Annotated in this window: 79 protein-coding genes; 41 read left to right on the forward strand and 38 right to left on the reverse strand. The window is 44.3% G+C overall.

What is annotated here, in order from left to right:
• Positions 1–102: 102 nt before the first annotated feature.
• The 8 genes from porN to CLV31_RS18290 form a co-directional block, all read right to left on the reverse strand.
• A complete protein-coding gene (gene porN / locus CLV31_RS18255) occupies positions 103–915 on the reverse strand; it encodes a type IX secretion system ring subunit PorN/GldN (protein WP_111394520.1) in 813 nt (270 codons plus the stop codon).
• A 27-nt stretch (positions 916–942) separates the two neighbouring features.
• Positions 943–2,544, reverse strand: a complete 1,602-nt coding sequence (porM, locus tag CLV31_RS18260) for a type IX secretion system motor protein PorM/GldM (protein WP_111394521.1) — start codon at positions 2,542–2,544, stop codon at positions 943–945.
• A gap of 38 nt (positions 2,545–2,582) precedes the next feature.
• Positions 2,583–3,356, reverse strand: a complete 774-nt coding sequence (porL, locus tag CLV31_RS18265) for a type IX secretion system motor protein PorL/GldL (protein WP_111394522.1) — start codon at positions 3,354–3,356, stop codon at positions 2,583–2,585.
• Between the two features lie 39 nt (positions 3,357–3,395).
• On the reverse strand, positions 3,396–4,490 hold the full coding sequence (gene porK, locus CLV31_RS18270; RefSeq protein ID WP_111394523.1) for a T9SS ring complex lipoprotein PorK/GldK: 1,095 nt from the start codon (positions 4,488–4,490) through the stop codon (positions 3,396–3,398).
• Between the two features lie 169 nt (positions 4,491–4,659).
• Positions 4,660–5,640, reverse strand: a complete 981-nt coding sequence (locus tag CLV31_RS18275) for a PorP/SprF family type IX secretion system membrane protein (RefSeq protein ID WP_111394524.1) — start codon at positions 5,638–5,640, stop codon at positions 4,660–4,662.
• Positions 5,641–5,714: 74 nt separating this feature from the next.
• Positions 5,715–6,488 (reverse strand): uroporphyrinogen-III synthase, encoded by a 774-nt coding sequence (locus CLV31_RS18280; RefSeq protein ID WP_111394525.1) that lies wholly within the window; start codon positions 6,486–6,488, stop codon positions 5,715–5,717.
• A gap of 33 nt (positions 6,489–6,521) precedes the next feature.
• The gene (locus tag CLV31_RS18285) at positions 6,522–7,634 is read right to left on the reverse strand and encodes a DUF4271 domain-containing protein (protein WP_111394526.1); all 1,113 of its coding nucleotides are present in this window, start codon (positions 7,632–7,634) and stop codon (positions 6,522–6,524) included.
• 17 nt (positions 7,635–7,651) lie between these two features.
• A complete protein-coding gene (locus CLV31_RS18290) occupies positions 7,652–9,319 on the reverse strand; it encodes a POTRA domain-containing protein (RefSeq protein ID WP_146250926.1) in 1,668 nt (555 codons plus the stop codon).
• Between the two features lie 70 nt (positions 9,320–9,389).
• Between CLV31_RS18290 and hemW the strand changes: the two genes are divergently transcribed.
• The 7 genes from hemW (at position 9,390) to CLV31_RS18325 (ending at position 17,251) form a co-directional block, all read left to right on the forward strand.
• Positions 9,390–10,511, forward strand: a complete 1,122-nt coding sequence (gene hemW, locus CLV31_RS18295) for a radical SAM family heme chaperone HemW (RefSeq protein ID WP_111394528.1) — start codon at positions 9,390–9,392, stop codon at positions 10,509–10,511.
• 4 nt (positions 10,512–10,515) lie between these two features.
• On the forward strand, positions 10,516–10,827 hold the full coding sequence (locus CLV31_RS18300) for a DUF721 domain-containing protein (RefSeq protein WP_111394529.1): 312 nt from the start codon (positions 10,516–10,518) through the stop codon (positions 10,825–10,827).
• A gap of 96 nt (positions 10,828–10,923) precedes the next feature.
• On the forward strand, positions 10,924–12,996 hold the full coding sequence (locus CLV31_RS18305) for a GAF domain-containing SpoIIE family protein phosphatase (protein ID WP_111394530.1): 2,073 nt from the start codon (positions 10,924–10,926) through the stop codon (positions 12,994–12,996).
• 20 nt (positions 12,997–13,016) lie between these two features.
• Positions 13,017–13,361 (forward strand): STAS domain-containing protein, encoded by a 345-nt coding sequence (locus CLV31_RS18310; protein WP_111394531.1) that lies wholly within the window; start codon positions 13,017–13,019, stop codon positions 13,359–13,361.
• Positions 13,351–13,764, forward strand: coding sequence for an ATP-binding protein (locus tag CLV31_RS18315; RefSeq protein WP_111394532.1), 414 nt, complete (start codon positions 13,351–13,353; stop codon positions 13,762–13,764). Before CLV31_RS18310 ends, CLV31_RS18315 begins: the two co-directional genes overlap by 11 nt.
• 87 nt (positions 13,765–13,851) lie before the next feature.
• The gene (locus CLV31_RS18320) at positions 13,852–15,846 is read left to right on the forward strand and encodes a peptidylprolyl isomerase (protein WP_111394533.1); all 1,995 of its coding nucleotides are present in this window, start codon (positions 13,852–13,854) and stop codon (positions 15,844–15,846) included.
• Positions 15,847–15,886: 40 nt separating this feature from the next.
• The gene (locus CLV31_RS18325; protein ID WP_394335971.1) at positions 15,887–17,251 is read left to right on the forward strand and encodes a peptidylprolyl isomerase; all 1,365 of its coding nucleotides are present in this window, start codon (positions 15,887–15,889) and stop codon (positions 17,249–17,251) included.
• Positions 17,252–17,310: 59 nt separating this feature from the next.
• Here the strand turns inward: CLV31_RS18325 and CLV31_RS18330 are convergent, their stop codons facing one another.
• Both CLV31_RS18330 and CLV31_RS18335 read right to left on the reverse strand, forming a co-directional pair.
• Positions 17,311–17,628 (reverse strand): hypothetical protein, encoded by a 318-nt coding sequence (locus tag CLV31_RS18330; RefSeq protein WP_111394535.1) that lies wholly within the window; start codon positions 17,626–17,628, stop codon positions 17,311–17,313.
• Between the two features lie 63 nt (positions 17,629–17,691).
• Positions 17,692–19,482, reverse strand: coding sequence for an ABC transporter ATP-binding protein (locus tag CLV31_RS18335; protein WP_111394599.1), 1,791 nt, complete (start codon positions 19,480–19,482; stop codon positions 17,692–17,694).
• A gap of 146 nt (positions 19,483–19,628) precedes the next feature.
• On the opposite strand from CLV31_RS18335, the gene CLV31_RS18340 reads away from it, so the two are divergent.
• Positions 19,629–20,729: a Glu/Leu/Phe/Val dehydrogenase dimerization domain-containing protein gene (locus CLV31_RS18340; protein ID WP_111394536.1), complete on the forward strand. Its 1,101-nt coding sequence runs from the start codon at positions 19,629–19,631 to the stop codon at positions 20,727–20,729.
• Positions 20,730–20,834: 105 nt separating this feature from the next.
• Here the strand turns inward: CLV31_RS18340 and CLV31_RS18345 are convergent, their stop codons facing one another.
• Positions 20,835–21,977, reverse strand: coding sequence for a DUF4221 family protein (locus tag CLV31_RS18345; RefSeq protein ID WP_111394537.1), 1,143 nt, complete (start codon positions 21,975–21,977; stop codon positions 20,835–20,837).
• Positions 21,978–22,059: 82 nt separating this feature from the next.
• Positions 22,060–22,242, reverse strand: a complete 183-nt coding sequence (locus CLV31_RS21730) for a hypothetical protein (protein ID WP_146250927.1) — start codon at positions 22,240–22,242, stop codon at positions 22,060–22,062.
• Positions 22,243–22,526: 284 nt separating this feature from the next.
• On the opposite strand from CLV31_RS21730, the gene nusB reads away from it, so the two are divergent.
• The 7 genes from nusB (at position 22,527) to CLV31_RS18380 (ending at position 27,499) form a co-directional block, all read left to right on the forward strand.
• Complete coding sequence (gene nusB / locus CLV31_RS18350; RefSeq protein WP_111394538.1) at positions 22,527–23,711, forward strand: transcription antitermination factor NusB; 1,185 nt, start codon at positions 22,527–22,529, stop codon at positions 23,709–23,711.
• A 7-nt stretch (positions 23,712–23,718) separates the two neighbouring features.
• Positions 23,719–24,021: a YtxH domain-containing protein gene (locus CLV31_RS18355; protein ID WP_111394539.1), complete on the forward strand. Its 303-nt coding sequence runs from the start codon at positions 23,719–23,721 to the stop codon at positions 24,019–24,021.
• An 87-nt stretch (positions 24,022–24,108) separates the two neighbouring features.
• Positions 24,109–24,648, forward strand: coding sequence for a DUF1573 domain-containing protein (locus CLV31_RS18360; protein WP_111394540.1), 540 nt, complete (start codon positions 24,109–24,111; stop codon positions 24,646–24,648).
• A gap of 3 nt (positions 24,649–24,651) precedes the next feature.
• Positions 24,652–24,969, forward strand: coding sequence for a preprotein translocase subunit YajC (yajC, locus tag CLV31_RS18365; RefSeq protein WP_111394541.1), 318 nt, complete (start codon positions 24,652–24,654; stop codon positions 24,967–24,969).
• 7 nt (positions 24,970–24,976) lie between these two features.
• Entirely contained in the window at positions 24,977–25,942 is a 966-nt protein-coding gene (locus CLV31_RS18370) for a YbbR-like domain-containing protein (RefSeq protein ID WP_111394542.1), read from the forward strand.
• Positions 25,935–26,552 (forward strand): dephospho-CoA kinase, encoded by a 618-nt coding sequence (gene coaE, locus CLV31_RS18375; RefSeq protein ID WP_111394543.1) that lies wholly within the window; start codon positions 25,935–25,937, stop codon positions 26,550–26,552. Before CLV31_RS18370 ends, coaE begins: the two co-directional genes overlap by 8 nt.
• Positions 26,553–26,611: 59 nt before the next feature.
• Positions 26,612–27,499, forward strand: a complete 888-nt coding sequence (locus CLV31_RS18380; RefSeq protein ID WP_111394544.1) for a bestrophin family protein — start codon at positions 26,612–26,614, stop codon at positions 27,497–27,499.
• Positions 27,500–27,504: 5 nt separating this feature from the next.
• Here the strand turns inward: CLV31_RS18380 and CLV31_RS18385 are convergent, their stop codons facing one another.
• The 3 genes from CLV31_RS18385 to CLV31_RS18395 all read right to left on the reverse strand — a co-directional run bounded on the left by CLV31_RS18385 (position 27,505) and on the right by CLV31_RS18395 (position 30,172).
• A complete protein-coding gene (locus CLV31_RS18385) occupies positions 27,505–27,927 on the reverse strand; it encodes a nuclear transport factor 2 family protein (protein WP_111394545.1) in 423 nt (140 codons plus the stop codon).
• Between the two features lie 163 nt (positions 27,928–28,090).
• Entirely contained in the window at positions 28,091–29,362 is a 1,272-nt protein-coding gene (gene serS / locus CLV31_RS18390) for a serine--tRNA ligase (protein WP_111394546.1), read from the reverse strand.
• Between the two features lie 36 nt (positions 29,363–29,398).
• Complete coding sequence (locus tag CLV31_RS18395; RefSeq protein ID WP_111394547.1) at positions 29,399–30,172, reverse strand: hypothetical protein; 774 nt, start codon at positions 30,170–30,172, stop codon at positions 29,399–29,401.
• Between the two features lie 76 nt (positions 30,173–30,248).
• On the opposite strand from CLV31_RS18395, the gene CLV31_RS18400 reads away from it, so the two are divergent.
• From CLV31_RS18400 to trxA, 10 genes are all read left to right on the forward strand, one after another.
• On the forward strand, positions 30,249–31,226 hold the full coding sequence (locus CLV31_RS18400; RefSeq protein ID WP_111394548.1) for an isopenicillin N synthase family dioxygenase: 978 nt from the start codon (positions 30,249–30,251) through the stop codon (positions 31,224–31,226).
• 1 nt (position 31,227) lies between these two features.
• Entirely contained in the window at positions 31,228–32,427 is a 1,200-nt protein-coding gene (gene chrA / locus CLV31_RS18405) for a chromate efflux transporter (protein ID WP_111394549.1), read from the forward strand.
• 80 nt (positions 32,428–32,507) lie between these two features.
• Positions 32,508–33,173, forward strand: a complete 666-nt coding sequence (locus CLV31_RS18410; RefSeq protein ID WP_111394550.1) for a CBS domain-containing protein — start codon at positions 32,508–32,510, stop codon at positions 33,171–33,173.
• A 133-nt stretch (positions 33,174–33,306) separates the two neighbouring features.
• Positions 33,307–34,182, forward strand: a complete 876-nt coding sequence (locus CLV31_RS18415; protein ID WP_111394551.1) for an NAD kinase — start codon at positions 33,307–33,309, stop codon at positions 34,180–34,182.
• Positions 34,183–34,274: 92 nt separating this feature from the next.
• Complete coding sequence (gene porG / locus CLV31_RS18420) at positions 34,275–35,036, forward strand: type IX secretion system protein PorG (protein ID WP_111394552.1); 762 nt, start codon at positions 34,275–34,277, stop codon at positions 35,034–35,036.
• Between the two features lie 82 nt (positions 35,037–35,118).
• Positions 35,119–35,856, forward strand: a complete 738-nt coding sequence (locus CLV31_RS18425) for an isoprenyl transferase (protein WP_111394553.1) — start codon at positions 35,119–35,121, stop codon at positions 35,854–35,856.
• Between the two features lie 101 nt (positions 35,857–35,957).
• Positions 35,958–38,654 carry a BamA/OMP85 family outer membrane protein gene (locus CLV31_RS18430; RefSeq protein ID WP_111394554.1) on the forward strand — a complete coding sequence of 899 codons (2,697 nt, stop codon included), beginning with the start codon at positions 35,958–35,960 and terminating at the stop codon, positions 38,652–38,654.
• Between the two features lie 90 nt (positions 38,655–38,744).
• Entirely contained in the window at positions 38,745–39,275 is a 531-nt protein-coding gene (locus tag CLV31_RS18435; RefSeq protein ID WP_111394555.1) for an OmpH family outer membrane protein, read from the forward strand.
• 91 nt (positions 39,276–39,366) lie between these two features.
• Entirely contained in the window at positions 39,367–39,909 is a 543-nt protein-coding gene (locus tag CLV31_RS18440) for an OmpH family outer membrane protein (protein WP_111394556.1), read from the forward strand.
• Positions 39,910–40,249: 340 nt separating this feature from the next.
• Positions 40,250–40,555, forward strand: a complete 306-nt coding sequence (trxA, locus tag CLV31_RS18445) for a thioredoxin (RefSeq protein ID WP_111394557.1) — start codon at positions 40,250–40,252, stop codon at positions 40,553–40,555.
• A 33-nt stretch (positions 40,556–40,588) separates the two neighbouring features.
• Here trxA and CLV31_RS22225 read toward each other — a convergent pair whose 3' ends face one another.
• The 7 genes from CLV31_RS22225 to accD all read right to left on the reverse strand — a co-directional run bounded on the left by CLV31_RS22225 (position 40,589) and on the right by accD (position 48,077).
• Positions 40,589–42,103, reverse strand: a complete 1,515-nt coding sequence (locus tag CLV31_RS22225) for a pseudouridine synthase (protein WP_111394558.1) — start codon at positions 42,101–42,103, stop codon at positions 40,589–40,591.
• Between the two features lie 302 nt (positions 42,104–42,405).
• On the reverse strand, positions 42,406–43,227 hold the full coding sequence (gene murQ, locus CLV31_RS18455; RefSeq protein WP_111394559.1) for an N-acetylmuramic acid 6-phosphate etherase: 822 nt from the start codon (positions 43,225–43,227) through the stop codon (positions 42,406–42,408).
• The gene (locus CLV31_RS18460; RefSeq protein ID WP_111394560.1) at positions 43,224–44,066 is read right to left on the reverse strand and encodes an N-acetylglucosamine kinase; all 843 of its coding nucleotides are present in this window, start codon (positions 44,064–44,066) and stop codon (positions 43,224–43,226) included. The genes murQ and CLV31_RS18460 overlap by 4 nt, the downstream gene beginning before the upstream one ends.
• Position 44,067: 1 nt before the next feature.
• Positions 44,068–44,295 (reverse strand): cytochrome b5 domain-containing protein, encoded by a 228-nt coding sequence (locus CLV31_RS18465; protein WP_111394561.1) that lies wholly within the window; start codon positions 44,293–44,295, stop codon positions 44,068–44,070.
• 98 nt (positions 44,296–44,393) lie between these two features.
• Entirely contained in the window at positions 44,394–45,545 is a 1,152-nt protein-coding gene (locus tag CLV31_RS18470; protein ID WP_111394562.1) for a formimidoylglutamase, read from the reverse strand.
• Positions 45,546–45,794: 249 nt separating this feature from the next.
• Positions 45,795–47,099 carry an NADH:ubiquinone reductase (Na(+)-transporting) subunit F gene (gene nqrF / locus CLV31_RS18475; protein WP_111394563.1) on the reverse strand — a complete coding sequence of 435 codons (1,305 nt, stop codon included), beginning with the start codon at positions 47,097–47,099 and terminating at the stop codon, positions 45,795–45,797.
• 135 nt (positions 47,100–47,234) lie between these two features.
• A complete protein-coding gene (gene accD / locus CLV31_RS18480; protein WP_111394564.1) occupies positions 47,235–48,077 on the reverse strand; it encodes an acetyl-CoA carboxylase, carboxyltransferase subunit beta in 843 nt (280 codons plus the stop codon).
• A gap of 212 nt (positions 48,078–48,289) precedes the next feature.
• On the opposite strand from accD, the gene CLV31_RS18485 reads away from it, so the two are divergent.
• The gene (locus tag CLV31_RS18485) at positions 48,290–49,921 is read left to right on the forward strand and encodes a carbon starvation CstA family protein (RefSeq protein WP_111394565.1); all 1,632 of its coding nucleotides are present in this window, start codon (positions 48,290–48,292) and stop codon (positions 49,919–49,921) included.
• On the opposite strand, the gene CLV31_RS18490 is transcribed toward CLV31_RS18485, so the two are convergent.
• From CLV31_RS18490 to CLV31_RS18530, 9 genes are all read right to left on the reverse strand, one after another.
• Positions 49,918–51,078 (reverse strand): DUF3179 domain-containing (seleno)protein, encoded by a 1,161-nt coding sequence (locus CLV31_RS18490; RefSeq protein WP_111394566.1) that lies wholly within the window; start codon positions 51,076–51,078, stop codon positions 49,918–49,920. The genes CLV31_RS18485 and CLV31_RS18490 overlap by 4 nt on opposite strands.
• Before the next feature lie 135 nt (positions 51,079–51,213).
• Positions 51,214–52,314, reverse strand: coding sequence for a hypothetical protein (locus CLV31_RS18495; protein ID WP_111394567.1), 1,101 nt, complete (start codon positions 52,312–52,314; stop codon positions 51,214–51,216).
• 19 nt (positions 52,315–52,333) lie between these two features.
• A complete protein-coding gene (locus CLV31_RS18500) occupies positions 52,334–53,875 on the reverse strand; it encodes a phosphatase PAP2 family protein (RefSeq protein ID WP_111394568.1) in 1,542 nt (513 codons plus the stop codon).
• 13 nt (positions 53,876–53,888) lie between these two features.
• Positions 53,889–54,809, reverse strand: coding sequence for a transporter (locus CLV31_RS18505; RefSeq protein ID WP_111394569.1), 921 nt, complete (start codon positions 54,807–54,809; stop codon positions 53,889–53,891).
• 144 nt (positions 54,810–54,953) lie between these two features.
• Positions 54,954–55,496 carry a hypothetical protein gene (locus tag CLV31_RS18510; RefSeq protein WP_111394570.1) on the reverse strand — a complete coding sequence of 181 codons (543 nt, stop codon included), beginning with the start codon at positions 55,494–55,496 and terminating at the stop codon, positions 54,954–54,956.
• Positions 55,497–55,620: 124 nt separating this feature from the next.
• On the reverse strand, positions 55,621–55,815 hold the full coding sequence (locus tag CLV31_RS18515; protein WP_111394571.1) for a hypothetical protein: 195 nt from the start codon (positions 55,813–55,815) through the stop codon (positions 55,621–55,623).
• A gap of 62 nt (positions 55,816–55,877) precedes the next feature.
• On the reverse strand, positions 55,878–58,724 hold the full coding sequence (gene infB, locus CLV31_RS18520) for a translation initiation factor IF-2 (RefSeq protein ID WP_111394572.1): 2,847 nt from the start codon (positions 58,722–58,724) through the stop codon (positions 55,878–55,880).
• A gap of 61 nt (positions 58,725–58,785) precedes the next feature.
• The gene (gene nusA, locus CLV31_RS18525) at positions 58,786–60,030 is read right to left on the reverse strand and encodes a transcription termination factor NusA (protein ID WP_111394573.1); all 1,245 of its coding nucleotides are present in this window, start codon (positions 60,028–60,030) and stop codon (positions 58,786–58,788) included.
• 5 nt (positions 60,031–60,035) lie between these two features.
• Positions 60,036–60,509 (reverse strand): ribosome maturation factor RimP, encoded by a 474-nt coding sequence (locus tag CLV31_RS18530; RefSeq protein WP_111394574.1) that lies wholly within the window; start codon positions 60,507–60,509, stop codon positions 60,036–60,038.
• Between the two features lie 319 nt (positions 60,510–60,828).
• On the opposite strand from CLV31_RS18530, the gene CLV31_RS18535 reads away from it, so the two are divergent.
• The 5 genes from CLV31_RS18535 to rodA all read left to right on the forward strand — a co-directional run bounded on the left by CLV31_RS18535 (position 60,829) and on the right by rodA (position 66,396).
• Positions 60,829–61,857, forward strand: coding sequence for a rod shape-determining protein (locus tag CLV31_RS18535; protein ID WP_111394575.1), 1,029 nt, complete (start codon positions 60,829–60,831; stop codon positions 61,855–61,857).
• Between the two features lie 7 nt (positions 61,858–61,864).
• Positions 61,865–62,704, forward strand: coding sequence for a rod shape-determining protein MreC (gene mreC / locus CLV31_RS18540; protein ID WP_111394576.1), 840 nt, complete (start codon positions 61,865–61,867; stop codon positions 62,702–62,704).
• Positions 62,694–63,215 carry a rod shape-determining protein MreD gene (locus tag CLV31_RS18545; protein WP_111394577.1) on the forward strand — a complete coding sequence of 174 codons (522 nt, stop codon included), beginning with the start codon at positions 62,694–62,696 and terminating at the stop codon, positions 63,213–63,215. Before mreC ends, CLV31_RS18545 begins: the two co-directional genes overlap by 11 nt.
• Before the next feature lie 103 nt (positions 63,216–63,318).
• Positions 63,319–65,118, forward strand: coding sequence for a penicillin-binding protein 2 (mrdA, locus tag CLV31_RS18550; RefSeq protein ID WP_111394578.1), 1,800 nt, complete (start codon positions 63,319–63,321; stop codon positions 65,116–65,118).
• Positions 65,119–65,121: 3 nt separating this feature from the next.
• Positions 65,122–66,396: a rod shape-determining protein RodA gene (gene rodA / locus CLV31_RS18555; RefSeq protein ID WP_111394579.1), complete on the forward strand. Its 1,275-nt coding sequence runs from the start codon at positions 65,122–65,124 to the stop codon at positions 66,394–66,396.
• Between the two features lie 74 nt (positions 66,397–66,470).
• Here the strand turns inward: rodA and CLV31_RS18560 are convergent, their stop codons facing one another.
• Entirely contained in the window at positions 66,471–67,577 is a 1,107-nt protein-coding gene (locus CLV31_RS18560) for a hypothetical protein (RefSeq protein WP_111394580.1), read from the reverse strand.
• A gap of 33 nt (positions 67,578–67,610) precedes the next feature.
• On the opposite strand from CLV31_RS18560, the gene CLV31_RS18565 reads away from it, so the two are divergent.
• From CLV31_RS18565 to CLV31_RS18605, 6 genes are all read left to right on the forward strand, one after another.
• On the forward strand, positions 67,611–67,937 hold the full coding sequence (locus CLV31_RS18565) for a 2Fe-2S iron-sulfur cluster-binding protein (RefSeq protein WP_111394581.1): 327 nt from the start codon (positions 67,611–67,613) through the stop codon (positions 67,935–67,937).
• A gap of 1 nt (position 67,938) precedes the next feature.
• Complete coding sequence (locus CLV31_RS18570; protein ID WP_111394582.1) at positions 67,939–68,523, forward strand: thymidine kinase; 585 nt, start codon at positions 67,939–67,941, stop codon at positions 68,521–68,523.
• A gap of 11 nt (positions 68,524–68,534) precedes the next feature.
• Positions 68,535–69,224, forward strand: a complete 690-nt coding sequence (gene recO / locus CLV31_RS18575; RefSeq protein WP_111394583.1) for a DNA repair protein RecO — start codon at positions 68,535–68,537, stop codon at positions 69,222–69,224.
• A 204-nt stretch (positions 69,225–69,428) separates the two neighbouring features.
• Positions 69,429–71,285, forward strand: a complete 1,857-nt coding sequence (gene rho / locus CLV31_RS18580; protein ID WP_111394584.1) for a transcription termination factor Rho — start codon at positions 69,429–69,431, stop codon at positions 71,283–71,285.
• 501 nt (positions 71,286–71,786) lie between these two features.
• On the forward strand, positions 71,787–76,904 hold the full coding sequence (locus tag CLV31_RS22195; RefSeq protein ID WP_181452668.1) for a glycine-rich domain-containing protein: 5,118 nt from the start codon (positions 71,787–71,789) through the stop codon (positions 76,902–76,904).
• A 711-nt stretch (positions 76,905–77,615) separates the two neighbouring features.
• Positions 77,616–78,749: an App1 family protein gene (locus tag CLV31_RS18605; RefSeq protein ID WP_245943443.1), complete on the forward strand. Its 1,134-nt coding sequence runs from the start codon at positions 77,616–77,618 to the stop codon at positions 78,747–78,749.
• A 23-nt stretch (positions 78,750–78,772) separates the two neighbouring features.
• Here CLV31_RS18605 and CLV31_RS18610 read toward each other — a convergent pair whose 3' ends face one another.
• Entirely contained in the window at positions 78,773–83,131 is a 4,359-nt protein-coding gene (locus CLV31_RS18610) for an AsmA family protein (protein ID WP_111394589.1), read from the reverse strand.
• 1,020 nt (positions 83,132–84,151) lie between these two features.
• Entirely contained in the window at positions 84,152–85,186 is a 1,035-nt protein-coding gene (locus CLV31_RS18615; protein WP_111394590.1) for an RluA family pseudouridine synthase, read from the reverse strand.
• 47 nt (positions 85,187–85,233) lie between these two features.
• Between CLV31_RS18615 and CLV31_RS18620 the strand changes: the two genes are divergently transcribed.
• Complete coding sequence (locus tag CLV31_RS18620) at positions 85,234–86,151, forward strand: 1-aminocyclopropane-1-carboxylate deaminase/D-cysteine desulfhydrase (RefSeq protein WP_111394591.1); 918 nt, start codon at positions 85,234–85,236, stop codon at positions 86,149–86,151.
• Here CLV31_RS18620 and CLV31_RS18625 read toward each other — a convergent pair.
• Genes CLV31_RS18625 through CLV31_RS18635 form a run of 3 tightly spaced genes read right to left on the reverse strand, consistent with a single transcriptional unit; the run spans position 86,141 to position 90,078 of the window.
• Complete coding sequence (locus tag CLV31_RS18625; protein ID WP_111394592.1) at positions 86,141–86,776, reverse strand: AlbA family DNA-binding domain-containing protein; 636 nt, start codon at positions 86,774–86,776, stop codon at positions 86,141–86,143. The two genes, CLV31_RS18620 and CLV31_RS18625, sit on opposite strands and share 11 nt — an antisense overlap.
• A gap of 22 nt (positions 86,777–86,798) precedes the next feature.
• Positions 86,799–88,841, reverse strand: a complete 2,043-nt coding sequence (gene uvrB / locus CLV31_RS18630; RefSeq protein ID WP_111394593.1) for an excinuclease ABC subunit UvrB — start codon at positions 88,839–88,841, stop codon at positions 86,799–86,801.
• 52 nt (positions 88,842–88,893) lie between these two features.
• Positions 88,894–90,078, reverse strand: coding sequence for a lipoprotein N-acyltransferase Lnb domain-containing protein (locus CLV31_RS18635; protein ID WP_111394594.1), 1,185 nt, complete (start codon positions 90,076–90,078; stop codon positions 88,894–88,896).
• A gap of 40 nt (positions 90,079–90,118) precedes the next feature.
• Here CLV31_RS18635 and CLV31_RS18640 point away from each other — a divergent pair, with 40 nt between their 5' ends.
• The 3 genes from CLV31_RS18640 to CLV31_RS18650 all read left to right on the forward strand — a co-directional run bounded on the left by CLV31_RS18640 (position 90,119) and on the right by CLV31_RS18650 (position 94,303).
• Complete coding sequence (locus CLV31_RS18640) at positions 90,119–92,431, forward strand: T9SS type A sorting domain-containing protein (protein WP_111394595.1); 2,313 nt, start codon at positions 90,119–90,121, stop codon at positions 92,429–92,431.
• Positions 92,432–92,505: 74 nt separating this feature from the next.
• Entirely contained in the window at positions 92,506–93,819 is a 1,314-nt protein-coding gene (locus CLV31_RS18645; RefSeq protein WP_111394596.1) for a gluconate:H+ symporter, read from the forward strand.
• Positions 93,820–93,838: 19 nt separating this feature from the next.
• A complete protein-coding gene (locus CLV31_RS18650) occupies positions 93,839–94,303 on the forward strand; it encodes a RidA family protein (RefSeq protein WP_111394597.1) in 465 nt (154 codons plus the stop codon).
• Here the strand turns inward: CLV31_RS18650 and CLV31_RS18655 are convergent, their stop codons facing one another.
• Entirely contained in the window at positions 94,304–95,626 is a 1,323-nt protein-coding gene (locus CLV31_RS18655) for an MltF family protein (RefSeq protein WP_245943444.1), read from the reverse strand. It lies immediately after the preceding gene.
• Positions 95,627–95,784 lie beyond the last annotated feature (158 nt).

Consider the following 95,784-nt stretch of genomic DNA (forward strand, 5'->3'; position numbering starts at 1 on the left):
TTTTGCACACCTCAAAATATCCATTTTGAGTTAAACAAGAAAGGCTAGCCGAGAAATCAGCTAGCCTTTAAACTATCTACTTTTGAGACAGCCTCTTTTCTATTACCACTCCCAAAGGGAGTTTTCAAATTCTAATAGCTTGTACTCAAACTCCAAAGAGTTGATATACGCCTGCATCTCCGGATTAGGATGATCTGCTTTTACCAAATCGGCAATCAAAGCCTCGTCAGGATTAGTGAATCTTCGAACCACAGATCTAAACAATCTGGATTCAAAAGCCTCATCATAGGTCAGGCTTTTGGAAATGTTCTGAAAATTCAACCAACGCGCTTCCGGGTGATTCTTAAAGTAATTCACAAAATCCTTGTATCGGATATACGCAACTGTCTTTTGACCGGCATTGGCATTGGTAACCGAAGGCATGACAAGCTCAATATACTTGATATCAAAGACTAAATCTGAATGATGACGGTCAAACACAAAGTCTTCCTTGAAATCGAGATAATACAATTGCTTCATGAAGATCGAATCACCATTGGCAGAGATCCAGAAATTATCTTGGAATTCCGCAATAGAAAGTGGCTTGGTGAAATCTTCGTCAGCAAAAACTTCCAATGCGTTTTCATCCACCACCGCTTTGTAAATATGGTTTACAATTCCATTGGCCTTATTATCTCCTGAACCGTAAAGAGAAAGATTATACTTTTCCCTTAGATCAATTCTTCTCCAAACAGAGATTTGGTACATTTTATCATCCTCTCGGATACGTTTGGCAGATAATACGGTGTCCATGGCAAATTGCCGATCCCCAAATCCGGAAGGATTCACAGAAGTGGCCACCTGTCCAACAGCCAAGTCACTAATTCCAAAGGCAATTAGCATTACCGAAAAGATGTGTCGCACAAATCGTTTCATAGGAAGTTTATTTAAATCGAGTTCCTCTTATTTAATCGGAATTCGAAGGATTTCTCTTTGTTCAGAGTTGATTTTGTTGCCTCTGAAGTTGGTTCTTGTTACTTGAGTTACTCGAACTACGATTTGGTCACCCGGTCTGGCACTTTCGAGCAAAGATCTCATACCGGAGCCAATTGGAACCGTAGCTCTTGGGACCTCACTTCTCAAGAGGATCAATTCTCCTCCCGTCACCTCGAAATTAGCGTCCTTGGCCATCGTTCTGGCGAAAGTAGGCTCAGGTTTGGCAATTATCTTCATTCCACTCAATACATTCACGGGTTGAGCTTGGCTCATATCCAATTCTGCTCCATTTGATCCCACCGCACGGATAGTGGGTGCAGGTACAGGCTTGATATCAAACGAAACGTCTCCGATTTTATTACCTCCACTGCTGACGCCAATCGTCACTTTACCGGAAGCTCCGGGAATCACAGTCACCTGACCTGGACGATTGCCTTTGATCGGTTGACCATTGGAAACATTGAACTCAGGAGAATACGTATTTCCCAAAGCTGGAACTTCGATAAGAAGCTCATTGGCGCAATCTGCATACAATTGCTGCACGACCTCTGAAGAAACTTTGATCACAGGCTGTGCAACGAAGTACTCATATTCTACCGGGAGCACTTTGTCTTCACCACCCACATTGGTCACAATTTCTCCTTTAAGAACTTTACGAGCCAACCCTTTGTCATCGTATTGACCGGCGGGCGTAGCTGTAAACTCAATCTTACCAAAACCTTTCTCATCTACAGGTACCGCACGTCCGTCCAAACTCATGGTAGGTACTGCGGAGGAAGAAGAAGAAGCGATAAACATGGTACCTTCGAATTTGGTACCTGCTGCAACCACATTCGATACAGCGGAGATTTTTGCTTCAGTGATGTCAGCTTTGAAATAAAACGATCCAATGGTATTGGCGATATTGGTCAAAGATTCACTTTCGATATTCAATACCTCATTCTGGAATTGAGAAATCAATGCGATCACTGCACCCACTGGAGATTTGACAAAAGTCAAAGCCACAAAACTCTTATTTCTGGCCTCACGATCGTTTGCAAAGAGTTCGATTTCTGCTGCATCTCTCGCGATTGGACGGAATGTCAAATCGGTGATTCCAATTCCACTAAGTATTCCTTGAATAGTTTGAGGATATTCATTTAGCTTTTGCTTCATTTCTTCCCCCTTACCATTATTGGCAAACATGTTTCCAGGAACCTCAGTATTTTTCAGGTTGGCATTCACAAAGTTGCCTTCCTCATTCTTCGCATTGGACTGAAGGATCAAATCCTGCTTGAGTTGTTCCAGGTAATCATAGATTTCCTTGGTAGCTTCTCTGACCTTTTTGGCAGCAGCTACTTTGGGAACGTCCTTTTCATTGTTACCTTGTTGCTCTACCGTGTATTCAATCGAACCTACGGTAGACTCATTCTTCAAAATATAATTTCTGGAAGTTCTTTCCATCCCGTCATTGAGAAGGACAAACTTCTGGAGGATCTGATTACTTACCTGGAGGGCCAGCAAGGCCGTCAATACCAGGTACATCATCCCGATCATCCGCTGTCTAGGTGTCTCTTTAGCTCCTGCCATCTTCTGTTTTTTTCTATGCTAGATGTGAGAGAATCGGATTAACCTTTCATGGCAGAAAGCATTCCACCATAGATTTTGTTGAGAGAGCTAACATTTTGATTCAACTTAGCCAATTCATTTTTGAAGGCTTCAGTTTCCTTTCCAGCTTCTGTAATCCCTGCCATAGCAGCAGACATATTGCTGTAGAATTTATTCAATGTCTTCACATGACTGTTGGCGTCTTGAAGCTCCAATTCATAGACTGCATTGAGGGCAGAAAGATTCTTGGTCACGGTCTGAATCTGGGTGTGATATGCTTTTGCATCTTGTGATGCGGCAGACATTTCAGTAAGTGCCGCGGCAGTTTTACCATAAGAAACGTTCATATCGGCCAAAGTCTTGGCAGCAGATTTGACATTAGTAGCATATTCGTTGGTAGCCACTGCAGCATCTGAAAGATTTCCCATCTTTTCTGCAGAAGTGGCCAGGTTTTGCATTCCTTTACCAAGGCTTTCGATCAATTCAGGACCGATCTTAGCTTTGGAAAGCATGTCATCAAGCTTGGCAGAAACATCATCACCTTTAGATTTTTTCGAAGACCCCCCGTCTGCTAGCTCTGGATAGATTTTACTCCAATCCATTTCTTCTTGTCTTGGCTCGAATGCGGATAGGAAGAAGATAATTGCCTCAGTTGTCAAACCTACACCAATCATCAGGTTGGCACCTTGCCAATCTAGAATTTTAAACATCGCACCGAGAATAACGACTGCTGCACCAATACCGTAGATCTTGGGCATGACGCTGGAATAAAAGAAGTTGCCTTTGCTAGCCATTTTGTAATTTTTGAATTAAGGTTTAGGTTTTTGTTTTTTTTATCTTCTTGTTCTTTTTGATGATTTGACGTCCATAGAGCCGGATCTACCGATGAAGGTCATGGCCGTACGGAAACCGATGTGAGCTTGAGCAACATCCTGGTACTCATAAGCTCTGGTTGAGGTTTCTAGGTAATGTGCGATATCTTTCCAACTTCCTCCGCGAACAAGCTTTCTAGGCTCATTTGGGTCATCGTAGACAGGATCCAAATCCCAAGTGTCCACTCGAGCGGTAGCTTTGTAAGCATCCATCACCCATTCCGCTACATTTCCTGACATATTATATAGTCCAAAACCATTGGGAGCAAATACATCTACCGGCGCCGTGTAGGCAAAGCCGTCGTCAATGTAATTACCTCTTCCAGGCTTAAAGTTGGCCATTAGACAACCTCTTTTATTTTTAAGATATGGACCTCCCCAAGGATACTTGGCCACATCTTTTCCACCTTTTGCAGCATATTCCCATTCCGCTTCTGAAGGCAATCGGAAGGAAGGCACATCAAAGTCAGATTCATCGTTTGCTCTAAGGTGGTAAGTTCTCCACTCGCAGTATTTCTTAGCTTGATCCCAAGTGACTCCTACTACAGGATAATTATCAAAGGCAGGATGATCAAAATAAAACTCCATTAACGGATCACCATAGTGGTATGAAAAACTGGTAGACCAAACAGTAGTATCCGGTCTCAACTCATCATAATTCAAAGATGGAGGATCTTTAAGTGTGGTTGGTGTACCTGTCGCTAGCTCACCATTTTTGACCGCTTCCAAAAATTGGCGGTACTTGTTGTTGGAAACTTCATATTTGTCCATGAAAAATTCAGAGATGGTAATCTGCTTGTTCATTGCAGATTGGGTGTAGGCAATATCCTCATCCGACTGCCCCATCCAAAACGTACCCGCTTTCACCGGAACCATGTCGATCGGAAGGTTTTGCTGCCAGCTTGCCCTTTTGGGAACCCCTGTCACCTCACCCCTTCTGTTTGCTTTCTCGCTAGCCGAACCCTTCTTATTAAAAAGACCACAACCCGGTAGCAAAAGAACAATTGCTAGACCAAAAGTGAGCGGCACTAAACGGAGTTTCATTTTTTTATACATAAATGACGTTTTTTAAATCATCAAATTCTTCCCAATCTAAAATCTTCATGGAGTTCGAAATTTAGCGGAATAAACCGCACTAATGCAAATAACCTGCCAATTTTAAACCTTTTTGTAAATCAAACGTAACGCAGATTTTTGTAACACTATACTGAGGTAGACCAGTGTTTTAAAACCTGAATCTAGGAGTTCTTTGGATCACTCTTTCTATTTCCCTACTTACCTCCACCAGAGTGTACCTTAGCATTAATTCATGTGAAGTAGGAGACTTGGCCTCCAATCCACCCACTACCAAATCAAACGCATAGCCCAGTTTCAACGAATTATCCCTTAAAAGACTGTAGCCCAAAATCAGGGAAATGGATTCTTCCCCTCTGTACGCCAATCCCCCATTGATCCTATTCTGATGAGTAGCCATAACGCTCACATCATAGGAAAAATTATTAAAGCCAACAGATTTTATAAGGAAACTCGGCTCAATTCTCAACTGACCTATTGGCCGAACCCTATATCCAAAAAGAAAGTAGCTGTGATCTTTCAGCTGATTCTCATAGGAGGCATCTCCGAAATCAAAAGTTGGTTGATTTAAATGCTTGGCACTTAATCCCAAATAAAAATCTCTCCGGTCAAAAAACACCCCTGCTCCAAAGTCCAAAGCCATTTGATTTTCTTTACCTGCTTGAGGAAGATTAGGTTCGGGATTGACCACGATGAGTTCCCCATAATCCAAAGCACTTGAGAACATGCCGACATACCCTCCCACACTTAGGGTTGACCTTTTGATTTTTTTATGATAACTCCCTTGTAGGTTAATCTCCAAATTGGATGTGGCTCCAATCTTATCATTTACAAGCGTAAGACCATAACCGACATTCTTAGAATCCAGCCTTCCCTGAGCGGAAATCAATTGGGTAGTGGGAGCTCCACCGGCACCAGAACTTGTGGTGTAATTCAACCATTGAGACCGATGCAGTGCCGAAAAACGGTACCCGCTTTCTTTACCTACCACCGCGGGATTGTAAAATGTCCCATTGAACATGTACTGCGTAAACTGCGCGTCTTGCTGAGCAAAAGCAACCTTTGAAGCTAGCAGAAAGGTCACAGTAAGACTAAGTTTGAAAAAAATATCCAATGGGCTTTTTGTAGTCATTTGGCTATGGCTTGTTCAAATTTAAACTAGTGTAGGAATTTAAACTGAAAAACCACAGAAAATGATTCTAAGAATTACAAATTATTGGCCTTTTTTATATAAAGCTCCAATGCACCGGTCATACTTGGGGCATTTGGCATCGGAGCTTCAATATCCAAAATCAAACCCATATCTCTTACCGCTTGGGCTGTGGTAGGCCCAAAAGCTGCTATTCTGGTATTTCCTTGCTCAAAATCTGGGAAATTTTGCTTCAAAGATTTTATACCTGAAGGACTGAAAAACGCAAGGATATCATATTTGACATCTGCCAAATCTGAGAGATCTGCGGCGACGGTGTGATAAATGATTGCTTCGGTAAACGTGATGCCATGCTTTTCCATGTATCCCGGAATATCATCTTTTCTGATATCCGAGCAGGGGAAAAGATATTTCTCGTTTTTATGCTTTTTAAAATAATCAAACAAATCCTCAGCGGTCTTCTGACCTACAAAAAGCTTGCGTTTCCTGATGACGATGTATTTTTGAAGGTAGTGCGCTGTTTGATCAGAAATACAGAAATATTTCATTTCAGCAGGCATTTCAATTTTGAAATCCTTGCAGATCGCAAAAAAGTGATCAATCGCATTTCTGCTGGTAAAAATAACCGCCGTATGCTTCAGGATATCGATTTTCTGCTTTCTAAACTCCTTCGGCGGGACTGGCTCAACCTTGATAAATTGTCTAAAATCAATTTTGAGCTTGTATTTTTCCGCAAGAAGTAAATAGGGAGAATTTGCGTCTGTAGGCTTTGGCTGGGAAACTAGGATACTTTTTACTGGCTTAAAGCGATCTTTTGGAGCTGCACTCATGCTAGTCTTTCCTTTATTTATGAGTTTAAAACGTCATTGGCCTAGCACCATAATCCACTTGGAGAGGATTAAAAAAGGTACTATTTCCGCGATGCAAAGGTAAGTAAATAAATGGTATTTCTTAAAACTCAACCGATTCATCATAATCAAAAAGAGCCCGAAGACCCCTAAGACATAAAACCAAAAGAACAAAGACATCAGCGAACCGAAGACCGAGGAGATTACTGAAAAATTGTTGACCATAAAATAACACCCTATTAGGATCACCGCGGAAAACCCGATTACAATTAGGCGTAGCAAGTAGAAAAAATGAGCGAATTCAGATTTGCCCAGGTCAAAGAGATAGCTGATTATCCTGATGGCGATAAATTTAAGAATCGTCAAAATCAACATGCCAAAAGACCCTGCGAGCCAAATCATCATAAACGAGGCAAAATCCCACCCCAACCAACCTTTCAGCCATTCCGGCCTAAAAATCAAAATTGAGGTTACGGCACTTTGAGAAATCATCATTCCGACAATCAACAAATAAAACAGGATATCGAAAGAGAAGAACTTCTGCAAACTCCCACTTTCTGAAAAATCCTCGGCATTAATCACTGCCAGTGGCTGCAACAACACGCCCAGTAGATAGGGATACGCCAGTCGATAAATAGCCAGTAGGAAAAGAATAATCAAAAGGGAGGTGAAATAAAAATCTTTGATCGGCTGGGCGATGACCCTTCTATTCTCAGGCGTATCTCCGGCTTTGGCTGTAAAGCCCATAGTCATTTCCTGATCTAAAACTTTTGAAACACTCAATGAAACTCCCCCAAGACTGATCCTGTCATTGATGACTGTCAATTGGATGGTTTCTTTCTCAAACTCTTCTTTCAGCTTGTAGACAGGCACCTGAAAAACAGTATCCTTTTGAAACAACCTCCACAGCTTCCCCTCGATAAATAGCGTGGAATTCCCTGGAACCTCAAATCTTAAAAACGACTCTGGAAAAGTCTCTAAATTTACCGACAGCTGTTTTTGGACTTCTCGGGAGACAAGAGATTGTTTGTCTGAATTGACCCATTCTTGGTCATAATTCTCCACTAATTGGGCAAAACCAGTACGGCCCAAAAACAGAAAACCAAGAATCAATACAAGCCTTAACATCTCAACAGTCAATCACTCTAAAATCTAGCCAAATAACCAAAATGAATCCGGGAGTAGGAAAACGATAAGGGTTGCATATTCGAACTTCCCAAACCAAACACAAAACTGAACAATCCTCCTTCAGTGTCCAAATTTATTCCCAATCCAAATGAGCGGGGTTTGTCATTTTTTGGTGAAAAATATGAGTTGTTAAGTACTCCAAAGTCTCCGAACACCATCAGAAAGGAATTGTCTCCGAAGAAAACTCGCTGCTCAGCACTAAAAAAAGCATACCTGTCGGCAAAGAAAAACTTCTCGTTGAAACCTCGGATGGACCGAAGCCCTCCCAATCGGTAAAATTCGTTGAGAAACAAATTTTCATTTTTCATGATTGCCCCATTCAGACGAAAATACAAGCCAAGAAAAGGTTTTAGGAAAAGATGCTTTTCCGCATTTACCATACCCTGAAATTGAGGAGAGGACCTTGGGATTTCTTGGTATAATTCTACTGGAAGGGCCGTGTTTTCAATTACCCGTTTATTCCCCAATGAAATCTCGGTAGTCAAAATTGCTCCTCTTCGAGCAAAAAAAGGATCATCCAACCAGTCCCAAGTACTTCCAATTCCATATTGATTCCATCGGTAATCCAAAGATGTTGGAAGAGGGCTAGTCCTCTCTGAAGTTCCTATCAAGTCTCCTGATTGCCTTCGGTTGAAAAACTTCAAATACCCGGAGTCAGAAATCCGATATCCAAAATCAATCTGGAAAGTCCGGTTGACAAATGAGCTGTCTTGCTTGAGCAGCGAAAAATTCAATTGAAGGTCGAGAGGAGATCGAAACAAAAAGGACTCCTTTGCACTTACCTCCAGACTTTGCGATTGAATGTTTAGGCGTTGCCAATGCACTGAAAAATCTCTTCCTTTTCCTCCAAGGTGATACAAATCCAAATTCAACTCTCCGGTCAGTAATAAGGTATTGGGTTCATTCTGATTGGGGATCAATCCGATGACACCGTCAAACACATTGATTTTTCTGTCTTTTAGAATAAAGTACGGCTTGGCAGTTTTGATCTGGAAGTTGAGTTCGGGTACGGAGGCCAAGGAAAAATAAGGTGATCTTTTAATCCTCTGGATCGATTTTTCCAAATCCGATTGGGAAAACACCGCTCCCGGCAGTATGCCCGAAAATTGCTGCAGGTACCTTTGTTGGGTCTTGGTATCTCCGCTGACTACAAGACTATCCCAAGTAATCAACGGCCCTTCCTCAAAGACAAACACCCCAGAAAGGCTTTCCCCTTCGATTTTCACACTGTCCAGCCAGATCTTCGCGAAGGGATAACCATGGTTTTCGGCTTCTCTCACCACCTTCTCCATCCATCCATACGGCTCAGAATAATTCTTTCCAGACATACCGATTCTTGTCCAAAGCTTCTGAGGTACCTCTCCCATTCGGAGTTCTTCCCAAAAAAACAGAGGCCCGGAGTCGATGTGAATAAATAAGGTATCCAATCGCTGCTGTTGGCCGACTTCAGTCTGAAGAAATCCATTCTCAGTCCATACATTCCTGATGGAATCCGCGAATAGCCTTGCGCTTCCTATTTCTTGAAACACCCGACTTTTGTACTGGGCCTGCTCGCTTTTTTTCCACTGAACAGAGAAAACGTTTTGTCCCAAGCACCACGTGTTTCCGAGGAGTAACCAAAACATCAGGATCAAACAAGGTGCTCTCAAACCAAGAGATGGGGATTAGTTATATTTGCAAGTTAACTGAAATAGCGTGGCAGGCATCTACATCCATATTCCATTTTGCAGGCAAGCCTGTCACTATTGTGATTTCCATTTTACTACCAACCTGGGTAAAATGAATGAATTGACTGAGGCCATTCTCATCGAAATCGAGCAAAGGAAAGACTATTTGAATGGAGCGGCGGTAGAAACAGTCTATTTTGGAGGGGGCACTCCTTCTTTGTTGCCTGAAGTCCAATTGGAGAGGATCTTGGAAAAGATTTTCACTTTTTTCCCCGGAAAAAAAACAGAAATCACGCTGGAAGCAAACCCCGATGATCTGAATGAGAAAAAGATCAACCATTGGAAATCCATGGGAATTGATCGGCTCAGCCTGGGAATCCAAAGCTTTCAGCAAGAGATCCTCAAAGCATATAACCGGGCCCATTCTGCCGATGAGGCCAAAAAAGCGATAGAATTGGGCCGAAAGGGAGGATTTGAGAAATTTTCGATTGACTTGATTTACGGTTTCCCACATCCGGATCATCATCTTTGGAAAAAAGACCTCGAGGAAGCTCTGCGGCAGGATCCAGGCCATATTTCGGCCTATGCACTGACTGTCGAGCCAAAGACTGTACTCGGAAACTGGACCAAGAAAGGAAAATTCACACCTGCAGAGGAGGACTTCACTGCAGAACAATTTGAATGGCTTCAAGAGCAGACCGACAAAGCAGGGTACGTCCAATACGAGATCTCAAACTTTGGTAAACCCAATCAATTTGCTGTTCATAACACCAGCTATTGGAAGGGTATTCCTTACTTGGGATTGGGCCCGAGTGCCCATTCTTTCAACGGAGTAGAAAGGGGATTCAACCCCTCTTCCAATCCGGCTTATGTAAAAATGCTCCTATCCGGATCTAGCCCTTTCCAGGTTGACCCTATGGACCGGACCGATCAGTTCAACGAGGAGATATTAACCGGACTTCGTACCATTTGGGGCATTGATTTGGACGATTTGCTCCACCGATATCAGGTCGACCTTAGGACAATCAAATCCACTACGATCCATAAATTAGAAAAGGAAGGGTGGTTATTGGCCCAAGGCAATCACCTATCTTTGAGCCGAAGAGGTAAATTACTTGCCGATACTATCGCCTTGGAGCTTTTTATCTGATTTTATGAAATACGATCCCTATCACGGAAGGAAAAAAGAAGCTGCTCCACTGGAATCCGCATTCCAAGAACTGCTCAAAGCTTATCGACTGGAGGATAAATTTCGGGAAAATCTGCTCATCAACTCCTGGACAGACCTGGTAGGCAAAACCATTGCCGATAGGACCGGTACTATTTTTATAAAAGAAAAAAAACTGGTGGTAAAAATTACCTCGGGACCTGTAAAAAAAGAACTCCAATTGAACCGTTCCAAGGTTCTTTCTCTAATCGAAGAAAAAATCGGAAAAGGCATCGTGGAAGATTTAGTTTTCCTTTAACCAAATTTTGATGATTTTTAACATCGATCCCTGATCCTAAGTCTGATCAGAAAATCAGGATTGATCGACATTAAGTATTATTGCGAAAGCATTCCGATGGTCAAGATCCCAACAATTCATATCGGCAAACTCAGTTTTTTACTAGCCATTTTGGTATGGCTGGCCCTACTGTTTGTGGATTTGGTGAGAATTTTTGGAATCATCAATGAATTGGATTCCGGAATTTCCGAAGAATTTACCTGGATTTTGGAGATCCTGTTTTTTTTCACGCTCTATGGATTTTACACCTATTCTATCGGCAAAAACAGTCAGGGCGATTTCCTTAACCTAATTTGGCGGGGAGCTACGACCGGAATTTTTGCTTCGGCGATGGGGCTGTTGACCCAGCTTTTCTATTCGGTCATGGGCGAAAGTAAAATCGGAAATGAGCCTTTTCTGAGAAACTTCTTTTACCACCTCAATTTCGCCTTTACTACCCTGTTTCTTATTTCCACAGCCTTGCTTTGGAAGCACCTCATTCTCTACCAGAAAAACAAACAAGTCGTCAAACAATGGCAGGCTTTTGAATTTACCATGCTGGTAGCCATGTTTTTCGTGTTTTTCAACAAAAACAACTTTGACTATAGCTTTCTTTTCGGGCTGGTGATTCTCCTGATCATTTCCATCGTCCTGTCCGGAAACCTGAAGTGGATTCCCTACCTGACGTTTAAGGAGAAGTGGAAATCCATTCTTTTCCTTTCCATCATTCTGTTGAGTACCGGATACCTGTTCAACCGGCTCCTTACTTACGGGAATGATGAAAGATTTCAAATCAACCTGACAGACAACCTTTTCCTCATGGCCCTTTTTGGGTTTATTTTTGTGTATGCCCTGTTCAGTTTTTTGGTCACCCTGTTTAACCTTCCCACTTCTTCAGTTTTTGAACAAAAATTAACCGAGGCGATCAATTTCCAACGACTGAGTCAATCCATACAGCCTGAAGAAAACGAGGAACAGGTATTGGATATCCTGATGGACTCCTGCATGAGTGCTTCTTATTCAGATGCCGCATGGCTTGAAATGAATCCTTCCGAAAACCTCACTGAAATTGATCAACTCCGATTTTTGGAATTGGAAACCAAAAAGGAGATTTCGGATTGGATTCAAACCCAAAAAGCAGCCCAAGATTGGGCCACGGGAGACAAGCCGGAAAACCTTCAACCACTTTCCCTTCGTCTGGAACATCCCAAATTTGAATCCCTCTTGCTGGTCCCCTTGACCATCAATAAAGTAGCCATAGGCAGAATGGTGTTGTGCAAAGAGGTTCGGGATGGGTTCAACAAAGAGATGATCAACATCATCAGCACATTTGTAAGACAGGCCTGTATTGCAGTTGAAAACCACCGTCTGCTCAATCAGGCCATTCTCAACGAGCGATATCAGGAAGAGCTTAAAATTGCACAAAGAGTTCAAAAGGCGCTTTTACCGACTCGATTGGATCATCCGGATTCTTTTGACATTTGTGCCTATTCCAATGCAGCCGATGAAGTTGGGGGAGATTACTACGACACGTTCAAGCTCGATGAAAACAGATACGTGCTGATCATCGGAGACGTATCCGGAAAAGGAACTTCGGCCGCCTTTCACATGTCACAGATGAAAGGCGTTTTTCACAGTCTCATCCAGCTGGAACTTAGTCCTTCGGATTTTATGATCAGGGCCAACGCGGCCTTGAGTAAATGCCTGGAAAGAAACCATTTTATTACAGCTTCCATTTTCCTCATTGATCTACGGGAAAATTCCTTCACTCACGCCAGGGCAGGTCATGTGCCGACGCTGATTTATCGTGCCAATGAACAAAAATCTGAGTTTCTGATGTTTGATGGATTGGGCTTGGGAATTTTAAGAAACAAGCTCTATGAAAATCACGTTCAGGAAAGAACCTTCCACTATGCTCCCGGAGATATCCTGGTTTTGATCACGGATGGAGTAGTAGAGGCAAAAAACCAAAAAGGGAATCAATTTGGTTTTGAGCGAATAAAAAGTCTGGTTGAAATCAACTGCCACAAAACACCCAAAGAGCTTCAGCAGGTTTTGATCGACTCGCTTCATGAGTTTGTGGGGGGAGATGGCATGATAGACGATGATTATTCGCTGATGGTGGTCAAGTTTAAAGAATCAGAAAGCTAAAAAACGATAGAAGTACCTACATGCTCAACCTACACAAATCCAAAGAATCCCATTTCGACATCCTGAGCTTAAGCGGCGAAGTAGATGCAAGCAACTCTGTGATATTGGATCACGCAATCAAAGAGTTGGTGGAAGAAGGGGCCAAAGTTATTTTGGTAGATGGTCAAAACCTGGAGTACATTTCTTCGGCAGGACTGGGCGTATTCATGTCTTATCTGGAAGATTTCCAGGATCAGGGGATTCGGCTGGTCATTTTCGGGCTTTCTCCTCGAGTGTATGAAGTATTTAAGATTTTAGGATTGGATCAGTTGATTCCAATAGTTGAAGATAAAAGCACGGCAATTGCGAGTGAAAATGAAGTATGATTTGAATATCTCCTGCCAAACCTCTGCGCTATCAGAATTGAGAGCGTTTCTTCAGGGTGCCTTGGCCGGATTTTCTTTGAGTGATATGGAAAAGCACCAGGTAACTCTGGCGGTGGAAGAGGTGTGTGCCAACCTGATTATCCACTCCCATGGATGCAATCCACAAGATCATATCCAGTTAAGAATAAAAGAGACTGGTCAAAAATTGATTTTTGAAATTACCGATCAGGGCATGGCCTTCAATATTCTGGAATATGAAGTGCCGGATCTCAAAAAAGTGATGGTAGAAAAAAGAAAAGGTGGGTTAGGCATCATTTTGGTGAAGAAGATAATGGATGAGATAGAATTCGAATCCAAAAACGGCATCAATACCTGCCGACTGATCAAAAAGTTCAGGTCCTAATTTTGGTTAAAACCTCACACACCAAGGCATTCCAAGCGAATTCCTGTTAAATTTGTAACATTGCATTCTAAATCGGCTTTCTACTTCATGAATTACCGAGCTCTTTCGGCGCTTCTTGCTTTCATCCTCATTGTATCACCGGGTGCACATACCCCAAAAGCTATTGCCCAAAATCAAGATGAGGTTTTAGTCGACATCGGTGGCAAGTCTGTGGAAAAAGATGAATTGGTATACCTTTTATCCAAAGGAAAAGGTGCGAGTGGTACTGTCACTGGAGTAAGTAGAGAAGAATTTGAAGAGAATTTCCAGCTTTTTGTCAATTACAAACTGAAAGTCAGAGAAGCTGAATCGCTCGGGCTTGACAAAACTGAAGAATTCAACCGAGAATTTGCTTCCTTCAAAGAGACCCTTATCGCCCCTTACCTCATCAAAAATTCATTGGAGGAAGGAGAACTGAGAAAAGCTTATTCCCGCATGGAAGAAATCCTCCGAGCAAGTCATATTTTATTCCAATTCCCTCCAAATGCCTCCAATGAGGACAGCCTCATTGTACTGAAAATGGCACTCAAGGTAAAAGGCGAAATTGAAAATGGAGGGGATATCAATGAGTTGGCCCTTCAATATTCTGATGATCCTTCTGCCAAAACAAACAAAGGGGACTTGGGCTATTTTACCAGTCTTCAGATGGTTCAGCCGTTTGAGGATGCGGCATTTTCCCTTCCTCTTGGAAAAGTATCGGATCCGGTTCTGACCAATTTTGGGTACCATCTTATCCAGGTCAAAGACCGACAAAAAAACCCAGGCCAAGTCAGGGTTTCTCATATTTTGGTTCGCTTTGATCCTCAAAATGCAGGACAGGAAGAAAATGCCCGAAGAAAAATCTCAGATATATATGCCGAGATTCAAAAGGAAAACACCATTTGGGAAGACATTGTAAAATCCTACTCTGAAGACCCCGCGACTAAAGAAAACGGAGGGATTCTCCCTTGGTTTGGGGTGGGAACCATGATCCCGGAGTTTGAAATGGCCGCATTCTCCCTCACCGAATTGGGCGAAGTGTCCCCTCCCCTCAAAACTCAATACGGTTACCATATTCTGAGGCTCGAAGACAAAAAACCCCTCGATTCATACGAGGAAATGGAAGAAAGTATCCGATCCAGGATTTTGAGGGATTCAAGATCAACCATGATCCAATCTCAAGTGGTGGCGATTCAAAAAGCCAGATATGGCTTCAAAGAAAATGAGACCTCTGTAGACAATCTTGCTGCTGCCCTCAATGAGTCGGCAAAATCCACTTTTGGAGGAGTCTTGGAGTCCAAAGGATTAACTTCGGCAGAACTGTTCACCTTACAAGGAAAAACCTACAAGGCTTCCGATCTTTGGAAATACATGCAGGAGGAAGAGTTTGTGCCAAGATCAAAAGGAGGCACATTCGACATATGGTACGGGAGATACATCGCCAGTATCCTATCTCAAACAGAGCAAATGGATCTTGAGGCTAACAACAAAGAGTACCAAATGCTGCTAAAGGAATACAGGGATGGAATTCTGCTCTTCTCTTTGATGAACCAAGAGGTTTGGCAAAAGGGGATCACAGACTCCTTGGGTCAGGTGGAGTTTTACAGAAAAAATATTTCCAACTACCAATGGAAAAATAGAGTGGAAGCCTATTTGGTGAAGGTGCTTGATCTTTCCAAAATTGATATCGGGCGAAAAGCACTTCAGGGAAATGGATTCAATCCTTCTGTGATTCAGGCATTCGAGACCAATTTCAAGTCCACAGCATCCTTGGCATTTACCACAGAATCTGGAATATTCGAATACGAAAGTCACCCGATTCTTTCAAAAGCCGATTTGGGGCTTTCCTATCAAGAGATTTCAGTAGATGGAACGACGTATTTGATCAATCTAGGCCAAAAACTCCCCGCTGAACCCAGAAAATTCGAGGAATCCAGAGGATTGGTGATCAGAGACTACCAGGAATTTTTGGACAAAAGCCTCACTGATAAACTAAAAGAAAAGTACCCGGTCAAAGTAAATCAAAATGTGAAAGAAGAAGCATTTATCGCTTTGAACCAATAATCCTGACCCCAGGATATCCCAGAGAGAAGACCTAACCATGATGAAATTATTAAATCGACTTATCCTAAGCCTAAGTGGGCTATTAATCTTAGGGCATACTCTTGCCCAAGAAAATCCTCCCACAGGGCAAGTCTTGGATAAAATCGTCGCCAAAGTAGACAACAGTATCGTTCTGGAGTCCGAAGTTCAAAAAACCTACATCGAGGCCATCGCCCAATCCCAACAGGGAATGGAGGCTCCTAATCGATGCGAAGTCTTTGAAAGCCTCCTGATCAATAAACTCATGGTGGCTAAAGCTGCAATCGACTCTGTGATGGTAACAGAAGCGGAAGTATTGGTTCAGACCAACAACCGATTCAATATGGTCATGCAGCAATTCGGCGGGGATGAAAACATGCTTGCCGAAATCTACGGAAAGTCCGGTGATCAGCTGAAGGCCGAATTGGAAGAAGTAATCCGAGAGCAGCTCATTGTACAAAAAATGAGATCAAAGATTACCGAGGGAATTACGGTATCCCCGGCAGAAGTAAGAGCCTTTTTTAACAGCATTCCAAGGGACTCTTTACCTCTGTTTACTTCCGAAGCCACGGTAGGACAAATTGTAAGAAAGCCTGAAGCAAATCCCAACATCCGAGAGGAGCTCATTGCCCAATTACTCCAGTTCAAACAGGAAATATTGGAAGGGAAATCTTCATTTGCGGATTTGGCCAAAAAATACTCCGAAGATCCGGGTTCCGGGGCACAAGGAGGAGATTTGGGATTTTTCCGTCGGGGAGAACTAGCCCCTGAATATGAAGCAACCTCACTAAGTTTGAGACCGGGTGAAATATCCGATCCGGTCGAAACCCAATTCGGCTTTCATATGATCCAATTGCTGGAAATCAAAGGAAACACCTACAACACCCGGCATATCCTGAGAATTCCAAAGGCCTCTGAAGAGGACATTCAAAAAGCCGAGCGATATTTGGACAGTTTGAAAAAACAAATTCTGGATGGTAAAATCGATTTTGCGAAAGCCGCAAAGGAATACTCTGAGGACAGGGCTACCTCTGATGCAGGCGGATTTTTTACCGACCCGGCGACCAATTCCAATCGTCTATCGTTGAGAACACTGGAAGATCCGGTACTCTATTTCACCATAGACACCATGAAAGTGGGCGATATTACCCCTCCACTACGTTTTGAAGACCCCAGAGAAGGTACAAAGGTTCGAATTCTTTATTACAAAGCCAGGTATCCTGCCCACAAGGCAAACCTTCAGGATGACTATGAGAAACTGAAAGCCGCAACCCTTCGTCGAAAAGAAGATGAAGTCCTCAGCAAATGGTTTTTGACTGCTAAGGAGGATGTTTTCATCGACATCGATCCCTCCTACGATCGGTGCAATCCTCTCCAGGATAAATAGAAAAAGGCCTCGTCGAAATCAATTCGGCGAGGCCTTTGGATTTAACTGAAAAAAGACCATTACTTTTTTCCAAAAAGAATTTTTAGCCCTTGTCCTATTTGCCTTAAACCTGCTCTGACAAAACCCTTAGACTCTTCAAGCCGGGGTTCCAGCTCTTCTTTCTTTTCCTTGTATTCTTTTTTGAGCAATTCTTTGGCCTTTTTAAGTTCAGCTTCGAGGGTTGTTTTATTCTCCTTCAAGTCATTGATTTTTTGTTCAATTTCCTCTTTGAGTTCCCCTCCTGCCTCGGCGCCCTTTTTGACCAACTCTTCAATTTTTTGACCGATCTCTGTCAGAACATCTTCCAGTTCCTGAGTGGTTGACTTTTTAGCTGTCATAATAAAAATCAGTTTGTTTGGATCTGAAGTTACAGAAAATCAGTAAAAAAGTCCTAAAAAGGGCTAATTATCAATGGACTCCGGAGATTGGGTCTGCTTTTCAAACAATTCGGCATAGACCCCTTTTTGCTCCATCAAGGACTCATGGTCCCCCCGCTCTACAATTGCCCCATCATCAAGTACAATGATATGATCGGCCAGTTTGGCAGAAGAAACCCGATGGGAGATGATGATCGAAGTCCGGTTTTCCATGATCTTCTTCAAGGCCGTGAGAATCGCGTTTTCCGTCTTGGTATCCACCGCCGATAGGCAATCATCAAGAATCAGGATTTTAGGTTCTTTGGCTATTGCCCGAGCTATGGAGACCCGCTGCTTCTGTCCTCCCGATAGCGTAATTCCCCGCTCACCGAGCATCGTTTCAAATCCTTTCGGGAAATCGACGATATTTTGATACACGTCGGCATCTTTGGCGGCTTTTTCAATCAGTTGCATATCCGGATGATCCAATCCAAAAGCAATATTGTTGGCAATGGTATCCGAGAACAGGAAAACATCCTGAGGAACGAACCCGATTTGTTTTCTCAGGTTGGAAGTGGAAAAGCTTCTGATGTCCCTTCCGTCCACAAAAATCTGACCGCTCGAAGGGTCATACATTCTCATCAGCAAGTTGGCGATGGTAGATTTACCCGAGCCGGTGGTACCGATGATTCCAAGGGTCTGCCCAGCTTTGATTTCAAAAGAAATATTATCCAATGCCTTGATCCCGGAGTCAGGGTAGACAAATGAAACTCCCTGCACCCGGATATCCCCTTCTATTTCCATTTCGGTATTTTCGGTACTGACGATGTCGTTTTTAATATCCAAAAACTCATTGATCCGGGTCTGAGAGGCCGCAGCCCGCTGTACAATACTGGTCACCCAGCCCAAAGAAGTCACGGGCCAAGTCAGAATGTTGACGTAAAGAATGAATTCGGCAATCACTCCATACCCGATTTCACCCTGAATTACTTTCATCCCGCCTACATAGACGGTAATGATCGTGGATATGCCCACCAATGCCATAATCAGGGGAAAAAACAAGGCATTGACTTTGGTGAGTTCGATCGATTTGTGTTTGTACTCCTCGCTAGCCTCCGCAAATTCACGGGCAGAATCCTCTTCCCTTACAAAGGCTTTGAGCACACGGATTCCTGAAAAAGCCTCCTGAACAAAGGTGCTTAGATTGGAAAGGCTTCGCTGGATTTTCTCTGAGCGCTCATTGATCAGGTTATTGACAAAATAGATACTAAGGGAAAGTATAGGCAAAGGTAAAAGCGAGTACAGCGTCAGTTCTGCATTGACTGAGACCATGTAGGAAATCACCAAAGGAAACAAGATCAACAAATTGAGGCCATACATAATGGCAGGGCCAAGGTACATTCTCACTCGGCTGACATCCTCTGAGATCCGAGCCATAAGATCTCCGGTGCTGTTTTTTCGATAGAAGCTCAGCGGTAGATTCTGGTAATGTTCAAAAATTTCATTCTTCATGTCATACTCCACCCGACGGGACATGATGATGATCGTCTGTCTGATCAGAAAGAGGAAAAAACCTCTCAACAAAGCCATGGCAAGGATCAAGACCCCGAAAACAAAGACATACTCCAGGAAATTTTCTCGGGCTATTTCTCCCATCCCACCCTTGGTCAGAGGCCTGAAAAGCGAAAAACTATCCACCACATAATCTATCGCAATTCTGACCAGTTGGGCAGGAATAATTACGAAGATGTTTGAGATGACGGTAAATACTATTCCCAAGAGCAACAAACCCTTGTATTTGTACAAATACTTATTTATTCTCCAAAGCGGCTTCACCAAATAAAAGCTTTAAAATCAGGGATAAACTTACAGAAACTATTGATGCGATTACTTTGAGAGCTGATAAAAGTATTTAATTTTGTATCAGCCTTTTTCCGAAGGTAACAACCCAAATATAACACATTCTAAAAAGCTAAGTTCACATGTTAGAGATTAATGCGACCGAAACCGTGCGTGAAGGCTCCGTATTTGGACAAATCACCACCATGGACCACGAACAACTCGTGATCTGCCACGATCAACCCACCGGATTGAAGGCGCTCATCGGCATTCACAACACCGTTCTTGGCCCGGCACTTGGAGGAACCCGCATGTGGCCTTATGCTACCGAAGAAGAAGCCATCACCGATGTGTTGAGACTTTCCCGGGGAATGACTTTCAAAAATGCCCTTGCCGGACTGAATCTTGGTGGTGGAAAGGCTGTCATCATTGGAGATCCCAAGCAGAAAAATGAAGCATTCCTTAGAAGATTTGGGCGTTTTGTAGAAAGTCTGGGTGGCCGGTATGTCACCGCAGAAGATGTGAACATGAAGACCTCCGATATGGAATACATAGCCATGGAGACCCGACATGTCACCGGATTGCCTCAAATCAAAGGCGGAGCAGGCGATCCATCTCCAGTAACAGCATTTGGCGTATATATGGGCATGAAAGCCGCTGCAAAAAAAGCTTTTGGATCAGATTCTCTTCAAGGCAAAAAAATCGGAGTACAGGGAGTAGGCCAAGTGGGCAAATACCTGATCGACTATTTGGTCAAAGAAGGAGCTGAAATCCTGATCACAGACATCTTCGAAGACAAACTGAAAGAAGTAGCCAAATCCTCAGGCGCTACCGTAGTAGATCCCAACGTGATCTATGATCTACCGATGGATATCTATGCACCCTGTGCCCTTGGAGCTACCATCAACGATCAGACCATTGACCGGCTAAAGTGTGCAGTCATCGCCGGTGGAGCTAACAATCAGTTGAAAGATGAAGCCAAGCACGGGAAAATCCTGATGGATAAAGGCGTCATTTACGCCCCTGATTTCTTGATCAATGCCGGCGGAGTGATCAATGTTGGCGCTGAATATTATGGCGATTACCATGAGGAAACCGTCTTTGCTCAGGCACAGAAAATCTATGACACCTGCCTGACCATTTTGGATAAATCACAAAAAGAAAATATTCCTGCACAGCAGGCTGCGATTGAGGCCGCCAAAGCCAGAATTGAAGCAATCGGAAGGTTGAAACTGCCTTTCTGATCTAGCAAAAAGGTCTATTCTATTAAACCTTCAAGAATCAAAATTCTTGAAGGTTTTTTTAAAATAAAATACGGACTTGGATAATCAATTATACCGAAATTCATTTTACCAACTCAGCAAATAAAACTCGACTTCTTCTCTGTCAGTGCGTTTTTTACTCAAGTAAAGGCCCTTTTCTCCAACAAACATCATTGGGATTTCGTCCAATTCTCCAGGCTTAAAGGCAATTTCTCCCAATAGTTTGTCTTTATCTAAATCGTAAATAATCAAATCTCTCTTAGCCGTTAGTTTGTAATCAAAATAGTTAGAAAAACTTGAAGGATCTTGATCTGAATAAGAAATTGTTCTGTATAAAACTCCCCGTTTTTCATCTGAAATTAGACTAGAATAAAATCCTTTTGACAACATCTCAAAGTAGGCTTTTTCTCCGGAGAGCTCTTCTTTTGATTGCCCATCAAAATTTTGGGTAGTCCTTTTTTTCGATGAATTAAACAATATTTTCTTTTTTAATCTATACTCAGGATCGTACAAAAAAACAGTATCGCTTAACGAAAAACTATGTGCGACATGATTCTTTATCACAGTTTGCCTATCTGAGATAGTATTTACCCCGGGCCATTGATGGCCGTGATATTGAGCGGGATACCCGCCTCCTGTTTTGATTTGTCCATTTTTCAAATTGATCAATGCACCCGTTCGACCTTTAGTATAATAATCTTGTTCAAACGGTGATAACTCCGGGAATCCAAAATAGACAACATTGTGCTCAGCTACGCCACTAATTGGATTTTCTGTTGTAAAGGGTGTAATTATTTCAAGTGGATCCAAACCACTTCGAACACTGTAGGTAGCAACTTTTTTTCCACTATCCATTAAATGGATATTCCATCTAAAGCTGTCAACGGTAAAAATTGAGTCTTGGTCTTTGACGTAGAACCCATTTAATTTCCCTATTCCATTAGGACCTTCCAATTCAAACTGAATCGGATCTTCCCATTTTTGATCCTCCATATTGTACACTAATATCCGATCAAATCTTTTCACATCACCCCAAAAAAGTAATTCCTTACCATCTACAATTTTCGCTTGCAGCATGTTGGTAGAAAGGGGATGGTCAGGAATCACCAGAGAAAACTCAAAGGAAAGGTTATAGTCTAATTGATTAAAATTATTTCCGTTTCCCTTCCCACAGGATAAAAGCGCAAGGAAAACCACGCCCAAAACTATTTTATGAGAATATTTTTTCATCAAAGTCAGCTAAAAATCAAAAGCTTCCTCAATGACTTGCAAATTCCTTACTAAGATCAAATGAGGGAAGCTTTCTTTTAATTCAACAATCCGTCTGTTCCCAAGGATCAGCTGACAGGCAATCTCCACCCGGCTGGTAGCATCCATAAACACATTTGTCTGCACTTTCCCAAAAAACGCGCTCTGCACTGACTGAATTTAATCCCATTGCTCCAAAAAGAGTGAGGACAAGAAGTGCAACTCTTCGAAATCTGCCTTTTTTCATGATTAATTTAGTTTGTACTAATGATTCCAAAATGTATGAAAAAAAAAAATGAAACTTTTTTAATAATTCTCTCAAATTTATTCAAAACAATGTAGAGTTTCTTTAAAGAGATCCAATATCAAGTCTTACCCAAATCGTTATTTTATTATGATATTTCCTGCCTCATTTTCACTATTTCAGCAGATAGACCAGCTCAAATCATCAGGAGATTCAACAATTCAAAACGATCAATTCTTAATTCACGATTGGTAATTACCTATATTTGCGGCTCTTTTAAGACCATTATGCTAAACAGAAGAATCCTCAGAGTCAAGGCATTTCAGAACCTCTATGCCTATGAACAATGCAAAGGATCTAATCTCAACTTGGCCAAAGACTTCATACGGGAGTCTTTTCTGCCTGACCTCAACAGTATGGAAGTGCAGGACAAAGCCGCACTCAACAGGGAAGCCGAGGAGGCCATCCGGCATTTCGACCAAAATCTGGAGAGCAATCAGCTTCTGAAATCCTCAGATGCCAGTGCCAAAGTAAAAAAGGTGGTCTTGGATGCGCTCAAGCAATACCACGCCGCCAATGAAAAAGACCGTGAGTTTCTCTTAAAAAATATGATCACTTCGGCAGAGCGCATCCCGCAGCTGTACCTATTGGCAATCGAACTTCTTCAGGCATTTGCCAAGCATGTGGAAAAAGACCTGGAAAAAAAGCGAAAACTCGCGGGAGACACCCCGGTGGCCTTTGGCAATGACCTCAATTTGGCCAACAACCAGGTACTCAAAAATATCCGCGAAGCTCAAACCTACCAATCTGCTCTGGTTCGACACAACGTCCACCTGGATGATTTGGAGCTTGAAATCAAAGAATGGTTTAGAGATTACATCAAGCCGTCAGAAACCTATCAGGAGTACCTGAAACTATCCAATCCTACCCTGGATCAGGATTTTGAGGCGGCGGATGATTTGCTGAAAAAAATCATTTTCAAGAATGAAGTCATCCTTAATTATTTCTCAGAAAAGGATTTGAACTGGACCGAAAACAAATCCGTAGTCAGAAGTCTTGCCTCCAAAGTACTTAAAAATGCCACCTCCACTGAGGAAAACGGCGGCGATCCACTTCCGGAAATCGCGATGAATTGGGATGAAGACAAAGAGTTTTTTCAAAATATATTTAACTTCACCATCGAAAATGATGCTAGCAGTAAGGCTCTTATCGCTCAAAAAACCAAAAACTGGGATATTGAACGACTTGCTTTCACCGATAAAGTGATCATTTCTATGGCCCTTGCCGAGATGAAAAATTTCCCAAGCATCCCGGTAAAGGTCAGTATCAATGAGTACATTGATATTTCCAAAACGTACAGCACTCCAAAAAGCAAGCAATTTGTGAATGGCTTGTTGGATGTTTTGGCAAAAGAGTTAACAGACAGCGGCCAAATCCGTAAGAGTGGTCGGGGACTTTTAGACAATAAATAATACAACCATGAGCAAAAGTACAAACACCTTATTGGCATTCGCAGTTGGCGCCGGAATCGGTGCTGCATTGGGCATTCTCTTTGCACCGGACACCGGGGCCAATACCAGAGACAAACTGTCATTTAAGCTTTCTAAATACAAAAAGGAACTTGAAGAACTCATCAATGAGTTGGTAGAGGGAAAAGAACTTCACCTCAATGAAGCTAAGTCAGAAGGCAAAAGAGTGATCTCAGAAGCCAAAAACAAGGCAGAAGGTCTTCTGAATGATGTCAACAAATTGATCGATCAAATCAACCAAGGAAAAAATTAACCTTAAAAGTCTCTGAATCGATATCACCCATTTTTGGGCATTGTTCGGGACATCCCAAATAGACGCTTAAAATCAAACAACAATCCTATGAAAATCAAATTAGTAAGCGCCATTGCCGTGGCGATGGTTTTGATGGTCTCCTGCTCACAAAAGAATGACGATCAGGCTGCAAAAATCAAGGCTTTGGAAGATAAAATAGCCGCCTTGGAAGGCTCTAACACGGCTGTCACCCCGGTGAATGCACAAACGACCACCGAGGCCGATCCAAGCACACTCGGCGCATTCCAGTTTGCCGAAATGGAATATGATTTCGGCAACATCAATGAGGGTCAGGTGATTGAACATATCTTCAATTTCACCAACAACGGACAAGCTCCATTGGTGATCTCCAACATCACTGCTTCTTGTGGATGTACCAGCCCTGATTGGACCAAAACTCCCGTACAGCCAGGAGAGCAAGGCTTTGTGAAGGTGGTATTCAATTCGGCAGCAAAATCAGGTGCGCAGGCTCCTACAGTTACCATTCAAGCAAACACCAACCCAACCGTTACCCGCCTTAGAATGAAAGGTAGCGTTACCCCTAAATTAGCCGGTGCTTCTGCTCCTGCAGGACCTCTGAAAAGATAACCCATGATCAATTTCGTTTTAGCACAAGCCGCAGCAGGCGGTGGAGGGATTCTTGGCCAAGTTTTCCTGTTTGGTTCTATCATTCTAATCATGTATTTCTTCATGATCAGACCGCAACAGAAAAAACAAAAGGAAACCAAGAAATTCATTGAAGAAATCAAAAAAGGGGATGACGTGATCACCATTGGCGGTATTCACGGCAAAGTCTCCAGTGTGGAAGGCGACGCCGTCCTGTTGGATATCGACCGAGGAGTAAAAATCAAGGTGGAAAAATCTGCCATCTCACTGGATTTCACCAAGAAAAGCAGTCCAACCAAATAAAGTAACCTTGCCTGAAACCAAAAAATCCTCCTGGAGGATTTCTTCTAAAAAAATCTCTGATCTGAAAGTGGTAGTCCTATGCATCTTAGCGGCTACCACTTTTTGGATTTTAAATGCCCTGAATAAGGACAACTATAATACTATTGTCGATTATCCCATCCAATGGGAATTTGACAGAACGAACTACATCCCCGTCAAGCCCCTTCCGGAAAGCATCCAAATCCAAATCTCCGGAAATGGTTGGGATCTTTTACGCAAATACTTCAATCTAAACGAGCCTCCCTTTTCCATCATTCTTGCCGAGCCATCTTCCAGAAAATTCATTCTGAGCACTGAGCTCAAAAGACCTTTGGGTGAGTTTATCACTCCCACTCAATTGGAAAGCCTCTTGGAAGACTCGATTCATTTTCAAATTGATAAAATCGTCACCAAGTCTCTGACCCCCTACTTGGATTCAGCAGGATATTCTTTGGGGAAAAATATCGAGATTGATGGAGCAGTGCTTTTCACGCCCAACCAAATCACGCTGACAGGCCCCTCCTCACTCCTGGAATCATTTGAGGGGAAGTTTCCGGTCTACTTGAATGAAAACCGGATAGAAAAGAATTTCTCCCGACAAGTCCCGCTCGAATTGGAGAAAAAAATCGAAGACCTGATCCAAATTCAGGAGACGGAAGTGGAGGTTAGTTTTTCCGTGTTCAAATATCTTGAAGGGAACAAACGCCTCAAATTGAAAAAAGTCAATTTTCCCCGTACAGTCACCCTGGAAAATGAAGAACTCATCCCCATTTTATCCTATTTGGTGGACGAGCGTAAGGTGAACGAATTAAAAGAAATTGAATTTGAGGCTATACTCAATTATGGGAAAAGAAACAGAGAGGACAGCACCATTCAAGTAGACGTTGTACCCAAACCGGATTTTTTAAAGGATCTGAAAATTGACCCAATCCAGGTAAAGCTCAAATATGAATAAATCAAAACCTCTTTTGGTTGGCGTGACGGGAGGGATTGGCTCAGGAAAGTCCACGGTTTGTCGGGTTTTTTCCATCCTGGGAATTCCGATTTACCCCGCAGACGACCGCGCCAAATGGCTGATGGCGCATGACCCTGTACTGAAAACGCAAATAATTTCTGCTTTCGGAGAAGCTTCTTTTTTACCGGACGGTAAGCTCAATCGGTCTTTTTTGGCAGAAACGGTTTTTTCAGACCAGGAAAAAGTAGCCCAAATCAACAAATTAGTCCATCCGGCGGTAGGCAAGGATTTTGAAAACTGGGTTGCCCAACAACATGCCCCTTATGTAATCAAAGAAGCGGCACTTTTATTTGAAGCAGGATCTGCCGATCAATTGGATTTTGTAATCAATGTGAGTTCTCCCCTCAAAATCAGGATGGCTCGTGTCCTGTTAAGAGATCCTCATCGGTCTGAATCACAGGTCAACCATATCATCGATCAGCAATGGCCGGATGAGAAAAAAAACGAATTGGCTGATTTTACCATTAAAAACAGTGACAACAAACTGATCATCCCACAGATTTTGGAAATTCACCAAAAGCTCACTGCAAGTGATCTCGGTTCAATCTGAATGATTCGCTGTTTGATCAACTGACAATCAGCCCCCAAGCAATTTTACTCCAAGTAGGAATGAAGGTATACAACACCAAAAACTGGGTACAGTTCATCTTTTTGATTCAAAAATCAGATACCCTGGTTCGGCTGGCCCCTTTGATTTTGGTCATCCTATTGTATTCCCTGGGGATTGCTTATTTGGAATTGGAGTATTTCAAATTTGGAGAAAACAGCTGGGTAAAAAATCTTCCTGTGATGCATTCCCTGCTGAGTTTTGTGATTTCCATGTTGCTGGTATTTCGGACCAACACCGCCTATGACCGCTGGTGGGAAGGCCGAAAACTATGGGGAAACTTAGTCAATAACAGCCGGAATTTCGCACTCAAGCTGGCAGCGATTCTTGATCCCAAAGACGAAATCAATAGAAGGTTCTTTAGAAAGACCATCCCGATGTATGGATTTGTCCTCAAAGATCATCTTCAGTCAAAATCCACCGAGTACATGTTGGACGATGAAAATCAGTTTTTTGAAGACCTCCCTTCAGCCCTAAGCAAGCAAAACCACGTGCCCAATCAAGTCGCCAAACTGATGTTTGCCCGACTCAACGAGCTCTACAAAAACGGAAAAATCTCAGGAGACCAGCTGATTGTTCTGAATGGTGAAATCACTTCTTTCACGGACATCTGCGGAGCGTGCGAACGGATCAAAAACACACCCATACCCTACAGCTACAGTTCATTCATAAGAAAGTTCATTCTTTTCTACTCCATCACACTTCCCATCGGGTATTCTTTGATAATGGGCTATTATGCGGCGCCCATTGTTGCCTTTATATTCTACGTGCTGGCCAGTCTTGAGCTCATTGCCGAAGAGATCGAAGAGCCATTTGGAAATGATCAGAATGACCTTCCCATGGAAAAAATTGCGAAAAACATCGACAAGCACGTGGGAGAAATCTTATAAGCTGATCAAAGATCCAGCGGTTTTTCGGTCCAGGATTTATGGACAATCTTCCATTTTCCGTCCATTTTGATCAAGGTCAAAAAGTCATAGTAATAGATCCCCGGCCAAAAAAGCTCTGCCTCAGCCAGGGCTATATTTCCTACAATTCTGACCGCTTTTACCTCGTTTTTGTATAGAGCCGGATCACGCCGAGAACCTTTGGACGTTCCATCAGCCCATTCTGCAAAAGGGGTGACAAACAATTGGTCTCCCCTATACCCGATCAATCTTGCCTCAGCAAAAAATGCCTCTTCCAACTTGCCTCGATCCCTCTGAATCATCCCATCAAAATATAATTGTACCGTTTGGGTGACTGATTCAACCTCTTCGGTTTGAGAAAAAACAACAAAGGGCTGTACAAGAAAGATGAGGATCAGAAGTTTTTTCATGGGTTCAATGCAGTTAAGCCTGGAACAAATTTCTATAAGCAAACGAAAATCACTCCTTGTGAAAGGTATTTCCTTCGTTAGGGAATGGAACCAAGGCTTGGTACAAACCAATTTAACGGATAAATGAAAAAAGCCGCTCCAAAAAATGGAACGGCTTATGGAATCAAATTTTGTCGAAACCCAAATACGAATGGAGAACCTTCGGCATTAGGATACCCTCCGGGGTTTGATTGTTTTCCAGAATCGAGGCCACAATTCGAGGCAAAGCCAGTGCACTTCCATTGAGTGAATGGGCGAGTTGGGTCTTTTTATCTTCCCCTTTAAACCGAAGCTTCAACCGATTGGTCTGATAGGTTTCGAAATTAGAAACCGAGCTCACCTCCAGCCAACGCTCCTGAGCGGCAGAATACACCTCCATGTCATAGGTCAAGGCTGAGGTGAATCCCATGTCCCCTCCACAAAGTCTCAACACCCGGTAGGGCAATTCCAGCTTTTGCAATAAACCCTGCACATAGCTGCTCATACTTTCAAGAGCGGCATACGACTGATCCGGATGGGTGATTTGGACAATCTCCACCTTGTCAAATTGGTGAAGGCGATTAAGTCCTCGGACGTGAGCCCCCCAGGAACCCGCCTCTCTTCTGAAGCAGGGAGTATACCCTACATTTTTCACCGGAAGGTCGGTCTCATTGAGAATGATATCGCGGTAGAGATTGGTGATCGGAACTTCGGCCGTAGGGATCAGGTATAGATTATCTGCTGCTGCAAAATACATCTGACCTTCTTTGTCCGGCAATTGCCCCGTGCCATAGCCTGAATCTTCATTGACCAGAATGGGAGGCTGAACTTCCATATACCCGGCTGCCATGGCTTCGTCCAAAAAGAAATTGATCAAAGCACGCTGCAATCTTGCTCCTTTACCTTTATATACAGGAAATCCTGCTCCGGTGATTTTTACCCCTAGGTCAAAGTCAATAATGTCATACTTTTTGATCAACTCCCAATGAGGAAGTTTCCCCTCATGCAGCGTGGGAATGGTGCCATTGGTCAAGACCACTTCATTGTCCTCTGCCGACCTTCCCTGTGGCACCGAACTGTGCGGAACATTTGGAATCGTGTACAGCAGTGCTTTGAGGTCTTCCTCTGCTTTGGCATTTTGCTCGTCAAGCTCTTTGATTTGGGCTTTGATTTCGGTGGTCCTCTCCCGGATCAATTGGGCTTCGGCTGATTTCCCTTCCTTCATCAACTGCCCGATTTGCTTGGAAATCGTGTTGGCTTCTGCTTGGATTTGATCTCTTTGGGATTGGGTTGATTTCCTCAAATCATCCAAAGCAATGACCCGATCCAGTAGCAGTGCGGCATCGGAGATATTTCTTTTCTGCAAACCGGCAAAAACCTGATCATAGTTTTCCCGGATTTGATTGACTAAAAGCATGTCGAAAACGTGGTTTGAATGCCCAAAGATAAGTACTTATCGGACAAAGACTGTTTTTGTAATGGTGGAGAAAGGACCTTCCAATTCTTTATTGTCGACTCGAAGCAATTGGACCTTGACTTGATAGTCGCCTTTGGGAAGGTTGGTCACCCGGATTGGGGCCATGTGGTCAATTTCATAGGTATGCTCATTCACCGAGATTTTGACCTTCAATCTATCGAGGTTCATATCCCCTCCCAAAACCAAAAAATCCACGACCAATTCATCTCCCAATTTGAGGATCTGTGCATTTCGGGGAAAGTTTAGAGCCAAATAGGGCTCTGCTGAATAAGGAAAAGCCCGGGAGTCTCCGACCATAAAATCCCGATCCACATAATTTCCGAAATTTTTCAAGGCCAACCCATCTTCATCGACCAAATAGGCCACGGCTCGATAGGTGCCGACGGTCAATTCTCGCTGGAAAATAGGGGCAAAATACCCGATGGGATCTCCTCCATTGAGAATCATGAAAAGTTTGGCCTCTCCTCCTCCTCCTTTTTCGAGCGTATAATTCTTTACGTTGAATTCAAAAGGCACCTTCCCCGGTTTGAATATTTGATTTCCCAGTGGGGTATACAATTCCAATATCGCATCCGGAAACCGGGAAGAATCCTCATATTGAAAAAATGTAACTTGGGGGAGGGATTCTCCGCTAGGCTCCAAGGATTGACCTTCTTCTGAAATAGACTCATTGATTCTTTTTTTCTCTTCACTGCAAGAAGCGCACAAGAAACAACCAAGGATAAAGGCTAAAATCAGGATTTTATTCATACGACCACCAAGATTAAGGTTAAAGATATTTATTTTTGAAGAATTGTACGGAAGTAATAAATAAACTAGACTATTAATGGAGATCTTATTTGACGAAATCCCAAGCTTGGATTTAGCAGATTTCACTTCAGGAAATCCTGAAAAAAAGGCTGAATTCGTAAAGAAACTAGGAGAAGCCTATCAAAACATCGGCTTTGTCGCGATCAAAAACCACGGACTTTCCCAGGACCTTCAGGACCGACTTTACCATTCTATAAAATCTTTCTTTGCCTTACCCGATGAGGTAAAATCTCAGTATGAAAAACCCGAAATCGGATTTCAGAGAGGGTATACCGGAAAAGGAAAAGAACACGCGAAGGGTAGAAATACCGGTGACTTGAAGGAATTCTACCATGTGGGACAGGAATTGGATCTCATCCCTGACACCGACCCTATTAAGTCTGAATATCCTGAAAACCTCTGGCCAAAAGAACTCCCTCAGTTCAAAACAGACGCCATCGAAGCCTATCAGACTTTAGAAAAAGCAGGCAAGCAAATGCTAAGAGCCATTGCCTTAAACTTAGAATTGCCGGAAGATTATTTCGAAGACAAGGTAGCTTACGGAAATTCAATCCTGCGCCAAATTCACTATTTCCCTATCGAAAATCCGGATGCAGTTCCTGCAGATGCCGTTCGTGCAGCCGAGCATGGAGATATCAATTTGATTACACTACTGATGGGAGCAAGTGCAGATGGTCTTCAGGTGTTAAGAAAAGATGGCAAATGGATTCCGATTACCGCATTGCCTGACCAATTGGTAGTCAATGTGGGTGACATGCTCGAAAGATTGACCAATAAAAAACTTAAGTCTACCATCCATCGAGTAGTCAATCCTCCGAGAGACCTGATGCATACCAGCAGGTATTCCATTCCGTTCTTTATGCATCCTAGATCTGAAATGGACCTGACTTGTCTTGAAAGCTGTATTGATGAACATAACCCGAAGCAATTCACTGACGCAACAGCCGGAGAGTTTCTGGAAGAAAGACTCCGAGAACTAGGCCTTAAAAAGTAAGATGTCGGTACGGACAGTCCGATATTATGTTTTTCTAAAGGATATTCTGGTCCTTTCGCTGACTGCCTTTGGAGGCCCACAGGCTTTTCTGGCAATGCTTCTGGAGCGAATGGTCAAAAAAAGAGGGTACATCCAAGAAGAGGAGCTGTGGGAGCTGAATGCTTTGTGCAACATGCTTCCCGGCCCCTCTTCTACTCAATTGGTCTCCGCTATTGGATTCCGGGTAGGAGGGCCAAACCTTGCCTATCTAGCCCTTTTAGTATGGATTTTACCGGCTACGATCATCATGGTCACAGCGGCGGTCCTGATAGATTTTTTACAGGAAAATACCCCCGGAGCATTAAATTTTGCCCGATTTATCCAGCCGATGGCCATCGGCTTTATCATTTTTGCTGCGCAAAAAACGATCAGTAAAATGATCAAAACCACTGAAGCGATGATCTTGATGTTGATTTCAGCTTTTGTGGCATTTTTCTACAGTTCCCCATACATTTTCCCCGTCATGCTGATCATAGGGGGACTGAGTACTTCCATGAAGTATAAAAATCAACCCAAGGTGGCCGAAGAAAGCCCCCTTACAATCCGGTGGAGTAATTTCTATTTATGGGGTGGAGTTTTGATCCTTGCGGCAATTGGCGGAGCGATCACCAAATACCAACCGATTCTTCTTTTTGAGAATTTTTATCGAAACGGAAGCCTGATTTTTGGAGGAGGGCAGGTTTTGGTTCCCTATTTATACACCGAGTTTGTGGAGTTCAAACACTTCTTGAGTTCGGAAGAATTTCTTACCGGATACGCCATTTCCCAGGGAATTCCTGGCCCCACTTTCTCCATTTCCTCTTATGTAGGAGCCTTATCCATGAGAGAAAGTGGATTAATCGGGTTTATTACAGGGGGATTGATTTCGGCAGCCGGAATTTTCCTCCCGGGAATATTTCTGATCTTTTTTGTGATTCGATTTTGGGACCAATTGAAGCTCTACCGTCCGGTTCGTGCCGCCTTGGAAGGAATCAATGCGGTCTCCTGCGGCATGTTGATTGCAGCAGCCTATTTACTTTTTGAACCTTTGGAGGCCAACTCAACCAATATTTTTTTCATCCTCGGTACCTATTCTCTTCTCCAGTTTACCAAAATCTCCTCTCCTATGATTATTGCCGGAGGTCTGGTCTTGGGTATAATAACGCAGCATTTTTTGGGCTAATGGACAGAAATTAGGTCCACCGGAACAAGAATCGCCTTAAAAGCGTTTTGAGTTCTGGATTCATTTCCTAACTTTCTCTTATGCAAGCCTACGAATTCATCAACAGTCTCATCCCTCCGCTCAAATTGACTGATCGTGCGGGGATGGCATTGAACTGGATGGAGGAAATCCGAACGGACTCTCTGCCGGTAATTGACCAAGGCAGATTCTTGGGCTTTATTGAAGACGAAATAATTTTTGAACTCAATGATCGGGAAGAATTGATCGGAAATATTCAGCTCGAGAGCAACGCCTGTTGGGTCTTTTCGGACAAACATATTTATGATGTGCTGAGAGTGGCTTCCGAGAATCAATCCAATCTTGTCGCTGTAGTCGATCGGGAAAACACGTACTTGGGTGTCGTGACTATGGAGGATGCTATTGCCGCCTTTGCTGATAGCCTATCCATCAAATCCCAGGGAAGTGTCCTGATTCTTTCCCTCCAAATGAAGGATTATCAACTTTCCGAAATCTCAAGATTGGTGGAGTCAGAAAACACGAAAATCCTAAGTTCTTTTATCACCTCCGATCCTTTGGATGACAGCCGGATTAAACTGACGCTGAAACTGGACAAGCCCGAACTTCGACATGTCAAGGCAACCCTGGAGCGGTTCGGATACCGGGTGATTGACCACTATCAAGAGGAATCAGGCATTTCCAGTGAAGAAGACCGAATCGGGAACTTGCTCAGATTTTTAGATATTTAGGGCATTAAAATCGAACATTAGGCACATTCCCATCAGGGGTTGCTATCGATCACCTGTCTGCCGCAGGCCGATTCATGACACTACTTCCCTGGACGGCAGTCAGGTATGAGCGCAAAAGACCAATACTGATCCTATGAAAGTCGCCTTACATGGCCTGGCATTGAGGGCTGAGTTTTTCCCGCAGATAATTTCTTTGTTTCAACTCCTCGAAGCGGCAGGAATTGAAGTTTTTGTCACCCGACCCTTCGATAAGCAACTCAAGCAGATTGAAAAACATTCTCTAAAATATTGGGTATTGGAAAATGCTGAGGATTTCTCAGACCTTGATTTTTTCATGTCCATTGGGGGCGATGGTACTTTGCTCGATACCGTGTGTGTGGTCGGCGGTCTGGAAATCCCAATCTTGGGACTTAACACAGGCCGTTTGGGTTTTTTGGCGACGGTTGCGAAAGATAAAATCGAAGAAGCCCTAGACCATTTAGTAACCGGAAATTACCAAATCGAATCCCGAACTTTGCTCTCTCTGGAAAGCAACCGAAAGCTGTTCCACGGGCTGAATTTTGCCTTAAATGAATTCACGATTCATAAGAGAGACACCTCTTCGATGATCACCGTGCACACCTACATCGACGGAAAATACCTGAACTCTTATTGGGCAGATGGCTTGATTGTCTCTACTCCTACGGGATCGACAGGATATTCGCTAAGCTGCGGAGGGCCTTTGATTACCCCTGGAGCCAAAAACTTCGTCATCACTCCGGTAAGCCCACACAACCTAAACGTAAGACCAATCATTGTGTCCGATGATTCGGAAATCAGTTTTGAAATCGAAGGGAGAACCGATAAGTTTATGATCTCCCTTGACTCCAGATCCACTTCCATCTCTGCCGATCTGAAACTCAGTGTGAAAAAGGAAAAGTTTTCGGCTAAATTGGTAAAATTGCCTCACTATCATTTCTTTGATACGCTCAGGCAAAAACTCAATTGGGGCTTTGACATGAGAAACTGAAAAAAACAGGCCTCTTGAGCTTAACAATTATTAACCCGAGAAATACAGAAGAGCGTTTTTTAAACGTTAGGTACTTCATAACTTGCATCGTCTTGAAAAAGGTCAATTTTAAGATTTTCAGATATTTATCTGCTTTTGTATTGGTAGTTTCCATCGGTATTTCAGAAGGAAAAGCCCAGAAATACGAGATCGGAGGCGGATTAGGCGGAGCAGTCTATTCTGGGGATATCATTCGAAAAATTGACCCGGGCCAGTTAGGCCTTCAGGGAACGTTGTTTGGCAAGAGAAATTTTGACAATGTGTGGACGCTCAGAGCAGCCTTGAGTACAGCTATACTCCATGCTGATGATGAGATCAAACCCTTGGACTTGGTGTATCAAAGCAGAGATGCCCGGTTTAGAGGAGGACTGATCGAGGCATCAGCAGTCATGGAATTTAACTTTCTGGACTATCTTAGAAACGACTCGGAGTTCCGGTTTTCCCCATACGCTTTCTTTGGATTGGGATACACCTTCTTCACGATGAAAGGACGCTATAGTGCTGAGCGGTTTACCCCGGCAGATTACTATCAGCTGTTTTCGCCGGTGATTCCGTTTGGAGGTGGGGTGAAATACCGCCTCAATGACAAATGGACATTGGCTGCTGAACTGGGGATTCGGGCGACATTTACGGATTACCTGGATAAAATCGATTCTAAAGCAGGGGTTTTTCCCATCTCTGAAACTGATGTTATCACTGGGGAGAACCTTACCCATATCATTAATTTTGGGAATCCATACACGAAGGATTGGTATTATTTCCTGGGGGTTACGATCAGTTACACTCTTTCCAACGTGAAATGCTACGCCTATTAATTAATTGATTTCATGGGCAGATTATTGAAAAAGAAATAGCATTTTTGTACCTCCAAAAATGTAGGTACTCCCAAGCGTTGGAATGAAGGAAAAACTAGACCTAACCAATATCCCCAAACATATTGCGATCATCATGGACGGCAACGGCCGTTGGGCCAAGAAGAAAGGCGCCATGAGAATCTTCGGACATCGACATGCGATTCAAGCGGTCAAGGACTCCATTGAAGGAGCCGATAAATTGGGAGTAAAATACCTCACGCTTTTTTCCTTTTCCACGGAAAACTGGTCCCGCCCCCAAGATGAAGTCAAAGCCCTGATGGAACTGTTGGTGAAAACCATCATTGATGAGATCTCGCAGATGATGAACAACAACATCCGACTGGATGCCATCGGCGATTTGGAAAGTTTACCCCCTTCGGCTTACGAAAAACTAATGGAAGCCAAAAAACTCACCGCCTCCAACAATGGCCTTACCGTGATCTTGGCACTCAGCTACAGCGGTCAGTGGGAAATGGCTCAAGCCGCAAAACGCATTGCTCAAAAAGTCTCCGAAGGAAAACTGAAGCCTGAGGAAATTACCCAGCAAACCCTCGCCGATCACTTGGATACGGCCGGAATCCCGGACCCGGAATTGATGATTCGGACCAGTGGGGAGTTTAGAATAAGTAATTTCTTGCTTTGGCAACTCGCCTACACCGAGCTGTACTTTACACCGGTGCTTTGGCCTGACTTCCGAAGAGAGCATCTCTTTGCCGCAGTAGAAGATTATCAAAAAAGAGAAAGAAGGTTTGGTAAAACCGGAGAGCAAGTGAAACCTTAACCAGTAAATGAAATCGGGCATGACATCCAGATTCACACTTACCGTGTGAACCTCAGACATGCGAGATTACATATGGCCTTTTTAGGTCAAATTATACCAATATGAAAAGAAGTTTATTGATTCTGTTTTGTTTGATTTGGTCGGCAAATTCCATGGCCCAAATCCGCCTTGGCCAAAGCCGATATGCCGCTCCTAGGCCTGTCAACATTTTGGAATTGAACTACTCCAAACCCGAAAAATTCAGAATCGCCGAAATCAAAGCTGTGGGACTTTCCACTCTGGATGAAGTGGCTATTATTTCGCTCTCAGGACTGAAAGTAGACGATAGAATCGAGGTGCCCGGTGATGATATTGCCAACGCCTTAAAAAAACTTTGGGGACAGGGGATTATCGGAGATGTAAAGATTTTGGTGACCAAAATAGAAGGTGAAGATATCTACTTGCTTCTTGACCTGACCGAGCGCCCCCGATTTTCAAGAGTAGAGTTTTCTGGAATCAACAAAACCCAAGAAGGTGAACTCCGAGACAAAGTAAATATCAGAGGCCGAGTGGTCCGTGATGACGTACTCAACACTGCCAAAAGGAATATTGAAAAATACTACCTTGACAAAGGCTTTCTGAACACAGAGGTAAAAATCATTCAAGAAAGGGACACTACCCTTCCTAACAGCGTCAAACTTCGATTTGATGTCAATACCAACTCTAAGGTCAAAATCAATGAGATCAAGATCTACGGCAACGAGGAAATCTCTGACCGCGCCATCAAGGGCAAATTGAAAAAAACCAAAGAATATCCCCGGGTGGCAATCTTCAATGACATCCACACCCGACTCGTCGAAGCAGATGCGAAGAGTATCAGCCGGTCTATCTTCCACACAGACTCGGCATCCAAAGAAGACGCAACCAGCTACATCAACAAAAACTTCAAGCTCAACTTCTTCAACGGATCAAAATACATCCCCAAAGAATACCGAAGCGATAAAGACAAAGCCATTGCATTTTACAACAGCAAAGGATTCAGAGATGCCAAAATCCTCAATGATTCGGTTTACAAGTACTCAGATGACAAAATCAACATAGATATTGCGTTTGAAGAAGGACGAAAATACTATTACCGAAACATTAGCTTCACCGGAAACTACATCCATTCCGATGAGGTATTGATGGCCAAATTGGGCATTGAAAAAGGAGATATCTACGACAAAGAAAAGCTGGACAAGAGACTCAATTACGACCCTCAAAAAGGAGACGACGTGAGCTCTCTTTATCAGGACAACGGCTATCTGTTTTTCAACATTGATCCGGTGGAAATCAATGTTTCCGGAGACTCCATTGACTTGGAAATGCGAATCTTTGAAGGCCCGCAAGTCACGGTAAACAGTGTCAGCATCAAGGGCAACGAACGGACCTCCGACCATGTGGTGATGCGGGAAATCCGAATTCTACCCGGACAAAAATTCAACCGAAGCCTGCTGGTTCGTACGATTCGGGAACTTTCCACCCTGGGATACTTTGACCCCGAAAAAATCAACCCTGACTTAAGGCCTAACTTCGAACAGGCAACCGTCGATATTACCTTTGAGCTCGAAGAGCGTCCAAATGACCAGATTGAATTATCCGGTGGTTGGGGTGGTTTTTATGGCTTTGTGGGAACGGTCGGCTTGGTGTTCAACAATTTCTCCGCAAAAAACATCGGTGATTTCAGCAAGTGGGATCCCCTGCCGGTAGGAGATGGACAAAAGCTTTCCTTGAGAGTTCAAGCCAATGGACGAACTTTCCAAAACTATTCGCTTTCACTGACCGAACCGTGGTTTGGAGGAAAGAAACCCAATGCACTCAGCTTCTCTTTCAACCACTCGGTCCAGAGACAGGTCGATTTCTTTAACAGGCTACCTAACGCTTCTGACCTTGGATTCTTCAAGATCACAGGGGTAACTGTAGGACTGGCTAAGCGGGTGACCTGGCCTGATGACTATTTCAGCATCAGTAATTCTATTCAGTTCCAGAATTATGAATTCAACCAATTCGGAACCTCCTTTGGGTTGAGCTATCCGACCGGAAATTCAAAAAGTGTCACCTTAAACACAACCATCGCCCGAAACAACGTAGATAACAATATCTATCCACGACTGGGATCCAACATTATCCTTTCTACGGAATTTACGCCTCCTTACAATTCCCTGAATAAGAATCTCAATGGCGAATCCACGGATCAGGAAAAATTCAACTGGTTGGAATACCACAAGTGGATGTTTGACGCCTCTTTCTTTACCCCGGTATTCGGGTCCAACAAATGGGTCGCCAGTGCCCGGGCACACATGGGCTTCTTGGGGTCCTATGGCAACAAGGTAGGACTGATTCCTTTGGAGCGATTTGTAATGGGGGGTGACGGGATGACTTTCAACAATTTTGCCTTGGGTCAGGAGATTATCGGATTGAGAGGGTACGAAAACCAAACCCTTACCCCGGGTAGATCCACTCGAGGCACGGCCAACCCAGATCCTTACGGAGGGGTAGTCTACAACAAATACGTGATGGAACTTCGCTTTCTCGTTTCCCCCAACCCTTCAGCTACAATCTTCTTGCTGACCTTTGCGGAAGCCGGAAATAACTGGGGTTCCTACAAAGACTTTAACCCGTATGACCTGAAAAAGTCTGCTGGTGTAGGTGCCAGGATATTCATGCCTGCATTTGGTTTATTGGGGATAGATTGGGGGTACGGGTTTGATCCTATACCGGGAAGTTTACAGCGGAGCGGAGCACAATTTCACTTTACCATTGGGCAACAGTTCAGATAAGCTTCCAAATAAGCCGGGCGTTAGTTAATTTATGCAAAAATAAAACGTTAATAATGCCGCTATCCCTCGCTTGGAAAACTGGAAGAAGCCATGAATAAACCATTGAAAATTGTACTTTTGCTGCTCATTCTGCTGAATACGGGCCCATTAGCTGCGCAAAAGTTTGGATACATTGACTCAGAATACATTCTCAACAAGCACCCGGACTACAAAGTAATCCAGGAGGAACTTAAGAAACTGAGTGACCAGTGGAAGAAAGAGGCACAAAGTTTGGATCAGGAGATCAAAGAAATGAATACTCAGCTGAAAGCTGAAGAAGTACTACTGACCGAAGAGATGTATCAAAAGCGGTTGGAAGAGATTAAGGCGAAGCAAAAGGCTTCGCAGGAGTTTAACAGCAGGATCTTTGGAATTGACGGGATGTATTATCAAAAGCAGGCAGAACTGCTGCAACCCCTGCAATCCAAAATCTATGATGCCATCGAACGGGTCTCCAGAAGAAACAATCTGGCGGTTCTTTTTGACAAGGCAGCCGGACCGTCGGCCATCATTTACACTGATCCAAGGCATGACTATTCGGAGTTTGTTTTGGACGAATTGGGAATTGAAGACAATAATTAAATAACCATCTTACAGATTAAATCGAGCACATGTGAGGCCGCTCACGTTTAGAAAAAAAGTTAGACCATTTAAAAACACAAATTATACACATATGAAAGTAAAAGTTATCCTAGCTGCAATAGCGTTGCTGTTCGTAGGATTCACCGCTCAGGCTCAAAACATTAAGATCGGATACACGAGCGTGGAGTTAATCATGGACCTCATGCCTGAAATGGAACAAATCGGAGCAGACATCCAAGATTATCAAACCCAGCTTCAAACCAATATCCAGACCAAAGCTGCTGATTTTCAGCGTCAGGTACAGGCTTATCAGCAAGCTGCTGCTACCATGACCGAAACTGCCAGAGCTACCAAAGAACAGGAGTTGACCAAACTTCAGGGGGATTTGCAAAAGTATGAGCAAGACGCTCAGGTTTCTTATCAGAGAAAACTTCAGGAACTGTTGGAACCCTTGCAAACCAAAGTGATCAACGCGATCAATGCGGTAGCTGCAGAGAATAATTACACGCATATTTTCGCAGAAACAGCCGGTCAAGCGCCTATCCTTCTTTACACCAAAGAAGAAGATAAATTCACCGAACTGGTTCTTGCCAAGTTGGGAATTCAGGTTCCTCAGCAACCTGCTCAAAAGTAATCTTCACATAAACCGGCTCAAAAGGCCGGTTTTTTTTGAGCATCTCCAAAAAGGAAACCCTGCGAGTAGACTAGACCAGCCAGGTTTTGAAAACCTGGCTGGTCTTTTTACCCTTAAACCTTAAATATGCATTAGAAAAACTACTACGACCTCATAATGCTTCAAAATCAGTCGTTTCACTTCACTTTTCTCCCGATAACTATCGGGATCCAAAGTACCTGATTTTCTTGTATTTTGAGTTCTTCCCGAAATACTTCGGGACAGGCTGCTACGAATTCTAATGCATAAACCAGGTTAAATCACATAAGATTAATTTTCCACTTACCAGTTGTTTTTTCGTATGCCCAAAAAGAATCCCAAAGAAATCATCAGCCAAAGCCAAGAAGTCCTCTTGGTGGATTTCTATGCGGACTGGTGTGGGCCCTGTCAGACGATGAATCCGGTATTGGAGGAATCACTGGCTGAGCTTGGAGGAAAAATCAAACTGCTAAAGCTTAATGTAGACAAGCATCCCCAACTCAGTCAGCAGTTTGGAATCCGATCCATCCCTCACTATATCCTTTTCAAACGTGGAAAAATACTCTGGAGAAAAGGAGGCATACTTACCAAGCGGGAATTGGTGCAGCAGTTGAAGGGGTTTGTATAAATCAGAAAAGGCCTCAATTTGAGGCCTTTATTCTTAGATGTAATATTTCAGTCGGATCACTTCCTGTTCGGTCAAGAATCGATAGTGCCCGCGTTTGAGGTCTTTTTTGTCCAATCCAGCGTACATGACGCGATCCAGGGCAATCACTTCATAGCCCAAGTGAGCGAAAATTCGTCTCACTATCCGGTTTCTGCCAATATGAATTTCCAATCCAAGGATCGTCCGGTCTTTGGAAAGCACCTGCATATCATCCACTTTGGCATCTCCGTCCTCCAAAGTCAATCCTTCCAAGATAGCCTCTTCATCCTTGTGCGTGAGTGGCTTGTCCAGCGTGACCTGATAGATTTTTTTGATTTCATTGGAAGGATGCGAGAGTTTTGCAGCCAATTCCCCATCGTTGGTGAAGAGCAATAAACCGGTCGTATTTCTGTCCAATCTTCCCACAGGGAAAATTCGTTCCTCGCAGGCATTTTCCACCAGTTTCATCACGGTCTTTCGCTCCATGGGATCTTCGGTAGTGGTGATAAAGTCTTTGGGCTTGTTCAAAAGAACATACACGGGCTTCTCTGGATTGATCCTTTTCCCTTCAAAAACCACCCGATCTGTTTTCTTCACCTTATATCCCATCTCTTTGATCACCTCTCCATTGACCATGACCAATCCTTTGGTGATCAGATCATCGGCTTCTCTTCGGCTGCAAATCCCTGAATTGGCGATGTATTTATTGAGTCGGATCAGATCTTCTGATTCCTTTTTGGATTTCTTCTGGGGCAAGTTGTCAAAGTTGTAATCCGGACGGTCAGGATTAAGCTCCACGCGCTTGGGTCTGTTTTTTCCAAATCCACGTTTTTCACCGCTGCTTTCTGAGGAATTTCGCCGCTCCCCTACACCGAAAATCGGCTTCTGATCCTTGCCTCTTCCCTTGTAAACCAACTTCTCTCCTGTCTCAGGATTAAATTTATCACCCGAAACATCCTTTTTGAATGGCTTATCGAAATCAGACTTAGGCCGGTTGGAAAATTTTTCTTTCCCAAACTCTTTTTTACCGCCTCTCTCAGGACGCTCACCATAAGGCTTTTCAAAATCCGGTTTTCTGGAGCTAAATTTCTTCTCAGATGGTCCTTCTTTTTTAAATCGCTCAGGCTTGTCTCCAAAAGCTTTTTTGCCAAAAGATTGATCCTCTCCTTTTTCCCATTTCTTGGGAGCTCCGGTTGACTTATCGAATCGCTTGTCTCCAAATGATTTTCGATCATTGGAATCTGTCTCATTCCGCTTGCCGTATCCAGGCTTGTCAAAGGATTTTCCTTCTTCTTTGAAAAATCTTCCCTTGGGCTTATCTCCAAATGAAGCTTGATCGTCGGATTTTTTACGGAAAGGCTTTTTGTCAAATGAGTCTTCCTTTTTCCCGAAAGATTTGCCCTTGAATTCTGATTTGCCTTCTGGTTTGCTAAATTTTGAGCCTTTGGAGGAAAAATCAGGCCGTTTGGGTGAGTCGAAGTCCTTTTTTTCTTCGTTGAAAAATGGTTTTCTAGGATTGTTTTTTTTCATGATTTTGCAGCATCACTGCTGTAGTTAGTTAATCTTTTTTTCTGTAACCCTTTTAAGTGGCTAGCTAATTTCTTTCTCTAAGCCAAGGTTGGAAGCCTATCTACCGGAAGTCAGAACTTAAATTTTTCTATTAAGTAAGAAATTGAGCGCAAATTGCTTGAATAATTTTGAGCGAAATGTGCTTTATGCTTTCCATAAGAAAATCCTACACCAAAACCTAAGGCTATGAATTTCAAATGCTTAATCGGGCAACAAAGATAAGAGGAATCCCCGCAAAGTGGTTCTCGGCTACCGAATTTTATTTAAGCTCCCTTTTGATTTTTATAATAATATTCTGTTGCATTTCGAACCGATCCCTCAGAAAGCAATAACTGATTGGCCTTTTCGTAGTCCAATCCGGTGGCCTCCATAATCATTTTGGTACCTCGATCTACCAATTTTGCATTGGAAAGCTGCATATCCACCATTTTATTGCCTTTGACTCTTCCCAATTTGATCATGACTGCTGTGGAGATCATATTGAGAACCAGTTTCTGGGCGGTACCTGATTTCATTCGGGTACTTCCGGTGACGAACTCCGGCCCGACCACTACTTCAATCGGAAATTCTACCGCTTTTGCCAATGGAGAACCCGGATTGCATGTAATGCATCCAGTCAAAAGTCCTTTTTCCCGGGCCATATTCACGCCACCAATGACATAGGGGGTAGTACCGGATGCAGCTATGCCGATCACGGTGTCCAGCTCAGAAAATCCATATGCCTGAATATCCAACCATGCCTGATTGGGGTCATCCTCCGCATTTTCAACTGCCTTACGAATGGCTGCATCCCCACCGGCAATCAGCCCGATGACCCAATCATGCGGCACGCCATAGGTAGGAGGACACTCTGAAGCATCCAAAATCCCCAATCTCCCGCTTGTACCTGCGCCAATGTAAAATAATCTTCCTCCTTCCCGCATTCTGGGTACAATCTGCTCGACCAATTCGGAAATCGAATCCAACTTTTCCTTTATTGCCGGAGCTACCTTGTGGTCCTCTGCATTGATATGTTGCAACAGTTCCATGACCCCCATTTGTTCTAGATGATCATAATGCGAGCTGCTTTCAGTTACCTTTTTCATAATTTTTGCTGGTGGTAAAGAGTTAGCCCCGCAATAGGGCTTTCGATGATTAGATTGACTTGGATACCGGTATCCAAGGCTGCTTTTCTCAAAATGTCGCTATTGTAATAGGCGATGGATCCGACAAAGCTAACCGGCTTCTCCCGGTAGTGGGTATACTTGCACACATGCTTGGCAAAAAAATCCTTGAAAGAATTGTAAAATAGACCATAGCAATAGGGATCTGATTTGTTTTCGGAAATAAACCTGCAAAAACTGGCCATGTACCGACTGGGATAAGGCTGACGGTAGACATGATCCTGAATAATATGTTGGGTGAGGTGAAATCGCTCAATAGCCGCCTCTCTAATTTTTGAAGGCATTTCTTCATGAATAAAATCCTGAAGAAATTTCCTGCCGATATAGCAACCTCCTCCTTCATCTCCTAAGATATAACCGGCTGCAGGTCGGGTAGCGGTAATCCTTTCCCCGTCATAATCGCAGCTATTGGATCCTGTACCCAATATACACGCGATCCCCGGACTATGCCCACAGGTGGCATGGGCTGCAGCAGCGAGATCATGGTCTACATGGATCTCTGCCCTGGAAAAAATAGACCTGAGCGCTTCGGCTACTTCCTGCTTCCGCTCCGGCGCAGCACATCCTGCACCATAATAGAAAATCACCTCGATCTCCTCCTGTAAGTTGACCAGAAAGTCATGCCTCATTTGGATCGACATCTCCTCCGCAGTCATGTAGTATGGATTAAATCCTACTCCTCGATATTGGCTGATTTGGCCATCCCGGTGGATTACTCTCCAGTCTGTCTTGCTGGAACCGCTGTCTGCAATTAAAATCATATTATATCAGTTGGCCTATAGCCGTAAATTTTTCAAACACCTTTTCGGAATGAGGGGCATCCTGCAATTCTTCTGTCAGGTCCTGCCCTGCCCAATGCTCATAATGCGTTCCATTTTTCCAAAGTCTAGATGCACTCACATCATAGATCACACCCCGAAATGCTATCCAAATTTCGGGCTTATCCTGACCATTACGAAGAGAAAGCTGCTGTTTGGTATAGGTTTTCATGAAGTTTGGAAAAATTTACTTGGGGCTTCCTGTGATTCGTTGTAGAGAAAATCGCAGTCCAAGCCTGAAATGGGATCAATTCCGAGATGAGTCGGTAATCAATACAGTTTGATTTGGGCATTGATCCATCGCTCCGGGATTTCTCCTTTTTGAGCCAGTTGATAATCCGCATAGCTGCACGAAACTGTACTCACCCGGTCAAATCGATCTGTTTCATTATGCGGGATTTCCATCCACCACTTGCCGCTTCGCTTACTCTTATAAAAAACGAGGGTATTGGGCTTGGTATCCAAGGACACGGTGTATTTGATGTAATCGGCACTTTTGAACGACAAGCTATCTTTTCTACTGTAAAATCCTTCAATAAAGTACCAAATCATCACGGCGGCCACTTTGGCTGTCTTATTATGGGCATCGTCGAAATAGGGATCATATCCATAAATTCCAAACGAACTCAGTTTTTCATTCGTACCTGCAAACCAACAGATCTGACAGGCTTCCTCTCCGGTAAGTCCAAAGGGCTGAGCATCCACCGCCCCGGGAGCTACCGAGGATTGGATAGCGCTCAAGTCTATACTCATCAGATCCGCATCCCGGATCAGGGGCTCAGTTTCCTTAAAATTATCACGGATTTGTCCCAATCTCACATGATCAAAATACAGCTTCTCCATCACATTGACCAAGGTTGGATCCACCAAAAAACTCTGATACGCCAAATGGGTATAGGAAAACAGAAAGTTTGGCTGATGCAAAACGATCTCCTGCGTATGCCGATCACTCTCAGGACCTGATTCTTCCATATCTATTTTGGCGTCCACCGTCACCATCGTGACGAGCTTCTTCATTTTTTGATAGGATAGGTATTGTCCGTAATCCAAGTCATGCGAACCTCCAAAAAAAACCGGAAGGACCTGATGCTTCATCAAATACTCGCCAACCTGACGGATCTTTTGATAGGTGTCATTCAAGCTGTCCCCCGAAATCAAATCTCCCAAGTCTGCGACTTTATTGGTAACCATCCCCTTCTTCAGTTCATAGAGTTTCTCTCTGATTTCTGAACTCCCCCTTTCCATGCTTTCGGCATGTCTCGAGCCACGGCATTCTTTCAGACCGACCAATGCGATTTGCACGTCGTTTAAGTCGGGGAAGGTCTCCTGATGGATGGTAATCTGACTGAAAAAGGAATTCTCCGGATATGCTTTTTCGGAAAGGAATTTGGCGACAGGGTCAAAAAAGGTTTGAAGATTCATAGTGGGTAGTTGAGGAATTAAAAATAAACAAATCTGATCATACGCAATTCTGCCTTTTGACGAATATTCGGCTGATTTTGTCATGGAGGGCTGAATTCGGTTAGTAAAACCGACAGGGGAAGAATCTAAGATTTGGCCTAAGTTTCAAACTAGACCTTAATCCAGATAGCCGTTAAAACTCCTTTAATCCTTTTAAACAAAAATGGCCCTAAACAAAAAATCCCGCCGAGGCAGGATTTTTTGTTTTCATTAACCACCGAAGTCGTCAAATCGGATATTCTCTTTGGGTATCCCCATGTCATCAAGAAGTTTCAACACGGCCGCATTCATCAATGGAGGGCCGCACAGGTAATATTCTACTTCATCCGGCTCAGGGTGATTTTTCAAGTAATTGTCGTACAACACTTGGTGAATGAATCCTACATAACCATCAGCTTCTCTGTCGTCAAGGGATTTTTTGATTTTCCAGTTATCTTCAGGAAGCGGTTCAGAAAGTCCGATGTGGAAATTGAAGTTTGGAAATTCTTTCTCGATTTCACGGAAATGAGGCACGTAGAAAAGTTCTTTTTTAGAACGACCACCATACCAGTAAGATACTTTTCTGTGGGTCTTCTCCGTATGGAACAGGTGGAAAATCTGAGCTCGCAATGGAGCCATACCTGCACCCCCACCGATATAGACCATTTCTCTTTCGGTAGGATTGATATGGAATTCACCGTACGGACCGGAGATGGTCACTTTATCCCCTTGCTTTCTGGAAAACACATACGAAGAACAAACGCCCGGATTTACATCCATCCAACGGTTGTTGGCTCTATCCCATGGTGGAGTTGCGATACGGATAGTAAGCATGACGATATTGCCTTCTGCAGGGTGGTTGGCCATAGAGTAAGCTCTGAAGAGCGGTTCGTCATTTTTCATGACCAAGCTCCACAAGCCGAATTTATCCCAATCGCTTTTGTAGACATCAGCTGGGTGACCCAACTCCGGATGAGGCGTAATGTCCATATCCTTGAAGTTCACCGTGATGGCAGGCACGTCAATCTGAATATAACCTCCTGCTTCAAAGTGGAGCGTTTCGCCTTCAGGCAGTTTTACCTTAAATTCTTTAATAAAGGTGGAAACGTTGTAGTTGGAAATTACTTCGCATTCCCACTTTTTGATACCAAAAATTTCTTCAGGTACCCGGATTTTCATATCCTGCTTCACTTTCACCTGACAGGCGAGACGAACTTTGCCTTGCTGCTCTGCACGGCTCAAGTGCCCCACTTCGGTAGGCAGGACATCTCCTCCACCTTCTTCGACCACACACTTGCACATCGCGCAAGTACCCCCTCCACCGCAGGCAGAAGGAAGGAAAATCTTCTGATTGCCAAGGGTAGAAAGCAAGCTTGTACCCGCTGAGGCAACAATCGGATTACCTTCATCAACATTGATGACAATCTTCACATCCCCTGAGTTGACCAGTTTGGACTGAGCAAACAAGAGGATAAGTACCAGTAGCAGGATAATCACCGTGAATGCTACAATGGACGTAATAATTACAGAACCCATGAAATTTTGGTTTTACTTTTTCGTAGGAATTTGCCCCTTTTTGGGAGCACAAATATATTTATTAATCCATAATACAGGCCAAAAATGCATTCAAATTTGGCTTGAATTACAGTGGGATTTTGATGAGATAACTGATTAATTGTTCAGGAGGTTTAGCAAAGTGGTCAATCTTGATTTCAACTGTCTGCGATCGATGATGAAATCAAGAAATCCGTGTTCCAAAACAAATTCCGAACTCTGAAAGCCTTTTGGCAAATCCTTACCGATCGTCTCTCTGATCACTCTTGGTCCGGCAAAACCAATCAATGCCCCCGGTTCAGCAATATTGAAATCTCCCAACATCGCATACGAAGCGGTCACACCTCCTGTGGTCGGATCAGTCAGAAGAGAAATGTAAGGGATGCTTGCTTGATCCAACAAAGCAAGCTTGGCAGAGGTCTTCGCCATTTGCATCAAAGAAAAACCAGCTTCCATCATTCGTGCACCGCCTGACTTGGAAATCATCAAGAAGGGAATTTTGTGCTTCAACGAATGATCAATCGCCCTTGCGATTTTTTCACCGACCACAGATCCCATAGACCCCCCGATAAAGTTGAAGTCCATACAGGCTACAACCAAATCCAACCCGTTCATTTTACCATAAGCGGTCCTCACCGCATCATTGAGTTCAGCCTTTTTGATGGTAGCTTCGATCCTGGAGGAATAGGGTTTGGTATCGACGAACTTTAGCGGGTCACCGGACTTCATTTCCGGGTCGAGTTCGGTAAATTTATTGTTGTCAAAAAGTATTTCGAAGTATTCTTTGGAGCCGATTTTCACATGAAAATCGTCATCCGGGCAGACGTAGGCATTGTTCTTCAATTCCCTTGTGTGAATGATATTGCCGTTGGGAGTTTTAAACCAAAGCCCGTCGGGAGCATCTTTCTTTTCCGCAGTGGAAGTTTTAATGCCTTTGTCAGTTCTTTTAAACCAAGCCATAAAGATAATTTAGGTTGTTTTTTGACAAGTCAAAGGTCACAAATTTAGACCTAATCTCCAGTAATTAAAATTTTATTCTCCTCGGGATAAATATTAGCCCTGTTATCCCTGCATTAAAAATCACTTTTTAAGCCGGCCGATTTTACATTATTTTGAGATCCTTTTGAAAATTGAATTTTCAAGTTGCCCATCCTCGCCTATACCAAATAACCATGAGCTTATCCCTTCTCCTTCTGATTTCCGCTGTAATTCTTTTTCTGGCCTACCGGCTCTATGGTAATTTTGTTTATAAAAAATTTGGGTTGGATGATTCCAGAAAAGCACCTTCCCATACGCATCGGGATGGGGTGGATTATGAACCCAGCAAGCCGATTGTGGTCTTGGGCCACCACTTTGCCTCGATAGCAGGCGCAGGTCCCATCGTCGGGCCCATCATTGCGGTAACTTTTGGTTGGATTCCTGCCGTGATTTGGATACTGGCAGGGGGAATATTCTTTGGAGCTGTTCATGATTTGGGAAGTATGGCGGCCTCCCTGCGTACCGAGGGGAAATCGATCGGAGTCATCATCCGAAACCAAATCGGAGCAAAAGGAAAGCAGCTTTTTGTTTTGTTTAGCTTCTCTACCTTGATTCTGGTAATAGGTGTATTTGCGGATATCATCGCCAAAACATTTGTCTCCAATCCCGGAGTTGCCTCAGCCTCGATCTTTTTTATTTTTCTGGCAGTAGCCTTTGGCTTTGTCAATCGAATGGTAGGCAACAGAAATATTGCTTTCATTTTGGTGACTGTGGTCGGCGTGATTCTGATGTACTACTTCGTCTATTTAGGCACCCAACTTCCCTTTGTTTTGGATTACAAAATTTGGATTTTGGGCCTTTTGGCCTATGCTTTCCTGGCTTCTGTGACTCCGGTTTCGCTTTTGCTTCAGCCCAGAGATTACCTCAACAGTTATCTTTTGTATGGGATGATGATCGCCGCGGTCGCCGGTGTGCTAGTGGCCAATCCTCAAATCGAAATGGACACCCGCGTCGTGGCAAGCAGTGAAAGTCTGGGATATGTTTTTCCGGTTTTATTTGTAACCATTGCCTGTGGGGCAATTTCGGGCTTTCATTCTCTTGTGGCCTCCGGTACCACTTCCAAGCAACTGGATAAAGAAAGTGATGCGAAAATCGTGGGGTTTGGAGGGATGCTGATTGAATCATTCCTAGCCATCATTTCTGTGGGGGCTGTGATTGTCTTATCCAGAACAGAATATGTCGAGCGACTTGGGGCAGAGGGCCCTGTGGCATTATTTTCCACCGGTTTGGGAGGAATGATAGCTACCTTGGGAATTTCGGAAACCTTTGCGGTAGGTTTTGTCGCGCTCACGGTTTCGGCATTTGCGCTGACCACTTTAGACACGTGTACAAGATTGGCCAGATTTACTCTGCAGGAATATTTTGAGGATATGCCACAACCGGCGGCCCAGGTGTTGGCAAAAAACCGCTACCTGTCCACATTCGTCGTAGTGATCCTCTCTATCTTGCTCCTAGCCTCAGGAGAATTTTCCACCCTATGGCCCATTTTCGGTTCGGCCAATCAGCTTTTAGCTGCTTTGGCTTTACTGACCATCGCGGTTTGGCTCATTAAGAAAAATATCCCTGCCACGTTTGTCACCATCCCCATGTTCTTCATGTTTACGGTGACTTTGGCTTCTTTGGGGCTTTTTGCCTGGAAAAATTATCAGGAGAAAGGCTATGTCCTGGCAGTGATTGCAGCCCTGCTTTTTGTCTTGGCAATTTCTTTAATTTTTCTTGCCTTCAAGAGTTTGAAAAAGGAAGTTAAGGAGCCTGCAAAAGTCTAGAGAGGTTTTGGATTAGGCCCTTCAGTTCCAGGTCTGAAAGTCCTCCAGCTGTGCCAAAATTCCTGGTAGGCTTTGAGGCGTTTCAGATCTGTTAGAGTTGGGTTCAGTGATTTTCCCGTAAAGGAATAGGCCGCTGAATCCAGGTAAAGGGTGTCACCAGTCCAGAGATGGGACTGGGTATCCGAAGGAATTTCGAACACCACAAAGCTCTGGGTGTCTTTATTCAAGAGAATCAAAATATCTTGGCTGCCTACCCGATCCCGGATGGATTCTTTTTCCAGAAGCAGGTTCCAGTCATAGGCTTTGGCACCTTTCTCCAGATCCACGCCGACCACCCAGGACTTTTCATTCCAGGAAAAGGGGTCTGTACCGGTGAGTTTGCTTTCGCTTTTCCCCTTTTCAAATTTTCCAAGAGAATCGTACTTCGATAGGAAGTTTGGGTCTGCAGCCATGATTTTTCCGTTTGGATAAGCTTTGAAAAAAGCACCAGCCGTCAATTGGATGGATTCGATTTCCTCGAGTTTTTTCCCTTTTAACTCCCCGGTGATCGCTTCTCCGGTGGCCTGTTGCCACCAGCTGCCGGTCTCTGTATCCTCAAACATGGCATTGAAATGATCCATGCCTACCAATCGGAAATTCTCGGGTTTCCCATCCACAAATGGCGAAAACACTCTTCCGGTCCGACATACAGAACAATACGTGACCATCACCGGCTCTCTGGCCAGGGTATCTCTCACTTGGTGATGATAGACAATGTACCGGATGGGATAGGCCTTGGCTTCGTCCCCTTTTTCAATGGCAACGACCAGAGTACTGTCATTTTCATCAAAAGAGTCGCGGGCAAGGAACCTGAGTTCTCTGGGTTCTTGAAACATGGCATCCGCTGCCATTTTGAAATTGAAGGCCCAAATCGCGGCCAAGGTTATTATCAAAGAAAGAGCAGGGACCCATCTCCTTTTCACGGAAACAGCAGGCACTACTCTTGCTAAAATCACAACCCCTAAGGCTATCCTAAACACCCATCGGTACTGGTGCAGGAAATAGGCAAAATCAATGGAATCCCATTGCTGGCTGCCTGGGAAGGGCATGATGAAGTAAATCTTAAGAAATTGAAACAGCACCAACATGCCCAAACCCAGGTAAAACAGGTTTTTCATAGGATGATTTTTTCAGTAGAAAATGAAACAGGCCAAAGCCCAATTCCAAGGGAAGGTTAATCCAGCCTTCCCATGGGAATGGGCAGCTGTGGAAAAACAGGCAAGCCCGAATGTGTGAATCCGGGCTTGTCGTCATTAAAGTGAGTTAAATACAGCAGGTGCTTTTTTAGAAATTCTCCAAGCCACGCCAAAGTTGATCAGGTAATCGGCAAAGGCAGCATCCCCATGCCGTATATTTTCCGGAGTCGAATCGGCAATGTCGGTGAGGCTGCGGGTCCGGTTTCTGACTAAGGCTACCGGCACGTTGAGGGTCGCAGTGACATTACCCAGCATGTAACTCACTCCCGGCTCGACCGAAATAACATATCCCGGACGACGGAAGCCATCACTTTCCCCGATCAAATCCCGAACAGGAACTCCTTCTACTCTACCTCCTAGCGAGAATCCCAATCCATGGATTTTTTTGACCCCATAGAAAAGACCTGCACGCAAGGCATATTGATCAGGAACGCTCATGATTCCCTCACTTGGTCTGGCTCGAAAGGTCTGGGTACCGTTGGTATTTCGGGGATTTAGCAAATAAAAGGCATTGTAATACCCGAAAAGGGAAGATTTGAATTCTTTGAGTCCTTGCGACTCGATAGTGATCCCAAATCCTCCGTCTCCCAATTGGATGCTTTGGTCGACCGGGCGAATCTGTGAAGTTCCATTCGGCCCGACATTGTAAAAGGTGCTTTTGGCATTGTAGTTTCCGGTGGGCAGCTTAAATCCTAGTCCCAGTGCCAGATTGCCTTTAGCAGCTCTTTCGCCTGATAGAAGCCAATATCCGGCCCCGAGTCTGACATCAGCCAATCCTCCCGAATAGGACATGTGCCGGGACTGTCGCCCATGTTCGTAAAGTGAGCTTCTTTCATTGTATGCAAAAGGCAAAGAAGCTAATACATACAATCTATCAGTCAATGCATAGCTGACGTTGAAATCTACGCCGTGAGACCAGTTGATCACTTCTGTCCCCTGCTCGACCCGCTCTGGCTCTTCATGAGTACCGCGGAAATGTCTGAAGGATTTGAAGTAACGATAGTTGGTACTGAGATTCCAGTCACCTTTGGACTGAACATTAAGCTGACCGACCGCATTGCCGATTCCTGAAAATTGACGGATGGCTACGCAGCCTTGAGAATAAGAAATATGATGTCCTGCCAAGGCTAGAACCAAGGTAAATAGTATTTTTTTCATCGTGTTCTAAGGTTAAAGATTAATCAATGCCGTCCAGTTTGGCTTTGGCGACGGAATAGGCCCCGACAGCTTTGCCCTGTTGCAAACCTACCTCGGCATCAAAGCGATAATGGATTCCGCCATAAACTCTGGACATGGCTGCCTCCTCTGCCCATTTTCTGAACTGGGGAGCATCGGTGGGAAAGAAATGGGATAAAACTTCAGCTGCGGCAGAAGAAAAGGTACTGTGCCCCGAGGTATATGCCGGAAAATTGGGCGTACCCAAAATCGTCTTGAATCCGGGAATAGTCTGGATAGGCCGAGGATAATGGTAGTAATATTTGGCATCCCAGCAGCTTATCCCTGCATCCACTATGGCCATATTCATAAAGGCAAATACTCTTGCTGTACGAACCGGGCTCAAGCGGTATTTCACGGTTTTTTCTTTTGCAAATCGGTTCCAATGCCCGGGAGGAGTGTAGGTATTCAACCCATCATTCCAAAAATTGGCAATTCGACGCTGCTCAGTGGTAAGGTTAGCGGCAAATCTTTTGAGTTCTTCAGCATCTTTTTTAAATGCTTCGGATCCAGGAGCTGGAGGTGGCCCAGGCCGAACTGCTTCTACATTCGGAACGTTCCACATTCTCACCAATCCAAACAAAGGAGTCAAACCAACCGGTCTTTGAGGCGTTTCCTGATTTTCCCAAGTCCAGCCAAAGCGGACTTTTGCCGCATTCTTTATTGAATCTGACTTGGCTTTATTGGTTTGGGCATTACGCATTCCATCTGTCGAGGCCCGAGCCAAGGCTGTTTTGGCGACTTCGGCACCGATCAATTTTCCGGCTTCCACATCACTGCTCACATTAATCCCTGCCAAAATCAACGATTCCAAATGCTCTTGGGCCATTTGGGCCAAGAATTCTTTCTCCAAGGGGAACATGGCCGTGAGAATTTCCCTTGAGGAAATTGCGATTACCGCTCCATCTGAAGGATAAGAATACAGTTTGTTGGCATCATAGGCAGACTTGATTTGAGGATCTAGCTCATAGGGAGCCTGCCGCTTAAACTTGTATTTGTAATGCCAGGCCATAATCAGTCCATCATACTGTGCCACACTCAAATACGCCAGCATTCTGCTCGTATAGGGTGGGTGAGCGTATGGAAACAAGGGGTATTTTCCAGGGTTGGCCGCATCAGGTGCAGGATAGGTTCCATCCGGATTGGGAGCTGGAATCAAATTGTATTTGGTCGCAAGCTCTAAGGCAATTTCGTTCCATCTCAATAGTGGATTGTTGGTCCAATAGTCGACTGCTTCTTTCTGTTTGGAACTTATTTTGGAAATGTTCTCCTTGGCTTCCGTTAATTCCCTGTTCAACTCGGCCGATCCGGAGGCGGCTGGAGCAGGAATGGTAAACTGCTCAGGGGATTGATGCATTACCAATCTCCATTGTCCTGCATTGGGATCGAGATCGGTAAATTCATAGCCTTGGTACTCAAAATGCGTGGGCAATTCCTCCATACAGGAGTTCAGAAGAACAACAGAGGATAGTAAACCAATAAGGAAGTAGAAATATTTTTTCATAGGAATAGTCGAATTAATAGGCTTTGAATTGATAGGTCATCCCAAGACCATATCCTGAGAATTGCCCCATGTTACGCCCGGAAAACATGTGGTTGTAATAGGCTAGAAGCCCCAATCCCCCATTTCCTTTGAAATAGTACTGAGCAAATCCTTCTACTCGGTCAAAATCAACTTTATTGGTGGGCTGAGGCATATTATAGGCCCGGATATCGTCACCCTTCGCACACCTGAAGGTGGTGAGGTTTGCTTCGACCCGGAGTTTTTTATTCAAAAACCAGGATCCTACCCCGACTTGACCGTGGATCGCATCCGGCACATCCATGGTGGAGGTGTAAAACGCCCCGTCATTGTAATAGAAATCACGCTCTGCCTCGGTAGTACCCCGATGGAGGTATGCAAATGAAGCTCTGAGATACGGTCCCTTGTCCAATTCATATTGAACAATACCTCTCAATCCCAGCTCATTGGCTCCGAAACCAAGACTAAATGGCATATAATCAGACAGGTAATTGGAAGCCGGAGTACTAAAGCTGGCATTGGTAAATCCCATCAGCTTTCCTTTTCCTACTGCTTTGTCTACAATTTGGGCTTTGAGCGAAAGACCTAAATCCTGAATACCCTCCACTCCTGCCAATTGGCCACCGGTGGCGGCAGTTTTTACATACGGCAGACTGACAATAAAATTGATCTTGTCAGTGATTCCACCGACCACCATGGGCATCAGCATTTGGCGGGTAAAGGTGCCTATATTGGCATTTTCCCGAGAATAGGTCCCTTCCCAATAGCGCCCCCAAGAGGAATTTTCATACACAACAGCAATACAAATCTCCCCTTTGGGCATCATCAATCCATCAGTGGGAGTTTGAGCAATAGATATAGTAGAGATTCCCAAGCACGCATAGAGCATACCCAGAATTCTGAATTTGAAATTCATAGAAATAGATAGTGAATTGAGGAAATAAATATTTCCAGGACGCTTCAAGCAAGAAATGCCCAAATACCAATCCGGGAAATGGAAACAACCATCACCCAAGAATCAGTCAAAACCAACTCTCGAGAAACTTTGAATCGAAAAATATCAACCTTGGGGAGGCGGTGAGTCAAGCGTGAAATAAGGACTCATGTAAGGTGAAAAAATAAACCCAATCTTAATTTCATATCCCTCCCGGCTGGGGATTTCCAAGCCGAATAGGTCTGTTTCCAAATAGTCTTTCGCAAACAGCTTGAGTAAGTTCTTCCCGTTTTGATCCTGGGGTAGCTCATCATCTACCAAGGAAGATATCCATTTTTTGACCGTAGAATCCAAGACTTTCCGGGCCGTATCAGGCACATACACTACCTGAAGGGTATCGTTTTGATAGCGCTGTTTGATGGCCCTGAAGTATTTGCCATCTTTTTCAAACCGTGTATTGGTGGCCTGAAATTCTTCCTGGTTGGACATGTAGGGAGCATTCAGCGGAATCTCCAATACCCTTTCTTCCAACTGTCCGATATGATCTCCATAGATTTTATCCTTCCACCGATTTTCCAGGGAGATATTGGCCGAAAAATAAAAAGCATAGTAGCCAAAGTGAAATATGGCAAAGCAGCAAAGGAGTACTATGGCTAAAGCTCTTCTCAAAACGATTTGATTACGATTTGAAAAATGGATGAAAATCCGCGAAAAATAAAATTTCTTCCCCCATTTTTTCTAATAACAGTTCATTCTGCTGAAATTTCTTTATATGTAAAATTTTATTCCGAAACTAACTGAGTAATCCCAATAATATCCAAAGTGATGCTAAAATCAGGGAAGCGATTCCATATACTTGTAGCACTTTGAGCCGATTGAACCGATCCAAAAACCAAAGGACATACACCGGTCGGTACAGTCCGGCCAAAAGTGAAGCAACCGAGGCAGCGAGTAAAATTAGCAGGAGAACTTTCAACGCTTCTAGCATATCCCAAAACTAAAAAAGGAACGGCATGCACCGTTCCTTTTTCTATGATCAGGTTAGAATAATTACTTCTTACGCTTGATTTCTTTCATTTCATACCCTTCAATCGTATCATCGATTTGGATATTGTTGAAATTCTTGATGGAAATACCGCATTCGTATCCAGCCTTCACTTCAGAAACATCGTCCTTGAATCGCTTCAACTGATCGATCTCTCCTTCGTGGATAACGATCCCGTCGCGAATGATGCGGATCTTGTTTTTTCTGGTGATGAAACCATCGGTCACATACGAACCTGCAACTGTACCGACTTTAGAAATTTTGAATACCTCACGCACGATGATATTACCGGTGATGACTTCTTCGTATTCCGGCTCAAGCATACCCTCGATCGCATCCTTGATTTGATTGATCGCATCATAAATGATGGAGTAGTGACGGATTTCGATCTCCTCCTGCTCAGCCAGTTTCTTGGCATTGGAAGAAGGTCGAACCTGGAATCCGATGATAATCGCATCTGAGGCTGAGGCCAATAGTACGTCAGACTCAGAGATTTGACCCACGCCTTTGTGGATAATGCTCACTTTCACCTCATCCTTAGAAAGTTTGAGCAAGGAATCAGAAAGTGCTTCCACAGAACCGTCCACGTCACCTTTGATGATGATGTTGAGTTCCTTGAAGCTACCAATCGCCAATCGACGACCGATCTCATCCAAGGTGATATGCTTCTTGGTACGCAAGCTTTGCTCACGCTGAATCTGCTCTCTGGAGTTGGCGATTTCTCTGGCTTCTCTTTCGGTATCGTATACCTTAATCGTGTCCCCTGCCTGCGGCGCACCGCTTAGACCCAAGACCTGTACCGGAGTGGAAGGACCGGCTTCTTTAAGCTTTTTGCCCTTATGATCAAACATCGCTTTCACACGGCCATAATGCTGACCTGCGAGCATGATGTCTCCTATTTTCAAAGTACCTGCCTGCACCATAATGGTAGCGACATATCCTCGTCCCTTGTCCAACGAAGCTTCAATGACTGTACCTACTGCATTTTTATCAGGGTTGGCTTTTAGCTCAAGGATTTCGGATTCCAAAAGAACCTTTTCCAAAAGCTCATCTACACCCTGACCGGTCTTGGCGGAGATCTCTTGAGACTGGTATTTACCACCCCAATCTTCTACCAAAAGGTTCATGTTTGCCAGCTCTTCCTTGATTTTCTCAGGTCGGGCATTTGGCTTATCTACCTTGTTGATGGCGAATATCATGGGCACACCAGCCACTTGAGCATGGTTGATGGCTTCTTTAGTCTGAGGCATGATGCTATCGTCCGCTGCAATTACTATGATGGCAACGTCCGTGATTTTGGCACCACGGGCACGCATGGCGGTAAAGGCTTCGTGACCGGGAGTATCCAAGAAGGCAATTTTATGACCTGTTTTGGTCATTACATCGTAAGCACCAATGTGTTGGGTGATACCTCCTGCTTCAGCAGCAGTCACTTTGGACATCCTGATGTAGTCAAGCAAGGAGGTCTTTCCGTGATCCACGTGGCCCATGATGGTCACGATCGGGGCTCGTTCTTCCAGTTCCTCTTCCGTATCTTCGGCCTCCTCTACCATTTCATCTTCGATAGATTTGGTGAATTCAACATCATATCCAAATTCATCAGCAATGATGGTAATGGCTTCTGCATCCAGTCTTTGGTTGATCGAAACAAACATCCCTAAAGACATACAGGTAGAAATAACCTGGTTGACAGAAACGTCCATCAAAGCAGCAAGGTCATTAGCCGAGATAAATTCGGTTACCTTCAATACTTTGGATTCTTCTCCCTCCATTTCCACCTCACGGTCTCGTTCGGCGCGCTTATCTCTTCTGGATTTGGTTTTGCCTCCGGGCTTATTACCCTGAAGTCTCGCCAATGTCTGTTTGATTTGATCCTGAATTTCTTTTGGAGTAGGTTCTGCCTTCTGCAGACGCTGTTGCTGGTTACCGCCTCCTCTTTGATTTTGACCGCCACGTTGCTGACCGCCTTGGCCGGGCTTTCCTCCACGCTGATCTTGAGGCCTATTTTGACCGCCTTGACCTTGAGGAGCCCCTGGAGTTCCGGGTTTGTCAATTCTTTTTCTCGGACGCTTTTTATCTCTTCCTTTTTCGTCAGACGAAGCCACTGGTCCGCCCTTTTTCTTCGCTCTATCAACCGGAAGTTCGATCTTTCCCAAGACCGTGAGGCCTTTGAGCGAGTCTGCTTTGGCTGCGATCACCTCATCCTGAACAGGTCCGGGTTTAACAGGCTCTGTTACTGGCTTCGGCTGTGGTACTGGTACCTGTGGAGCAGGCTTTTGAACCGGAGCGGGTTGGGGCTTAGGCTGTGGAGCAGCTTGCGGTTGGGCCTGAGGCTTTGGAGCCTCTGGAGCTTTTTCCACTTTGGGAGCTGGCGCCGGGGTTGGAGCTGGTTTGGGTTGTGGTGCAGGGGCAGGAGCCGGTGTCGGTGTCGGCTTCTTCTCGAGATCAATTTTTCCCAAAATTTTAATCCCTTCCAGCTTAGGGGGTTCAGCGCTTATTTTTTCGGCCTGAGGCTCTTCTGCTTTGGCAGCTGGAGCAGGTGTCGGCTTAGGTTCTTCCTTATGAACCGGTGCTGGAGTCGGCTCAGGGGCTTTTTCCTGCTTTGGCGTTTCAGGCTCGAGCGAAATAGGCTCATGACGCTTCCCAATTGACAAATGGGAAGCTTCCTCTTTTTCAAGGGCAGAGGATTTGAACTCCTTTTCCAACATGGCTACTTGGTCCATGTTAATTTTGGAATTGGGATTGTTCTCTACCTCATAGCCCTTTTTAGCCAGTGACTCAACGATGGTCGCCGTACCCACGTTGAGCTTTCTGGCTATCTGGCCTAATCGCATCATTTTCTCTTCTGACATAAGCAAAAACCTCTTTCGAAATCTTAAATAAAATTAGGGTATTCTCAGGGGGAAATTCCCCTTATTGTTCAAATTCTGTTCTGAGTATTCGGAAAATCTCATCAATGGTCTCTTCCTCCAATTCAGTTCTTCGGATTAAATCCTCCTTAGATAAGGCCAACACACTCTTGGCGGTATCCAGACCTGTTTTCTTGAGCTCGTCAATGATCCACTGATCGATTTCATCAGAGAATTCATTCAAGTCTACATCTTCATCATCGTATTCGTTCAATTCACGGAACACGTCTATTTCATATCCCACCAGTCTACTTGCCAGTTTGATATTGAATCCTCCCTTACCAATGGCCAGGGAAACTTGATCAGGCTTCAAAAACACTGAAATACGCTTGGACTCCTGATTTACATTGATCGAAGAAACCTTGGCAGGACTCAGTGCTCTGGACACATAAAGTTCCAAATTGTCCGTGTAGTTGATTACGTCGATATTTTCGTTTTGCAACTCACGTACAACCGCATGGATTCTTGATCCTTTCATTCCCACGCAAGCTCCAACCGGATCAATCCGATCATCATAGGATTCAACAGCCACTTTGGCTCTTTCTCCCGGTTCACGGACAATCTTTACGATTGTAATCAAGCCATCATATACTTCAGGTACTTCATTTTCAAACAGTCTTTCCAAGAAAACCGGAGATGTCCTTGATAAAATTACTTTAGGATTGCCATTGATCATGTCTACTCGGTGGACAATAGCTTTGACGGTATCTCCCTTTCGGAATCGGTCTTTTGAAATTTGCTCTACTTTCGGAAGAATCAATTCGTTTCCTTCTCCATCTATCAGAAGTATTTCTCTTCCCAGGATTTGGTACACTTCCGCAGAGATGATTTCTCCAATCTGCTCTTCGTATTTGCTGAAGAGGATGTCTTTTTCAAGGTCTTTGATTCGCTGAATCAGGGTCTGACGAGCCATTTGTACCGCTCTTCTGCCAAACTCCTCGAGTTCAATTTTCTCATAGACTTCTTCTCCGATCTCAAAGTCAGGCTCAATTTTTTGAGCTTCGCTCAAGCTGATTTTATCAAAATCCCAAATATCCTCAGAGTTGTCGTCCACAATCTCTCTTATTCGGAAAATCTCAAGGTCTCCCTTATCAGCGTTAATGGTCACGTCGAAGTTTTCATCCGTTTCGAATTTTTTACGGATCATGGCTCTGAATACATCTTCCAGAATACGGATCATAGTAGGTCGATCCACATTTTTAGATCTCGCAAACTCTGCGAAGGATTCTATTAAGACTTTGGCATCCATTGGAGTTATTTAAAAGATACTTGTACGATTGATTTCTTGATTTCCCCGAAAGGAACTATCATTTCTTCTTCGATGGCTTTCTTACCCTTTTCCTTTTTTTTGACCAACAATTTAATCTCATTTGGCTCTACTGACAGCAATTTACCGATTGTTTCGGTGCCGGAATTCTGGAAGACCTTTAGCTCACGTCCCACATTCTTTTGGTATTGTCGGCTGCTGCTCAGAGGATAATCCAAACCGGGAGAAGAAACTTCGAGGATATACGCCTCACCCAGGATATCCTGGGATTCAAGCTCCTCGGAGATCGCTCTGCTTAACCTTGCACATGCTTCAATCGTCACACCTTGGTCGGCATCTACCAGAATCAAAACCCGGGTCTTTCCCGCTTTATCCTCCATTTTTACCTCCACCAGGAAATGACTCTCATCTGGCAGGTGTTTTTCTGCCAAATCCTGGATCACACGTCTCGGCTCATTCATAGGCTTGGATAATGAAAGAGGGGACTTTTTGTCCCCTCCAGAAACTTTCGAATACGGCACAAAAGTAATATAAAGAATCCCGAAATACAAAATGGCGACAATCCAATCTGAGGATATTCAGGATTTCCTGGAGAAAAATTGAAAAAAACTTCCTTAAACAGGTCTCTGAAAATCAAATAGAATTTAAAAACAAAAAAATCTTCTTTCCCTCAGTTTTGTCGATTTAAGATAATAATTTTGCCGACCCACGTTTAAAAACGGTACCGAGGTACTATCTTAAACTCCAAAATCCAGTTCATAGCCAACTCAAAACTTCAAAATGGGATTATTTGATTTTTTCTCTAGTGATATAGCCATTGATTTGGGTACTGCCAATACCCTGATCATTCATAAAGATAAAATTGTGGTGGACGAACCATCCATCATTGCGATAGACAAAACCAACAACCGCGTGCTGGCAGTCGGTCGAGAGGCAATGAATATGCATGAGAAAACTCATGAAAACATCAAGACCATCCGACCACTCAAGGATGGGGTGATTGCCGACTTCTACGCTGCCGAACAAATGATCCGAGGATTGATCAAAATGATTCCGGGTCAGAAAAAAGGAATGTTTCCTCAATCACACCGAATGGTCATTTGTATCCCATCCGGAATCACAGAAGTAGAGAAGCGAGCCGTACGAGACTCCGCCGAACACGCCGGTGCGAAAGAGGTCTACATGATCTATGAACCCATCGCGGCAGCTATCGGGATCGGCATCGACATCGAGAAACCCATGGGATCCATGATTGTGGACATTGGAGGGGGTACTACCGAAATTGCGCTGATCGCGCTCTCAGGCATTGTAGCCGACCAGTCAATCCGGGTTGCGGGAGACACCTTCACCAAAGACATCTTGGATTACATGAGACGTCAGCACAATTTATTGATCGGAGAGCGCTCTGCAGAGAAAGTCAAAATCGCCATCGGTTCGGCATTGACTGAGCTCGACGATGCGCCTGAGGATTATGAAATCCGAGGAAGGGACTTGATGACGGGGATTCCAAAAGTAATCAAGGTCTCCTATTCCGAAATTGCCTTTGCCTTGGACAAGTCTGTTTCCAAGATAGAGGAAGCGGTCTTGAAGGCCTTGGAAATTGCTCCTCCGGAATTGTCCGCAGATATCTATGACAATGGAATCCACTTGACCGGAGGTGGAGCTTTGCTAAAAGGATTGGATAAACGACTCCATCAAAAAACTAAGCTGCCTATCCATATCGCAGAAGATCCACTTCGTGCAGTCGTAAGGGGTACCGGTACTGCGCTGAAAAATATCCAAAACTTCCGAACCGTTCTGATGACTTAAGTACTGAATGCTACGCATCCTACAGTTCCTTTATCGAATAAGGGCATTTCTATTATTTGTTTTACTTGAGGTGGTGGCAATCTGGATGATCGTCTCCAACAATTCTCCCCAGGGTGCAGCCTTCTTCAACAGTTCGAATGCAGTCGTAGGATCAGTTTTGCAGAAGCAAGCAGATGTGGTCCAGTTTTTTTCTTTGGCGGAGGCTAATGAAGCATTGACCGAAGAAAATGCAGCCATCATGGGTCAGCTGTTGACGCTTCAATCCAAACCGGACAGCTTGCCGCTTGCCATAGACTCCCTCCTTTCGATGGATTACCAATTTAAGGGTGCTCGAGTCATTGCCAATTCTCTTCGCTTTTCGCAGAATTACATCACGCTAAACAAAGGCTCCAAGCATGGCATCAAGCCAGGAATGGGAGTCTTCAATACAGAAGGTGCTGTAGGCCGGGTTAAGTCTGTCTCTGAAAACTACTCCGTGGCATTTTCCTTGCTGAATACCGGACTATTGGTGTCTTCCAAAATCAAGTCTTCAGATGTATTTGGGTCGGTGCAATGGAACGGGGAGGATAAATCAGAAGCCAAACTCCTCTATGTACCTCGACATGTCAAGACACAGGAGGGTGACTCGGTCATCACTTCAGGTTTTAATGCGGTATTTCCGGAGGGGATACTTATTGGCATTATTTCAAAGGTAGAACCGGATAAAAAAGACCCAAATTACCTGGATTTGACGGTGAAGCTTAGCACAGACTTCAGTAAGTTGACCTACGTCTACCTCGTCGAAAACACACGATTCAATGAATTGGATTCTTTGTATCGACAAGCTGAAATGACCAATGAATATTAGATCGCTGATTTCTTTTACGCTTCTGCTGCTGATGTTGGGATTGGTTCAGATCTTTTTCCTGAAAAACCTGGCTCTTTTTGGACAGGCATTCGGATTTTTATATGTGTTGGGAATTTTGGTTTTGCCATCTTCGATCCGTACAGTACCGTTATTGATCATTGCCTTTTTTTTGGGACTCACCTTGGACGTTTTTTACGAAACGATCGGCATGCATGCTGCGGCGGCTACTGCTATCGCTTTTGTCAGACCTCTTTGGCTTAAAGCTACCAGTCTGACTGGAGGATACGACGAAGCCGAAACACCAAGCTTGCCTGAAATCGGTATCGGAAGATTCATCAGCTATGCTTTTCCCCTTGTCTTTCTATACTCCCTGGTCTTTTTTACTGCGGATCAATGGGGTACAGGCGGATTGGTTGGGATCTTGAGCAAAAGCTTGTTTTCGTCGATTTTCACCACACTTTTGGTTATACTTGTACAACTCCTGTTCTTCAAACGCAGGAGGGGAATCTGATGAAATCGAGCAAGTCTTCCTGGCCAGAAACTGGGATAATGAGAATTCATACGACCTGCCTACCGACAAAAGAAGGCATGACCTTTGAGCGAATTATAATCACATGAAAGACCAAAGACCCGTAGTCATTCTCATCTTTATCTTTTTGGTGAGTGTAATTTTACTTGCCAAGTTATTTACGATTCAAGTCTTGGACGACAGCTTCATGAAAAGGGCTGAGCGGAATGCCATTCAGCGGATTGTAGACCATCCCTATCGGGGCTTAGTCTATGACCGCACCGGCAAATTGATGGTATTCAACAACCCCATTTTTGACCTGATGGTCGTGCCCAAAGAATTCAAAGTGGGAGACACTACACGGTTTTGCCAGCTCTTCAAAATCAGCAAAGAGCAACTGATCGAAGGGTACAATGCGGCTAAAAACTATTCCCGCGTCAAGCCCTCCCCATTGATCAAACAAATCTCCACAACCGATTTTGCCAGAATCCAGGACTTTTTGGTGGATTATCCGGGGCTATTCATCATGACCCGATCAGTCAGATCTTACCCCACTCCTACTGCTGCGCATGCCTTAGGCTACATTGGGGAGATCAGTGCAGGTCAACTTGAGCGTGATACCCTTAAGTATTATTCCCAAGGAGACTATGTTGGACTGAGTGGCTTGGAAAGGTATTATGAAAATGAGTTGAGGGGTAAAAAAGGCGTCAAATACAAAATGGTCAACGTCCGTGGAGTGGACAAGGGCCCATTCAAGGACGGGGAATATGACACTGCCTCCATTGCAGGAAAAAACATCACCTCCACCATTGACCTGGACCTGCAGCGCTACGGCGAGATGCTCATGAACGGAAAAACAGGATCGGTGGTGGCAATCGAACCGAAAACAGGAGAAATCCTCGCGATGATCTCTGCCCCATTTTACGATCCCAATGAGTTGACCGGAGCGGAATTCAGCAAAACCTATCGAAGGCTGAACGGAGATAAGGCCAAGCCCCTTTTTAATCGGCCCATCATGGCGATGTATCCCCCAGGTTCCATTTTCAAGATCGTTCAAAGTTTGATTGGACTTCAAGAAGGAATCCTAACTCCAAATACGACCTTAAGTTGCAACAGGTCCTTGGTCGCCTGTCACAATCATCCCAACCCTGTCAACTTGTTTGGAGCGATCCGAAACTCCTGCAATCCCTATTACCATCAGGCCTACCGGATGATCATCAATCAGGGCATCTCTTCCAACACTTTCAAAGACACCGAAATCGGTCTGAATGCCTGGAGGGAAAAAGTCTTGAAATTTGGTTTGGGAGGTTCTTTGGGAGTTGACATGTTTGGGGAAAAAGGAGGAGATATTCCTTCCAGCAAACTATATGACCGGATCTATGGATCGGGACGTTGGAAATATTCAACCATTTATTCCCTATCGATCGGTCAGGGCGAGATGCAGGTAACTCCCCTTCAAATGGCCAATCTCGCGGCAATTTTTGCCAACAAGGGATACTACTATACCCCCCATTTGGTCAAAGAAATTGACGGTGATCCCACCTTGATCCCCGGTAAATTTCAGATCAGACATGACGTAGGAGTCGATGCCCACCACTTTGATCTCATCCAAGATGCCATGGCCGAAGCGCTTTATGGCACCGCCAACCGTGCAGTGATCAAGGATTTGGTCATCGCCGGAAAAACAGGAACCGCCCAGAATCCCCACGGAGAGGATCATTCTGTTTTTATTGCTTTTGCACCCAAGGATGATCCCAAGATTGCCATTGCCGTCTATGTGGAAAATGCCGGCTGGGGCGGAAGGGCAGCAGCAAGTACAGCCTCGCTGATGATCGAGAAATACATCAAGGGAGAAATCAGCAGACCTGCACTTCAGGAGTATGTACTAGCCGGTAATTTTAATTAATCCATGAGAGAATCAGATATCCATATCAATCGGGTGGACTGGATCGCTGTATCGATCTACTTTGCTTTGGTAATCATCGGCTGGTTCAACATCTATGCGGCCGTGTATGACAGCCAAGTGGAAAAAAGCATCTTTGATTTTTCGATCAATTCCGGAAAACAATTGGTCTGGATCGGGACAGCCATTGCCTTGATTACCATCATCATGGTGGCAGATTATCGTTTTTTCGAAAATCTTTCCCTGATTATCTATGGAGTTTTTATGCTCATTTTGATCGTAACTCCTTTTTTGGGAAAAGAAGTAAACGGACAGACCCTTTCCATCGGTTTCGGGGATTTTAGGATACAGCCCGGGGAATTTGCCAAGTTCGCTACCGCTTTGGCTTTGGCCAAAGTAATGGAGCGTCCCACGTTTGACCTCTCCAAAAAGAATTATCAATTCATCGCTTTCGGAGTACTTTTTATCCCTATAGCACTGATCTTACTTCAGCCTGATACAGGTACCGCCATGGTGTACTTTTCTTTCTTGCTGATGTTTTACAGAGAAGGCCTTCCACAGTGGTACTTTGGATTGGGTTTGGGTATGGTGACGATCACCCTATTGGCCTTGGGAATAGACAACAATCTCTATTTAGCCCTAGCCATAGTATTGCTAACCGCTGCTCTTATTTTCCTTGGAAAACGAACCTGGCAAAGAATTCTGGCTTTTTCCCTCATCGGTATCGGGCTGATCGCCTACACCTATTCGATTGATTTTGTGGTGTCCAAACTCCCCCCACATCAGCAAAACCGAATCATGGTACTTTTCAACCCGGATATCGATCCACTGGGGGTAGGATGGAATGTGACGCAATCCAAGATCGCCATCGGTTCGGGTGGGTTATTGGGAAAAGGCTATCTGGAAGGAACGCAGACCAAATTTGACTTTGTCCCAGAGCAGCACACTGATTTTATCTTTTGCACCTTAGGGGAAGAATTTGGATGGGTAGGAAGCTTGGTGGTCATTGGCCTGTTTGTAGGCTTACTTTACCGGTTAGTAATCATGGCGGAGCGACAGAAAACCCGGTTTTCGAGAATCTACGGCTATGGAGTGATCTCTATCCTCCTTTTCCATTTTATGATCAATATCGCCATGACCATCGGGCTGTTTCCGGTGGTTGGAATTCCACTTCCTTTCTTTAGTTATGGGGGTTCTTCGCTTTGGTCCTTTACAGTGCTCCTGTTTATTTTCATCAAGTTTGACTCGTCCAGAGCCACCCAGCTGGGCAGAATCAGTTAATTCTGACGATAAAAGCAAAAAAAAGAGCGTAGGATGCCGTATCTACGCTCTTTTTTATTTTTGCTGTTTGCCTATCAATCCAAAAATTTACGGTAAACCAGCCTCATAAATTCCTGAACAGCCTCGGATTCCGTTTCCCAGCTCAATTCAGAAACAAACCTGTTATTGACCAATTCGACGGCAGCCTCAAAGGATCCTGACTCATCAATGGACTTGAGCGCATGGCGGAGCAAATCCGCATTCCCATCAAACAATTCCTTGGTAAACATAAACCGCTGATTCAAGGCCAAACTTTCGGAAAGTTCCCCAATGATTCCTTTCATTCCTTTGTAAGATTCTGAAGAGAATTGAACTTTCAGTTTTGAGGCGGTGAGCAATACTCCGGCACTTGCAGGATTGCTTGATCTAACAACCGGGATCACTTCTGACTGAATTCTGGCTGCTTCTTGCACTGGGGCAGGGTTTGCCGGTATGATTTCATCCTCCTCGATCTCTTCGAAGAAAGATGAGGGGCTGCTTTGCGGAATATCTGTTATTGGAGAAGCAGGTGATGCTATTTCTGATTCCATGTAAAGGTCCAGATTGAAGGCTCTGACCTCACCAAGAGTTGCCAAGAGAAGATTGACAGATTCCAATGAATCTTTGATCACCTGATAGTTGGCAGATATCGCCCGATGGTAAGCATCTGCGTCATGCCCAAATCCGGTCTTGTCAATGAGAAAAGTAATGACTTTGTCGTGCCACTTGTAGTATTTTTTATTTTCCCTGAGAAATTCATTGATCTTTCCGGCGGGGGCTTTTTTAATCTCTCCCTGATAAAAAGAAACCGGTTCAGTGGCCACCTCTATGGCTTGTTTCACGGCAGTTTTTACCATAGGCTCCAAGTGCGCCCGCTCCACTTTGATTCTGCGAGAAAGCACATTCATAAACTGCGTCAGCGCTTCATGTACAGCAATATCCCGGTAATCGAAATAAGGACTGCTTTTCAGCTTGGCCAATTCTTCCTGCCAGAGCTCAAAAAGACGCTTGATCACAAAAAAATTAACCTGAATGCTACTGGTCAGCTGAATTATTTCCTGTCCGGTGATAAATTGCCGACCGTTAAAAAATCGATCGCAGACCAACTGGGCGTATTCTTTGGAATAAGTTTCTAAATAATTGCTGTTAATTTGAACTGTCATGGGTAGGTCTTGTTTTCAAAAGCAAACGAACGGATGCCCCGAATTATCATTCAAAATCTGGAAAATTTCACGATCGATTCGGAAAACACCGATCGTAAAGTTATCGAATTAATTCATGAAAACGGCATCGATTGGATGCATGCTTGCGGTAAAAAAGGCCGTTGCACCAGTTGTAAGATGATTATCTTGGAGGGACAGGAAAATGTAAGTGAAGAAACTGAGCGGGAGACCTTTTTTCGGCAACAGAATCGTCTCCTTCCCAATGAACGCCTAACCTGCCAATCCAGGCTACTCCAAGGCAGGCTGATCATCAAAGTCGCCGATATCAATAAATTCCCCCACCTGAAGTATTCGGATTAACATGTTTATAGAACCCTCCCTCAGCACCAGAAAACCCACCGAGCGCAAAGGACAGATCGAAGTCATCTGCGGCTCTATGTTTTCCGGAAAAACTGAGGAACTGATTCGGAGGCTCAATAGAGCCAGGCTGGCAAAACTACGTGTAGAGATCTTCAAACCCTCCGTGGATAAGCGCTACCATGACTCTGATGTGGTCTCGCACAACGAAAACAGCATCCGCTCCACACCCGTAAATTTTGCCGGGGATATTCTCTTGCTCTCCGGAAACTGCGAAGTCGTCGGCATCGACGAAGCCCAATTTTTCGATGAGGAGATCGTACGGGTAGTACTGATTCTGGCCAATCAAGGCAAGCGGGTGATTTTGGCTGGCTTGGACATGGATTTTGAAGGCAAGCCATTTGAGCCTATGCCCCGTCTGATGGCCATCGCAGAATATGTGACCAAAGTCCATGCGATCTGCATGAAGTGTGGGGATTTGGCCGCTTTTTCGCTTCGGCTTACAGAAGCCAAGGAAAAAGTGGTGTTGGGAGAAAAAGAAAGTTACGAGGCCCGTTGCCGCAAATGTTTCTTTGAGGATAAAAAATAGCCAAGACTTCCATGCTGAAGAAGACCCAAGGGATCGTACTCAATTACCTCAAATACAAGGAAACGAGTATAATCGTGAAAATCTTCACCCGGGAATTGGGACTAAAATCCTACCTGGTCCATGGTGTCCGAACTCAGGGCAAAGGAAGTAAAATCGCCCTCTATCAGCCTTTGACGCTCCTGGATTTGGTCGTTTATGACAAAGAAAACTCCGGCCTGCAGCGGATTTCGGAGGCAAAAATCCTTCATCCCCATCGACTGATTCCCTTTGACTTTGCCCGCACCAGCATTGCCTTATTTATGACAGAAGTGATCAATCGGAGTATTTACGAAGGATATCAAAATGATTGGCTCTTTGATTTCTTGGTAGAAAGCATCTCGACACTGGACCGTCAGGATTGCATTGTAGGCCATTTTCCCTTGGTTTTCCTGGTCGAAAAAGCCAAATATTTGGGCTTTGCCCCAGAGACAGCAGGCGGTTTTCTGGTCGAAAGTGTCCATCATCCCTTTCCGGCTGAGGAGATGGTTCCGGCACTTTCATATTTGGAAAGCCTTATTGAGGATCGATTCCTTTGTCAGTTCAAAATTTCCGTAGCCATCCGGAGAAAACTCCTAGACCATCTCTTGGATTTTCATTCCGAGCACCTCGACCAAGCGTCTCCGATAAAGTCTCTCCCGATCATCCGACAGCTAATGAGCTGAATGTGATCGGATTTAAAAAAATGAAGGAAAAAGAAAAAATTTGTTAAATCCATCTGCAACGTTTAATATTGTGACATCACCGTGTATGAAGCAAGTCAGCCCACTTTGACTTGAGCCTTTCCTGCAGACCTTTTTTGCTCAGAAAATCATCCACGATCCCAAATACCGCATCATACAGATCTTATTTTATTTCATACCCTCTTTATGTACAACATAGAAGAACTCAGAATCAGGCTTTTATCTGAACTGAAGGAAATTGCTGAGGAGCTAGGAGTGAAAAACTTCAAATCCCTTAAAAAAGACGAATTGGTTTACGCCATTCTAGACCAACAGGCAATCACCCCAGAGCAAGCCCTCCCCAAGAAAAAGCCCTCAATCGTCGAGACACAGGCCATTGAGACGCCCGAAACGCAGCCAGAAACACCCGCAACCGCTGCTGCCCCAGACCAAGCAGAATACAAACCCAAATTCAGAAGACAAAACGTCACTGAAATTCCAGCTGCCCCAGCCGCCGAAGCCGAAGAGAGCAGCGTGAAGGCGAAAGAAAAAGAAACTCCAAAACAAGAGGCAAGAGCTCCAAAAGAATTTACTCTAAAAACGGAAAAAAGAGAGCCAAGACCTGAACATCGTGAACCTAAGCCTGAGGCGAGGGAACCAAGAACCGAGAAAAAAGAAGCTTCTGAAATCACGGGTGAAGAACCTAAAACTTTTAGACCGAGAAGAAGAGTCTTTGAGGAAGTAAATGTAGCTGAAAGCATCACGGAAGAATCTTCCACCGAACAGCCGACTTCTCCTACTCCGCAAGAACCAAAGGCCCCAAGACAGGAAGGGGAGGTAGAACTTCCCAGACGGAAAAACTTCAAATCTCAGGATGAGGTGTTGATGCCTGCGGCTGAGACTATTCCGGGAACCGGACGAAAAAAACCATTCGTCAGCCCAAGGGAATTTGACGGCGTGATCGAAAACGAAGGCGTACTCGAAATCATGCAGGAAGGTTACGGTTTCCTGAGGTCATTGGATTACAACTACCTGGCCTCTCCCGATGATATCTACGTATCTCCAAGTCAGATCAAACTTTTTGGGCTAAAAACCGGTGATCATATCAAAGGATCCATTCGCCCTCCGAAAGAAGGCGAAAAATATTTTGCACTCTTGAAATTGGGAACGGTCAATGGAAAGACCACAGACGAAATTCGTGACCGCGTTCCTTTTGAATACCTGACGCCTCTTTTCCCGGAGGAAAGACTGAACTTGTCTACCAAGCCGGATGGGTATTCTACCCGAATTCTGGATCTCTTTGCCCCAATCGGGAAAGGTCAGCGGGGAATGATTGTGGCTCAGCCCAAGACCGGTAAGACCGTTCTCCTTCAGCAGATTGCAAACGCCATCACCAAAAACCATCCGGAAGTCCATCTGATGATCTTGTTGATCGATGAGCGTCCGGAAGAAGTGACCGATATGGCCCGTTCGGTCAAAGCCGAGGTGATTTCCTCCACCTTTGACGAACAGGCAGAGCGCCACGTGAAAGTGGCCAATATCGTATTGGAAAAAGCCAAGCGAATGGTCGAAGTAGGCCATGATGTGGTCATCCTTCTCGACTCCATCACCCGACTGGCACGTGCACACAACACGGTGGTCCCAAGCTCTGGAAAGATCCTTTCCGGTGGGGTGGATGCCAATGCCCTCCACAAGCCTAAGCGATTCTTCGGTGCTGCCAGAAATGTAGAAAATGGCGGTTCCCTGACCATCATTGCCACAGCCCTGGTAGAAACAGGCTCGAAGATGGATGAGGTGATTTTTGAAGAATTCAAAGGTACCGGCAATATGGAACTGGCGCTCGACCGTAAACTGGCTAACCGTAGAATCTATCCTGCTATTGATGTTCTGGGTTCAGGTACCCGTCGTGAGGACTTGCTGATGGACAAAGAAGAAATGCAGCGGGTCTGGATCTTGAGAAAGCTCATGAGTGATATGAATTCTCAGGAATCCATGGAATTCCTGTTGAACCGAATGAAAGGAACCCGGGACAATGCCGAGTTTTTGATATCGATGAACGGGTAATTGATTCCTTTCTCCAAAATAAACTTCCTAACCCTGGCTGAGAGGCCGGGGTTATTTTTTTCTCAAAGTCTCAAAAAAGTAAATCAAGTGTAAATATTTCTTGGGAAAACATCAGGATGTCCCCAGGATATGCGACACATTTTTCCGAATAAAATTTGTTATTTATAGACTTTGATATATTTTGGTAGCCCTTTTGGAAGTTGATCTAGAATATAATTTGTTTCAAGCAGGCAAATTGTATTTGATTAACATAAAAAAGCAGTTCATTTATTGCCCAAAAAACACCCCCAATAAATCAAATTGATCATACCACCCCACACAGGAAAAAGAAACAGCAAAACCCCTATATCCAATCCAAGCACTGACTTTCTTTAGTATATAGCTTGTCAAAACCTATGAAAAGGGTTAAAATGAAATCAAAATGCATTTTTATTGTTTTGAAATTCATTTTACCCGTATATTTACACTCAAATTCAGGAGCTTAGCAACACTTATACACCCGTGAATATTTTCCAAAAGCTGATCAAGCAAATTTTTAGGCTTTCTCCCATTTTGATGGGGGTTGGGATGGTGTTTTTTGGAATTGGGGAGGTTTTGGGGCAATGTACTACTACAACTTCATTTACAACAACAGGAGCTTCATCTTGGACAGTTCCTGTGGGCACCACATCTATTACAATCGAAGCTTGGGGTGGTGGAGGAGCCGGTGGAGGAAGTACTAATGCAGGTGGAGGAGCAAATAATGGTCGAGCAGGAGCAGGTGGGGGAGGAGGAGCATATTCTGTTATCACTTTAACAGGGGCCACTTTCTCAATTGGCGATGTTTTTAATATTTCAGTTGGAGCAGGTGGAACTGGCGTAAGTGGAGGAAATGGAAATTCTGGAGGATCTTCCTCTGTTTCACGAAGTGCACTAGTTATCATCAGGGCTGATGGAGGTTTGGGGGGATTTGGTAATTTAGTTGGAGGAACACCCACAGGAGGTTTAGGTGCTGTAACAGGGGTTGGAACAATTACTAATGGTACTAATGGAGGAAATGGAGCTAGTGGAAATAATGTGAATAGTGGTGCTGGTGGGAATGGGGGAAATGGAGGAAATGGAGGAAACAGCATCACTGGAAATTCCACTAGTAACGGTAATCCAGGAACAATAATTGGAGGAGGAGGAAGTGGGGCAAGAACCAATCAGGACTCAGGAAATCGGTCCGGAGGTAATGGTGCTAGAGGAGAGGTAAGAATTACATTTACGGTCGCACCCAACACCTTTACATCACCATCACCAAACAGAACATTATGCATAGGTACTCCAATAGCGACACCTATTACAATAAATACTGTTGGGGCAACAGGAATAGGAACTGCAACCGGATTACCTACAGGAGTTACTGCCACTTGGTCTTCAAATACAATTACAATTTCTGGTACGCCAACCGTCTCAGGTACTTTTAATTATACAATTCCAATGGTTGGGGGTTGCACCACAGGCCAATCCTTAATCACAGGTACAATAATTGTCAATCCATTACCAATTCCTACTTTTACTGCCTCAGGATCAGCCAATATATGTTTAGGGTCTGCAGTTTCATACACAACCCAACCCGGTAATTCAAACTATACTTGGTCAATATCTGGCACACAAGGAATTGATTACTCAATAAATTCCGGAGGGATTAGTTCTACAGACAATTCGGTTACGTTAACATGGTTGACACCAGGATCTAAAACTGTAACTGTTAATTATACCAATTCAAATGGTTGCACAGGATCAGCCCCAGCCTCTAGTAATTCTATAGTCAATGCTGTACCTACGATAACTTCCCAGGTTACACCCGGAGGGACGACTTGTATAAATGGCGCTGCATTCGCGCCAATGTCCGTAGGAACCGGATTTGGCTTTACCTATCAATGGTTTCGCAATTCAGCAAATAATAATTCAACAGGGACTGCAATTCCTGGAGCTACTTCAAATACCTACACTCCGCTTAATTCAACAGCCGGAACATTATATTATTATGTAGTAGTCAGCTCGCCAGCCTGTACTTCAGTTACCAGTCCAGTATCGGCAGCATACGTCGTGAATCCAAACAACACAGTATCTGCCCCTTCTGTAAATAACCAAATCGCTTGTCAAAACTCCCTAATAACACCTATTACCCATACCACTACTGGAGCTACAGGAATCGGAGCTCCTACCGGACTGCCCACAGGAGTAACTGCCAGTTGGTCAGCAAATTCCATCACTATTTCAGGCACACCTACAACCCCCGGCACTTTCAATTATTCCATTCCCTTGACAGGAGGATGTGGCACGGTCAATGCTACCGGAACGATCATAGTTAATGCCCTACCTGCTATAATTTCGCCAAGTTTAGGGGCTCAGACCCGTTGTCAAAATGTTGCCTTCTCTTCCCTTTCGGTAGGCACAGGTCAAGGTTGGACCTATCAATGGTATAGCAATAGCACCGCATCAAATTCTGGAGGAACCTTAATCCCGGGAGCAACCTCAAATAGTTTTACACCTCCTTCAAACGTTGTTGGAGACATGTTTTACTACGTAGTGGTAAGTTCACAAACCTCCTGTGGAACAACCGCTACCAGTGCCGTTTCAGGTCTTCATCGGGTTAATCCTTTACCAGTAGTTTCTTTTACTGCCCAACCCAGTGGTACCCATTGTGTTGACACAGATCTTACCTATACCACCCAATCAGGACAGACTAATTATATTTGGACCATACCTGGTGTAGCAGGAACGGATTATACCCTGGTCTCGGGAGGAAATTCCAGCAGTAATACTGCGGTAATCCGATGGCTTACTCCGGGGACTAAATCCATCTCTGTAAATTATACAGACCCCAACAGCTGCGGTTCAACCTCACCTGCTACTTCCTCAACAATCACTGTTCTTAAAAACACGGTCACTCCTCCTTCCAATCCAAATCCAAGTGCATGCTCGACAGGAGTATTCCCTACCATCACCCATTCTACGGTAGGAGCTACCGGAATAGGTGCGCCAGTTGGCCTTCCATTAGGGCTTTCAGCAGTTTGGTCTGGATCGGCAGCAAACGGAACTATTACCATTAGTGGTACCGTAGACCCCTCAGTAACTCCTGGGCCAAAACCCTACAGCATACCGTTAACGGGTGGTTGTGGAACAGTTACTGCTACGGGAATTATTGATGTGCAACCTGTTTACACTTTAGCAGCAATTTCTTCAGTTTCCCCTTCCAATTTGGGAGGTGCAGCTACCATCACCTTGACTGTAAGTCCAGCCGCACTTACCAACGGTTCCTATGTGATAAATTATCAAAGAGGCTTAGCCAATCCACTTAGTGCTACTGATATCACAGTGAATTTTACCAATGGAGTGGGAGTGTTTCTGAGCCCAGGCATCAACAACGAGAACCTTACCTCCCTCACAATAAATTCGATCCGCAAATCTACAGATCCTGTTTCTTGCCCCGTTCCAACTAGTACAAATAATATAACCTTCTTTGGAATCCAGCCAAAAATCTTCACTTCCAACGGAACGTTTTATGTTCCTGCTGGGATCTTTCAAATCACAGTGAGCGCTTACGGCGGCGGCGGCGGTGGTGGCGCAGGTTTAGGCCCAGGAAATTCAGCCGCTGGAGGTGGCGGAGGTGGATATTCTACAAGAACAATAAATGTTGTTCCTGGTGAAGCAATTGGTATTTTCATTGGAAATGGTGGATCAGGTCAGACTTCTGCGGGAACACCAGCGGGAAATGGTGGTAATACTTGGGTTACAAGAGATTCAAGTAATCCAAATCCTCAATCAACTAGCATCGTTTATGCTTTTGGAGGAGGCGGAGCGAATGGGATCACTCCTGGATCTGCGGCCACAATAGGATTAAATGGCACAGTAAATCAACCTGGAAACATAGGCAAACTTCCAAATATTCCTGTTTCAGATAGAGGCGGAAATGGAGGGGATGGCAGCGGTCCTCTTGGAGGAAGCGGAGGACCAGGAGCTTCTGGTAATAATGGGAATGGTTCTTCTGGATCTCTATTTGGCGGCGGCGGCGGCGGAGCAAGAGGAAATGGCGGTGGAGGAGCCGGAGCTCCAGGCTTTGTAGTTATAACCTATCCATTACCTCCAGTAAGTTCTTGTTTTACAGTTATTAATGATGGATCAGTCACTGGTACAGCCATTATTCAATTTAATTGCAATACCACTTGGACAGCACCAGAAGGACTCACAGGATTCCGAACTACGGTTGGAGGTGCAGGTGGAGGTGGCGGATTTGGTTCTGGCAGCGGTGGCGGTGGTGCTGGTCAATTGATACATAATCAAAATTACTCCACAACCAATCCTGCAGGATTTCCCGCAGGAACTTCCTTTTCTATTACCGTTGGACAAGGTGGAGCTGGAGCTACTTCATTAAATCAGAAAGGCGGCTTAGGAGGCCTATCCAGTATCTCAGGAAATATTGATGGATCCCCTATATCCGTAATAGCTGAAGGTGGCGGTGGTGGAGGGTCAAGAGAAAATGGTCCTGGATTGAACGGTGCCTCTGGTGGAGGTGGAGCTGCCATTCCAACTCCTCAAACAAATTTTAATGGTGGTACGGGTATGACGGGTACTCCTCCTATCGGTTCAGCTGGAGGAAGAGGTGACGCTTCTGGAAGCGGAGCCCATGCCGGCGGAGGCGGCGGGGGAATCGTAACAGTGGGTATTAACGGACAAGGTGCTGGTGCCGGACAAGGAAAAGGCGGGGACGGAGGACATGGAAGACAATACCAAATAGGGGGTCTATTAATTAATTATGGGGCAGGAGGCGGAGGAATTGGAAATAATTTTAATGGTGTAAATAAATTTAATGGTGAGGGAGGAAAAGTATATAGCCTTACAAATAACCTACTTGATATTAAAATCGGAGGAGATGGGAATCAGGACAACTCTACATCAATAGGTCAGCAAGGGCAAGATTTAACTGGTTCAGGTGGAGGTGCAGGATTTGCTGGGGGCGGCCGTGGAGGAAATGGTGTTGTCTACATCTATTATGATGTTTTCAGAATCCTCCCCCTCGACTACCTCTATTTCAACGCGACTTATAATGCTACAAACAGAGAAGGGAATCTGGCTTGGGCAGTAGCCAAAGAATGGGAAAACTCACATTTTGAAGTGGAACGGGCGGTAAATCAAATTCAAAACTGGACTAAAGTCGGTGAAGTGACCGGTAAGGGATACTCCGACTCCCCGGTAGAATATGGCTTTATCGATAAAAATCTTCCGGCTGCGGGTGGAAATATCTTCTATCGATTGAAGCAGGTGAACTTCAGTGGAACTTATTTCTACAGTGCGACGCGCTCCATTCAGGTGGAAGCTGTTGCCGGGGCCTCCTCTTGGATCATCTATCCCAATCCTACCTCCGGTGTCGGATTCAGGCTGGAACTCGTCAGTCAGGATCCATTACTTGAGGGAGACGTGACTGCAACTGTTTCCACTATCCTTGGACAAACAGAGCAGTTCAATGATCCAAATATTGAGAAACTCAGCGAAAAACTGGGCAATTACTTACAAACCAAAGCTGCGGGAGTCTATATCCTTACCCTCAACTGGGCTGGTAAAACGGAATCTTTCCGAATCATTAAAAACTGATTAATTAATAATCTGGTTGTAGGCTATTCTGACCGTTGACGAATTTTCCTTTGATTTTGGGCCGGGAAACCGAAGACCGAAGATTTCCAAAACTTGCCGTTAATTTCGTCTTCAGACACTAGGAAGAATCAACTATCAGATTACTTTAGATAACTGATAATAAAGAAAGGACCCTATCATTTCAACAATTCGGAATGGCAGGGTCTTTTATTTTTCATTCTAAAAAATAAAATGGGAGTAACTGATTATACGCTATTCTGCCAGTTGATGAATATTCCCCTGATTTTGGGCTGGAAGACCGATGACCGAAGACCGAAGATTCCCAAAAATATGACGTTAACTTGGTCTTCGGACCTTTAGAAATGCTACTGGCAAGATTCCGTATATTCATTTAGGAGTATTCGGAACTTTGCACGTAGTTTTCAATTCAAGTTAAAATGCTTTTTTTAATCCCCTTAACCCCCTTGCCAAGGGGGAATCCGCTTATTTTGAACTCCTAAACCAATATTAAACCTGAAATATGCATTAGAAAATCTACTACGAGCCCAAAATGCTTCAAAATCAGCAGTTTCACTTCACTTTTCGATCTCACCGTAGCGATGCTACGCCTCGATCTCCAAAGTGCCTGATTTTCTTGCATTTTGAACTCTCGCTACGAATTCTAATGCATAATCCAGGTTAAATCGGTTACGTGCAACCAAACGAAAACACATGAATAAAATGAGTACTTCTCTTCCCAAAAGCCGATTACTCCCCATTCTTTATTTTGTCAAAAGGCAGGTTTCAAAAGTCAAGCTGCTGACCTTGCTCAAAACCGGGCTCGTCACTAACGTGATGATTCAAGCCTATGCAGGGTATGGAAACGGTAAAGAAATCTACTTGGCGGGACGGGTACTCGAAGACAAAGGAATAGCTCCTTCCACTGCCTTGGACAGTTTTTGGAGCAATCTGGGAAAAATGAGAAAGCGGTTTCTTACGGTCGTTTTCCCCGGCGTCTATGTAAGTGCTACCTTCGAAAATCAAAAAATCACAGTCCAAACAGACGAGGAAGGGTATTTTGAAATCAGACTGCCTATTATTCCCAAAAGGGAGTTTGAAGAAGGCTGGAAACCCATTGAGTTGAGCATGGAGAACCCGGTGTCTCGAAGTACATCACTTCTTACTGCCGCCGGAAAAATCTACTTCCCCTCACCCAAAGCTGAATTTGGGGTGATCTCGGATATCGATGACACCATCGTGAGTACCGGGGCCATGCGGATATGGGAGATGATTAAGGTGACTTTTTCTCAAAATGCCCACACCCGAATCCCTTTCCCGGGAGTAGCGGAATTTTATCATTCCCTGCGCAAGGGAAGCGATGGCATTCTCAGCAATCCACTCTTTTATGTATCGAGCAGCCCATGGAATCTTTATGATTTTCTGATGGAATTTCTCGAAGCACATCAGATCCCCAAAGGTCCGCTCATGCTTCGGGACTTGGGACTGTCCAGAAATCAGTGGATAGCCGGCAGTCATAGAGATCATAAACTAAAACAGATCGAACATATTTTTGAAGTTTACCCCGACCTTCCTTTTATCCTGATCGGGGATAGTGGGCAGCAGGATCCGGAGATTTACCTCGAAGCCATTCAAAAACACCCACATAAAATTCTTGCGGTATATATCCGGGATGTTTCAAAGCGGGATCTCTCTGCTGTACAACGGACCTATGATCAGATGAACATTCCTTTGGTCCTTGTCGATGATACGCTGGAAGCGGCAAGACATGCCATGAATCAAGGCTGGATCGCCGAACAGTCTGAAGAAAAAATCAAAGTACAGTCCATTATTGATCAAAAAGGCTGATTAACCCTTCAAAAAACCCCAACCTAGTCCTCCTCTTTTCTTACTGACTTGGGCACTTTGGGTCTACCCAGACCAACCGTGGCTCTCAATCCGGACAAAGTCGATCTCCACCACGCATGAATCACAAATTTTCGCTTGTCCCTTGGCACGTAAATTTCTCTTTTCACCAACTTCCCGGAACCACTTCTCGGATTGGACTTACTTGCAAAAAGATTGGCTGCAAGCGTATAAGCCCTGAGTTTTCCTCGACCGGGCTCCAAGGTCAAGCTGTCCAAAAATTGAATCTTAAGGTCCCGATATCCCAGGGCCATCTCACCAATAGCGTACTCCTCATCCAACCTGAAATTCCAAGCACCTTGGGTCACCTTGCCCTGAGTTGCCTCCACGAAAAGTGATTTCGAAAGAAAATCCGATACTGCTGTAAACTCAAAATCACTTAGCTGCACCGAAACATCCATGGGATATCCTTCTTTGAAATACAGCAAAGCTTCCAATTGAGCCTCACTTTTTCCCATCAATTTTGATTCAATCCCCAACCTGATTCGGTCCAAAGGATAGCCCTCTTCTTTTTTTCTGAGAAAAAAGGGAGCCATATCCATGCGTATAGAATCAAAATAGACCATTCCCGGCATCGTCGCCTTGGGAGCAAATTCGAAATAACGAATCCTACTGTCCCGTACTCTGAAGGAAAGAATGTCTGCATTGATTTTGGAATTTTCAAGCAAAAACTGAGGCATGGGTCGATAGGCAGTAGAATCTACCGGAAGGCGCTTATCCCGAAACAAATCTACTTCAGCTCCATCCAGCAATACCTCCTCCGCTTGGATTTTTCCGGTCTCAACATAGTGGATGGGATCCAAACCCTTTATTCTAATTTTTTCGACCCGAGCCTTTACTGCATCCATTTGATAGGGTCGACTTCTCAAATACCCATAATACCCCATGACAGGTTGGATAGAAAGCTGGTCAATCGCAAAATCTCCCTCATCATATCTCACGCTGCCCATTTCCAGCAAGTATAGACTGTCGGGTGTCATGATGGAATACCCCTTCAAATTGAACGCAACTTGCTTTTCAGCCAGGTCTTTCAAATCCAGCTTTTGTTGGGAATTCAACAAATCAATCCCCAAATCAGATAACCTGATATCCAATTGGGGGAAATTCAACCTGGGAATTAGCCCCTGACCTTTCCGGTGGAACGTTACTTTTCCGTTTTCCAAAACCACATCCTTCAAAAGAATGGATTCTAAAAGTTGGTTTTCAGTATTTAAAGGTGAATAGGATTGCTTAAAAGCACCCTTTTCCGCATCCAAATAAAGGTCAACAACAGGATTGACGAGTCTGACAAGGTTTAGCTTCGCATTTTTTGTTTCCAAAATTTCCTGAAAAGTATTTTTCCGAATCTGAATCTGGTCAATCTTGGCCTCGACCACGGGGCTACCTGACTTTCCAAAATAATCTTTGGGGAATATCCTTAAATCTGAAAAAACGACTTCGTCACTCTGATCGCCAAAGGCAACATTTGAAAACTGAATGGTATGAACACTATCCGGAAGCGCGAAGGTAAAGTCTTTCAAATCCAGACTAGCTGTCCCATAAATACTCGAAATATCTTCAGCATCTACAGAGAGGGTATCCAGTTTAAATTGGGTAACCAAAAAATCAAACCCGGTTTTGATGGACTGAGCGGCTTGATTTTGCCCAAGGTAATTTAGCTGAAGAATCGAGTTGCTCGCCTTTACGGTATCGATCCTGATCCGGTCAATGGTTTTTTGAACCGACTTTTGATCACTTAACTTAGACTTGGAAGCAGTAGTTATTTTTCGGTCAATGGCTATTTCGATTTCTCCTGCCTCTATTTCCAGTTTCTCCAAATTCAGAAGATTCTCAAATAAAAACTCTTCCATATTCACTCCCTCCAGTTGGACTTTTGGAATATTCAACGCAAGAGAAACCCGCTTTGCAAATCCCGTTCCCGGGACCAACAGGAGATTTTCCATAGCAATGGTTTTGGTCAGAGAGTTGTAATTGAGGTAATCCGTCTCCGCCAAATATTTCCCTCCGGCCAGGGTAAATGAATAGGCATTGAAGGTCAAATCCACCTCATCCGAAAAAAAAGTCCTATTCGTAGTAAGTGTATCTGATCCGTTGAGCGCAAAATTCCTCAGCTTCAAGGTCAGATTGTTCTCTTCAAAACTTGCTTTCTTATCTTGGGCCAGGCTTTCATATCGGATGGTGGCTTGATCTACATGGACTGAATCCACCCGGATGGATTGAAAATACCCCAAAAGCAAATCCTGAATATCTTTGGCCGAACTGGGGCCCTCATTGGAGTCTCTGTCTCCCTTAGACCTATAAGTTGTTATAAAAAAATCAGGGTTCGGCAGCCTAATTTTCCCGATGGAAAGCTGCTGATCAAAGAAAGCTGTTTTGACATCGATATTTTCAGCTCTGAAAAGCGGCACAAAAAATTCCACTGCGGAGGTTTTGCCATAGATATCCAACTGAGATTGAATCTGAGCTTGGTTTTCCGGCTTGATGGATAAATTCTGAACCTCCAATATTTTTCTTTTGGAATCTACAATGAGTTGGTCAGCAAAAATCTGATGAAGATTATCCCTCAACTTAAGCTGATATTGATTCAGTGCGAGGTAGATTTCTTGAACTTGAAGTTGATCCTGAACCGACAAATTGGAGTCTGGCAGGAGATGCAGCTCGTCAAGATTCAAACTGAATCTCTCAAAGCCGATGTTGTTGCTTCGCTGCCCCTTTTCATCTTTAAACAAGACGGTTCCTTCCTTTACTTGAAATTTCTTGATGGACACCTCATTCAAAAATCCGGCAACCACCTCCAAGACCGCCACTTCTTCATCCTCCCTCAGAACAGTTTGCAACTCGGTAAATTCAATCTTTGGTTGATCAATCAGAAAATTGCCTGCTTCCAATTTTCCGGTTTGGTAAAGTTTCTTCAAATCCGCATCCAAAAGAACAAATTCGGGGAGTTGAAGGCGTATCAGGTTTCGGGGGATTCTGGAAATCTGCTCCTCCGATCGGGGAAGAAGGGAAAGATTGGATACAATCAGCTCATCCTTGAAAGAAGAAACTTTAACCTCCTCTCCCATCAAAACATGAATTCCATCTCCCAGGTATAGCTTTCCTCCTCTGATTTCCATGGAGGCATCCTGACCGTAGAAAAATTGATTTTCTTTTTTTTCAACCTCCTGGCCCAGGTAAAACCCCACCATTTTAAAATCCAAAGCATCCAATTGAATTCTGTTTCGAAGGGAATCTTCCAATTCCTCTTTCAGAAAAGAAGCGTTATTGATAGACAACTCTTTAATCGAGATAGACTTTAACTTTCCTTTGATTAAATCATTCAAGTCCCCTGAGGCGACATTTTCCTCACTCCCAAAATTGGACTTGACCACCTTGATTTCGGGTTGATCCATGATCAGCTCATCTATCTCCAATTCGGAAGTCATAAATGCCTTGTTCAGATCCGAATTGCCAACCCGCAATCGATCCAAATGAAGGGAATAGTAAGCCTTACTCTCTTTTTCGAAAGAAGGAAGCATTGAAAAATTCCGGATATCAATGGTCCTGTCCAAAGATGAAATCCACACTTTCTCAGAAGAAAGCGTATGAATCCCATCGGGCAAAGGAAAAGTGGCATGGTCTAAGGTAAATTCAAATCCTTTGGCATTAAAAGGGGTGGACCATTCCTCACCGGTGGTCCAGTCCAAGTCTCTGACGACCAACGTCGTATTTTGCGCCGCTAACTCACTTTGGCTTAGGAACTTAAAGAAAAACACATTGGCGTGATCGATCTCAATCCGGTTTACAAAGAGCCCATTGAGTCTTACTCTAGCTAAACTTTTTTTGATTTCCTTTTCCAGAATTTTAACAGCAGACTCTTGTCCTTCTGCTTCTTGGGATTTGGATCCTGGGGGGCTCTGATCGTCTGATTTCGGCATATACAATTCCACATTTGGATTGTCGAAATAGATCCTGGAAATCGTCAAGGTCTTCTCAAAGAAATCAAACCATAAACCTGTGAACCTGATCTGATCCACATTCATTTGAAAAAGTACCTGTTCGCTGGTAGAGTTTTCGGGATGAATTGGTTTAAAAACAATCCCATCCAAAAGAAATCCTCTCCGAAGTAAAGAGAGGTTGAATCGATTGAATTCAACCTGATAAACCCCATTGGTGGATTTGTTGATTTCTTCTCTGGCGATCCCCGCCAAAAAGACATTGGACCCGAAATAAACCAAAAATTCCAAAGTCAGAAGGGACAAAACTGCAACTAAACTCCAGCGAAGTACCTTCTTTCTCAAAGGATGGGCAGTGATATGAGGTTTTTGACCCGACTGCAAAGCCATAGACAATTGAATAATTAGTCAAAAGATACCACAATTTTTCCCCAAAAAAGAAAAGCAGCCAAGTTTGGCTGCTCTTTCCGGTGCTGTAGGAGAAGGATTCGAACCTCCACGAGGCAGTTAGGCAATAGTCCGGTTTGAATTACGCTTTGTTCTGTGGTCCTCACCCCCGAGACAGGAGGGCTTGTCTGCCAATTTCAACATCCTACAATTTGTAAGTTTGAATTTGGGAAAAGGGCTTGCTTCCATCGCAAGTCCTAATCCCCTGATAATCAAAAAGCTCTTACGAGCTTGATGAAATCGATTGAATAGGTTTGAGATACTTGATGCCTCAAAGTTAGAAAACGAGACGGTTTATTAAAATATTTGCAACTTTTATTTTATTTTTTTACACTATTGTCATTAAATACTCATTTTTATTACATATTTCTGAATTTGTTGGCTAAAATCATCGGTAAGATTATAAAATTGTTAACCAGGAAACTATACTGAAAAATACCTCCTATTCATTTCGGGTACAGGTCAGTTTGAAAAATTTTATTTGTTTATTGAAAAAAAAGGCAATAAAAAAACCACAGAATAAAATTCCATGGTTTTAGTCAATTAACAATAAACCCAAAATAACCTGCTGTAGGAGAAGGATTCGAACCTCCACGGAGTAGTTAGGCAAAATTACGAGCTCGCTAATTGCTTTATCCCATGACCTCCACCCCCGAGACAGGAGGGCTTGTCTGCCAATTTCAACATCCTACAGTATGTGTGTGAACTTTTAGCTTAAATGCTGATTCAAATATAGTAGGATCACAGCCTTTTTTACAAATTATTCAAAGATTACAGAAAAAATTTACAGTATTTTTAAGGAAATCGATTGAATTATGACGATTTGAAAAAAAATCAAGTGGTTTTAAATCTCAGATTAACAAATTCGCAATAATCAAAATACATATTGCTATTTTGATCATAAAAAGACTGTTTTATTGTAGTTTTTACATCATTTCAGCCGATATATTAAATTATTTTTAATCAATCTGACTGAACATAGGATTCCCATTTTTTCAAAACCGATGAAAAATCCTCTGGAAGAGGTGCTTCAAAATACAGCTTTTCCTTGGTCACCGGATGTACAAACCCCAGACTCATGGCGTGAAGGGCCTGCCTGGGCATTAATTCAAAACAATTCTGCACAAACGTTTTATACTTGGCAAACTGTGTTCCTTTTCGGATTTTATCTCCGCCATACATCGCATCATTGAATAAGGGGTGCCCCAAAAACTTCATATGCGCTCTTATTTGGTGAGTTCGACCGGTTTCCAAATTACATTGGATGAGTGAGACATACCTCAATCGCTTGATTACTTTCCAATGGGTCACCGCGTGCTTACCCTGACTTCCATCCGGAAACACGTCCATTACTTTGCGGTCTTTGGCGCTCCTTCCCACATGACCTGTAATCGTGCCCGAATCTTCCGCGGGTTCACCCCAAACTAAAGCCACGTAGGTTCTGTCAATCGTATGATGAAAAAATTGAGCTGCGAGTGGAGTCATTGCCTCCTCTGACTTAGCGATCACCAGGAGTCCGGAGGTGTCTTTGTCTATTCGATGCACCAAACCAGGTCGTCCTTCATTGCCTTTCATCTCAGGCAAATGCTGAAAATGGTGTACCAAAGCATTGGCCAGCGTACCATTCCAATTGCCATGGGCTGGATGCACGACCATCCCCGGAGGCTTATTGACCAAAAGCAGATACTTGTCTTCGTAAACAATATCCAGCGGAATATCCTCCGGGATCACCTCGGTATCCCTGCGAGGCTTGTCCATGAATACCTGAATATCATCCAGAGGTTTGATCTTATAGTTCGCCTTGACAGGCTTGCCGTTGACCAAAACCGTTTCATTTTCTATGGCCTGTTGGACTTTATTTCGGGTGACGTGGGCTATTTTTTCGGTCAGGAATTTATCAATCCGAACGAGAGATTGTCCTTTATCAACTAAAATGCGATGGCGTTCGAATAATTCTAACTCGTCCTCTTCAAACTCCTCTTCTGGCTGTTGGCTCATTCCACAAAAATAGGAGGATGTCGCTTAACTTTGGCAAAAGTCTCTAAATGCTTCCCATCCATCCAACAGATACCACGCCTCTTTTCCACTCGCTTTTCGAAGAAAAAAAACTGGAAGTCGCTATCCTTAGGTTGGATCAAATCCATTGTGAGATTTCCGGAAACAAATTCTTTAAGCTTAAATACAATCTGGAAGAGGCAAAAAAACAGGGAAAACCCGCTGTTTTGACCTTTGGAGGCGCATATTCCAATCACATCTATGCCACAGCCTCCGCAGCAAGAGAGGCAGGTCTAGCGTCTATCGGGATCATACGAGGTGATGGGATGGATTCGAATAATCCCACCTTGATTCATGCCCGTGAGCAAGAAATGCGCCTGCATTTTGTCTCGAGAGAAGATTATCGAAAGAAAAATTCCAAAGCGTATATCGATCAACTTCTCTCCCAATTTGGAGATGTTTACCTAATCCCCGAAGGTGGTACCAATGCACTGGCCATCAAGGGTACTGCTGACATTTTGCAGAAAAAGCACCAAGATTACACCCATATCTGTACTTCGATAGGAACAGGAGGCACATTTGCAGGATTGGCAAAAAGCCTCCTGACCCACCAAAATCTTCTCGGATTTTCCTCGCTCAAAGGTGAGTTTATGAGAGCGGAAATCAGGAATTTACTACACGAGTCTGGGATCACCTCCAAGGGAAAATGGGAGGTCTTGTCCCAATATCACTTTGGGGGTTATGCAAAATGGACGGATGAATTGATTGACTTTATCCACTGGTTTTGGAGCGAATTTCGAATTCCGTTAGACCCCATTTATACCGGAAAAATGGCATACGCATTTTTTGACTTAGTCCGAAAAAATCATTTCCCCGAGAGCGCAAGGATACTTTTGATTCATACCGGTGGACTACAGGGCAATGCGGGATTTACCAAGCGCACAGGAATCCAACTTCCTACTCCTTGATCGTAAAGAAATCTTCAGTTTCTTGGGGATGAAGGAGGAGTACATTGGCTACAACCAACCTTACCAAGGTTTTGGAAGCTAAAAAAAGAGGAATACCGGCAGCTTTAGCATATTCCCTTAGGGTAATTCTTCCTTTTTCTCCCAATATTTTCATTAAAATTTCCTCCTTTCGTCCGTAAGTAAAAACAGTATCCTTTGGAACCCGGCTTTTTTTCAATACTTCCCAAACCTCCCGACTTGCTTGCACGCTCCGATCTTCAACCCGGATGAAAGATTGCTTCTTGTCCTTTGATTTTAGGTAATGCGGGCGATCCGGGCTCAAGGGAATTCGAAAAACGGCCACTCCCTTTTTTTCGGAAAGTTTGATGGTGAATAGTTCATAGGATAGGGCTGGCAAAATCAATTCCCGGATGGCCTTTTCCATCACAAAAATCTCTTCTTCGATAAAGCGCTGACCACTGACCGTGCCATCATCATCCACTCCGATCAACAGGTCTCCACCCGCCGTATTAGCCAAGGCAATGACTTCACGGACGATTTTTTCAGGAAAGGCCGCCTTTTTCTTGAATTCGATTTTGAGCCCCTCGCCTTTTGCGGCTAAGGATTTCACTTCCTGAAGGGTCATCGCCAGTTAAGTTTGTTTCAGATTATTTTCCGGGACCACGCCCCAGTTCCTCCAACCGCTTCTTCTGCGCCTGCCACTCATCTCTCAACCTGGCTGCCTCCATGAAGTTCAGTTCTTTGGCAGCTTTTTCCATTTGTTTTTGGGTCTGAAGGATGAGTTTTTCCAGTTTATCCTTACTGAGATACTGAACCACCGGATCAGCGGCAACTTGCACTTCTCCTGGCATAGGCTCGGCATAGACTTTCGCATTCTTCTTCGAATCTGCCACCTTGGTTTGCCCCATGATTTTATCCCGAGACTTGATGACTGTCTTTGGGGTAATGCCATGTTCCTCATTGTAGGCCATTTGCAACGCCCTTCTTCGCTTGGTTTCATCGATCGCCGCCTCCATAGAATCGGTGATTTGATCGGCGTACATGATCACCCGACCTTCGGAATTTCGGGCTGCCCGACCGATGGTTTGGACGAGAGAACGCTCGTTTCTCAGGAATCCTTCCTTGTCTGCATCCAAAATGGCTACCAAAGACACCTCAGGTAAATCCAACCCTTCTCTGAGCAAGTTGACTCCTACCAATACATCAAAAATACCCAAACGAAGCTCTCTCAAAATCTCCACCCGATCAAGCGTCTTCACCTCTGAGTGTATGTATCGGGACTTGACCCCTGCCCGTTCTAGGTATTTCTGAAGTTCTTCGGCCATCCGCTTGGTCAGGGTAGTGACCAAAACCCGTGCATCGGTTTTGATGGTTTGATCGATTTCTTCGAGAAGGTCATCGATCTGGTTTTGACTGGGCCGCACTTCAATGGTAGGATCCAAAAGCCCGGTCGGTCGGATAATCTGTTCTACCACTACCCCTTCTGTCAGTGCCAGTTCATAATCAGCCGGAGTAGCCGAGACATAGATGACCTGATTGGCAAGCTGCTCAAATTCGTCAAACTTTAAAGGCCTGTTATCCAAAGCTGAAGGCAATCGAAATCCGTAATCCACCAAATTCACTTTACGGGAGCGGTCTCCTCCCCACATCGCACGGATTTGGGGCACGGTCACGTGACTCTCATCGATCACCAGCAGGTAATCATCCGGAAAATAATCCAGAAGGCAGAAAGGACGGGTTCCTGGTTTTCTCCGGTCAAAGTAGCGGGAATAGTTTTCCACACCCGAACAATAGCCCAATTCCCGGATCATCTCCAAGTCAAATTCAGTCCGCTCTTGCAGGCGTTTGGCCTCTAGGTATTTCCCTTCTTTTTCAAAGAAATTAAGCTGTGCGACCAAGTCATCCTGGATTTCATGGATGGCAGTTTCGATGGTATCCCTGCCAGTAACAAAAAGATTGGCGGGAAAAATGGAAATAATCTTTTCATCGGAAAGCTTTTTCCCGGTATGGGGCTCTACGCGCTGGATCGCTTCGATCTCATCTCCCCAAAAGAATATCCGGTAGGCGAAGTCCGCGTAAGCCACAAAAATATCCACGGTATCACCCTTGACCCGGAAAGTGCCATGACTCAAATCTTGCTGGGTACGGCTGTAAAGGATATCCACCAATTTAAAAAGCAACTGATTGCGCGGGATTCGATCTCCTTCCTGCAATCGGATCACATTTTTGCCAAATTCCTCCGGATTGCCAATGCCATAAATACAGGAAACAGATGCCACTACAATCACGTCTCTTCGTCCGGATAGCAAGGAAGAAGTGGCACTCAGCCGGAGTTTCTCGATTTCCTCGTTGATGCTCAGGTCCTTTTCGATGTAAGTCCCCGAACTGGGAATAAATGCTTCCGGCTGATAATAGTCGTAGTAGGAAATAAAATACTCGACGGCATTTTCCGGAAAAAACTGTTTAAACTCTCCATAAAGCTGTGCCGCCAAGGTCTTATTATGGCTCAATACCAAGGTAGGACGCTGGGTCTCCTGAATGAGATTGGCAACGGTGAAGGTCTTTCCTGACCCAGTCACTCCAAGCAAAACCTGCGCAGGTTCTCCTGCTTTGACTCCTTCAGTCAGTTGCTTGATCGCTTGAGGCTGATCACCTGTGGGTTGGTAATCTGAGGTGAGTTTGAATTCCATGACTTATTCCAACACCAATTGAGGGTAAAAAGGTTTGAGACTTAGAAAATCATTAGGCCTTCTTTTCAAATCTTTCCAGATTGTAAAACAGAAAATTGGCCCGCAGTAAAATGACCAAAAACAAAGGCACCAAAGACGGATGAAAAGACTGAAGGCCTGTAATCCAAATTATTAAGGCTGCCGATGTGGATATCAGAACAAACAGTAAATATTTGGAAGTCCAGGTTTCTCCAACTCTTTTCATCAGACTCCAGGCCAAAATCAAATGTCCCGGAAAAGCCCAAAGTATATTCCAGTTCCAAAGGGTTGCCGAATGGTCGGTCAAAAACCAAAGAAAACTGATGACCAATCCTACAATTCCCAACACGCCAAAAAGTCCTATATCCAAAGCTTTCAGCAGTCTGCCCTTTCGGAAGCCAATCCAAGTGGCCACTGCATAAAAAATAGCCAATACCCAAAACAAAAGGTAGGGATTCAGTAAATCCAGCTTGGATTCAGGTTTTGGAAATTCAAGAATCACCCTTGACTCCTTTACCAAAGGGCGGGAAGGCCCATCTCCTACAATCTCAGCAGAGGCAAAGGCACGCTCCATATAATCCGGAAGAAATTGTTTTTCCCGTTCGGTGGCATTCCGATCTATTACTGAACCCAAGGCAAGGTCGATTCCCAAATCCGCCCAAGGAAGTGGATACACATATTCGTCGATGAGGTTGCGAAAGGTCTTTTCTTCGGTATCCAACGAATCATTCCAGACCAATTGCTTTCCCATGGCTATTTCAAAAGCATCCCGAACCTTGGTCGCGCAATTATTGAAAAAGAAATCGTATTTGTAAAATCTTCGGGCAGGGTCATACAGCGCATTCAAATGCTGAACCAGAAAATCTTTTTGCTCCAGACTCATGTCCAAAACCTGTTCCCTGACCCCTCTTTTGAAATAATCGTACTCGATGATAAAGCGGTCATAGGTTGTTACACTGAGCATGTAGTTGAGCTTGCCGGTGGCAAACTTCCCATAGAAATTGGGGGTGTCAAAATCAAAGGTGCCAAAGTTGAATACCATGTCCCGCCCATCCGAACCGATCTCCCGAACCCGGATGGCACTATGCCCAAAGGAAGAATAGAGCTGATCCCCCGGATCACAGGTAAGTAGACTGATCTCGTAAAATTGGTTTTGGGCAGAAGCTAATCCTGTGAAAATCAGAAAAAACAGCGCGAAAACTATTTTATATTTTCTCATTATTTTCTTAAATTAAACTACTTTTTAAAATGTCTGTTTTATGGCTTCTTTTTGCTTCTTGCTGTACCGCACTGTACTTTTTTACTGCCGAATATACACGATATTCTTGGCAGTTGCAGGAACCTTCATGGGTCCTGTCCACACTCATGCCCAAGAATTCGGAGCTTATAAAACCATCGCTTCAGGAGATTTTCCCAACCTGAGTATTTGGGTAGTTTGGAACGGATCATTTTGGGTACCTGCTACTTCCAAGCCGGGAAGCGGAAACGACATCTATGTCGATCAAACCCACACCCTGAGGCTAATCGGAAATGAACAGGTGAAAAGTGTCTACATCAATGCGGAAACCGGAGCAGGTCAAAAATTAAATCTTAATGGATTTAATTTGGATGTATACGGAACTCTGTCGGCTTTTTCCGGTCCCGCCCCCGGAGTCCCTGCCAATGCCTGGAATAGCCAAAACTGGATCGGAAATTCCATCAACAGCAGGATAACTTTTCGAGGCGATAGCCGAAAAATCCTGGATAAATCAAGCTGGAGTGCCCAGACCACTCAGAGCAGGTATTCGGTGATTTTTGATCCCGGTCCCGACAAAGAACTCACCATTGAAGCTCCTTTCAAAGCCCTATCCTTTCAGGTAAAATCCGGGACTTTGATCCAAAAGGTAGATACTTCAGTCATCCCCAATGCATGCTTTACCATCTCCTTCAACACCGAAACCACGGTTTTTGGAACTGGACCCTTTGGGGATTTTTCGATTGATGATGGCGCCACTTTTATCTCCGAGTGCAATGCCAATATTGTCAACCGATCGACAAGCGGAACCACGAGTGCACAGTCTTTTGAACTCCAAAATGGAGGTACATTAATTTTGGAAGGGAACTCCCCAAGAATTGAGGCTGCTAATTTTCAACTGAATGGCAAAGTCATTTTCAGGGGAAACTCCGGGCCAAAAACCTTCCTTTCCAGCTCCTTTGCAGACGCTGCCGCCCCACTGTCGGTAAGACATGTCGAGCTTCAAAGTTCCCAAAACCTCAGCCTGCCCAATCAACTTTTTTTACTGGGCGATCTTACCAAATCAGGCACAGGCGACTTCCTTACCTCAACCACTCATCTGACTCTTCTCGGAGGAGATAATCAGACGATCACCGGGTTTGCGCTGACAGTGCGTGATCTAACACTTAACAAAACCAATGGAATCTTCTATCCAAGCGGAAATCTTACTGTGGAGAGAACCCTCACCCTAACCCAAGGAAGGATAGACCTCCAAAATCATGACTTGCTGATCAATACCTCATTCGCTGGCGGGATAAATTATGGAGGAGGTAGCTGGAGAAATGCAGGGGCGGTTTCCTACCTAGGCATCCCTTCGGTTCTAAATTCCACCAATGCCTCTTTTCCCTTTGAGGATGTAACCAATGGTGGAATTCGGAAAGTGCAACTATCAGGTAACGGGCCGGGAGGAAATCTGACCATCAGATACCTGGAATATACTGGTGCTAACCATGACCCGAGATTCAATGACACAGATGATACGCCCATTTTGTACCAACTGTACAGCCATTTTCAGTTTTCCGGTTTGAATCCTGGAAATCAACCCATAGAACTCCGCCTTTCTGCAGCCAATCTGATTGTGGATCAAGTAGACGACCTACGAATCGTGGGCACGGGACAGCCAGCCCCCGGAACCCATCTGCCCGGACTGGACCCTACCTTACTTTGGGCTAGGAGATCGCTGACCTGGAATGAATTGGAGAATTTCAATTTCACGATAGGGAGTTTTAGAGAATTGAGCATTCTACCTGTCACTTGGTTGGAAATTCAGGTCACAAGATCCCAATCCGGGAATTTGATCTCCTGGAAGCTCAATCAGGAAAAAAACAACCTGCTATTTGAAATATACCGAAGCCCCATTGAACCTCTGAAATGGGAAAAAGTGGGGATTCTCAATTCGAAAGGGGATCATGATTCAGAGATCGCCTATTCCTTTGAAGACCATACCGCCAGCCGATTTCATGATTATCTCTACCGGGTCCGCCAAATTTCCATGGATGGAACCGCCTCATGGAGTGCTGCTGCCCGATCATTTTCCCAACCTGAAGATGCGTCGGAGGAATTGGTCATTTATCCAAACCCCCATCATTTTGGCTCGATCCGACTTTTCATTCCGGCCCAGGTTCACAAAAAAGGGACTAGACTCCTTCTTCAAAACATGCAGGGTAAAACTCTCCTGAATTCCGAGATTCTGGAAGAAATCCCTGAATCCATTGCGGAATCCCTATCTCCCGGAGTTTATTTTGTTCTTTTGGTCTCTGGAGATCAAAACTATAATGCAAGGCTGATCAAGCTATAAACCATAATTTGATGAGTAGAAACGGGCTTTTTGGTCATTTTTCCTAACTTTCTCACCTACTCCAAACCCGACCTATGACCATCCTCCTTGTACTGATCAGCATTGCCCTTTTGGTCGTGCTGATTGTGTGGGCCAAGCTCAACCCCTTCCTTTCTTTTATGATTTCCGCCATTGCGGCAGGCTTGATGTTGGGGCTTCCTGCCGATCAAGTAGCCAAATCCATACAGAAAGGCATGGGCGCTCTTCTTGGAGATCTCGTCATTGTGATTGTAACGGGAGCGATGTTAGGGAAACTGGTCGCAGAAAGTGGTGCCGCCCAGCGAATTGCCAGTTTTCTGATGCGCTTTTTTGGAGAAAAATACATCACCTGGGCCATGGCCTTTACAGGATTGATTGTGGGCATTCCCCTTTTTTACAATGTGGGTTTTGTCCTTTTGGTCCCCTTGGCCTTTACCGTATCTTACCAATACAGATTGCCGGCCTTGTATGTAGGCATGCCCCTTTTGGCGGCTTTATCTGTGACCCATGGTTTTTTGCCACCCCATCCTTCACCGGCTGCCCTAGTTGCCCAATTCGGGGCACACATGGGATTGACCCTATTTTATGGGTTTGTGATTGCCATCCCAACCATCATCATAGCAGGACCTTTATTTGCTCCTTTTCTTAAAAAAATTCACTCCCAGCCCCTCAAAACATTCCAAGCAGAACCCAAACCCGAGTCGGAGCTTCCCAGTATTGGAAACAGCCTATTTACCGCGCTCCTTCCGGTTTTGTTGCTGATAGGGACAACCATCCTGAGTTTTAGTATACCCAAAGAACATTCATTTAGCCCTTTGGTCAGTTTCATTGCTGACCCCGGAATCGTGATGTTGGTATCCCTATTTTACGCCACTTTCTCACTGGGACTGAAGCGAAATCAAACCATGACCCAGCTCATGGAAGTGTATACAGTGGCCACCAAAGACATTTCCATGATTCTGCTGATTGTGGCCGGGGCAGGTGCATTAAAACAGATTTTCACCGATACGGGAGTGAGTCAGACCATTGCTGAAGGACTTAAAACCTGGGAAATGCATCCGCTGCTTCTGGCTTGGTTGATCACCTCGGTGATTCGTGTGTGTGTAGGCTCAGCCACTGTGGCAGGACTGACTACAGCCGGGATTATTGCCCCATTGGTCACGACGATGAATGTAGATCCCAACCTGCTCGTGCTCTCCATTGGAGCCGGCAGCCTGATGTTTTCCCATTTCAATGACGGAGGATTCTGGATGTTCAAAGAATTCTTCAATGTCAGTATCAAAGACACCATTAAATCCTGGTCTTTGATGGAAACCATCGTGGCCGTGGCAGGTCTGGGTGGTGTTTTGATATTAGATCTATTTATTTAAAGTTTATAAAATTATCCTCATGCAAACTCCTGAATTGAATTTTGAAAAATTAGGACTGATCCTTCCACCAGCCCCAAAGCCACTTGGTGTCTATAAACCTTGCCTGATCGACGGGAAATACCTGTACCTGTCCGGACATGGCACGGTCAAGCCGGATGGCACACTCATCATCGGAAGGATAGGGGAAGATTTGGATATCGAACAGGGAAAACTGGCTGCTCGGCAGGTAGGTCTGGCCATGCTGGCCACTATCAAAGCAAATCTCGGCTCCCTTAACAAGGTGAAGCGTGTGATCAAAGTCCTGGGAATGGTCAATTGTGTTCCTTCTTTTGAAAGGCATCCTTATGTCATCAATGGATGCAGCGAGCTTTTTGCCTCGGTCTGGGGCGAAGAAAACGGAATAGGCGTGAGATCCGCAGTAGGAATGGGCTCCCTTCCGGATAATATTCCTGTAGAAATCGAAGCTTTGTACGAGTTGTATTGATTAGGGACTGACCAGCGTCTTATAGGAATGGAATAGTCCCAACACATCGCGGACATAGTTGACCGCGATGTGCCCTTTGGCAAATCCGCTTTTGACCACCGGATCTCTGTAATATTCCGGGTCACTTTTTAGATTGAGAAAATAAGACACGTCCTTCCAGGTCTGGGTATTTTTGCCATATTTCAGCGTCAGCCTCCAGGCATCCTCCACGTGACCCTGTCCAATATTGTAAGATGCCAGGACAAACTTGACCCGTTCATTCGTCTCTGGTACACGCTCTCTCCAGAACTTATCCAGATACTGCAAATATTTCACGCCTCCTCTGAGCGATTGGATGGGATCATTGGGATTGGTGACGCCAAATCGCTCCAAGGTGACCGGCATCAGCTGAAGGAGTCCCTCAGCACCGGCGTAGGATAATGCAGTGGTATCAAAACCTGACTCTTTGTAAACCAAGGCCGCCAATAATCTCCAATCCCAACCCAACTCTTTGGAGCTCTCTTTAATGAGATCATCATAAACAGAAATCTGATTTCCTCCCAGCGAGGAAAAAGGGCTGTTGGTCCGATAATAGCTGTTTTTAGGGCTTAAAAAATACTTGGTGTAAAGATCCGGAATAAACCGCTTCTTTTTATCCTTCACCCAAACGTTGATTTCCTCCAACAATTTGGGAGAGGTTTTTCTGACCGCCCAAGCCACATAACCTTCATTTGCCACTTTGAGGGAAATATCCAGCCCTTCGTAATAGGTCATATTGGCCTGAGCAATATTCTTATCGGCTACCGTCCACCTGATCTCTCCATCGGTGACTTTATCAATTAAGATTTCCTCATGGTCAGGCGATTCTTGCACCACAAATTCAAGGTTCAACGAATCTCGAATTTCATGAAGTTGGCTTTTGTAAACAGTCCCGGTACGGACAAAAACAGTATCCGATCCCAGGAGTTCCCATTGGATCGAGCTTTCTTGAGGCTTCATTCCTACCAACACGGTACTCATAGCACCAAGGGTATGCGTAAAGGCAACCCGCTCACTCCGCTCTTCATTTTGCTCCAAATTCATTGCAATCAGATCGACTCTACCTTCTTCCAGCAGTTCAAATGCCTTTTGAATATCGGAAACCACCACAAACTCGATCTGAACGCCTAATCTTTTGCCCAAATCCCTGAGAAGCTCAAACTCATAGCCCATCCGTCGGCCTCGGTAGATATAATAACTGGTGGAATTGTTATCAACAGCAGCTCGCAAGATGCCTCGGGATTGAATTCCCTCCAGATCCAAGACATAGGGATCTTTAAAAACTTCTCTAAAGCGCTTTTCCAAGAAGGTGCATTGCACCCCAAACAGAAATAATACAAAAAAAGAGAATAGTAAGGTTAAGGCTCTGCCGTGTTCAAGTAATAAGTGCAACGGGTTTGTAAGATAATAATTTCTCTTTAGGAGTTAGGTAGTTGAATTTTCTAATAGGCCTGTTGTTGATT

The organism is Algoriphagus aquaeductus (assembly GCF_003253485.1).
Taxonomy (GTDB): Bacteria; Bacteroidota; Bacteroidia; order Cytophagales; family Cyclobacteriaceae; genus Algoriphagus; species Algoriphagus aquaeductus.

Bases quoted from the DNA above. Each gene is read 5' to 3' on its own strand.
- CLV31_RS18460 (WP_111394560.1), bottom strand. From the start codon at position 44,066: ATGATTTTAATTGCAGACAGCGGTTCCAGCAAGACAGACTGGAGAGTA.
- CLV31_RS18320 (WP_111394533.1), top strand. From the start codon at position 13,852: ATGAATTACCGAGCTCTTTCGGCGCTTCTTGCTTTCATCCTCATTGTA.
- CLV31_RS18315 (WP_111394532.1), top strand. From the start codon at position 13,351: ATGAAGTATGATTTGAATATCTCCTGCCAAACCTCTGCGCTATCAGAA.
- recO (WP_111394583.1), top strand. From the start codon at position 68,535: ATGCTGAAGAAGACCCAAGGGATCGTACTCAATTACCTCAAATACAAG.
- CLV31_RS18275 (WP_111394524.1), bottom strand. From the start codon at position 5,640: ATGACTACAAAAAGCCCATTGGATATTTTTTTCAAACTTAGTCTTACT.
- CLV31_RS18605 (WP_245943443.1), top strand. From the start codon at position 77,616: ATGAATAAAATGAGTACTTCTCTTCCCAAAAGCCGATTACTCCCCATT.
- porM (WP_111394521.1), bottom strand. From the start codon at position 2,544: ATGGCAGGAGCTAAAGAGACACCTAGACAGCGGATGATCGGGATGATG.
- CLV31_RS18560 (WP_111394580.1), bottom strand. From the start codon at position 67,577: ATGACAGTTCAAATTAACAGCAATTATTTAGAAACTTATTCCAAAGAA.
- CLV31_RS18325 (WP_394335971.1), top strand. From the start codon at position 15,887: ATGAAATTATTAAATCGACTTATCCTAAGCCTAAGTGGGCTATTAATC.
- CLV31_RS18505 (WP_111394569.1), bottom strand. From the start codon at position 54,809: ATGAATTTCAAATTCAGAATTCTGGGTATGCTCTATGCGTGCTTGGGA.
- CLV31_RS18425 (WP_111394553.1), top strand. From the start codon at position 35,119: ATGAAGGAAAAACTAGACCTAACCAATATCCCCAAACATATTGCGATC.
- uvrB (WP_111394593.1), bottom strand. From the start codon at position 88,841: ATGGAATTCAAACTCACCTCAGATTACCAACCCACAGGTGATCAGCCT.
- CLV31_RS18465 (WP_111394561.1), bottom strand. From the start codon at position 44,295: ATGAAAACCTATACCAAACAGCAGCTTTCTCTTCGTAATGGTCAGGAT.
- CLV31_RS18495 (WP_111394567.1), bottom strand. From the start codon at position 52,314: ATGAAAAAAATACTATTTACCTTGGTTCTAGCCTTGGCAGGACATCAT.
- CLV31_RS18440 (WP_111394556.1), top strand. From the start codon at position 39,367: ATGAAAGTAAAAGTTATCCTAGCTGCAATAGCGTTGCTGTTCGTAGGA.
- CLV31_RS18330 (WP_111394535.1), bottom strand. From the start codon at position 17,628: ATGACAGCTAAAAAGTCAACCACTCAGGAACTGGAAGATGTTCTGACA.
- porN (WP_111394520.1), bottom strand. From the start codon at position 915: ATGAAACGATTTGTGCGACACATCTTTTCGGTAATGCTAATTGCCTTT.
- chrA (WP_111394549.1), top strand. From the start codon at position 31,228: ATGTCGGTACGGACAGTCCGATATTATGTTTTTCTAAAGGATATTCTG.
- rodA (WP_111394579.1), top strand. From the start codon at position 65,122: ATGAGAGAATCAGATATCCATATCAATCGGGTGGACTGGATCGCTGTA.
- yajC (WP_111394541.1), top strand. From the start codon at position 24,652: ATGATCAATTTCGTTTTAGCACAAGCCGCAGCAGGCGGTGGAGGGATT.
- CLV31_RS18355 (WP_111394539.1), top strand. From the start codon at position 23,719: ATGAGCAAAAGTACAAACACCTTATTGGCATTCGCAGTTGGCGCCGGA.
- CLV31_RS18280 (WP_111394525.1), bottom strand. From the start codon at position 6,488: ATGAGTGCAGCTCCAAAAGATCGCTTTAAGCCAGTAAAAAGTATCCTA.
- CLV31_RS18305 (WP_111394530.1), top strand. From the start codon at position 10,924: ATGGTCAAGATCCCAACAATTCATATCGGCAAACTCAGTTTTTTACTA.
- CLV31_RS18615 (WP_111394590.1), bottom strand. From the start codon at position 85,186: ATGAGCCAACAGCCAGAAGAGGAGTTTGAAGAGGACGAGTTAGAATTA.
- CLV31_RS18470 (WP_111394562.1), bottom strand. From the start codon at position 45,545: ATGAATCTTCAAACCTTTTTTGACCCTGTCGCCAAATTCCTTTCCGAA.
- CLV31_RS18435 (WP_111394555.1), top strand. From the start codon at position 38,745: ATGAATAAACCATTGAAAATTGTACTTTTGCTGCTCATTCTGCTGAAT.
- CLV31_RS18410 (WP_111394550.1), top strand. From the start codon at position 32,508: ATGCAAGCCTACGAATTCATCAACAGTCTCATCCCTCCGCTCAAATTG.
- CLV31_RS18415 (WP_111394551.1), top strand. From the start codon at position 33,307: ATGAAAGTCGCCTTACATGGCCTGGCATTGAGGGCTGAGTTTTTCCCG.
- CLV31_RS18485 (WP_111394565.1), top strand. From the start codon at position 48,290: ATGAGCTTATCCCTTCTCCTTCTGATTTCCGCTGTAATTCTTTTTCTG.
- CLV31_RS21730 (WP_146250927.1), bottom strand. From the start codon at position 22,242: ATGAAAAAAGGCAGATTTCGAAGAGTTGCACTTCTTGTCCTCACTCTT.
- nqrF (WP_111394563.1), bottom strand. From the start codon at position 47,099: ATGGGTTCTGTAATTATTACGTCCATTGTAGCATTCACGGTGATTATC.
- CLV31_RS18625 (WP_111394592.1), bottom strand. From the start codon at position 86,776: ATGACCCTTCAGGAAGTGAAATCCTTAGCCGCAAAAGGCGAGGGGCTC.
- CLV31_RS18515 (WP_111394571.1), bottom strand. From the start codon at position 55,815: ATGCTAGAAGCGTTGAAAGTTCTCCTGCTAATTTTACTCGCTGCCTCG.
- CLV31_RS18380 (WP_111394544.1), top strand. From the start codon at position 26,612: ATGAAGGTATACAACACCAAAAACTGGGTACAGTTCATCTTTTTGATT.
- CLV31_RS18345 (WP_111394537.1), bottom strand. From the start codon at position 21,977: ATGAAAAAATATTCTCATAAAATAGTTTTGGGCGTGGTTTTCCTTGCG.
- CLV31_RS18545 (WP_111394577.1), top strand. From the start codon at position 62,694: ATGAATATTAGATCGCTGATTTCTTTTACGCTTCTGCTGCTGATGTTG.
- CLV31_RS18490 (WP_111394566.1), bottom strand. From the start codon at position 51,078: ATGAAAAACCTGTTTTACCTGGGTTTGGGCATGTTGGTGCTGTTTCAA.
- mrdA (WP_111394578.1), top strand. From the start codon at position 63,319: ATGAAAGACCAAAGACCCGTAGTCATTCTCATCTTTATCTTTTTGGTG.
- coaE (WP_111394543.1), top strand. From the start codon at position 25,935: ATGAATAAATCAAAACCTCTTTTGGTTGGCGTGACGGGAGGGATTGGC.
- CLV31_RS18610 (WP_111394589.1), bottom strand. From the start codon at position 83,131: ATGGCTTTGCAGTCGGGTCAAAAACCTCATATCACTGCCCATCCTTTG.
- CLV31_RS18620 (WP_111394591.1), top strand. From the start codon at position 85,234: ATGCTTCCCATCCATCCAACAGATACCACGCCTCTTTTCCACTCGCTT.
- CLV31_RS18290 (WP_146250926.1), bottom strand. From the start codon at position 9,319: ATGTTTTGGTTACTCCTCGGAAACACGTGGTGCTTGGGACAAAACGTT.
- CLV31_RS18340 (WP_111394536.1), top strand. From the start codon at position 19,629: ATGTTAGAGATTAATGCGACCGAAACCGTGCGTGAAGGCTCCGTATTT.
- porL (WP_111394522.1), bottom strand. From the start codon at position 3,356: ATGGCTAGCAAAGGCAACTTCTTTTATTCCAGCGTCATGCCCAAGATC.
- CLV31_RS18535 (WP_111394575.1), top strand. From the start codon at position 60,829: ATGGGATTATTTGATTTTTTCTCTAGTGATATAGCCATTGATTTGGGT.
- infB (WP_111394572.1), bottom strand. From the start codon at position 58,724: ATGTCAGAAGAGAAAATGATGCGATTAGGCCAGATAGCCAGAAAGCTC.
- CLV31_RS18530 (WP_111394574.1), bottom strand. From the start codon at position 60,509: ATGAATGAGCCGAGACGTGTGATCCAGGATTTGGCAGAAAAACACCTG.
- nusB (WP_111394538.1), top strand. From the start codon at position 22,527: ATGCTAAACAGAAGAATCCTCAGAGTCAAGGCATTTCAGAACCTCTAT.
- murQ (WP_111394559.1), bottom strand. From the start codon at position 43,227: ATGAAAAAGGTAACTGAAAGCAGCTCGCATTATGATCATCTAGAACAA.
- CLV31_RS18285 (WP_111394526.1), bottom strand. From the start codon at position 7,634: ATGTTAAGGCTTGTATTGATTCTTGGTTTTCTGTTTTTGGGCCGTACT.
- CLV31_RS22225 (WP_111394558.1), bottom strand. From the start codon at position 42,103: ATGAAAAAAAACAATCCTAGAAAACCATTTTTCAACGAAGAAAAAAAG.
- nusA (WP_111394573.1), bottom strand. From the start codon at position 60,030: ATGGATGCCAAAGTCTTAATAGAATCCTTCGCAGAGTTTGCGAGATCT.
- serS (WP_111394546.1), bottom strand. From the start codon at position 29,362: ATGCTTTTAGTCAATCAAATCCGGGAAAACTATGATCAGGTTTTTGCC.
- accD (WP_111394564.1), bottom strand. From the start codon at position 48,077: ATGGCTTGGTTTAAAAGAACTGACAAAGGCATTAAAACTTCCACTGCG.
- CLV31_RS18570 (WP_111394582.1), top strand. From the start codon at position 67,939: ATGTTTATAGAACCCTCCCTCAGCACCAGAAAACCCACCGAGCGCAAA.
- CLV31_RS18430 (WP_111394554.1), top strand. From the start codon at position 35,958: ATGAAAAGAAGTTTATTGATTCTGTTTTGTTTGATTTGGTCGGCAAAT.
- CLV31_RS18400 (WP_111394548.1), top strand. From the start codon at position 30,249: ATGGAGATCTTATTTGACGAAATCCCAAGCTTGGATTTAGCAGATTTC.
- CLV31_RS18500 (WP_111394568.1), bottom strand. From the start codon at position 53,875: ATGAAAAAATATTTCTACTTCCTTATTGGTTTACTATCCTCTGTTGTT.
- rho (WP_111394584.1), top strand. From the start codon at position 69,429: ATGTACAACATAGAAGAACTCAGAATCAGGCTTTTATCTGAACTGAAG.
- trxA (WP_111394557.1), top strand. From the start codon at position 40,250: ATGCCCAAAAAGAATCCCAAAGAAATCATCAGCCAAAGCCAAGAAGTC.
- CLV31_RS18300 (WP_111394529.1), top strand. From the start codon at position 10,516: ATGAAATACGATCCCTATCACGGAAGGAAAAAAGAAGCTGCTCCACTG.
- CLV31_RS18645 (WP_111394596.1), top strand. From the start codon at position 92,506: ATGACCATCCTCCTTGTACTGATCAGCATTGCCCTTTTGGTCGTGCTG.
- mreC (WP_111394576.1), top strand. From the start codon at position 61,865: ATGCTACGCATCCTACAGTTCCTTTATCGAATAAGGGCATTTCTATTA.
- porK (WP_111394523.1), bottom strand. From the start codon at position 4,490: ATGTATAAAAAAATGAAACTCCGTTTAGTGCCGCTCACTTTTGGTCTA.
- CLV31_RS18395 (WP_111394547.1), bottom strand. From the start codon at position 30,172: ATGAATAAAATCCTGATTTTAGCCTTTATCCTTGGTTGTTTCTTGTGC.
- CLV31_RS18360 (WP_111394540.1), top strand. From the start codon at position 24,109: ATGAAAATCAAATTAGTAAGCGCCATTGCCGTGGCGATGGTTTTGATG.
- CLV31_RS18635 (WP_111394594.1), bottom strand. From the start codon at position 90,078: ATGAGAAAATATAAAATAGTTTTCGCGCTGTTTTTTCTGATTTTCACA.
- CLV31_RS18640 (WP_111394595.1), top strand. From the start codon at position 90,119: ATGGCTTCTTTTTGCTTCTTGCTGTACCGCACTGTACTTTTTTACTGC.
- CLV31_RS18310 (WP_111394531.1), top strand. From the start codon at position 13,017: ATGCTCAACCTACACAAATCCAAAGAATCCCATTTCGACATCCTGAGC.
- CLV31_RS18385 (WP_111394545.1), bottom strand. From the start codon at position 27,927: ATGAAAAAACTTCTGATCCTCATCTTTCTTGTACAGCCCTTTGTTGTT.
- CLV31_RS18650 (WP_111394597.1), top strand. From the start codon at position 93,839: ATGCAAACTCCTGAATTGAATTTTGAAAAATTAGGACTGATCCTTCCA.
- CLV31_RS18565 (WP_111394581.1), top strand. From the start codon at position 67,611: ATGCCCCGAATTATCATTCAAAATCTGGAAAATTTCACGATCGATTCG.